Source organism: Catenovulum agarivorans YM01, assembly GCF_000281085.1.
Lineage (GTDB): Bacteria > Pseudomonadota > Gammaproteobacteria > Enterobacterales > Alteromonadaceae > Catenovulum > Catenovulum agarivorans.
On sequence record NZ_JH767523.1, the window covers coordinates 1 to 115,343 of the forward strand.

General features: G+C 39.6%; 112 protein-coding genes (1 of these 112 running past the window's edge). 59 read left to right on the top strand and 53 right to left on the bottom strand.

All coding sequences use genetic code 11. From position 1 onward, the window contains the following. The first annotated feature begins 170 nt into the window (after positions 1 to 170). On the top strand, positions 171 to 1,211 hold the full coding sequence (locus tag WSC_RS0104565) for an IS481 family transposase (RefSeq protein ID WP_016954730.1): 1,041 nt from the start codon (positions 171 to 173) through the stop codon (positions 1,209 to 1,211). A 144-nt stretch (positions 1,212 to 1,355) separates the two neighbouring features. Here the strand turns inward: WSC_RS0104565 and rluF are convergent, their stop codons facing one another. The 3 genes from rluF to WSC_RS0104580 all read right to left on the bottom strand — a co-directional run bounded on the left by rluF (position 1,356) and on the right by WSC_RS0104580 (position 4,099). Beyond that, positions 1,356 to 2,093, bottom strand: coding sequence for a 23S rRNA pseudouridine(2604) synthase RluF (gene rluF, locus WSC_RS0104570; protein WP_016954731.1), 738 nt, complete (start codon positions 2,091 to 2,093; stop codon positions 1,356 to 1,358). A 123-nt stretch (positions 2,094 to 2,216) separates the two neighbouring features. Further along, positions 2,217 to 3,383: an ABC transporter permease gene (locus WSC_RS0104575; protein WP_237716286.1), complete on the bottom strand. Its 1,167-nt coding sequence runs from the start codon at positions 3,381 to 3,383 to the stop codon at positions 2,217 to 2,219. 32 nt (positions 3,384 to 3,415) lie between these two features. Further along, positions 3,416 to 4,099, bottom strand: a complete 684-nt coding sequence (locus WSC_RS0104580; protein WP_016954733.1) for an ABC transporter ATP-binding protein — start codon at positions 4,097 to 4,099, stop codon at positions 3,416 to 3,418. Positions 4,100 to 4,164: 65 nt separating this feature from the next. Here WSC_RS0104580 and WSC_RS0104585 point away from each other — a divergent pair, with 65 nt between their 5' ends. After that, positions 4,165 to 4,827: a DUF3299 domain-containing protein gene (locus tag WSC_RS0104585; protein ID WP_016954734.1), complete on the top strand. Its 663-nt coding sequence runs from the start codon at positions 4,165 to 4,167 to the stop codon at positions 4,825 to 4,827. Between the two features lie 15 nt (positions 4,828 to 4,842). Here WSC_RS0104585 and WSC_RS0104590 read toward each other — a convergent pair whose 3' ends face one another. The 3 genes from WSC_RS0104590 to WSC_RS0104600 all read right to left on the bottom strand — a co-directional run bounded on the left by WSC_RS0104590 (position 4,843) and on the right by WSC_RS0104600 (position 7,947). Then, positions 4,843 to 5,460 (bottom strand): ZrgA family zinc uptake protein, encoded by a 618-nt coding sequence (locus WSC_RS0104590; protein WP_016954735.1) that lies wholly within the window; start codon positions 5,458 to 5,460, stop codon positions 4,843 to 4,845. A 24-nt stretch (positions 5,461 to 5,484) separates the two neighbouring features. Then, entirely contained in the window at positions 5,485 to 6,153 is a 669-nt protein-coding gene (locus WSC_RS0104595) for a DUF1826 domain-containing protein (RefSeq protein ID WP_016954736.1), read from the bottom strand. Between the two features lie 159 nt (positions 6,154 to 6,312). Further along, complete coding sequence (locus tag WSC_RS0104600) at positions 6,313 to 7,947, bottom strand: rhamnogalacturonan lyase B N-terminal domain-containing protein (RefSeq protein ID WP_016954737.1); 1,635 nt, start codon at positions 7,945 to 7,947, stop codon at positions 6,313 to 6,315. A 443-nt stretch (positions 7,948 to 8,390) separates the two neighbouring features. On the opposite strand from WSC_RS0104600, the gene WSC_RS0104610 reads away from it, so the two are divergent. The 11 genes from WSC_RS0104610 to WSC_RS0104660 all read left to right on the top strand — a co-directional run bounded on the left by WSC_RS0104610 (position 8,391) and on the right by WSC_RS0104660 (position 18,405). Next, positions 8,391 to 9,929 carry a methyl-accepting chemotaxis protein gene (locus WSC_RS0104610; protein ID WP_169315456.1) on the top strand — a complete coding sequence of 513 codons (1,539 nt, stop codon included), beginning with the start codon at positions 8,391 to 8,393 and terminating at the stop codon, positions 9,927 to 9,929. A 143-nt stretch (positions 9,930 to 10,072) separates the two neighbouring features. Then, positions 10,073 to 11,329 carry a serine hydroxymethyltransferase gene (gene glyA / locus WSC_RS0104615; RefSeq protein WP_016954740.1) on the top strand — a complete coding sequence of 419 codons (1,257 nt, stop codon included), beginning with the start codon at positions 10,073 to 10,075 and terminating at the stop codon, positions 11,327 to 11,329. Positions 11,330 to 11,398: 69 nt separating this feature from the next. Then, entirely contained in the window at positions 11,399 to 11,860 is a 462-nt protein-coding gene (nrdR, locus tag WSC_RS0104620; RefSeq protein WP_016954741.1) for a transcriptional regulator NrdR, read from the top strand. A 45-nt stretch (positions 11,861 to 11,905) separates the two neighbouring features. Beyond that, positions 11,906 to 13,012, top strand: coding sequence for a bifunctional diaminohydroxyphosphoribosylaminopyrimidine deaminase/5-amino-6-(5-phosphoribosylamino)uracil reductase RibD (gene ribD, locus WSC_RS0104625; RefSeq protein WP_026016663.1), 1,107 nt, complete (start codon positions 11,906 to 11,908; stop codon positions 13,010 to 13,012). 3 nt (positions 13,013 to 13,015) lie between these two features. Next, on the top strand, positions 13,016 to 13,669 hold the full coding sequence (locus WSC_RS0104630) for a riboflavin synthase (RefSeq protein ID WP_016954743.1): 654 nt from the start codon (positions 13,016 to 13,018) through the stop codon (positions 13,667 to 13,669). A gap of 9 nt (positions 13,670 to 13,678) precedes the next feature. Continuing rightward, a complete protein-coding gene (gene ribBA / locus WSC_RS0104635; RefSeq protein WP_016954744.1) occupies positions 13,679 to 14,791 on the top strand; it encodes a bifunctional 3,4-dihydroxy-2-butanone-4-phosphate synthase/GTP cyclohydrolase II in 1,113 nt (370 codons plus the stop codon). Positions 14,792 to 14,877: 86 nt separating this feature from the next. Continuing rightward, the gene (gene ribH, locus WSC_RS0104640; protein ID WP_016954745.1) at positions 14,878 to 15,342 is read left to right on the top strand and encodes a 6,7-dimethyl-8-ribityllumazine synthase; all 465 of its coding nucleotides are present in this window, start codon (positions 14,878 to 14,880) and stop codon (positions 15,340 to 15,342) included. Positions 15,343 to 15,352: 10 nt separating this feature from the next. Continuing rightward, positions 15,353 to 15,772 (top strand): transcription antitermination factor NusB, encoded by a 420-nt coding sequence (gene nusB, locus WSC_RS0104645; RefSeq protein WP_016954746.1) that lies wholly within the window; start codon positions 15,353 to 15,355, stop codon positions 15,770 to 15,772. 3 nt (positions 15,773 to 15,775) lie between these two features. Next, the gene (gene thiL, locus WSC_RS0104650) at positions 15,776 to 16,765 is read left to right on the top strand and encodes a thiamine-phosphate kinase (protein ID WP_016954747.1); all 990 of its coding nucleotides are present in this window, start codon (positions 15,776 to 15,778) and stop codon (positions 16,763 to 16,765) included. A gap of 4 nt (positions 16,766 to 16,769) precedes the next feature. Next, on the top strand, positions 16,770 to 17,270 hold the full coding sequence (locus tag WSC_RS0104655; RefSeq protein WP_237716287.1) for a phosphatidylglycerophosphatase A family protein: 501 nt from the start codon (positions 16,770 to 16,772) through the stop codon (positions 17,268 to 17,270). Positions 17,271 to 17,568: 298 nt separating this feature from the next. Beyond that, complete coding sequence (locus tag WSC_RS0104660; RefSeq protein WP_016954749.1) at positions 17,569 to 18,405, top strand: 2OG-Fe(II) oxygenase family protein; 837 nt, start codon at positions 17,569 to 17,571, stop codon at positions 18,403 to 18,405. A 155-nt stretch (positions 18,406 to 18,560) separates the two neighbouring features. On the opposite strand, the gene WSC_RS0104665 is transcribed toward WSC_RS0104660, so the two are convergent. The 4 genes from WSC_RS0104665 to purM all read right to left on the bottom strand — a co-directional run bounded on the left by WSC_RS0104665 (position 18,561) and on the right by purM (position 21,655). Then, positions 18,561 to 18,995 carry a SulA-like leucine-rich domain-containing protein gene (locus tag WSC_RS0104665; RefSeq protein WP_016954750.1) on the bottom strand — a complete coding sequence of 145 codons (435 nt, stop codon included), beginning with the start codon at positions 18,993 to 18,995 and terminating at the stop codon, positions 18,561 to 18,563. Between the two features lie 251 nt (positions 18,996 to 19,246). After that, on the bottom strand, positions 19,247 to 19,978 hold the full coding sequence (locus tag WSC_RS0104670; protein WP_016954751.1) for a DUF3108 domain-containing protein: 732 nt from the start codon (positions 19,976 to 19,978) through the stop codon (positions 19,247 to 19,249). Further along, positions 19,962 to 20,612, bottom strand: coding sequence for a phosphoribosylglycinamide formyltransferase (gene purN / locus WSC_RS0104675; RefSeq protein WP_016954752.1), 651 nt, complete (start codon positions 20,610 to 20,612; stop codon positions 19,962 to 19,964). Before purN ends, WSC_RS0104670 begins: the two co-directional genes overlap by 17 nt. A 2-nt stretch (positions 20,613 to 20,614) precedes the next feature. Continuing rightward, on the bottom strand, positions 20,615 to 21,655 hold the full coding sequence (gene purM, locus WSC_RS0104680; RefSeq protein WP_016954753.1) for a phosphoribosylformylglycinamidine cyclo-ligase: 1,041 nt from the start codon (positions 21,653 to 21,655) through the stop codon (positions 20,615 to 20,617). 182 nt (positions 21,656 to 21,837) lie between these two features. On the opposite strand from purM, the gene WSC_RS0104685 reads away from it, so the two are divergent. Together WSC_RS0104685 and WSC_RS0104690 are read left to right on the top strand one after the other, a co-directional pair. After that, on the top strand, positions 21,838 to 22,740 hold the full coding sequence (locus WSC_RS0104685; RefSeq protein ID WP_016954754.1) for a D-hexose-6-phosphate mutarotase: 903 nt from the start codon (positions 21,838 to 21,840) through the stop codon (positions 22,738 to 22,740). Next, positions 22,730 to 23,386: an HAD family hydrolase gene (locus WSC_RS0104690; RefSeq protein ID WP_016954755.1), complete on the top strand. Its 657-nt coding sequence runs from the start codon at positions 22,730 to 22,732 to the stop codon at positions 23,384 to 23,386. Before WSC_RS0104685 ends, WSC_RS0104690 begins: the two co-directional genes overlap by 11 nt. Positions 23,387 to 23,393: 7 nt before the next feature. Here the strand turns inward: WSC_RS0104690 and WSC_RS0104695 are convergent, their stop codons facing one another. The 6 genes from WSC_RS0104695 to WSC_RS0104720 form a co-directional block, all read right to left on the bottom strand. Beyond that, the gene (locus tag WSC_RS0104695; protein ID WP_169315457.1) at positions 23,394 to 23,951 is read right to left on the bottom strand and encodes a hypothetical protein; all 558 of its coding nucleotides are present in this window, start codon (positions 23,949 to 23,951) and stop codon (positions 23,394 to 23,396) included. Continuing rightward, positions 23,890 to 24,222: a hypothetical protein gene (locus WSC_RS25010; protein WP_169315458.1), complete on the bottom strand. Its 333-nt coding sequence runs from the start codon at positions 24,220 to 24,222 to the stop codon at positions 23,890 to 23,892. The genes WSC_RS0104695 and WSC_RS25010 overlap by 62 nt, the downstream gene beginning before the upstream one ends. 44 nt (positions 24,223 to 24,266) lie before the next feature. Then, entirely contained in the window at positions 24,267 to 25,280 is a 1,014-nt protein-coding gene (locus WSC_RS0104705; RefSeq protein ID WP_016954757.1) for a LacI family DNA-binding transcriptional regulator, read from the bottom strand. A gap of 388 nt (positions 25,281 to 25,668) precedes the next feature. Next, a complete protein-coding gene (locus WSC_RS0104710) occupies positions 25,669 to 26,328 on the bottom strand; it encodes a hypothetical protein (RefSeq protein ID WP_157447187.1) in 660 nt (219 codons plus the stop codon). After that, a complete protein-coding gene (locus WSC_RS0104715; protein ID WP_016954759.1) occupies positions 26,318 to 26,890 on the bottom strand; it encodes an RNA polymerase sigma factor in 573 nt (190 codons plus the stop codon). The genes WSC_RS0104710 and WSC_RS0104715 overlap by 11 nt, the downstream gene beginning before the upstream one ends. A gap of 18 nt (positions 26,891 to 26,908) precedes the next feature. Further along, the gene (locus WSC_RS0104720) at positions 26,909 to 27,565 is read right to left on the bottom strand and encodes an energy transducer TonB (protein ID WP_016954760.1); all 657 of its coding nucleotides are present in this window, start codon (positions 27,563 to 27,565) and stop codon (positions 26,909 to 26,911) included. Between the two features lie 333 nt (positions 27,566 to 27,898). Between WSC_RS0104720 and WSC_RS0104725 the strand changes: the two genes are divergently transcribed. The 6 genes from WSC_RS0104725 to WSC_RS0104755 all read left to right on the top strand — a co-directional run bounded on the left by WSC_RS0104725 (position 27,899) and on the right by WSC_RS0104755 (position 34,032). Next, the gene (locus WSC_RS0104725; RefSeq protein WP_016954761.1) at positions 27,899 to 29,044 is read left to right on the top strand and encodes an OmpA family protein; all 1,146 of its coding nucleotides are present in this window, start codon (positions 27,899 to 27,901) and stop codon (positions 29,042 to 29,044) included. A gap of 339 nt (positions 29,045 to 29,383) precedes the next feature. Continuing rightward, a complete protein-coding gene (locus tag WSC_RS0104735) occupies positions 29,384 to 31,318 on the top strand; it encodes an FAD-dependent oxidoreductase (RefSeq protein ID WP_016954763.1) in 1,935 nt (644 codons plus the stop codon). Positions 31,319 to 31,321: 3 nt separating this feature from the next. Then, the gene (locus WSC_RS0104740; protein WP_157447188.1) at positions 31,322 to 32,644 is read left to right on the top strand and encodes an ammonia-forming cytochrome c nitrite reductase subunit c552; all 1,323 of its coding nucleotides are present in this window, start codon (positions 31,322 to 31,324) and stop codon (positions 32,642 to 32,644) included. A 28-nt stretch (positions 32,645 to 32,672) separates the two neighbouring features. Continuing rightward, entirely contained in the window at positions 32,673 to 33,239 is a 567-nt protein-coding gene (locus WSC_RS0104745) for a Tll0287-like domain-containing protein (RefSeq protein WP_016954765.1), read from the top strand. 39 nt (positions 33,240 to 33,278) lie between these two features. Continuing rightward, the gene (locus tag WSC_RS0104750) at positions 33,279 to 33,611 is read left to right on the top strand and encodes a c-type cytochrome (RefSeq protein WP_016954766.1); all 333 of its coding nucleotides are present in this window, start codon (positions 33,279 to 33,281) and stop codon (positions 33,609 to 33,611) included. A gap of 13 nt (positions 33,612 to 33,624) precedes the next feature. After that, the gene (locus WSC_RS0104755; protein ID WP_016954767.1) at positions 33,625 to 34,032 is read left to right on the top strand and encodes a globin family protein; all 408 of its coding nucleotides are present in this window, start codon (positions 33,625 to 33,627) and stop codon (positions 34,030 to 34,032) included. 87 nt (positions 34,033 to 34,119) lie between these two features. Here WSC_RS0104755 and dnaB read toward each other — a convergent pair whose 3' ends face one another. Then, positions 34,120 to 35,523 carry a replicative DNA helicase gene (dnaB, locus tag WSC_RS0104760; RefSeq protein ID WP_026016666.1) on the bottom strand — a complete coding sequence of 468 codons (1,404 nt, stop codon included), beginning with the start codon at positions 35,521 to 35,523 and terminating at the stop codon, positions 34,120 to 34,122. Between the two features lie 217 nt (positions 35,524 to 35,740). Here dnaB and WSC_RS0104770 point away from each other — a divergent pair, with 217 nt between their 5' ends. The 4 genes from WSC_RS0104770 to WSC_RS0104785 all read left to right on the top strand — a co-directional run bounded on the left by WSC_RS0104770 (position 35,741) and on the right by WSC_RS0104785 (position 38,412). After that, positions 35,741 to 35,938, top strand: a complete 198-nt coding sequence (locus WSC_RS0104770; RefSeq protein WP_016954770.1) for a DUF4250 domain-containing protein — start codon at positions 35,741 to 35,743, stop codon at positions 35,936 to 35,938. 129 nt (positions 35,939 to 36,067) lie between these two features. Beyond that, positions 36,068 to 37,666, top strand: coding sequence for an NAD+ synthase (locus tag WSC_RS0104775; protein ID WP_016954771.1), 1,599 nt, complete (start codon positions 36,068 to 36,070; stop codon positions 37,664 to 37,666). Positions 37,667 to 37,687: 21 nt separating this feature from the next. After that, a complete protein-coding gene (gene glnB / locus WSC_RS0104780; protein ID WP_016954772.1) occupies positions 37,688 to 38,026 on the top strand; it encodes a nitrogen regulatory protein P-II in 339 nt (112 codons plus the stop codon). A 14-nt stretch (positions 38,027 to 38,040) separates the two neighbouring features. Beyond that, positions 38,041 to 38,412 carry a rhodanese-like domain-containing protein gene (locus tag WSC_RS0104785; RefSeq protein WP_016954773.1) on the top strand — a complete coding sequence of 124 codons (372 nt, stop codon included), beginning with the start codon at positions 38,041 to 38,043 and terminating at the stop codon, positions 38,410 to 38,412. 3 nt (positions 38,413 to 38,415) lie between these two features. Here WSC_RS0104785 and WSC_RS0104790 read toward each other — a convergent pair whose 3' ends face one another. Both WSC_RS0104790 and WSC_RS0104795 read right to left on the bottom strand, forming a co-directional pair. Further along, positions 38,416 to 40,806, bottom strand: a complete 2,391-nt coding sequence (locus WSC_RS0104790) for a PilZ domain-containing protein (RefSeq protein ID WP_016954774.1) — start codon at positions 40,804 to 40,806, stop codon at positions 38,416 to 38,418. A gap of 47 nt (positions 40,807 to 40,853) precedes the next feature. Then, the gene (locus WSC_RS0104795) at positions 40,854 to 41,075 is read right to left on the bottom strand and encodes a hypothetical protein (RefSeq protein WP_016954775.1); all 222 of its coding nucleotides are present in this window, start codon (positions 41,073 to 41,075) and stop codon (positions 40,854 to 40,856) included. Between the two features lie 250 nt (positions 41,076 to 41,325). Here WSC_RS0104795 and WSC_RS0104800 point away from each other — a divergent pair, with 250 nt between their 5' ends. Then, positions 41,326 to 42,213, top strand: a complete 888-nt coding sequence (locus WSC_RS0104800; RefSeq protein ID WP_016954776.1) for an aspartoacylase — start codon at positions 41,326 to 41,328, stop codon at positions 42,211 to 42,213. Positions 42,214 to 42,622: 409 nt separating this feature from the next. Here the strand turns inward: WSC_RS0104800 and WSC_RS0104805 are convergent, their stop codons facing one another. The 4 genes from WSC_RS0104805 to pheA are packed head-to-tail and all read right to left on the bottom strand — an operon-like array spanning position 42,623 to position 48,642. After that, positions 42,623 to 43,276 (bottom strand): pseudouridine synthase, encoded by a 654-nt coding sequence (locus WSC_RS0104805; protein WP_016954777.1) that lies wholly within the window; start codon positions 43,274 to 43,276, stop codon positions 42,623 to 42,625. A 7-nt stretch (positions 43,277 to 43,283) separates the two neighbouring features. After that, on the bottom strand, positions 43,284 to 46,334 hold the full coding sequence (locus WSC_RS0104810) for an efflux RND transporter permease subunit (RefSeq protein ID WP_016954778.1): 3,051 nt from the start codon (positions 46,332 to 46,334) through the stop codon (positions 43,284 to 43,286). Between the two features lie 12 nt (positions 46,335 to 46,346). Next, positions 46,347 to 47,456, bottom strand: coding sequence for an efflux RND transporter periplasmic adaptor subunit (locus tag WSC_RS0104815; RefSeq protein ID WP_016954779.1), 1,110 nt, complete (start codon positions 47,454 to 47,456; stop codon positions 46,347 to 46,349). A gap of 28 nt (positions 47,457 to 47,484) precedes the next feature. Then, entirely contained in the window at positions 47,485 to 48,642 is a 1,158-nt protein-coding gene (pheA, locus tag WSC_RS0104820; protein ID WP_016954780.1) for a prephenate dehydratase, read from the bottom strand. 307 nt (positions 48,643 to 48,949) lie between these two features. On the opposite strand from pheA, the gene WSC_RS23945 reads away from it, so the two are divergent. Beyond that, on the top strand, positions 48,950 to 51,538 hold the full coding sequence (locus tag WSC_RS23945) for an EAL domain-containing protein (RefSeq protein WP_082196115.1): 2,589 nt from the start codon (positions 48,950 to 48,952) through the stop codon (positions 51,536 to 51,538). Between the two features lie 15 nt (positions 51,539 to 51,553). On the opposite strand, the gene WSC_RS0104830 is transcribed toward WSC_RS23945, so the two are convergent. After that, positions 51,554 to 53,230: a GGDEF domain-containing protein gene (locus WSC_RS0104830; protein ID WP_016954782.1), complete on the bottom strand. Its 1,677-nt coding sequence runs from the start codon at positions 53,228 to 53,230 to the stop codon at positions 51,554 to 51,556. Between the two features lie 132 nt (positions 53,231 to 53,362). Here WSC_RS0104830 and WSC_RS0104835 point away from each other — a divergent pair, with 132 nt between their 5' ends. From WSC_RS0104835 to WSC_RS0104850, 4 genes are read left to right on the top strand one after another with little or no spacing between them, the layout of a single operon-like run. Further along, a complete protein-coding gene (locus WSC_RS0104835) occupies positions 53,363 to 55,012 on the top strand; it encodes an alanine/glycine:cation symporter family protein (RefSeq protein WP_026016668.1) in 1,650 nt (549 codons plus the stop codon). Further along, complete coding sequence (locus WSC_RS0104840; RefSeq protein WP_016954784.1) at positions 55,012 to 55,341, top strand: zinc ribbon domain-containing protein; 330 nt, start codon at positions 55,012 to 55,014, stop codon at positions 55,339 to 55,341. The genes WSC_RS0104835 and WSC_RS0104840 overlap by 1 nt, the downstream gene beginning before the upstream one ends. After that, on the top strand, positions 55,338 to 55,616 hold the full coding sequence (locus WSC_RS0104845; RefSeq protein WP_016954785.1) for a YeaC family protein: 279 nt from the start codon (positions 55,338 to 55,340) through the stop codon (positions 55,614 to 55,616). The genes WSC_RS0104840 and WSC_RS0104845 overlap by 4 nt, the downstream gene beginning before the upstream one ends. Continuing rightward, positions 55,603 to 58,395, top strand: a complete 2,793-nt coding sequence (locus WSC_RS0104850) for a DUF349 domain-containing protein (RefSeq protein WP_016954786.1) — start codon at positions 55,603 to 55,605, stop codon at positions 58,393 to 58,395. Before WSC_RS0104845 ends, WSC_RS0104850 begins: the two co-directional genes overlap by 14 nt. A 69-nt stretch (positions 58,396 to 58,464) precedes the next feature. Here the strand turns inward: WSC_RS0104850 and nadK are convergent, their stop codons facing one another. After that, entirely contained in the window at positions 58,465 to 59,346 is an 882-nt protein-coding gene (gene nadK / locus WSC_RS0104855; protein WP_016954787.1) for an NAD(+) kinase, read from the bottom strand. Between the two features lie 216 nt (positions 59,347 to 59,562). Here nadK and grpE point away from each other — a divergent pair, with 216 nt between their 5' ends. Continuing rightward, entirely contained in the window at positions 59,563 to 60,156 is a 594-nt protein-coding gene (grpE, locus tag WSC_RS0104860) for a nucleotide exchange factor GrpE (RefSeq protein ID WP_016954788.1), read from the top strand. Between the two features lie 103 nt (positions 60,157 to 60,259). Here grpE and WSC_RS0104865 read toward each other — a convergent pair whose 3' ends face one another. Both WSC_RS0104865 and ettA read right to left on the bottom strand, forming a co-directional pair. Continuing rightward, entirely contained in the window at positions 60,260 to 60,649 is a 390-nt protein-coding gene (locus WSC_RS0104865) for a PilZ domain-containing protein (protein WP_016954789.1), read from the bottom strand. A gap of 100 nt (positions 60,650 to 60,749) precedes the next feature. Beyond that, positions 60,750 to 62,417 (bottom strand): energy-dependent translational throttle protein EttA, encoded by a 1,668-nt coding sequence (gene ettA, locus WSC_RS0104870; protein ID WP_016954790.1) that lies wholly within the window; start codon positions 62,415 to 62,417, stop codon positions 60,750 to 60,752. 303 nt (positions 62,418 to 62,720) lie between these two features. Here ettA and WSC_RS21875 point away from each other — a divergent pair, with 303 nt between their 5' ends. Further along, on the top strand, positions 62,721 to 65,741 hold the full coding sequence (locus WSC_RS21875) for an EAL domain-containing protein (RefSeq protein ID WP_016954791.1): 3,021 nt from the start codon (positions 62,721 to 62,723) through the stop codon (positions 65,739 to 65,741). 55 nt (positions 65,742 to 65,796) lie between these two features. Here WSC_RS21875 and WSC_RS0104880 read toward each other — a convergent pair whose 3' ends face one another. The 6 genes from WSC_RS0104880 to WSC_RS0104905 all read right to left on the bottom strand — a co-directional run bounded on the left by WSC_RS0104880 (position 65,797) and on the right by WSC_RS0104905 (position 70,125). After that, entirely contained in the window at positions 65,797 to 66,222 is a 426-nt protein-coding gene (locus WSC_RS0104880; protein WP_016954792.1) for an FKBP-type peptidyl-prolyl cis-trans isomerase, read from the bottom strand. A 24-nt stretch (positions 66,223 to 66,246) separates the two neighbouring features. After that, positions 66,247 to 67,074 carry an SDR family NAD(P)-dependent oxidoreductase gene (locus WSC_RS0104885; RefSeq protein ID WP_016954793.1) on the bottom strand — a complete coding sequence of 276 codons (828 nt, stop codon included), beginning with the start codon at positions 67,072 to 67,074 and terminating at the stop codon, positions 66,247 to 66,249. A gap of 53 nt (positions 67,075 to 67,127) precedes the next feature. Next, the gene (locus WSC_RS0104890; RefSeq protein ID WP_016954794.1) at positions 67,128 to 67,547 is read right to left on the bottom strand and encodes a hypothetical protein; all 420 of its coding nucleotides are present in this window, start codon (positions 67,545 to 67,547) and stop codon (positions 67,128 to 67,130) included. 94 nt (positions 67,548 to 67,641) lie between these two features. Next, positions 67,642 to 68,238, bottom strand: coding sequence for a protein-methionine-sulfoxide reductase heme-binding subunit MsrQ (locus WSC_RS0104895; protein ID WP_016954795.1), 597 nt, complete (start codon positions 68,236 to 68,238; stop codon positions 67,642 to 67,644). Further along, positions 68,238 to 69,242 (bottom strand): protein-methionine-sulfoxide reductase catalytic subunit MsrP, encoded by a 1,005-nt coding sequence (gene msrP / locus WSC_RS0104900; RefSeq protein WP_016954796.1) that lies wholly within the window; start codon positions 69,240 to 69,242, stop codon positions 68,238 to 68,240. Before msrP ends, WSC_RS0104895 begins: the two co-directional genes overlap by 1 nt. A 58-nt stretch (positions 69,243 to 69,300) precedes the next feature. After that, positions 69,301 to 70,125, bottom strand: a complete 825-nt coding sequence (locus tag WSC_RS0104905; protein ID WP_016954797.1) for a mechanosensitive ion channel family protein — start codon at positions 70,123 to 70,125, stop codon at positions 69,301 to 69,303. Between the two features lie 163 nt (positions 70,126 to 70,288). On the opposite strand from WSC_RS0104905, the gene WSC_RS0104910 reads away from it, so the two are divergent. Next, complete coding sequence (locus tag WSC_RS0104910; protein ID WP_016954798.1) at positions 70,289 to 70,780, top strand: WbuC family cupin fold metalloprotein; 492 nt, start codon at positions 70,289 to 70,291, stop codon at positions 70,778 to 70,780. Here WSC_RS0104910 and WSC_RS0104915 read toward each other — a convergent pair. From WSC_RS0104915 to WSC_RS0104925, 3 genes are all read right to left on the bottom strand, one after another. After that, entirely contained in the window at positions 70,746 to 71,423 is a 678-nt protein-coding gene (locus WSC_RS0104915) for a ceramidase domain-containing protein (protein ID WP_016954799.1), read from the bottom strand. The two genes, WSC_RS0104910 and WSC_RS0104915, sit on opposite strands and share 35 nt — an antisense overlap. Positions 71,424 to 71,466: 43 nt before the next feature. Continuing rightward, positions 71,467 to 72,360 carry a type 2 periplasmic-binding domain-containing protein gene (locus WSC_RS0104920; RefSeq protein WP_016954800.1) on the bottom strand — a complete coding sequence of 298 codons (894 nt, stop codon included), beginning with the start codon at positions 72,358 to 72,360 and terminating at the stop codon, positions 71,467 to 71,469. 275 nt (positions 72,361 to 72,635) lie between these two features. Next, on the bottom strand, positions 72,636 to 73,961 hold the full coding sequence (locus WSC_RS0104925) for an alkaline phosphatase (protein WP_016954801.1): 1,326 nt from the start codon (positions 73,959 to 73,961) through the stop codon (positions 72,636 to 72,638). A gap of 371 nt (positions 73,962 to 74,332) precedes the next feature. Between WSC_RS0104925 and WSC_RS24825 the strand changes: the two genes are divergently transcribed. Next, positions 74,333 to 74,488: a hypothetical protein gene (locus WSC_RS24825; protein WP_157447190.1), complete on the top strand. Its 156-nt coding sequence runs from the start codon at positions 74,333 to 74,335 to the stop codon at positions 74,486 to 74,488. A gap of 278 nt (positions 74,489 to 74,766) precedes the next feature. Here WSC_RS24825 and WSC_RS0104940 read toward each other — a convergent pair whose 3' ends face one another. The 3 genes from WSC_RS0104940 to WSC_RS0104955 all read right to left on the bottom strand — a co-directional run bounded on the left by WSC_RS0104940 (position 74,767) and on the right by WSC_RS0104955 (position 77,440). After that, positions 74,767 to 76,386: an AmpG family muropeptide MFS transporter gene (locus WSC_RS0104940; protein WP_016954804.1), complete on the bottom strand. Its 1,620-nt coding sequence runs from the start codon at positions 76,384 to 76,386 to the stop codon at positions 74,767 to 74,769. Between the two features lie 94 nt (positions 76,387 to 76,480). Further along, positions 76,481 to 76,849, bottom strand: a complete 369-nt coding sequence (locus WSC_RS0104950; RefSeq protein ID WP_016954805.1) for a hypothetical protein — start codon at positions 76,847 to 76,849, stop codon at positions 76,481 to 76,483. Further along, positions 76,850 to 77,440, bottom strand: a complete 591-nt coding sequence (locus WSC_RS0104955; protein ID WP_026016673.1) for a peptidylprolyl isomerase — start codon at positions 77,438 to 77,440, stop codon at positions 76,850 to 76,852. Between the two features lie 124 nt (positions 77,441 to 77,564). Here WSC_RS0104955 and WSC_RS0104965 point away from each other — a divergent pair, with 124 nt between their 5' ends. After that, entirely contained in the window at positions 77,565 to 78,767 is a 1,203-nt protein-coding gene (locus WSC_RS0104965; protein ID WP_157447191.1) for a hypothetical protein, read from the top strand. Continuing rightward, complete coding sequence (locus WSC_RS23950; protein WP_016954809.1) at positions 78,755 to 79,198, top strand: hypothetical protein; 444 nt, start codon at positions 78,755 to 78,757, stop codon at positions 79,196 to 79,198. The genes WSC_RS0104965 and WSC_RS23950 overlap by 13 nt, the downstream gene beginning before the upstream one ends. 28 nt (positions 79,199 to 79,226) lie before the next feature. On the opposite strand, the gene WSC_RS0104975 is transcribed toward WSC_RS23950, so the two are convergent. Next, entirely contained in the window at positions 79,227 to 81,311 is a 2,085-nt protein-coding gene (locus WSC_RS0104975; RefSeq protein WP_016954810.1) for a putative bifunctional diguanylate cyclase/phosphodiesterase, read from the bottom strand. A gap of 232 nt (positions 81,312 to 81,543) precedes the next feature. Between WSC_RS0104975 and glnS the strand changes: the two genes are divergently transcribed. Continuing rightward, positions 81,544 to 83,217: a glutamine--tRNA ligase gene (gene glnS, locus WSC_RS0104980; RefSeq protein WP_016954811.1), complete on the top strand. Its 1,674-nt coding sequence runs from the start codon at positions 81,544 to 81,546 to the stop codon at positions 83,215 to 83,217. A gap of 136 nt (positions 83,218 to 83,353) precedes the next feature. Beyond that, the gene (locus WSC_RS0104985) at positions 83,354 to 83,911 is read left to right on the top strand and encodes a YaeQ family protein (RefSeq protein WP_016954812.1); all 558 of its coding nucleotides are present in this window, start codon (positions 83,354 to 83,356) and stop codon (positions 83,909 to 83,911) included. 17 nt (positions 83,912 to 83,928) lie between these two features. On the opposite strand, the gene WSC_RS0104990 is transcribed toward WSC_RS0104985, so the two are convergent. The 3 genes from WSC_RS0104990 to fliK are packed head-to-tail and all read right to left on the bottom strand — an operon-like array spanning position 83,929 to position 88,120. Next, positions 83,929 to 85,482: a sugar porter family MFS transporter gene (locus WSC_RS0104990; RefSeq protein WP_016954813.1), complete on the bottom strand. Its 1,554-nt coding sequence runs from the start codon at positions 85,480 to 85,482 to the stop codon at positions 83,929 to 83,931. A gap of 2 nt (positions 85,483 to 85,484) precedes the next feature. Then, positions 85,485 to 85,787 (bottom strand): EscU/YscU/HrcU family type III secretion system export apparatus switch protein, encoded by a 303-nt coding sequence (locus tag WSC_RS0104995; RefSeq protein ID WP_016954814.1) that lies wholly within the window; start codon positions 85,785 to 85,787, stop codon positions 85,485 to 85,487. A gap of 2 nt (positions 85,788 to 85,789) precedes the next feature. Next, positions 85,790 to 88,120: a flagellar hook-length control protein FliK gene (fliK, locus tag WSC_RS0105000; protein WP_016954815.1), complete on the bottom strand. Its 2,331-nt coding sequence runs from the start codon at positions 88,118 to 88,120 to the stop codon at positions 85,790 to 85,792. A 106-nt stretch (positions 88,121 to 88,226) separates the two neighbouring features. Here fliK and ccmA point away from each other — a divergent pair, with 106 nt between their 5' ends. The 12 genes from ccmA to dinB all read left to right on the top strand — a co-directional run bounded on the left by ccmA (position 88,227) and on the right by dinB (position 97,594). After that, a complete protein-coding gene (ccmA, locus tag WSC_RS0105005; protein WP_082196117.1) occupies positions 88,227 to 88,826 on the top strand; it encodes a cytochrome c biogenesis heme-transporting ATPase CcmA in 600 nt (199 codons plus the stop codon). Then, on the top strand, positions 88,826 to 89,500 hold the full coding sequence (gene ccmB, locus WSC_RS0105010) for a heme exporter protein CcmB (protein ID WP_016954817.1): 675 nt from the start codon (positions 88,826 to 88,828) through the stop codon (positions 89,498 to 89,500). Before ccmA ends, ccmB begins: the two co-directional genes overlap by 1 nt. A 5-nt stretch (positions 89,501 to 89,505) precedes the next feature. Then, a complete protein-coding gene (locus WSC_RS0105015) occupies positions 89,506 to 90,240 on the top strand; it encodes a heme ABC transporter permease (protein WP_016954818.1) in 735 nt (244 codons plus the stop codon). A gap of 2 nt (positions 90,241 to 90,242) precedes the next feature. Beyond that, the gene (ccmD, locus tag WSC_RS0105020; protein ID WP_016954819.1) at positions 90,243 to 90,452 is read left to right on the top strand and encodes a heme exporter protein CcmD; all 210 of its coding nucleotides are present in this window, start codon (positions 90,243 to 90,245) and stop codon (positions 90,450 to 90,452) included. Then, positions 90,449 to 90,931, top strand: coding sequence for a cytochrome c maturation protein CcmE (gene ccmE, locus WSC_RS0105025; protein WP_016954820.1), 483 nt, complete (start codon positions 90,449 to 90,451; stop codon positions 90,929 to 90,931). Before ccmD ends, ccmE begins: the two co-directional genes overlap by 4 nt. Then, entirely contained in the window at positions 90,931 to 92,949 is a 2,019-nt protein-coding gene (locus tag WSC_RS0105030) for a heme lyase CcmF/NrfE family subunit (protein ID WP_016954821.1), read from the top strand. The genes ccmE and WSC_RS0105030 overlap by 1 nt, the downstream gene beginning before the upstream one ends. Further along, on the top strand, positions 92,946 to 93,536 hold the full coding sequence (locus tag WSC_RS0105035; RefSeq protein ID WP_016954822.1) for a DsbE family thiol:disulfide interchange protein: 591 nt from the start codon (positions 92,946 to 92,948) through the stop codon (positions 93,534 to 93,536). Before WSC_RS0105030 ends, WSC_RS0105035 begins: the two co-directional genes overlap by 4 nt. Further along, on the top strand, positions 93,536 to 94,009 hold the full coding sequence (locus WSC_RS0105040) for a cytochrome c-type biogenesis protein (protein WP_016954823.1): 474 nt from the start codon (positions 93,536 to 93,538) through the stop codon (positions 94,007 to 94,009). Before WSC_RS0105035 ends, WSC_RS0105040 begins: the two co-directional genes overlap by 1 nt. Then, positions 94,006 to 95,256, top strand: a complete 1,251-nt coding sequence (gene ccmI / locus WSC_RS0105045) for a c-type cytochrome biogenesis protein CcmI (protein WP_016954824.1) — start codon at positions 94,006 to 94,008, stop codon at positions 95,254 to 95,256. Before WSC_RS0105040 ends, ccmI begins: the two co-directional genes overlap by 4 nt. Before the next feature lie 13 nt (positions 95,257 to 95,269). Further along, on the top strand, positions 95,270 to 95,644 hold the full coding sequence (locus WSC_RS0105050; protein ID WP_016954825.1) for a VOC family protein: 375 nt from the start codon (positions 95,270 to 95,272) through the stop codon (positions 95,642 to 95,644). 17 nt (positions 95,645 to 95,661) lie between these two features. Next, the gene (locus WSC_RS0105055; protein WP_016954826.1) at positions 95,662 to 96,456 is read left to right on the top strand and encodes an MlaA family lipoprotein; all 795 of its coding nucleotides are present in this window, start codon (positions 95,662 to 95,664) and stop codon (positions 96,454 to 96,456) included. 64 nt (positions 96,457 to 96,520) lie between these two features. Continuing rightward, positions 96,521 to 97,594 (top strand): DNA polymerase IV, encoded by a 1,074-nt coding sequence (dinB, locus tag WSC_RS0105060; protein WP_016954827.1) that lies wholly within the window; start codon positions 96,521 to 96,523, stop codon positions 97,592 to 97,594. A 10-nt stretch (positions 97,595 to 97,604) separates the two neighbouring features. Here the strand turns inward: dinB and WSC_RS0105065 are convergent, their stop codons facing one another. From WSC_RS0105065 to WSC_RS0105080, 4 genes are all read right to left on the bottom strand, one after another. Further along, positions 97,605 to 98,087, bottom strand: coding sequence for a DUF4426 domain-containing protein (locus WSC_RS0105065; RefSeq protein ID WP_040394011.1), 483 nt, complete (start codon positions 98,085 to 98,087; stop codon positions 97,605 to 97,607). Between the two features lie 498 nt (positions 98,088 to 98,585). Further along, positions 98,586 to 99,128: a YggT family protein gene (locus WSC_RS0105070; RefSeq protein WP_016954829.1), complete on the bottom strand. Its 543-nt coding sequence runs from the start codon at positions 99,126 to 99,128 to the stop codon at positions 98,586 to 98,588. A 17-nt stretch (positions 99,129 to 99,145) separates the two neighbouring features. Beyond that, on the bottom strand, positions 99,146 to 99,976 hold the full coding sequence (proC, locus tag WSC_RS0105075) for a pyrroline-5-carboxylate reductase (RefSeq protein WP_016954830.1): 831 nt from the start codon (positions 99,974 to 99,976) through the stop codon (positions 99,146 to 99,148). A 47-nt stretch (positions 99,977 to 100,023) separates the two neighbouring features. After that, positions 100,024 to 100,701 (bottom strand): YggS family pyridoxal phosphate-dependent enzyme, encoded by a 678-nt coding sequence (locus WSC_RS0105080; protein WP_016954831.1) that lies wholly within the window; start codon positions 100,699 to 100,701, stop codon positions 100,024 to 100,026. Between the two features lie 210 nt (positions 100,702 to 100,911). Between WSC_RS0105080 and WSC_RS0105085 the strand changes: the two genes are divergently transcribed. Further along, positions 100,912 to 101,946: a type IV pilus twitching motility protein PilT gene (locus WSC_RS0105085; protein ID WP_016954832.1), complete on the top strand. Its 1,035-nt coding sequence runs from the start codon at positions 100,912 to 100,914 to the stop codon at positions 101,944 to 101,946. A gap of 9 nt (positions 101,947 to 101,955) precedes the next feature. After that, positions 101,956 to 103,068 (top strand): PilT/PilU family type 4a pilus ATPase, encoded by a 1,113-nt coding sequence (locus WSC_RS0105090; protein ID WP_016954833.1) that lies wholly within the window; start codon positions 101,956 to 101,958, stop codon positions 103,066 to 103,068. Between the two features lie 68 nt (positions 103,069 to 103,136). On the opposite strand, the gene WSC_RS21885 is transcribed toward WSC_RS0105090, so the two are convergent. From WSC_RS21885 to lolB, 6 genes are all read right to left on the bottom strand, one after another. Further along, positions 103,137 to 103,835, bottom strand: coding sequence for a LamG domain-containing protein (locus WSC_RS21885; protein WP_016954834.1), 699 nt, complete (start codon positions 103,833 to 103,835; stop codon positions 103,137 to 103,139). Beyond that, positions 103,819 to 105,417 carry a pectate lyase gene (locus WSC_RS21890; RefSeq protein ID WP_016954835.1) on the bottom strand — a complete coding sequence of 533 codons (1,599 nt, stop codon included), beginning with the start codon at positions 105,415 to 105,417 and terminating at the stop codon, positions 103,819 to 103,821. Before WSC_RS21890 ends, WSC_RS21885 begins: the two co-directional genes overlap by 17 nt. 126 nt (positions 105,418 to 105,543) lie before the next feature. After that, positions 105,544 to 106,266: a type 2 periplasmic-binding domain-containing protein gene (locus WSC_RS0105105; protein ID WP_016954836.1), complete on the bottom strand. Its 723-nt coding sequence runs from the start codon at positions 106,264 to 106,266 to the stop codon at positions 105,544 to 105,546. A gap of 152 nt (positions 106,267 to 106,418) precedes the next feature. Next, positions 106,419 to 107,366 (bottom strand): ribose-phosphate pyrophosphokinase, encoded by a 948-nt coding sequence (locus tag WSC_RS0105110; RefSeq protein WP_016954837.1) that lies wholly within the window; start codon positions 107,364 to 107,366, stop codon positions 106,419 to 106,421. A gap of 31 nt (positions 107,367 to 107,397) precedes the next feature. Then, positions 107,398 to 108,255, bottom strand: a complete 858-nt coding sequence (ispE, locus tag WSC_RS0105115; protein WP_016954838.1) for a 4-(cytidine 5'-diphospho)-2-C-methyl-D-erythritol kinase — start codon at positions 108,253 to 108,255, stop codon at positions 107,398 to 107,400. Further along, on the bottom strand, positions 108,252 to 108,881 hold the full coding sequence (lolB, locus tag WSC_RS0105120) for a lipoprotein insertase outer membrane protein LolB (protein WP_016954839.1): 630 nt from the start codon (positions 108,879 to 108,881) through the stop codon (positions 108,252 to 108,254). The genes ispE and lolB overlap by 4 nt, the downstream gene beginning before the upstream one ends. Positions 108,882 to 108,956: 75 nt before the next feature. Here lolB and hemA point away from each other — a divergent pair, with 75 nt between their 5' ends. The 6 genes from hemA to WSC_RS0105150 form a co-directional block, all read left to right on the top strand. Next, positions 108,957 to 110,213 (top strand): glutamyl-tRNA reductase, encoded by a 1,257-nt coding sequence (hemA, locus tag WSC_RS0105125; RefSeq protein ID WP_016954840.1) that lies wholly within the window; start codon positions 108,957 to 108,959, stop codon positions 110,211 to 110,213. Positions 110,214 to 110,222: 9 nt separating this feature from the next. Continuing rightward, positions 110,223 to 111,308, top strand: coding sequence for a peptide chain release factor 1 (prfA, locus tag WSC_RS0105130; protein ID WP_016954841.1), 1,086 nt, complete (start codon positions 110,223 to 110,225; stop codon positions 111,306 to 111,308). Beyond that, complete coding sequence (gene prmC / locus WSC_RS0105135) at positions 111,308 to 112,195, top strand: peptide chain release factor N(5)-glutamine methyltransferase (RefSeq protein WP_016954842.1); 888 nt, start codon at positions 111,308 to 111,310, stop codon at positions 112,193 to 112,195. Before prfA ends, prmC begins: the two co-directional genes overlap by 1 nt. A gap of 85 nt (positions 112,196 to 112,280) precedes the next feature. Continuing rightward, positions 112,281 to 113,816, top strand: a complete 1,536-nt coding sequence (locus WSC_RS0105140; RefSeq protein WP_016954843.1) for a DUF3369 domain-containing protein — start codon at positions 112,281 to 112,283, stop codon at positions 113,814 to 113,816. A 65-nt stretch (positions 113,817 to 113,881) separates the two neighbouring features. After that, complete coding sequence (locus WSC_RS0105145; RefSeq protein WP_169315459.1) at positions 113,882 to 114,652, top strand: tetratricopeptide repeat protein; 771 nt, start codon at positions 113,882 to 113,884, stop codon at positions 114,650 to 114,652. A gap of 19 nt (positions 114,653 to 114,671) precedes the next feature. Next, on the top strand, positions 114,672 to 115,343 hold the 5' portion of the coding sequence (locus WSC_RS0105150) for a BPSS1780 family membrane protein (protein WP_016954845.1). It continues 75 nt past the right edge of the window; only the first 672 of its 747 coding nucleotides appear in the window; its start codon is at positions 114,672 to 114,674; its stop codon lies beyond the right edge, outside the window.

The following is a 115,343-nucleotide window of genomic DNA, read 5'->3' on the forward strand; positions in this document are numbered from 1 at the left end:
CTACGACAGAATCGCTTGGTAATTAAAGTGCGACAAAATCGCTTGGTGTTAACACTTGTAGCTGAATTAGTCTCGACTTGATCTGACACTTCTTCTTGAAAAGTTGAGAGTTACCCGTTTTGATAAAGGTGTCGAATCTTTAAATCAAAACAAACTAAGAGGTAACTCTCATGCTTCATACTAACAACCCAATCATTAAACACAAAGCCGGTTTACTCAATTTAGCCGAAGAACTTGGTAATGTATCCAGAGCTTGCAAAGTTATGGGCGTTTCACGAGATACATTTTATCGCTATCAGGAGCTGGTTGAAGATGGCGGAATCGATGCGCTGATAGATAAGTCTCGTAGAAAGCCAAACTTAAAAAATCGAGCGGATGAAGAAACCGAACAAGCAGTATTGAAATATGCGATAGATTTCCCTGCTCACGGCCAGCACAGAACCAGCAATGAGCTGCGCAAACAAGGCATATTTGTATCAGGTAGTGGCGTACGCTCAATCTGGCTTCGTCACGATTTAGAAAATTTCAAAAAACGGCTTAAAGCACTGGAAGCTAAAATCGCGAATGAGCACGTCATTTTAACGGATGAACAAATTGCAGCGCTTGAAAAGAAAAAGTACGATGATGAGGCTTGCGGTGAAATTGAGACCGCTCACCCAGGCTATCTAGGCTCTCAGGATACGTTTTATGTGGGCAACCTAAAAGGCGTTGGTCGAATCTATCAGCAAACCTTTGTCGATACCTATAGTAAAGTGGCTTTCGCTAAGCTGTATACGACCAAAACACCGATTACGGCAGCCGATATCCTAAACGATAAAGTCTTACCTTACTTCGAACAAAATGGGTTGCCTATGCTGCGTATCTTAACGGACCGAGGTACAGAATATTGCGGTAAAGTCGAAAATCATGATTATCAGTTATATTTGGCTATCAATGATATTGACCATACAAAAACAAAAGCGATGTCGCCACAAACCAACGGCATTTGCGAACGCTTCCATCGCACGATTTTAAATGAGTTTTATCAAGTCACTTTCCGTAAGAAGCTGTATGACTCACTGGAAGGATTACAAAAAGATCTGGACGAATGGATGGCTTATTACAATAATGAGCGAACACATCAGGGTAAAATGTGCTGTGGCAGAACACCGCGAGAAACATTATTAGATGGAAAACGAATTTGGGCTGAAAAGAATTTAGCTCAAATCTAAACTGACAGTCGCCGATTGAAAAACGGGTAACTGTCAGATCAAGTCTGAGCTAATACATTGTAGCAAACCATTTTGACGGTACAAAAATCAGCTGAGATTTTACTGTTAATTTGCACTGAAAAACGATCTGCCACTCAACTAAATTTACATTACTCGAGTTTTACTTGAGTATTTCACAGCAGCGCTTAGCTCACGCATTTCTTGCTCGGTCAGGTTACGCCAAGTGCCAACTCTTAAATTGCCTAAATGCACATTCATAATGCGTACACGTTTTAATTTAACTACGTTGTAGCCCAAATATTCACACATACGTCTAATTTGGCGGTTTAAGCCTTGGGTAAGAATAATGGTAAAAACATACTTACTTTGCATTTTAGTAACACAAGGTTTGGTAACTGTATTTAGTATAGGAATGCCATTGGACATTCTTTTGATAAAGTTATGGTTAATTGGTTTGTCTACTTGAACCACATATTCTTTTTCGTGCGCATTTTCGGCACGCAATATTTTATTGACTATATCGCCGTCGCTGGTCAGAAAAATCAAACCTTCTGAGGGCTTATCTAAACGGCCAATTGGGAAAATGCGCTCTGGGTGATTAACAGCTTCAATAATATTGCCTCTTTTATCAAGTTCTGTGGTGCAGGTAATACCAACAGGTTTATTATAGGCAATGTAAACCCGCTCAGTTTTATTGCTTTGGGCGGCTGTTATCACTCGTCCATTGACTTTAACTACGTCGCCTTCGCACACTTTTGTACCAAGTTCAGGAACTTTATCGTTAATCGTTACGCAGTTATCTGTTATTAAGCGGTCAGCTTCACGGCGGGAACAGAAACCTGAGTCACTGATATATTTATTAAGGCGTTTTGGCTCGGTCATAACAATTGTAAATAAGAAAAACTTGGTTTGAGATTATAACTATTCAAATTGGCTAATTCATTAATTTAATCGGCTAGATAATAACTTTGAAGCTTATAGGCGTAAAAAGTGATGTGAGTAACTCTAGCGCTTTGAACCTTTATAAGCCATAAGTGCAGGTATTAGCGCAGCAATTGAGCTAATACCCATGATGCTTATTAGATAAAAACTACTGTTTGTAACCAGAGATATAGGGTTAATGCCTATGGCGTATTGTGTAAGCAAGTAGTTTTTACTTATCGCTAAACAGGCCACCAATAAAGCAAGTGCAGTGATTATGCTGGTAATTACAATTAACAAAGCCTCAATTTGTATAATCAGCACAATAAAAAATGGTGATGCACCTACCATACGCATTAATCTAATTTCTTCTTTTCGTTCGCGTATAGACGCAATTAACATTGCGGTTAAACCAAGCACTGCAGATACAAACACTAAACCAGAGACAATCTGTAAGGTGTTTTCTAACACTGCCATGGACTGCCAGAATTCAGCCAATGCGACACCTGGCAAAATGGCTGTCATGGGCTCTTGTTTATCTGTGTTGATGGCTCGTTGCACGCTAAAAGTTTTTATTCTTGATTTGAGCCCTAACATAATCGCAGTAACTGATTGTGGCGTGAGATCTAACCCGCGCTGAAATGCTGCTGGCGTGTGCACAGCTTCAAGCCTTTGCAAACTCACATGAACTGTTTGGTCTACCGGTGTGCCAGTTGCTTGTAATATGCCAGTGATCACAAATGGGTTTTTATCGTGTTTAGTAAAGCTGGTTGAGCCAATACCATGTGAAATAATGATCTTGTCACCAATTTGGTAGTTGAGTTGTTGTGCAACTTTGTGCCCAAGTACTACGTCAAAGGTGTCTTGAAAAAACGCGCCATTTTGTAGCTCTAGTGATTGTTCTTCAGCATATTTAAAAAAGGTAAAGTAGTCAGGTGTTGTACCCAGCACTCGGTAACCCTTGTGTGAGTCACCTAAAGATATTGGCACAGCCCATTTTACATCTTTATTTTGCTTTAAATTTTCATAACTTTGCCAACTAATATTTGCGGTTGGTGAGCCCATTCTAAATACAGAGTAGAGCAATAAATTAAGTTGACCCGTTCGGGCGCCAACAATTAAATCGACTCCTGAAACACTACTGGAAAAACTTACTTTTGCTTGATGGCGAATATGTTCAACGCCTAACATAACCATTACGCTAATCGTCATTGCCAATATGGTGATTATCACTGAGCTTTTTCGATACATCAGGCTTTTTCTGGCGATGGCTAAAATCACGATTAATCCTTATTTGCCAGGTTAATTTGGTTTAGGGCGTGGGTTCGGTCAAAATAACTTTGCAAACTCATGTCATGGCTAACAAACAACAAATTGCAATTGTGGTTAGCACATAGTTTATTGAGTAGGGTAATAAAACTGTCTCTGGCATCTTGGTCAAGTGATGAGGTTGGCTCGTCAGCTATCAACAATTTTGGTTGGTTAATAAAAGCTCTTGCTATGCCAATTCTTTGCTGCTGGCCAACGCTGAGTTGGGATACTGGGCGCTGGCAATCATCAATATTTACCTGTAGTTCCTCTAGCAAATCCATAATTGTTTTGTCAGCGTTCGCCTGTTGTTTCTTTGTATTTGCTGCGAAGTATTGGGCTAAATGAATATTGTCGAACGCATTTAAGTAAGGGATGAGATTAAATTTTTGGAAAATATAGCCAATGTTTTGTGCTCTAAACTTATCTAACTTGTGTTGCTTTAGCTTATCTAAGCGTTCATTTAAAACTTCAACTCTGCCACTAGTTGGTTTTATTACACCACTAACAATATTCAACAAAGTACTTTTACCACTGCCAGATGGGCCATATAAAAAATGTTTTTGTTGCTGAGCAAGTTGCCAGTCTTTGATCTGAATAATCGTTTTGTTTTTATTTGAAGGGTAAGCGTATGTAACTTCGTGCAGCTGAATAAGCATTTTCTACAAGTTTTATCTGTTTTTGTGTGTGATAATATAACACATCGATTTTTTTGAGGTTAATTATGCTTAGAAGTTTTTTCATTGTGATTTTGCTTTTTGTTGTTGGTTGTGAGCAAAACAAGCAGCAAGCTCTTGTTGTTGATACTTCTCTGGATACGAAATTTGCTCAACAAGCTGCTGACGGGAATGCAAGTAAAGATGACCAATCCGAGATTAGCTTCAACGAAACCTTGTATACAAAAATAGAGTGGGATGCACTGATCCTAGCTGAAATCCGCAATTTACTTGAAAACCCACCTAATTATTTGTCTGAGTTACCAGATGGGTTGACCGATGAAGAACTATTAAAACTTATCGACGAAGCTCGACAAAAAAATGAGGCTGAAATTATTGCTTATGAAAAAGCACTCGCCTCCACGGAAGTAGTTAAAGAAATGGCCGGTAAAAAGGTGACTATTCCAGGCTTTGTTGTTCCTGTTGCTTATAACGAGCAACAGCAAGTAACACGCTTTTTCTTGGTTCCGTATTTTGGCGCTTGTATTCATTCACCACCGCCGCCACCGAATCAAATAATTTATGTTGAAAATACTCAAGGGTTGGAGTTGGAGTATCTGTACGATCCAATTTTGGTATCAGGCACATTAACAATCGACTTATTTGAAGATGAATTGGCGACTTCGGCTTATGTAATGTCGCTTGAGCATTATAAGCCTTACTACGACTAGATACTCAACAGACGATCATTTTAGCTGGAAAGAAGCTTCGTTGGCCGTCAGTGTTTTAGCACCTTGTTTTCTATCTGTAATCCATCTAGTCTGAATTTGTTGTAAACGCTCAAAATATTTAAATACGTGTACATCGAAATTGGTTACTTCACTCACATTTTGACATTTGAATTGATAGGAAACCAAGATCTCTGAGTGAGTGGATGAATGTTTGTTTTCATTATGATGTTCGTCTTCATGTTTATGATTATTATGATTGTTGTGTCCATGTTCATCAGCATGTTTGTCTTCGGGCAATACTGCACTCACATCAATTTCGCTATTAATCAACTGGCAATTACCCTCAGCAAAAGTGGCAAGTTTGTCTGGATTAGACAGCAACTTCTGTGCAGCTTTTACTCTTATAAGCTCTGCTTCACTTGTGGCTTTATATTCAAAACCAACAACGCTTTCAGAAGGTACTGAAAACTCGAGGTGCAGTTCAGTGTTTTCCATAGCAACAGTTAACTGAGCATAACCATGCACATGTGCGCCTTGCTCTGCTGCATTAACTGTATTAATTGACGTTGTCGCCACAGCTAGGCTAGTGACTAAAGCTTTGGTTAAGGTATTTCGAATCACTTTTTTGCTCATTATCTTTATTATTCAAATATTTTGTTAATCGATAAAATCTAGGGTGAGTAACAGTCTTTTTTCGTTTTTACCAACGGTAGGCGACCTATGCACTAATCTTGCACCTTCATTACCTTGCCAGCCATCACCTTTAAGCAGTGCAACATCGCCACAGTTTAGCTGCTGAATATCGCTAGTTTGTTGGTAAATTCCAGATTGCTGGTCAGATAAACCAAAACTGCCAGCCCCCAATTTTGTCCTGTCTACCTTGCTGTGTTCAAGCCATTCGGTTGCTTTGCCAGAAAAGGTGCTAACTAAGCGGCAAGGAATGTGATCAACATGAAATTTGGGACACATGGCTCTATCTAATAAATTTAACCTTAATCCAGCTCTTGGTAAATCGAATAAAGTACAAAACATTTCAACTATGGTGGACAGGTGATGACACAAATTGGGTGTTTGCTGAAACTCATGGTTATATTCGACGAGTTGCTGAATCGTGTTGTTAGGTGTTACCGCGAGTACAAGGTTGAGGCGGCTGAACTGTTGAATAACCGATATTTCTTCAACCACATTGGCGGCTAATTGATGCTGCCAAATGGCAATATTGATATCTGGCTCATATATATCGGCAAGTACAGATGGGTCTTGTGATTTTGAGCTGACTATTTTACTGATAGGCGAATGATTGTATGCAATTGCCGAATGAGTCATGTTACTACCTAGGTTAACATTTTGTATTGTTATGTTATAACGTAATTATTTGTCTTGGTAGTAGCAACTGCAAATTTACTGTTGGTTTCTATTGTTGATTAAGCAACCCGAGTAACAATCTACTCGGGTTATATCTTCAAGTAGCTTGGGTATAAATAACTAATCTAACAAATCAATTGCATCAATGCTGATGCTTGGTGATAGATATCCTGTGGTTGAAGTGCCGCTAATAACACTCACAGTTAAAATATTCCAATCGTTGGCATTGCTTTGCCACGCACTGGCTGGAATATCATAAGTAAAGGTGGTGTTATTGCAGCGGTAGCTACCTGTAGTTAAATTTCGCGTACTAGGCTGGCTTGACGGTGATGGAAAAGCTGACGACCAATTATTTACCGTAATTGTTGGGCGGCCACCGGCAAAAGCACAGGTAATTCCAATTCTAAGTTGATGTGCTTGAGCGAGTTGGCTGCTGGATAATTTAAAGTAAATTATGTGGTCGTTGTTAATATCTTTCCACATATAAGCAGGGAAGGTCGCTGTATTGGTAGTGCTGACAATAAAGTTAGCAGGGTCCCAATTGCTCATACGCACATCTGACGGATGCATGGTCGTAAGCTTATCACCATTTAAAAACTCATTGGGTGTGCCGTCCCAATTGCCAATACGCCAGATAGAGTTTGTATTTTGTGGATCATTATTTATTGAAAATGAGTTTAATATAGTTACTTGGTCTGCTTGCACTGAAACACTTCGCGTATCAACCGCTAATTCATTTTTGTAAGTGGTCATAGTGTAAGTACCAGGCAGCATATCATCACTGCTAAAATAGCCTGAACTCGGGTTTGCGTCTGCCCAATATTGAGCTGTTGTATTGGCGAAACCAACCGTATAATCAAAGTTTGTATCTCGGCCACTTATGCCAACCCCAGCTACTCGACCTCTGCCGCTATCCGCCACGTAGCCGGTTAATCCCATATTACTAAACCAACTAGTATCAGGTGTTGTTGGATCTTCTCCATTGGTCACTACTAAAGTGTAATGATTTAAAATTCCAGTGCGATAGCCTTCTGTTTGCGCTTGAGCATAATTAACTATATAAGTTATTTCTTGGTCGGTCGCACTTCCTTGATTTAACAAACTGCGATAAAAAGGCCCACCAGAGCCACCTTCATAGTTATCTCTAACCAACCACATACCAACGCCACTGCCTGTTGCGCCGATAAATTGCCAGTCTTTTATGCGCATATTTGAATAATGTTTAGAGCGAGTTTCGCCATTGTTGAGTGCAAAAATATCACCAGCTTCAACGGTTGAGACTGTTTGCGAAATATCTGACGGTTCAGGTCCGTAGGGCAGTAAACTACGGCTCATTCGCAAAATGTATCTCACATGGCCATGTACACTGGGCTCGGTTGTGAAATGAGTCGCCATATATATATGCGGATAGCCATTTCTAGCCATGTAGTAATGGGTTAAATCACCAGCTTGTACTGTGACCTTAATGTAATTGGTATTGATGACTTGAGCACTAACACTCACCGAAGAGGTATTGCTATATAACCAGTCAAAGCCTGAATTAATTTGTGAACCACGGCTTTGGTTTTGGTATTTAACACCATTGACTTTTAGTGATGCTATATCTCCCGGTGATTGAGTGCTTGAGCCATTGTCAGTGCGGCGAATACTAAAGGTTAATCCCGCGTTTGTATCAACTGTATAGAAATCAGTTGAAGTTGATAAACTAAATGCTGCGATACTAGGTTTGCTGAAAATGCTGCAGGCGAGTATCAACAATATCCAATTTAAGTGTTTGTTTTTAATATGTTTTAAATCCGTGTGTAAGTGATAATTATGTATCCGTCAAGCTGTGTAGATACACATGTCTTAGTTGGTAAATCAATTTGTTTATTTACCAAAGTAGATGTTAGTAAAGTATTGAAAATGATCAGCTTTGATTTTACGTGGTTTATTTTGATTGTTGTGAATTTGCTTTATATTTATTTAAGTTTTCTGAACTATACTGAAATTGAAATTGCAGAAGGGTAATAGCAATACTTTACCTTGGTCTTTAGCTCTTACTTTGGACAAACCCAATGACTATTAAAAACATGTTACGAATGGCTTTTGGAGTCACGATCGCGATCGCTATTGCTTTACTGCTGGTGGTTTTGATGTTGAAGGGGAATTTGACTGACAGTTTTGTGGCTGGAGAACAGAGATACAAGATCAGTCATATGGCGAAGTTAGCTAAAGAAAACTCAATTGAACTGACTACTTTGGCTCGGCAATATGTAGCGACACTCGATGACAAATATAAAAATCAATATGACTTATTGGTAGATCAAATACAGGGCAAAGCCGCGTATCCTGATGGTATAACTCGTGCGTATTTAAATAGATTGCGAGATGAGGGCGTCGACAAAAATGCGCTGGTTCACTTGGAAGAGTCTGTTTCTTTATCTATGAATTTAGTCAATACCGAAGTAGCCGCATTTAATTTAGTCGCAGATTTTACCCACAAAGATATATCAGATTTAACAGCGCAGGAAAGACAACAGTGGTTGCAAGCTATGGATATGCTCAATAACCCAGCATATATGCGAGAAACAACAAAAATTATGGCGCCAGTCGATAAATTTGTGAAAGCTTCTGAAGGTGCAAGTCAGCTAGCATTGCAGAGAGTTCAAGCAAGTGCTGACACCATTAGTTTATTTAGTATAGTTGCAGTGTTGGTGATAATTGCTTTATTGATACTCTGTTACTTGTGGCTAGAAAAAAATGTCATTCGGGTTACCCAGCTACTGACGGCAAAAGCGCAAAAAATAGCTCAGGGAGATTTAACCCAGCATATTCAACTCAAAGGTGAAAACGAATTGGCTCAATTAGCGTATGCATTTAATTTAATGGTGAGTAATTTAAGCGATCTGTTAAAAACAATTCAGTCGCAGTCAGAAATCGCTAAAAATGCCGCGAGTAAATTAAGTGATATCGCTAAACAATCGGCTGAATTGACTACAAAACAAGATTCAGCAATTGAGGTTATATCTAGTTCAATCTACGAAAACTCAACGGCAGTCAAAGAAGTTGCCGGAAATTGTAGCGAGGCTGCTCAATCAGCGACTCGGGCTGATGATGTAACATGTGGTGGGCTACAAATTGTTGAAAAAAGTATCCAATCCGTTCGCTTGGTATCGGACGCACTCAATCAGGCAACTCACGATTTAGTTGATTTAGAAACATCCGTTAAGGATGTTGCGGCTATATTAGACGTTATTAATAATATTGCGGAACAAACCAATTTATTGGCGTTAAACGCGGCTATTGAAGCAGCACGAGCAGGCGAACAAGGACGAGGGTTTGCAGTGGTTGCTGACGAGGTGCGGACATTAGCTAAACGCACGCAAGAATCGACCACAGAAATCCAACGCAAAATAGGTGCATTACAGAGTGTTACTAATGCTGTGTCTGAACAAATTCAAACGAGTGATTCTCATGCCAAACAGGCGGTGGATAATTCTCAACAAGTTGGTGAAATTTTACGGGAAATTCAGCAGTTGGTCACAAACATTAATCAAATGAATACCTCAATAGCAGCAGCATCTGAAGAGCAAACTCAAGTATCAGATGATATTGCTGAGCGCTTAGTGGTTATTCACGATGGTTCTAAAATAGCAAATGGTCAAAGTCGTTCTGTTTCGGAGTCATCTGCACAGTTAACCAAAATCGCTAATTTGTTGGCTCAAGAAACTAAACGATTTAAGTTGAATCATTAAAAAACGCTAGATTAATCTGTATGATTGAGAAATTTTCATCATTAGCTTGCAATAAAAGCCTGATCAAACAGTAGGCATTGTGCGTAGTTCATACTACAATACGCGACTTTAATACTTTACTGTGCTTTTTAACAGGAGAAACCATGTTAACTCGTGACATGAATATTGCTGATTTTGATCCAGATTTATGGCAAGCCATTCAAGAAGAAACGGTTCGTCAAGAAGAACACATTGAGCTTATCGCCTCTGAAAACTACGCAAGCCCACGCGTTTTAGAAGCTCAAGGCTCTCAATTAACTAACAAATATGCTGAAGGTTACCCAGGCAAACGTTATTACGGTGGCTGTGAGCATGTAGATGTTGTTGAGCAATTAGCAATTGATCGTGCAAAAGAGTTATTTGGTGCTGATTACGCAAACGTACAGCCTCACTCTGGTTCTCAAGCAAATGGTGCTGTTTTCCAAGCTTTATTACAACCAGGTGATACAGTTTTAGGTATGAGCCTAGCGCACGGTGGTCACTTAACCCATGGTGCTCACGTAAACTTTTCTGGTAAACATTACAATGCAATCCAATACGGATTAAACCCAGAAACAGGTGAAATTGATTACGAGCAAGTTGAAGCTTTAGCTTTAGAGCACAAACCAAAAATGATTATTGGTGGTTTTTCAGCTTACGCATTAGTCGTTGATTGGGCTAAATTACGTGAAATCGCAGATAAAGTAGGTGCTTACCTTTTAGTTGATATGGCACACGTTGCAGGTTTAATCGCAGCTGGCGTTTATCCTTCACCAATGCAATACGCTGACGTGGTTACTACAACTACCCACAAAACTTTAGCTGGTCCTCGCGGTGGTTTAATCTTATCTGCTAAGAAAGATGAAGACCTATACAAAAAGCTAAACAGTGCTGTATTCCCAGGTGGCCAAGGTGGTCCTTTATGTCACGTTATCGCGGCTAAAGCTGTTGCTTTCAAAGAAGCAATGCAGCCTGAGTTTAAAGCTTACCAACAACAAGTTGTTAAGAATGCACAAGCTATGGTTGAAGTATTAAACCAACGTGGCTACAAAGTAGTTTCTGGTAAAACTGAAAACCACTTATTCTTAGTTGATTTAATCGACAAAGACATTACTGGTAAAGATGCTGACGCTGCATTAGGCCGCGCAAACATTACAGTAAACAAAAACTCTGTACCAAACGATCCACGTTCACCATTTGTAACTTCTGGTTTGCGTATCGGTACACCTTCAATCACGCGTCGTGGTTTCAAAGAAGCTGAAGCTAAAGATTTAGCTGGCTGGATTTGTGATGTGTTAGACAACATCAACGACGAATCTGCTATCGAAGCAGTTAAAGAGAAAGTTAAAGGTATTTGTCAAAAATTACCTGTATATGCTTAATAGTTATACACTTTCTGATTGAACAACGGGCCGCTTTATGCGGCCTGATTGCATTTTGAGGTAAACAAAATGTATTGCCCATTTTGTGCAGCACAAGACACTAAAGTAATTGATAGCCGTTTGGTTGCTGAAGGTCACCAAATTAGGCGTCGTCGTCAATGTTTCGAATGCCAAGAAAGATTCACCACATTTGAAACCGCTGAGCTTGTAATGCCACGAATTATTAAAAACGACGGTAATCGTCAGCCTTTCGACGAAGATAAATTACGAGCAGGTTTAATGCGTGCGTTGGAAAAACGCCCGGTTAGTGCTGAGCATATCGAAACGCTCATCACTCAATTAAAATCGGCTTTACGCGCAACAGGTGAGCGTGAAGTTGAAAGCAAAATGATTGGCAATATTCTGATGGAAAAACTTAAGGAAGTAGACCAAGTTGCCTATGTGCGTTTTGCTTCTGTATACCGTAGTTTCCAAGATATTAAAGAATTTGGCGAAGCCATCGCCGGGTTAGATGATAAATCAGCAAAATAATCTAAGCTAATAGATCAAGTAAATAAAATGCAGGTTGCAACTAATATGTCGGCGCTTTATAAGCAAGACTTTGAATACATGGCTAGAGCCATCCACCTAGCTGAAAAAGGCCAATACACCACAAGCCCAAACCCTAGAGTGGGCTGTGTGATTGTAAAAGAGCAAACCATAGTTGGTGAGGGTTACCACATTCGTGCAGGCGAAGGCCATGCTGAAGTGAATGCTCTTAAACAAGCAGGTGAGCAAGCTCAAGGTGCAACTGCATATGTCACACTTGAACCATGTAGCCATTTTGGCCGTACACCACCGTGTGCCCAAGCTTTAATCAAAGCAGGCATAAAAAAGGTGGTAGTGGGTATGACAGATCCAAACCCACAAGTGAGTGGCCGTGGTATTGAAATGCTGCGCGAAGCTGGCATTCAAGTAATAGAGCCTTGTTTAGAGCAAGACTGCAAAAATTTAAACCCAGGTTTTATTAAACGCATGACTGAGAATATGCCATATGTGCGTTTAAAATTGGCCTGTAGTTTAGATGGCCGTACAGCTATGGATTCAGGTGAAAGTCAGTGGATCACTAGCGCTGACGCCAGGCGTGATGTGCAAACATACAGAGCGCGCAGCTGTGCAATTTTATCTGGTTCTGGCACTGTATTGGCGGATGATCCAAGTTTGAATGTACGCGAGTCTGATTTAAATTTTGAATATGCACATCAGCCTATTCGCCAGCCAATTAAATGTATTATCGATAATCAGCTAAAAATAACCCCTGATTTAAAATTGTTTGAGAATGATGCTCAAGTGTATTTACTCTCAAACAAATCGCGCCAACAAGCCCTACCAGAAAACTGCCAAGCCATTCAACTTAATCAACAAAGTGCTAAAGTTGATTTGCATGAGGTAATGGCTGAGCTTGCAAATAAACAAATCAATGAAATTTGGGTTGAAGCTGGGGCTAAATTGGCAGGCGCTTTAATTAAAGAAAACTTGGTTGATGAGTTGATTATTTACCAAGCTCCCATATTAATGGGTGAGAATACTTTTGGTTTGGTTAACCTTCCTGAATTAACCGAATTAAAACAAGCGGTAAGATGGCAATATGTAAGCCAAACTCGTGTTGGTCAAGATTTAAAATTAGTATTAAAGGCAATATAACCCATGTTTACAGGTATTGTTGAAACCGTAGGTAACATCAAAGCGGTTAATCAAAAAGCAGGTGATTTTGAAATAGTCATCGAGAGTCAGTTAGATTTATCAGACGTTCAGCTCGGTGACAGCATTGCCGTAAGTGGAGTTTGTTTAACCGTAACCAAATTACAAGGGCAAAGCTTTTTTGCTGATGTGTCGGCGGAAACGATAAAAAGAACTAAAATTGGTCAATTGCCAATTGGTGGTCAAGTTAATTTAGAAAAAGCCTGTACGCCAAATACAAGGCTAGGCGGACACATTGTCAGTGGCCATGTTGATGGAGTAGCTCATGTAACGAGCATATACGCCAATGCCAATGCAACTGACTATTGGTTAGAATCGCCAGCGAATTTAGCGCATTACATTGCTGAAAAAGGCTCTGTTACTTTAGATGGTATCAGCTTAACTGTAAATGAAGTTGCTGGTAACCAATTTAGATTAACCATTATTCCGCATACCAGTGAGCGTACGGCAATCAGCAACTGGCAAGTTGGCTCAGGGGTAAATTTAGAAGTTGATGTAATCGCGCGTTATTTAGAAAGACTTATGCAAGGGCGTGCAGAAGGCCAAGCTACTTCGGGCGTAACATTAGATTTGCTGCATAAAAGCGGCATGATCAAATAAGGGTATTCAATGAACTTAAACAGCGCAGCAGAAATTATTGAAGATATTCGTCAAGGCAAAAGTGTTATTTTGATGGATGACGAAGATAGAGAAAATGAGGGTGACTTAATTGTTGCCGCCGAGCATTGCACCCCTGAAGTTATCAACTTTATGGCAACACATGGCCGCGGATTAATTTGTTTAACTTTAACGCGAGAGCGTTGTGAGCAGCTAGATTTGCCATTAATGGTGGATAGAAACAAAGCACAATTTGGGACAAATTTTACTTTATCTATTGAAGCCGCTACAGGTGTGACAACGGGTATTTCTGCTGCTGATCGTTCACGTACCGTTAGAGCTGCGGTTGCCCGTGATGCACGTCCTGATGATATTGTGCAGCCTGGTCATATCTTCCCAATTATGGCGCAAGATGGTGGTGTATTAAATCGTGCTGGCCATACAGAAGCTGGTTGTGATTTAGCCCGTTTAGCTGGTTTAGAGCCTGCAGGTGTGATTGTTGAAATTTTAAATGAAGATGGCACTATGGCACGCCGTCCAGAATTAGAAAAATTTGCTAAAAAGCATGATTTAAAAATTGGCACCATTGCTGATTTAATTGAGTACCGCAACAATACAGAAACCACAATCGAAAAAATCGCAGAATGTAAATTACCAACTAAATATGGTGAATTTGATTTAGTGACTTTCCGCGACACGATTGATGGTCAAGTGCATTTTGCGTTGAAAAATACTGATATTGACCATGAAACTCCAGTTTTAGTGCGTGTGCATGTTACCCATGTATTTGGTGACTTATTGCAGTCGGTCCGTGAAGAATCGCGCGGATGGGAGTTAGGTTGTGCGCTTGAACGTATCTCTAAAGAAGGTGGTGTTTTGGTATTACTCGGTAAAAACGAAACCCCAGAAGAACTTATCGCCAAAGTTAGAGCATTTGAAGCAGAAGATGCGGGCAAACCTGCGCGCCGCACGGCAAATTGGCGTGGCTCGTCACGCACTGTGGGCGTAGGTTCACAAATTTTAGCTGCACTCAATGTGGGTAAAATGCGCTTGTTGAGCTCACAGAAAAAGTATCATTCACTCGGTGGATTTGGATTAGAAGTGGTTGAATACGTAGAAGAGTAATCAAGTATCAACATATGGTTATTTTTTTGGTAGAATCCACGCCAATTTGATATCGAATAGATTTATAAGTTTATAAGGTTAATTACATGCAAGTTATTGAAGGTGCATTTCCAGCACAAGGTAAAAAGTTTGCGATTGTTGTATCTCGTTTTAACGCATTTATTGTTGAAAGTTTAGTTGAAGGTGCAATCGACACTTTAAAGCGTCATGGTCAAGTAAAAGACGAAGACATTACTATCGTTCGTTGCCCTGGTGCATATGAATTGCCATTAGTTGCGAAGAAAGTAGCTGAAAGCAAAAACTACGATGCAATTATTGCATTAGGCGCGGTTATCCGTGGTGGTACGCCACATTTTGATTTCGTAGCAAACGAGTGTAACAAAGGTTTAGCGCAAGTGTCTTTAGACTACAACTTACCAGTTGCATTTGGTGTATTAACAACAGATTCTATTGAACAAACTATCGAACGTGCTGGTACCAAAATGGGTAACAAAGGTGGCGAAGCTGCATTAAGCGCGTTAGAAATGGTTAACGTTTTAGCTCAGCTATAGGAGTAGGGCATTGAAACCTTCTCATCGTCGTCGCTCGCGTGAGCTTGCTACACAGTCTGTATACTCTTGGCAGGCTTCAGGCAATAGAGCCGTAAATATCATTGAATCTACAATGGAAGAAGTAGATGTTAAGAGTTTTGATGTAAACTTTTATCGCAGCTTAGTCACTGGCACGGTAAATAATGCTAAAGACTTAGATGTTGCTTTTCAGGATTATTTAGATCGCCCATTGGATGATTTAGATATGGTTGAACGTGCGATTTTACGCGTAGCAACATATGAGCTAGTGCACTGCGTTGATGTACCATACAAAGTGGTCATCAACGAAGCAATTGAAATTGCCAAAACTTTTGCCGCAGAAGACAGCCACAAATTTATCAATGGTGTGTTAGATAAAGCGGTTAAAAAATTACGTCCATTCGGTAAGTAATAGATGGCCGAATTTGAGCTTATCGCTCAGCATTTTTCATTCGGCCATAAGCCAAACACAGTCGTTTTAGATAAAGGAGACGACTGTGCTTTGATTAAACCCAACCCGTCATCCTCTAATCTTCTAGCAATTACCACAGACTCGTTAGTTGCGGGTACACACTTTTTAGCTGATATCTCTCCTAAAGCACTTGCCAGCCGAGCACTTAATACCAATTTAAGCGATTTAGCTGCAATGGGCGCAACCCCCAAATGGTATAGCCTAGCGTTAACTTTGCCAAAAGACATTGCGAATAACCAAACTTGGTTAAGCGAATTTAGCCAGCAACTTGCTGCGTTAAGTGAAGAATATGGCTGTTATTTAATTGGTGGTGATACCACATCTGGCCCACTGGCTGTCACTATTAGCATTATTGGTGAAGTAGAACACAGCCAAGCTATGCTTAGAGAAAATGCTCAAGTTGGCGATTTGGTGTGTGTGACTGGTAGTTTGGGCGATGCTGCTGGTGGTTTACAGTTTGTATTGGATAAAGATTTAACAGCAGTAAAACCTGTATATAAACAGCATTTGTTAGCTAGGTTTAATCACCCAACACCTAGAGTCGCTTTTGGTTTAGCTGTGAAACAATATGTATGCTGCGCAATAGATATCTCAGATGGTTTAGTTGCCGATTTATCACATATTGTAAAAGCCTCACAAGTATCAGCTGAAATTGAGTTATCACAGTTACCTGTGTCAGATGCATTAGTCGGCCAATTTGGTCAAACTCAAGCTTGCCAATATGCTGCGACGGGTGGGGATGACTACGAGCTATGTTTTACCGTCAATCCACAACACTTAATGGATATAAATAAAATTGCAGAGCAAACCGGCATTGCAGTAACTGTAGTCGGTAGAATTACAGAATCTGACCAAAGTAACCACAGTGTAACCACTTTATTAAACGGGCAGGTTCAGCAGCTAACACAATTGGGATATCAACATTTTGCTTAATTTTTTGTCTAAATTGCAGATTAAACCTGAATTAAAAGCCATTAGCTGGAAAAATCCGATTCACTTTTTAGCTTTGGGTTTTGGCTCTGGTTTAGCACCAATTGCGCCTGGTACTTTTGGTACAGTTGCGGCTATTCCGGTTTATTTGTTATTGGCTTTTACACCTAACTGGTTTTTTCTAGCGTCCATTATCGCCTTTGCAATCGCAGGTTTTTACATTTGTGGTTATACAGCCAATAGTTTAAAAACACATGATCACCCAGCAATTGTTTGGGATGAAGTTGTAGGTTATTTAATTACTGTGTTTGCGATGCCGTTTAATTGGCAGACTGTGGTGGTGGGTTTTATTCTATTTCGCATATTTGACATTTTAAAACCTTGGCCAATTAGATGGTTGGATAAATTTGTGCATGGCGGTATTGGCATTATGTTGGATGATATAGTGGCGGGTTTATTTGCCTGGGTGTGTTTATTTGCTTTGTATCATTATGGATGGTTATTGTAGCTCCGAATTTAGCTATGGAGGCAAGGGGTAATTTAGAGCAAAACCTCTTTTTCATGGATGAAAAAGCGGAGCGTACAAGGACGTATTTACAGCGTTTTTGCGAAAATTATCCCTTGCCTTCATGGCGTAGAAGTGGAAATAAACTGGGAATTTAGCTGTGGTTGTTAAGGGATGATTTAGAGCAAAACCTCTTTTTCATGGATGAAAAAGCAGAGCGTACAAGGATGTATTTACAGCGTTTTTGCGAAAATTATCCCTTAATGACCATGGCGTAGAGGCAGAAATAGGTAGGGGATTTATGTTAGAAGCAATTGATTATACAAGTGATAATGCTGCACAAGAATTTGCAAGATCGCTTAAAGAAATAGGTTTTGCGGTTTTAAAAAATCATCCTTTAGAAAAAACGCAAGTCACCCATTTATATCAACAATGGCAAGGGTTTTATAGCTCAGAAGCTAAGTTTGATTATGCTTTTAATAAAGATCGCCAAGATGGTTTTTTCTCAACCGAAAAAGCCGAAACAGCCAAAGGCGCCTCAGTCAAAGACATCAAAGAATACTTCCATTTTTACCCTTGGGGTCAATGCCCAGAAAACCTTAAACCGGATACGCTTAAATACTACCAACAAGCTAACCAACTTGCCTGTACTTTGTTAACTTGGGTTGAGCAATATACACCAGCGCATATAACAGATAAGCTCAGTGAGCCGTTGTCGAATATGATACTTGACTCAGATATGACTATGCTGCGCATTTTGCACTATCCACCTTTTGCCGGTACAGAGGCACAAGGAGCTATTCGTGCCGCAGCACATGAAGATATCAATTTACTCACCATTTTGCCCGCTGCGACTCAATCTGGCTTGCAGGTAAAAGACAAAAACGGTCACTGGTTGGATGTACCAGCAGAATTCGGTTATTTAATTATTAATACTGGCGATATGTTACAAGAAGCTTGTGAACATTATTACCCATCAACCACACATAGAGTGGTAAACCCAACGGGTGAAGCAACTACTCAATCACGTATATCCATGCCATTGTTTTTACATGCAAGGCCTGATGTGGTTTTATCTGAAAGATATACAGCAGGAAGTTATTTAAAACAAAGATTAAAAGAGTTAGGTGTAGAGTAAAAAAAGGCCAGTAAACTGGCCGGGTGAGAGGTGCAAATGCACTAAAAACTGGGTGCTTATATCAAGTGATGGGCAACAAACTTACCTGATACAGAAATCATTTTAGGGGCCTACGAACTTGATTTGGCTCTGCTATAACCTAACAACTAAAGTAGCTAAGCGGCTTGTTTTGCTGTGTTTGTTTTGGCCTGGCTATCCGCTTTAACCTGGCTATCCGCTTTAACCAATAGGGTATTACAGTTATTTTGTGCTCCTAAAGCAATGAGCGTTTGATATTGTAAGCTGCTGCATTCATCTACCCAGCCAACTACAGTGCTGCATTTACCAGCCTTAACTGCTTTGATGATGGTTTCTATCGCTTTAGTTTTATTTTGGTGGATAACCAACATTTTATTTAACTGCACGCCCATTTCTTCTAGCTCTTGGCGTGAAGGCATACTCTGTGGCGCTACTACACACAACCAACGTTTATTTTCTTGAATGCGGGCTACTTTTTGCCAAAAGCGTTTAGTCACTGTTTCCGCTTGGTTGTCGCTGGTTGCACACATTTGAATTGGTTGGTTTGGTTTAATCGCGATAAAAGTTTTCATAGCAGCACCTGTTTTCTTATCCAGTAAAGTGTATGGATATACAGTATACTGATGTTTTATACAGGTCAACTACTGGTTAATTAAACAGGTATAATTAATTTTTATATATTTATTTTATTTGTATCTATAGCTTGATTTTATTGGCTTGAGGGCAGGGGCTAGGTAAGTAAATCTCGGATACAAAAAAGGCGAGTTAAACTCGCCTGTTTTATTTACTTAAACTACTGTATGTCCAGCTGTATTTGGGGGATTTATAAAGGATTAAATACATATTGCTCTAGTTGCGCATCAGCAACTTCGCTGCCGTCACGCTCTTGGCGAATACGCACTAATAAATATCCTAGCTTAGGGGCTAACCAAAATTCAGTGACGCGATCACTACTGTCGTCTCTAATACGTTGCAATTTTACTGTTTCGATTTTGCCTGCTGGCACTTCGATCACTTCTTCGCCAACCACTTTAAAATGATAAAGTTTATCTTTCTTCTTATGGTTGACTAGGTAATAGATCATTTCTTGTTTACCAGCGGCTAGATCTAGTTTTAGCTGTAACTGATAACTGACTTCATCGTACCACTGGATATCTGATGCTACTTCAATCTTTTTGTCGGTTTCAACATCAAGCACTTGACCGTTGCTAAAGTCGAGTGTGGTGCTTTTATCACTGCCAGTGCCTTCGCGCTTAAATAAATAACGCAGAGGTTTTACTTGCTGTTGATTAACAACTAACTCTGAAGTTTCGCGTCTGTGGTCGCTTAAAATAAGGAGAGATAAATCGGAAAAATATGAGAAGGTAAAGCGGTTTTCACCAATTTGTGATAACTGTCGTTTAGCACTGCCTAAATTCAGTCGGCCTTTTGATACCTTATATTTGGCGGTAAAAGGCGTCAGCGCTTGAGTTTCAACAGCTTGAGCCGATGCATTAAAGGCTAATGCACAGGCGATAACACACAAAATTGATAAACCACTAATTCTCTTCAACATACTGTATCCCGGTTGCCGGTAAAACTTTATCGTCTAACCAAGCTGCTCCATTTTGCATGGTTAATTTACCTTTACAGAACCAATCTACCACGAGTGGGTAAATGATATGTTCTTTTTTATGTATGCGCTGTGCAAGTGTCTCAGCTGTATCGTCTGAGGTTACATCAATACTTGCTTGGCACACAACAGGCCCACCATCTAGCTCTTCGGTGACAAAGTGCACGCTCACGCCGTGTTGTTTGTCGCCAGCATCTAATGCTCTTTGGTGAGTATTCAATCCTTGGTACTTAGGCAGCAAAGATGGATGAATGTTCAACATTTTACCAACAAATTTTTGCACAAAGTTTGCCGTTAAAATTCGCATAAAACCAGCAAGTACTACTAAATCTGGTTGATGGCTTTCAATGAGTTTAGCCAGCTCAATGTCGTATTCTTCGCGGCTAGCAAAAGATTTATGACTTAATGTGTGGGTAGGAATGTTGGCGTTTTCAGCTCTAACTAAACCGTAAGCGTCCGCTTTGTTTGAGATGACGGCTGAAATGCGGCCATCAATTTGGCCGCTTTCACATGCATCAATTAAAGCTTGTAGGTTAGAACCACTGCCAGATATCAATACAACAAAATTTTTTGACACTGTTAGATCATCTCAACTTGTTCTTCTTCGTCAGCCGCTTCACTAACGTGACCAATAATCCAAGCTTTTTCACCAGACTGGCGTAGGCTTACTAGTGCAGCTTCCGCATCATCTTCGTGCACAGAGATAATTAAACCAACACCACAGTTAAAAGTGCGAAGCATTTCGTGCGTTTCAACATTACCAGCTTGTTGTAACCATTTGAATACTTCAGGCCATTGCCAGCTTTTCGCATCAATCACAGCTTTAGTGTTTTCAGGTAATACGCGAGGAATGTTTTCCCAGAAACCACCACCAGTAATGTGCGAAATAGCACTTACTTTGACGCTTTCTAACAACTTAAGTACAGACTTAACATAAATGCGCGTAGGTTCCATTAAGTGGTCTTTTAACGGTTTTCCTGCTAGTGGTGCATTTAAGTCAGCATTTGATACTTCTAAAATTTTACGGATAAGTGAATAACCGTTTGAGTGTGGACCAGATGAAGCTAATGCGATTAACTTGTTGCCTGGTTGAACACGTGTGCCATCAATAACTTCACTTTCTTCAACAACACCAACACAGAAACCTGCGATGTCGTAGTCTTCAGAGTCGTACATGCCTGGCATTTCAGCAGTTTCACCACCAATTAATGCACAGTTTGATTGTTTACAACCTTCGCCAATACCAGAAACAACAGATGCAGCAATATCTACATCTAATTTACCAGTTGCGTAGTAGTCTAAGAAAAATAATGGCTCTGCACCTTGTACGATAAGGTCATTTACACACATAGCAACTAGGTCGATGCCTACTGTATCGTGATAGTTCAAATCAATTGCTAGTCTCAATTTAGTACCAACACCATCTGTACCTGAAACCAAAAGTGGTTTTTTGTACTTTTCTGGCATTCTACATAAAGCACCAAATCCACCTATGTTACCCATAACTTCTGGGCGGCGGGTTGCTTTAGTTACACCTTTAATTCGATTAACTAATTCATTACCAGCGTCGATATCAACACCAGCGTCTTTATAACTCAAAGAGGTTTTTTGATCGGCCACAGTGGCTCCTAGAGACTAAACAGTAGAACTTAATGGCGATATTGTACCAAGTATGGATGAAGAATATAAAGCTTTGCTCTAATTTATTTTTCGCATTTTGTTTGTGAATGCCGCCTATGCTTGGTTGATTTAGGTGTAAACGTTATACTTAGACGCAAAATTTTCTTCATGCAGGCAAAAACATGACTATTCAAAACAAAATTCAGGCTATTTCAGCGATTAAATTATCAGATACAAAAAGTTATTTTGGGGAAGCTCATCAAGCCCTTCCACTATTAGTTATCGATTCGCCATTATGTTACGCGACCATTTGTTTGCAAGGTGCACATTTAATTGAGTTTGCAGCCAAAGACAAAGCACCTTTGTTATGGGCAAGTCCAAAGGCCGAATATAAAGAAGGCAAAGCTATTCGTGGTGGTGTGCCAATCTGTTTCCCTTGGTTTGGTGAAAACCAACTAGATAAATCTAAACCTGGCCATGGTTTTGTTCGTAATAAAATTTGGCAATTAGATAGTGCAAAAGAATTATCTGATGGGCGCATTAGCTTAACTTTTTCGATTGAATCAGATGAAGATTCGTTGACATTATTCCCATACGAATTTAATGCGCAGTTCCAGATTGTTTTAGGCAATGAAATTGAACTTAAATTGGCTACCCAAAACTGCTCAGAGCAAATTATGCCAATTAGTTTTGCATTACATAGTTATCATCCGGTATCTGAGTTGAGCGAAGTAAAAGTGGAAGGTTTACACTTCACTACTTATTTAGATAACACCAGTCAATACCAAGCGAATATCCAACAAGGTGATGTGGTGTTTGACGGTGAGGTAGACCGTTTATACCTGAATGTAGGCAATGAACAAATTATTCGCACCCAAACGCCAATTGCGTTGCGCAGTGATACTTGTAACAGTGCAATTGTTTGGAATCCAGCAGCGAAAAAAGCGGCTGCGACAGCGGATTTAGGTGAAGAAAACTATCCGAGTTTTGTTTGTGTTGAACGTGGTAACGCGTTTTCAGATAGCTGGTATTTAACGCCAGGTGAAATTAAACAAGCTAGTTTAGTGATTGATTATGCCGAATAAACTCAGTGCTCTGTTAATTGACCATGACGGCACTTTAGTTAATTCAGAACCAGCCCAGTTTGAAATTTGGCAAAATATTCTAGCTGAATATCAAATAGACTATACCTTCGAGGATTTTATTCCTCGAATTGGTATACCCGGCAATATTACGGCTGAGTATTTAGTTGCGCTATATAATTTACCAATAGCACCAGACAAACTTGCGTTAATCAAAGAGCAACAGACAGATTTATACCTACAGAACAAGGCATTTCCTTTGATGCCGGGGATTCTGGAGATTATTCACTGGGCTAAGGAGCAGGGGCTTAAACTTGCTGTTGTTTCTGGTGCGGAGCGTGCAAGTGTCTTGCGAAGTTTGCAGCATCATAATTTATCTGAATTGATAGATTGTGTGGTGGCTGGTGGTGATACTGACAAAAATAAACCTGATCCTATGCCGTATTTAACCGCTTTACAGCACTTGGACTTAACGGCTGAGCAAGCTGTAGCTTTGGAAGACTCGGCAGGCGGGATTCAATCGGCGGTTGATGCAGGTTTATGTTGTTTGGCCATCAAACACACTTTTACCTCTGTAGCTAAGTTGCAGCAAGCGAGCGAAATATTTGAATCGCATGCGGATATTTTAGCTAGGCTTAAATTATCCTGAGATCAAGCTATTCAAGCTCTAATAACAAGCGGTTGGAGTGTTTTACCGCATTCCAACCTTGTTTGAATTCAGGCACACTGAAAAAAAGCTCATCAAAACTGCCATCTTGCTCGGCTCGTCGTAAACCCGTTAGTAGCCTTTCGGCTAACACTTTATCTTGGTGATTAACAAAAAAGTGGTAGTCGGCGTTATAGCGTAATAATAACTTTTCTTCTAACTGAAAGGGCGCAAACTCAGCTTGTTCTAACTCTCGCCAAACTTCATATGCTCCGCGGGCAAAATAGTCGCCACGACGTAATTTAAACATTTTAATTAAGTCACCGGTATCGATTGAGGTGACGACGGGCAATTGATGGCGTTTGAAGATAATAGTGTCTTGCCAATGGCTACCGGATACAGCGGTAAATTTACTTAAGTCTTCGATACTTTTTACTTGATTAAATTTTTCTTGCTCGCCTTTATGGATAACTAAAAAGCGATATTCATTTAACTTTTTGACTAAACTAAATTTTATCGCTTTGAGTTGTTGTTCGCGTTTTTTTGCTGGTAGTGCTCCAAAGTACACGTATGTAACGGCCATCAGCGAGAAACTGGCGCATACGTTGTTTGGGACCAATCCATGGCTGCTCATACATATGATAAGGGCCGTGAGAATCAACTGTTTTATCTAGTGCAAGTTTAAGTAATTCTGGAAAATAGTCAGTCCGTAAGTAGGGGACTTGTAATACATTATCAATAACGTAATGTGCAGGTGTAAAGTTCCCTTGTGCGACACTGTTGATGGGCACAGATAGGGTTAAAGCCAGTAGAAGTTTGAAAGCAGCTATAATTCTCATCCCTTTAATTATGCTGCCTTTTGTTCGAGTTACAAGTGATGCTATTAATTTTTAACAGGCCCAGTACTTTGGCGCACTATCAACTCTAGTGGCAGTACAGTTAATTGCTCGGCTACAGACTTGTTGAGTATTTGATGTAGCTGCAACATCGCAATACGGCCTAGCTCTGCTACAGGTTGGCGAACTGTTGTTAAAGTAGGGGTTATGTAAGATGCATAACGAATATCGTCAAAGCCGACAAGAGAGATATCATTCGGTATATCATAGCCGTTTTCTTTTAAAACTTTGCTCGAGCCTATCGCCATGTCATCACAAAAACAAAAAATAGCAGTTGGACGATTTTTTAACAGCAAAAGTTTTTCCGTTTCATTTACCCCTGAATCTAACTGGTAGTCACCTTCACAAACGAGTTGTTCATCATAGGCAATACCTGCATTAAACAAGGTATCTTTATATCCACGTAAACGCTCTTGAGTACTATTGGTATCAAACGGACCTGTAATAACAGCAATGCGCTTATGGCCTAGATCAATAAGGTGTTGTGTTGCCTGACAAGCTCCCGAGTAGTTGTCTACTAATACTTTGGGTAGTTCGTCATGTTCAGTCGCTTCGCTGGCGTTGACCAAAGGCGGAATTTGCTCGAGCACAGTTTTATTTGGGTCTAGATCAAACGGAAGTTTATGCGAAAAGAGAATAATGCCATCAGCCTGGCCGTATTCAGCCATTTCAGCATATTGTTTTGCGCGCGCTTCGTCATTTTGTGTATCGCCTAACAAAACAGAGTAGCCGAGCTTTTGTGCTTGTTGCTCAATCGCACAAATTATCCCAGAGTTAAATGGGTCGGTCACATCCGGAATAATTACTACAACATTGCCACTTCTATGTGTACGTAAACTCGCGCCCAGTTTATTCGGTTTATAACCAGACTCATCTATCGCTTTTTGTACTTTTTTGCGTGTGTCTTCTGAAACTATTTCAGGATTTCGCAAAGTTCGTGAAACTGTTGCAATTGAAACGCCTGCAAGCGCTGCAATTTGTTTGATACCCATTCTGGCCATGAAAAACTTTCCTAAAAGTCGCTCGATTTGGCTATTTTACAGAAAACGTTTTCCAAATTGAATACTAATTCAACATAATCTCAATTCACTTGGGTTATAAACGTTTTAATATCCGGAATTCAGGTTACATACGTATTCAACTTGAGCATTTAGGCAAGATGCCTAAACTAACAAACATTACACGAGTTCAAGAGTGGTCTAACGCTTTGAGTTTGCTGTAATGTGCTTGAGTTTGTTTATCTGTCTTATGGGAAGCCGACAGGTTTAGATGGTTAAACAAACAGAGTATAAGCTCCCATGTTATAGCCTTATGTTGCTAACGCCCTATTACCAGTTTTTGACGGTTCTGTAATAGGGCGCTTTTTCGCTTACGGATTTTACTTTCTGCCTAACTGCATTGTTGCTGTTGGTTCGGAGATATCGCAGTTACCTTGCCATCAGTAGATAAATATACCGTGACCATTTGTGCTTGTTGCAGTTTAGCTAAAAACTGCTGTTGCTCTTGTCTATCAAGTTTATTCGCATAAAACTTCTGAACTTTTGTCTCTTTATCACAAAAATGAATAACTAACTGTTCACCTGAAACTCGGATTTGTGCCGCCACGGCATAAACAATCGAGTTAGGTTTTTGCATATATTGGCTCTGATAGGCAAATAAATGCTGATTAAACCCTTCTGATAAAGTTAAACTTTCAGCCGTTGCCGATTGTATAAATGCTTCTAGTTGCGCTATTTCTTTGGCTATAACAACTTGGTCGGCGGGCAAGTCGTTTATTGGGGTTAACTGCACAACACTGCTAGAGTAGTCGCTTGTCGGCGATGAGTTTAAGTTTTGTGACCATTGGATCATATCTACTGTTAAGACAGCAACTAATACTGCAGCCGCTATCGCCAACCATTGTTTTTGCATTGGCCGTTTTCTAACTTCTTTATCCGTTGCTTGTAAAATACGTTGGGTTAAAAGCTCATCATTCGGTAGTTGCTGCTTACTTTGTTGATAGAGTTTTTTTAATTTTTGTTCATCAGAATTATGTAAATCATTCATCATTTTTCTCCGCCAATAAACCTTGCAATTTTTGTTTGGCATATCGGATGCGGGTTTTCACTGTTTCAATTGGGTATTGGGTGATTTGCGCAATTTCACTGAGGCTAAATCCTTCAAACTGTAAACTGATAGCTTCGCGCTGCTCTATAGGTAATTGGTTAAATGCTTGGCGAAAATCTCGAATTTGCTGCTGATGGGCTAATTCATCAGTTGATGGCACAAGTTTGTCAGAAACCAATTCACTCAACTCATTGGTGTTGTCAGCCTTGTTTTTGCGCAACTCATCTATCATTAAGTTTCGCGCAATTTGATACAACCAAGCTCTAAACTCGCCTTGAGATTGATACTTGTGTTTGTTTTCTATTACTTTTAACCAAGTTTTTTGCGTAACATCGGCTGCAAGCTCACAAGATATCTGGTGGCTCAAAAATTTATACAGCTCATCCTGATGACGTTTGACCAGAATATGCAACCATTTAGCTTGGCCAGTATCAACAAATAGCTTCATTTCATCTTTACTGCCGCTTGCTAGCGGCAGTAAAGTTTTAAGTGCTTGTGTTATCAATTGTAATTATTTCCCTAGCTACTTGGCTAATGTGAAGTCTAGTTTAACGCTTAAACCCGATTGAGTTTTAGCTTGGCCTTCAACAAATTGAGGTTTATATTTCCAACCAGCTAAAGCTTTTGCGGCTGAACGATCAAATATTCTACGCGGCTCAGATTCTAGCACTTTTACGTTGATTACTTCACCCGTAGGGCTGATATCAAAACTTAATTTAACCCAACCTTCAATTCCATCTCTAGCCGCAATTGCTGGGTATTTAGGGTCAATGCGCACTATTGGAGTGGCTTGAGTATTACCTTGGCCAGTAAAAGTAATTGTATCACCTATGGTTGGCTCGATTACTGGAGTTTGCACAGTTAAAGTTGGATTGCCAATCGCATTAACCGGATCTGCAATATTTTTAGGTGGTAAAGGTGGTACTTTTAGCTCTGGCGGTGGTGGTAATTTAACCGGTTTGGTGATCACTTTAGTTTCTGGTTTTGGCATAACAAAAGGGCCAATGGGCACATAGGTCATTTGCTCTATTGGTGCATCAGGCGCTCGCACCAACAACTCCATAGTAACAAACAAGCCAAAGCTGATAAGTGCCCCTGATAAAACTATGCTAATCATTTTACTTATTTGCTGGGTTATTTGTGGGTTAGGTCTAACACTGGTAAAAGCTAGAGTATGCATAAATTATCCTCAGTTATTTTAATGATTCACTATTGATAACGGGATAAAACCTAAAATGGGGTTAAAAAAATTAAAAATTTGTTTAAACATCAATATTTACTATTCAATCACTTATTAATAAGAGCTATGATATAGTTAACTTTGTATGAGATTTGGTTCACATCTTAGTTAAATTGACACATCGTTTTTTTGTAAGTCAGGTTAGGATACCCTGAAAACAAAAGGCAAAAATTTGACTGTATACATATAAATGTCGTTTTAGGATGGTGTAATTGGGTCACTATCTTTCATAAACAACACCCGTTTTTAATAAAATGGTTAAGGATATTCACTATGAAAAAATCATTTAAACTAGCAACTTTAACTGCAGCTATGTTGTGTTCAGCAAACGCTTTGGCTAATGATTTAGCAAAAGAGCAGCTATACGTAACTGGCGGCGCAAATATGTTCTTATTCGATACTGACGTACATAACGTAGACAACGGTGCAATTGGCCCTTGGTTAGGTTTAGGTTATCAAATCGACAAAGAGTGGGCTGTTGAAGTTAATTACAACATGGCTAGCACTGAAACTGATACTGCTTTAGCAGTTGACACAGACGTAAGTTTATTGTCTGTAAACGGTGTTTACCGCTATGCGCCAGTTGGCGAAAATAGCTTGTTGGCAAAAGCTGGTTTAGGCCAATATAAATTAGATGCTGGTACTTTAGGTTCAGAAAGCAAAGTCGCTATTCGCGCAGGTGCTGGTTATGAATATTTCATTCAACCTCAATTATCTGCAACTTTCTTCTGGGACTTATTGGTTTCTTTTGATTCTACATTAATCGAATCTATGCCTAGCATTGGTTTGAAATATCAATTTGGTCAAGCAAGCAGTAAGCCTGCTAAAAAAGAAACTACTAAATCAGTTGCACCAGCAGCCCCTGCTAAACCTGCTGTTATGGATGCAGACGCTGATGGTGTAGCAGATAGTTCTGATATGTGTGCCAATACACCAACTGGTGTTCGTGTAAATAGTCAAGGTTGTCCTTTTGACCGTGATGCTGATGGCGTTTACGATTATTTAGATGAATGTCCAATGACGCCAGAAGGCGCTAAAGTTATGGACAATGGCTGTAAAGAAGAATTAGCTGAGACAGTTTCTATTCAACTTTACATCACTTTCCCAAATAACAGCAGTGTTATTCCAGCTGAATATGACTCTGAAATGAAGAAAGTAGCGGATTTCTTACGCCAGTACCCAGATACATCAGTGCAATTAGTTGGTCACACTGATTCAACTGGTTCTGCTGCCTACAACCAAATGTTATCTGAAAAACGTGCTGCACGTGTTGCTGCTCACTTAATCAATAAATTTGGTGTTGATTCTGCTCGTGTAACTTCTAAAGGTGAAGGCGAGTCTAGCCCAATCGCAGACAACTCAACTGCAGAAGGCCGTAAGCAAAACCGTCGTGTAACAGCGGAAATTTCTGCTAACTAATTATCAATTGGTTTAGCTAAGATAACAAAAGCCGACGTCAGTCGGCTTTTTTGATCTAGCTTGATGCCAGCCTGCCAAAAATGTGCACTATTTGTGGTAATAAAAATACCAAAATAATGCATCAGCTCTAGTCATCGCTACGCTTCTCTTGCATGTTTTGTTTTATTATTCTGAATTTTAAAGGTTTTTTAATTTTGGTTTGGGACTTGCATCAGTAGGTCTGTAATGAAAATTTGTTAGGCATTGTAGCCCGTAGTTGATAGTTGCTTTATTGCAGATATCACTACGGGCTTTTTTTTGCACAAATTTTGACTCTACAGCCACCGGAGCAAAATTAGAATGAAAGATCCTATTATCGTTATTGGTACTGGACCTGTTGGTTTGCGCTTTGTAGCAGAAGCACGCAAACATTTACCAGGTACACAAATAAAACTATTTGGTAATGAACCTTGGACGCCTTATAACAGGGTTAAACTTTCTTCTTTATTAGCCAATGATTTAGGTTGGGACGAACTTAAAAGTCACGAGTGGAGTAGCATTGAAGCGGATGATGCGGTTACACCATTCCTCAACTGCGCTATCCTTGATATAGATGCTGCTAACAAGACGGTTACCGATGTAACTGGCATTGTACATAAATATAGTGAGTTAATTTTAGCAGTCGGCTCTCGTCCATATATTCCAAATATTCCCGGTAAAGACTTGTCAGGTGTCTATTCGTTTCGCGATATGAATGACGTACAGGCATTGCTTGCTCGTACTGTGCGTGCTCGGCATGTTTGTGTGCTAGGTGGCGGTTTACTCGGTCTCGAAACTGCCAAAGCTTTGCGAAAGTTTAACACCCAAATTACCGTGGTGCAGCGTGCTAATCATTTAATGAACAATCAACTTGATGAAGTCGCTGGTTTAATGCTGCAACAAAGTGTTGAGCACATGAGTATTAATGTTGAATGTGGTCAAGGTGTTATTGAAATACTCGGAGAAGAGCGGGTTGAAGCAATCAAGCTACAAGATGGCAAAGTGATTGACTGCGACACTGTGGTATTTGCGGCAGGTATAGTACCTAACAAGGAGTTAGCGTTTAATTATGGCATTAATGTTGGTCGAGCAATTAAGGTTGATCATCACCTGCGTACCAATCAGCCAAACGTATATGCAATAGGTGAGTGTGCAGAATATCAAAATGTCACTTACGGCTTGGTTGCTCCAGGTTTTGAACAAGCGGCTGTTTTGGCCGCATTTTTATCAGGGCAGCCCGCAGCTTATTTAGGCAGTACCACAGCTACAGAGTTAAAAGTGGTTGGTGAACAGGTATTTTCAGTCGGTGAAGTTGAAAAGCCACGCAGACCAAGAACTGACGAATGGGTTTATCAAGACGGTGAAACGTACCGCAAAATTGTCATTGAAAGTGGCAAAATTATTGGTGCACAAGCGATTGGGCAATGGAGTGAATCGCGCCGAGTACAAGAGCACATTGTTGCCGGTAGAGCAATTTGGCCTTGGCATTTATGGAAATTCAAACAAACAGGTGAACTGTTCAGCAATAGCGATTCAGGTGTTATGGATTGGCCGGATGAAGCTTTGGTGTGCCAATGTATGGCTGTGCCTAAATCTAGCATTCTTGGTTGTGTTAATGCATTTCAAGATTGCTCGCAAGCCAAAGTCAGTGCAGAAACTGGTGCGGGTACAGTTTGTGGTTCGTGTAAACCATTAATTGCTGAGCTGTGTGGTAGTCAAAATACCCAAGCAACTGAATATTGGAAGCCTTTATTACAAACCTCTCTTGCATCGCTAATCTTTTCATTTTTATTGATATTTATACCGGCGATTGCAGTCGCTCAATCAGTACAGGACTTTTCATTAGAGGTATTGTGGATTGACCCACTATACAAACAGATATCAGGTTTTACTTTATTAACTTTGTCGATATTTCTAGCGATTGTATCACTGCGCAAACGCATTAAAAAATTCCAGTGGCTGAGCTTTCCGGCCTGGCGCGTTATTCATTCCTCTTTAGCCATAGTCGCCTTGTTTGCGCTGTTATTGCACAGCGGTTTAAGTTTTGGTGTCAATTTAAATCAAGCATTGATGATTAGTTTTGTTGCAACCGCTGTACTTGGCATTGCGCTTGGCTCAGTTATTTCACTTGAACACAAATTATCTATTTCGCAAGCCAAGGTGTTACGTAAAGCAAGTTTGTGGGGGCACATACTGGCCGTTTGGCCGTTACCTGTGTTGCTGAGTTTTCACATTGTTTCTGTTTATTATTTTTAGTGGGTGAGCATTTTGAAGTCTATATCTTGGATAATTTGGATTTTTTCTAGCTTAGCATTAGCAGCTTATTTGCTGTTTGAGTTGGCTTGGTCTGAAGATAAATCAAGTTTTTTGATTGGTGAAGCTACTCATGGTCATCATCAAATAGAGCTTGCTTGCTCTACTTGCCACACTTCACCCTTTGGTGGAGGCGAGGTTATTCAAGATGCTTGTGTAAATTGTCACGCGCAAGAATTATCTATCGCTGAAGATTCCCACCCAAAAGCAAAATTTACCGATCCGCGTAATGCAGACAGACTCGCAGTATTGGACGCAACCCAATGTGTCACTTGTCATTTAGAGCATCAAAACGAACAAACAAGGGCTATGGGGGGCACGTTAGCTGATGATTTTTGTTGGCATTGTCACCAAGACATAGCCTCTGAAAGGCCAAGCCATGAAGGTATGGGATTTGAAACTTGTGCCAGTGCCGGTTGCCATAATTATCACGACAACAAAGCTTTATACGAAAACTTTTTAGTTAAACATGCAGGAGAAGCTGATTTATTTATGCCTGCTATGCGTCCGCTACGAGATGCTGTAACTGAATATTTAACTGACAATCCACAAACTAAAGCTTTAACAGTGGCGGATATCCAGCCGGTTGAAGCTCCAGCAGAAGTGTTTGAACACTGGCAAGCAAGTAGTCACGCAACCGTTGGTGTTGAGTGCCGCGACTGTCACCAAGCGAATAACTCTGACTGGCAGAAAAAACCAGCAATTCAGGTTTGTCAAAACTGCCATGAACAAGAATGGCAAGGCTTTAGCCAAAGCCATCATGGCATGCGTTTGTCAGATAAATTAAGCCAAAGCTTGTCTCCTATGACGCCAGCACAAGGTCGGCTGGTTTTCCAATCAGATAGTTTAGAAAAAGAAATGACCTGTTCTACTTGTCATGGACCACATGAGCTGGATTTACAAAAAGCAGCAAGCGAGTCCTGTTTGAGTTGCCATGCTGATGATCACAGTTTGGCATTTGAACAAAGCCCGCATGGTCAACTATGGCAGCAGGAGTTAGCCGGTGAAATTGCTCAGGGCGAAGGGGTCAGCTGCGCGACTTGCCATATGCCAGTTGTCGAGCAGGGCGGTAAACATGCAGTGTCCCACAACGTCAATGACAACTTAAGACCGAATGAAAAAATGTTGCGCTCAGTCTGTATGAACTGTCATGGATTGGCCTTTTCAATAGACGCTTTAGCCGATCAAGAATTAATTAAAAACAACTTTTTACACGCGCCTAGCTTACATATCAAAAGTATTGATATGGCAGTTGAGCGGGTGAAATAGATTTAACCAAGCCAACGAGGAAACCACTATGAAAAACACTTTAAAAATGACATTAGCTGCTTCAAGTATCGCTATTTTATCTGCTTGTGGAGGAGATAAAGACGCGGGTATTTCACCACAGCAATTTACAGATGCTTTGCATTTAGTAATGGACTCCGACCGCGCTGTATACACTAAAAAAGTAGTAGGTCGTTTAACCAAAGAGGAAAAAGTGATTAAAGCATCAGAACACTTTATGGATGACAAAGCGCTGCCTTTGCCAGCTCAGATGTTTCGTTTTGGTGCAGAAACTGTTGCTGAGAAAACCGACAAGTTCTCATATTCACTGCAGTCTTTATGGCCTATTAATAGCCAAAATGCACCAGTGACAGCTGTTGAAAAAGAAGGTTTACAGTTTATCGTGGATAATCCAGGGAAAAATTTCTATAAAGAAGAAACTTTAGGCGGCAAAACATACTTTACTGCAATTTACCCAGACGTTGCTGTTGCACCTGTTTGTGCCTCATGTCACAACGATCATAAAGATTCACCGAAAACAGACTTTAAAGTAGGTGATGTAATGGGTGGTGTGGTTATTCGTGTACCACTAAGTTAATTAAATTTCTCAGGCTCTGATGAGTAATGGAGTGAAGTTATGAAACTAGGCTCTTATTTATTTATTGGTGCTTCAGTACTACTATCAGCCTGCTCGGAATCGCCCGAGCAAGCAGCGTTAGCTGAAGGCCAAACAATTTGGCAAGGCACTTGTGCAGTTTGTCACGCACAGGGGTTAGCTGGCTCGCCACCTATAGGCAATAAAAGGATGTGGGCAAAAAGAATTGAAAAAGGACTGCCCGTGTTATTCGACCATGCTAAAAATGGTTTTGAAGGTGACACGGGTATAATGCCTGCACGTGGTGGCAATACTAGCCTGTCAGATATGCAGGTTGAACTTGCTGTTAAGTACATGGTGAGTCAAAGCCAATAATAAGGAAAATATTATGCAAGAAAATGCAGTTGAGTTAGTACAAAGTACTTTTGCTCAAGTCGCGCCAATTGCAGACAAAGCCGCTGCTATGTTTTATGCGCGTTTGTTTGAGATTGCACCCGAAGTAAGGCCTTTATTTAAGGCTGATTTAACCGAGCAGGGCGCTAAATTAATGCAGATGATTGGGACAGCCGTCGCAAGTTTGACAAATTTAGACGCTTTAGTGCCAGTAGCGCAGGATTTAGCCAAACGCCATATTGATTATGGCGTGACTAAAGCGCATTATGCTGTGGTTGGTGATGCGTTAATTTGGACACTCGAGCAAGGCTTAGGTGATGCCTTTACCGCAGAAGTTAAACAAGCTTGGGTAGACGTATATGGTTTGTTATCTTCTGTGATGATTGAAGCTGCATACGATTGAGCGATAAGACTTAGGAAGTGGAGACAATGGAGGGGCAAGACGCCCCTTTGTCATTTTTCTGTGTCAAAAAGTCAGGGTTGTAAGCTTTTAATATCCTTGGTATTCCATTCTTGCTAGGTTATCGAAGCGAGAGAATTGACCTAAGAAAGCAACATCTACATGGCCGATAGGACCATTACGTTGTTTACCTATGATAATTTCTGCTACGCCTTTACGCTCCGATTCTGGGTAATAAACTTCATCACGATAGATAAACATAATTAAGTCGGCATCCTGCTCGATAGAGCCTGATTCACGCAAATCTGAGTTAACCGGGCGTTTGTCTGCTCTTTGCTCCAAACTACGATTAAGCTGTGACAGGGCAACTACAGGTACTTGTAATTCTTTAGCCAGTGCTTTGAGTGAGCGGGAAATTTCGGCAATTTCTAACGTACGGTTATCAGATAAACCTGGTACTTGCATAAGCTGCAAGTAATCGACCATGATTAAACCAATACCACCTTTGTGATCTCGAGCGACACGACGCGCCCGTGAGCGTACTTCTGTTGGCGTTAGGCCAGACGAATCATCGATATAAATATTATTCTTCTCTGCCAACAAAGCCATAGTTGAAGAAATTCGCGCCCAATCTTCGTCTTCTAGTTTACCGGTACGAATACTGGTTTGATTAACTCGGCTAAGTGAAGCCAACATCCTCATCATGATTTGTTCTGCAGGCATCTCTAAGCTGAATACCAGCACGGCTTTGTCAAACGACATAGCGGCATTTTCACACAAGTTCATCGCAAAGGTTGTTTTACCCATTGATGGACGTGCCGCAACAATAATTAAATCTGATGGCTGTAAACCTGAGGTCATATCATTTAAATCGTTAAAACCTGTGGTTACACCCGTTACACCGTCGGCACCATTTTTCATCGCATCTTCAATACGAGTTATGGTTGAGGCAAGTACATCTTTTAATTGTTTTGGACCTTCGTTGGCGTTTGCTCGTGCTTCAGCAATTTTAAATACGCGGCTTTCCGCTAGATCTAATAATTCGCTACTACTGCGGCCTTGTGGGTCGTAACCAGCCTCGGCGATTTCATTGGCAACAGCAATCATTTCACGAATAACCGCACGCTCACGCACGATATCGGCATAAGCGGTAATGTTAGCGGCACTTGGTGTGTTGTCAGCTATTTCTGCAAGGTAAGCAAAACCACCAACTTCTTCTAATAATTTGGCTTGTTCTAGCGACTCTGACAGGGTAATTAAATCTATTGGCTGATGCTGTTCAACCAATTTAGCCATGTGCTCGAATACGGTTTTATTTGCGTGGTGATAAAAGTCTTGTGCGACTACACGTTCAGCAACTCTATCCCAAGCTTCGTTATCTAATAATAATCCACCAACAACAGATTGTTCTGCTTCTAATGAGTGAGGGGAAGATTTTATCTCTTCAACCGATTGAGTTGGCTTTTTTGCTTGCCAAGTAATATTTTGCGCCATCTTTATAATACCTTGTTGTTGAACATGCATTATGCCAAGAAAATGCCGCAGTTTGAATTGCTAGTTTCAAATGAGCTTGTCCGTATTTATTTACAGTTTTCTGAAGCAGCAAATTTTACTTTTGCGATTAAGTTGGCAATTCGCCAAGCTGTACTATGGTTAATACTGCGCAATAGCGCAATTTGACTACCAATTATTTAGGCGGCTGGAGGGCAAGATGGATTTACATAAAGCAACCACTATGGATCCAAATATTTTGTTGGGCATAGTTAATGATCAACTGCGTCATGAGTGTGAAGATTTACATAGTTTAGCTATGATGATGGAGGTAGATGAATTTACTTTAGAAGATAAGATGGCGCGTATTGGCTATCACTATGAAGCCGAATTAAATCAGTTTAGTCCAGATTTGTAAATTCAAGCTAGAGAAAGTCTGCTTTCTCTGCAGGAGTTAAGGATATTATGTTGATTTGGCGTATATTTTATATGCCAATCGGTATATTATTGCGCTATTGAAATATTTGAAAAGACTGTTTGGAATTCTATGCAATTAGTCATTGCACAAAGCAATTTTACTGTTGGCGCAATTGATAAAAACTGCCAACAAATTATCGCCGATGTAGAAAAGTCACCTGAAAACGCATTAGTCGTTTTTCCCGAACTGGCATTAACAGGTTATCCACCAGAAGACTTGTTACTACGTCCTGACTTATACAAACGTTTAGATTTTGCACTTGAGCAAATTGCCGCTATTAGTCATGGCAAAGCTGTTGTTGTGGGCCATCCATTTCAAGAAAACGGTTTGATTTATAATGCCGCGAGTGTTTATGCTGATGGAAAATTGCTTGCTCGATATTTTAAACAAGCGCTACCAAACTATGGCGTGTTTGACGAGAAGCGTTATTTTGCTGCGGGTAGTCACGCGGTTAGCTTTGACTATCAAGGGAAAAGAATAGGTTTATTAATTTGTGAAGATTTATGGGATGACCAGCCAATTGCCCATTACGACGGCCTCAATATCGATGTTATTGTTTCACTTAACGCATCACCTTTTAATTTAGAAAAACAGCTAGAGCGCGAAGCGCTCATTAAAAAACGCGCGGTTAATCATAGTGTCGCGATAGTTTATGCAAACCAAGTATGCGGCCAAGATGAACTGGTGTTTGATGGTGCGTCATTTGTGGTCAACCGCAGTGGTGAGCTTGTTTGCCGTTTACATCAATGCCAAGAAGATTTCGCTGTATTAGATTTTGCCGATGCATTTACCCAAACGCGTATCGAAGTTTTAGCCGATTGTGAAGAAGCCGAAATTTATCAAGCTTTGGTATTGGCAACGCGCGATTACGTTAATAAAAATGGTTTTAAAGGTGCAGTGCTTGGTTTGTCTGGTGGGATAGATTCAGCTTTAACTTTGGCCGTGGCAGTTGACGCAATAGGTGCTGAACGAGTTCAAGCTGTTATGATGCCGTTTAAATACACAGCGCAAATGAGTGTAGAAGATGCAAAAGCGCAAGCTCAGGCTATGAATGTTGAGTTTGACATAGTGTCAATTGAACCTATGTTCGATGCTTTTATGCAAGCACTTGACCCTATGTTTTCAGGTACACAAAAAGATACAACTGAAGAAAACTTACAAGCGCGTAGTCGTGGTGTGATTTTAATGGCGCTGTCGAATAAAAAAGGTCGCATCGTCTTAACAACGGGCAATAAGTCAGAAATGGCTGTCGGTTATTGCACTTTATATGGTGATATGGCTGGTGGATTTGCTGTAATTAAAGATGTACCAAAAACAATGGTGTACAAATTAGCAAATTACCGCAATACTTTAGGTAAAGTGATACCTGAACGTGTTATTACGCGTCCTCCTTCTGCTGAGTTAGCACCGGATCAGGTTGACCAAGATAGTTTACCTCCATATGATGATCTAGACGCTATTCTAGAAGCCTATGTGGAGAATGATTTATCTATCGCTGATATTGTGTCATTAGGCTATGACGAAACAATTGTCAGAAAGGTTGTGCGTTTAGTGGATATTAACGAATACAAACGCCGCCAATCAGCGATTGGACCAAAAGTTACACAACGCAATTTTGGCAAAGATAGACGTTACCCAATAACGTCTGGTTTTGGCCGAGAGCACTAAAAATTTTAAGGGGATATAATTATGAAAAAAGTAGAAGCTATCATTAAACCTTTTAAGCTAGACGACGTGCGCGAAGCATTAGCTGAAATTGGTATTACCGGTATGACGGTAACCGAAGTTAAAGGTTTTGGCCGCCAAAAAGGGCACACTGAGTTGTATCGCGGTGCTGAATATAATGTCGACTTTTTACCTAAGGTGCGTTTGGATATAGTGTTAAGCGACGATGAAGTAGACCGTTGTTTAGAGACTATCGTTAAAGTTGCGCAAAGTGGCAAAATTGGTGACGGCAAAATATTCGTAACTAATGTTGAGCGTGTTATCCGTATCCGTACTGGCGAAGAAAACGAAGACGCTATCTAATTCGGAACTACATCATGTCATCACATAGTGCTGCGTTTATCGCCTTGGTGGACGACGCGCGCAGTCGCATCAAAGAAATTGATATTGAGACTTATCTTGAAATGAAACAAGCAGATGAGTCTTTAATTTTAGTTGATGTGCGCGAGCAAGATGAATGGCAAGCGGGTCATCTACCGAACGCCGTATATTTAGGCAAAGGTACTATCGAGCGCGATATTGAAGTTAAATTCCCAGATAAACAAACTAAACTTGTTTTGTATTGTGGTGGTGGATATAGATCAGCGCTCGCTGCAGATAACCTACAAAAAATGGGTTATCGCCAAGTCATCAATATGGATGGTGGTTTTCGCCGTTGGTGTTCGCTTAATCTGCCATTAGACAAATAGATATTAATATTTGTTAATATCTATTTTGCCAATAGCCCACCAAAACTCATCCGTATCCACCACCTCAATAATGCCACATAGTTGTTTAGCTAAGGCCTGTATTTTCTCAGCTTGATGTTTGTTATATCTAGCAATGTAATCGAGCTCTTCACTAATTTCATTGATTAAATTTTTAGCGCTAGGTTGAATATTTAAGCTAAATACTTTTAAACCATCATGGCTTACCGCTTTGCGAATAAACTGATTCTGCAGCCGCGGATTTGCCCCTGCTCGAGCCTGTTTAGTTATATCTACACGACCAGGGATTACATAAAAGGCTACTTCGTCTTCGATGGCTTCACCACTTTTCAAAAAACGTGTGATCGAGCGTAAAAATGGTGGGTTGCGTTTGTCGTCGTATATCAATTGAAATACAGACACATGCTGTTGCTGGATAGGAGATTGTAAGTCGGATAGGCTTGTTAGCTCTTGGGTTTTATAGTTAGAGGTTAATAAACGTGCAACATTAAATAGTTTTTTTGCAGAACGTGTTAAACCAAATGCAATAGCTGGGTAAAAGGTCATAAACGCAATGCAGAGGGCTTTTTGCAAAATAACAAATTTATCATAACTGTCATTAATCGATAATAAAGTACGATTCGTTTGTATCAATAAACCCATAAAAGCTCGAATATTATGGGCATTTTCGTCTTCGTAAACTCGCAAGTGCAAGGTTTGTGCTTTAGGATTTATCCCCACCACTTTATATAAAGCGTTGTGAATTGCATTTCGCTCCCCAAATTGTTCAAACTTGGGGACAGTTACGCTAATAACTTGTGTGACTTGAATTTGTTGCGCTGGATTGTCTATCTTGAGGCTCAAGCCATTGAGCGATAAATCTATTAATTTTCCAGAAATAGTGGTTTTTTGTTCTAAATTTACGATCTCTATAGAAGTTGTATAAAAATATCGATTCTCTTTGCGTGCGTCTTTTGGTTGCACGTCAAATTGACCTATATGATGATTTTTTATCGTTGGCGCTAAGTATGGTGTTAATGCTTTAACTTTGTCGCCAGTTAATTTGTAAGCTTTGTCTAGCTCTAGTGCAGTTTCTTGCTGGTTAAGTGGATATAGGCTAATTAACTGATTAATGTCTTTGAGTGGAGACAAAGCTCGGTCTGCTTTCGCCTGGTCGTCAAACCAACTAAATTTGATATCTTCTATTTCTTTTACCGCAATTTCGCGTTTTCGCAGCATTAATAATTGTAAAATGCCTTTTTGATTGGCAAATGCAACAAAGCTCGCGAGTTGTTTCTGTGCAATTAATTGGTTTAAGCTGGCGGCTAAAAACTGAATTTTTCCTTGTTGTTCAAACCTAATGACAGCTATGGCATTTGAATCAGCGGATAGATGCGGCCATAAACGCACCAGTATGCCATTTAACCGATTAAGATTGTTTTCATCAATAAAATAATCGTACAAAGTTTTGCTTTTGGGGTTAGTGAGTACGTAATTAAGCCGCTTTAATTGTTGCTGGTCTGTCCGTGCGAATACACTCATCCAATTGCTGGTATTAAGTAAATGTGCTTCTAATAAACGTGTTTCAGCTAAGTCTTTCGCATTGGTGATATCTACTTTATATTGAGCACGGTTGGCTAACACATACTTGTCTAAGAAGTGTGTCCACTCGTAATTATTTTCGCAAAGCTGCACACCAACTCGTTGGCAACCATCTTTATCAGGTGCTTGTGCTAAAAACTTAACTTGATAACCAGCTCTGGGTTGGCCGTTAAATTTAAATTGGCTGGTCATAGATGAAAAATCGATCTCAAATATTTCATCACGCTGTAGTGCAGCAAAAGGTTTGACTCTTAATAAACAACCACTGCGGGAAATATTTGAGGTGATAACTTCCAACGCTTGACCGTTTTGTCGGTATAAAGTGACAGGTTTGGCACAGTGTAACCGCTCTTCTAAGCGGCGGGTTGTACGGCCAAGTTCAGAAATATCGACTTCGAATTCGCGAATTTTTTGTTCGTAGGCATACTGTTTTTCAAACTGAGCATACAGTTTACCGTCGGTAACACGCTCGTACACACCTTCGGTGTATTGGTTTTCAAACTTTTCCACTTCGAGCAAAAAAATACGACGACCTATTTCATCTAAATAGAAACGTTTGCCTTGCCAAATAAATTCACTGATTGGATAGGCCGAATCTCGCGACATATCTATGCTGCGATCAAAAGGTTTAAACAGGCGGGCTAATTCCTGTTTAATTAAAAATTTTTTCTGCGTAGGTAGTTTAGTTGTAAGTGCTTCATAAGCTTTATCAAATCCAGGCTTTTGATAAAACTTAATCAGTTGTTCGATAATGTTCTGTAAAGTTTTGTCGATTTTTGTTGTTTTTGGCTGCATAACACACAGATATCTACATGCAATAGCAGAACATTAGCATAGCTAGCTTAATCTACCAAGGATAAGGCATGTGATACGTTCATTTTGTTACTTGATACTGACGCAAACAACTCAGTAGGAGAGGCTGCAAGTATATTATTGAGCAAGTGTTGTGCTTGCTGTGAGTTGATTGTTGAACTGTCACTTGTGCTTGTCGATTGCTGAACATTTGATGCGGAGTTTAATGTCGATTGTGCTGAAAAAGGATTTTGGTTAACTGAATTGATCATCTGATACCTCGTGCTCGTTATCATTTGTTTGGTTAGCTGCCAAAAAATTGGCAGTAAACTTTGCTTATAAGTAGATAATCAATTTCCATACCAATGTTGCGGCAGGCTTGTTGCAAACAAATAAATTTAACTGTGGTGTAAACTGATAATTCTGCTAACTTATATCTATAAGTAATTAAAAAACTGCTGTTTATTCTGCTAGATTTAGCTTATCTCGTATTTAAGACCAATTTTTTGAAGGTGCGCCTATATGTCAATTAAAACTGTTGCAGTTGTTTGTGGTACACATGGAAACGAGATTACCGGTGTGTACTTAATGAAAAAGTGGCAAAAAGCCCAGCAGCAGATCAGTCGCTCAACATTTTCGACTCAATTGTTGCAAGGTAATCCAAAAGCCTATGATATTAATCGCCGTTATGTTGATAAAGATTTGAATCGTCAGTTTGCCAGCAAAGATTTAGCAAACCCTGACTTAGCTTATTATGAAGCGTTACGTGCGAAGAGTATTAACCAAATTTTGGGTCCAAAAGGTAATCCTAAAACAGATTTGGTGATTGATTTACATACTACAACCAGCAATATGGGGCCTACCTTATTGATGCCGCAAAAAGGCGTGTTTTACTCGCGTTTGGCTGCTTATGTTAAAAGTAAAATGCCAGAGGCGGTAATTTTTTGTGATGAAGACCATAAAGCCAATGAAGATCATCATTTGTTGTGCACTATTGGTAAGTTCGGTGTAATTGTTGAGGTTGGTCCTGTTCCTCAATCAGTATTACGTCACGATGTATTTGAACAGAGTGAAACTTTAACCCAACATATTTTAGATTTTGTTGAGTTGTTCAATACGGATTCTGTGCCTGAGTTACCGACAGAAATTGAGGCCTTTAGATTTGTCAAAAGTTTAAAGTTACCAACTGATGAGAGTGGTGAGCGCATTGGCATGGTTCACAAACACATTCAAGACAGTGATTTTAAAGCGGTTAAACCGGGTGAGCCTTTGTTCCAGTTGTTTGATGGTGGCGTGATTAACTTAGACGGTGATGAGGCACTTTATACCGCTTTCGTAAATGAAGCTGCGTATTATGACAATAATTTGGCTACTTCCTTGATGCGAAAAATTACTTTACAGGTGGATTAAGCATTCAATCGCAACGAATAGCGAGTAAGTTGTGAGGGGGAGTTGGTTGGAAATGTTTTGAACAAAACGTTAACTCGGTAGGGATACCGTGTGAGAGCGCCCATGGACGGTTTACAGCGGTTTTGTGAAAAATATTCCAAGCAAGTAACCCTTCTTTGCCACAGGTCCCTCCGCGGTTTATTCCCTCCATTGTTTAAATTGTGCAATATAAAAAACTGGGCTGTAGGCTTCACTGCCGCTGCTAGTTCAGGTGCATTCAATCACACTCGAAGCTTAATTTTCTAAAGTCGCCGTGAATATGTCCATATAGGCTCCTCCCTGTCATCCATGGCATGGAGGCTTTATAAAATTAGCTTTCGAGTATGCTTTTTAAGCATTTGTATTGCTAGAACCCGTTTTGAGTAAACATTTATAAAAAATCAGCCGCTATTTTAAACTCAACAAATTCATCTGTACTTGGGTGGGTAAATCCTAAACTGTATGCATGTAGTCTCAGCCTGTTGGACATGGCTTTGATTTCTGCTGATGCGTAAAAATTATCGCCCAAAATTGTATGTCCCCAGTGATGCATATGTACTCTTAACTGGTGTGTTCGACCTGTTTCTGGCTTTAATAGAACAACTGCTGAATCAGTTTTGTGAATCAATACTTCAAAGTGAGTTACTGCGGCTTTGCCATCTTCTGATACTTTTTGTCTAGGCACATTGTTTTTATCTGGTGCTAGTGACCAGTTTAAACAACCGCTTTGTTGACTTGGGTTGCCAAAAACTTCAGCTAGGTAGCTTTTGCTAGTAGTACGCGCTTCAAATTGTTTTTTGAGATGAACTTCAGCTGCTTTGTGTAAAGCAAATGCCATGATTCCAGAGGTTTCACAGTCGAGCCTATGAACCAAAATAATAGAAGGAAAACAAGTCTTTAAGCGGCTTAGCGCACAGTCATGCGTTTCAACAGCGCGTCCAGGGTTGGATAACAAACCGGAAGCTTTATTGATAACAACAATATCATTGTCTTGATACAAAATATTTGGAACGCCAGCAGGCGGGTTATATATAAATTTTTCCATTCAGATTTTAACTTTGTTGCAGATTAACGTCAGATTTAAAGAATAATTTGTACAAGACAGGTACAACACCAAGTGTGAGTAATGTGCCTATTGCTAAGCCAAAAGCGAGTACGCAGGCTAAACCGTAAAATAACGGGTCTTTGGTTAGAATCAGTGGCATTAAACCTAAGATGGTTGTTACTGTGGTCATCAAAATAGGGCGTAACCTGCTGGTCGCCGCTTGAATGAGTGCTTGTTCAAGTGTTATATCTTGCGCGCGTAACAAGTCAATTTTGTCTATCAACACAATTGCATTATTGATGATAATGCCAGCTAAACTATATAAACCAAGTGAAACCATAAAACCAAATGGCGCTTGCATAACCAACAAACCAACGACAGCCCCGATAAAAGACAGTGGTATAGTTAAAATAATAATCAATGGTCGGCGGAATGAGTTAAATTGTATTACTAACAACAGTACCACAACAGCCAAGACAATCGGCATATTAGCGGCAAGTGATTTTTGTGCTTCAGCTGACTCTTTGATCACACCATCATATTCTATACTGTGGTGAATCGGTAAATCTTGCTGCAGCCTTTGAATTTTTTCATCAATTAACAGTTTTAAATCTTCAGCTGTCATCGATATATTTCGCGCTTCTACTGAGATGGTTTTAAAGAGGTTTTCTCTTTGAATACTAGCAAAGCTTACTGATGGTTCAAAATCAGCTATTTGTAAAAGCGGCACATAATGTTGCTGATTGCTTGCATAAACACTGGTTGTGCGCAGTCTATCTAAGGTATGGCGCTCTTGATGGTCTGCGCGATAAACGATAGGGATTATATTATCGTGATCTCGGTATTCAGTTAATTCAGCACCATCGAAATAACCTTGCAGCCTATTTGCGACATCAGCTGAGGTGACGCCTGCCTGGCGCGCTTTGTGTTGGTCAATCAAAACTTTAACCGAGGTAATTCTGCCTTGCCAATCGTCACGTATATCTATGGTGCCGTCTACACCAGCAAGAATCTGCTTTATTTTTTCAGCTGTTTGATAAATATACTCTGCATCTGGTCCTTTAACTTGAATTTTAATTTCGGAAGAATCTGATGGGCCCAAAAACATTTTATTCACTCGTGCACGCACCCACGGAAAGTTTTGTGCAAACCCTTGGCGTAAAGCTTGGATAGCAGCGTCAATTTTGTCCGCTGAATCATAGTTGAGCACAATAAATGCTTTGTTGGATGTTGGATCTATTGGTGTAAGCGACAAAACAAAACGTGGACCACCAAAACCAACATAAGCAGAATGGGTTGAGTAGGCTAAGTTTGATTTATTTTGTTCAAGCCACTGAAAAACATTTTGCAGTGCTTTGTCGGTCGCGTTCGCTGAAGCACTCGGCTCTAAATCTAAATAAACCAATACCTGTGGTCTATCTGAATCCGGAAAAAACTGTTTTTTAACGTCCGACATAGCAAGTGCAGACAAAAGTAATAAAGTAAATACAGCGAATATCAAAGACTTATTATAATTTAAACTGAGCCTTAATAATTTGCGGTAAAACTGCTGTAGCGAGGTTTTATTCGCCACTTTCTGCTTGGAGATTTTTAAGAGGTGATAACAAAGTAGCGGGGTTATCACAACCGCTAACAACCAACTGGTCAATAAACTGATTAAAATCACCAAGGATATTGAGCGTGTGTATTCGCCAGCAACATGCTGCGCGAGCATAAGTGGCAAAAAGAATAAAATGGTACTGATTGACGAGCTGAGTAAAGGAATCGCTAATTCCTTAGGTGTTTGCTCTAGCGCGTCAATGCGTGAATATCCTTGCTCTAAGCGACTTTTAAAGTCTTCAGCGATAACAATGCCATTATCAACTAACAAGCCGAGAGCAATTATGAGTGTAGCTAAACTCATTCGTTCTAAGTTTATGCCTGTAAAGCTCATAATCGCCAAGGTAATGAGCATAACTACAGGCACTATACTGCCAACGATTAGGCCTGTGCGTATACCTAAAAACAGCATGACCACAACCAAAACAATCAACAAGGTTTGTAACACGCTAACCGATACACCATAAACCGTTTTTTCAACTTGCTGCGCTTGAATAGTCGCTATATCTAAATTGTAGCCAATTGGCAGTGTTTGTTGAATTTGCTGAATATTATCAACTAGGCGAGGGGAGTACTCCAATACATTAAAACCAGACAGCATAGATATAGCTAATACAAGTGCAGGTTCACCATTGTAATAAACCTTGTTATACGGTGGGTCTATATAATCCAGCTTAACCTTGGCGATATCTTGCAAAACCATAGGTTGTTGTAAGTTTGGTAGACTAATAAGTGTATTTTTTATCGCTTCAATCGACGTGAAATTACCGCTGGGTTCAATTGTGATGCTACGTAACCCTGTGTCTATCGTACCGCCTGGTTGAATAATGTTTTGTGCTTGCAATTGACTTGCTAGATAATCAGGTGATACGCCAAATTGAGCTAGTTTTGCGTTGGTCACCTCGATAAAAATACGCTGTGGTTGAATGCCGAGTATTTCAATTTTTTTTGTGCCTGCTACAGCATACAAGGTGTCACGAATATGCTCGGCCATTTCTTTTTTATCCGCGAGCGAAAAACCATCCGCAGTCAGTGCCAGGGTGAGTATGGCAACGTCACCAAAATCATCATTGACGACAGAGGGGGTGGTACCTTGAGGTAACTTGTGCTGAACTTGACTGACCTTGTTGCGTAAATCTTGCCAAATGTTTTCTAGTTCAAAATATTTATCTGCTATTTCAACATGTATGATTGATATACCGGTTGATGAGGTCGAGCGAATTCTTTCAACTTGCGCGATTTGCCGAATAGATTCTTCTAGTTTTTTGGTGATTAACTCTTCTACGCGATTTGACGACATCCCAGGAAACTGTGTGGTGACAACAGCTTCCCTGATAGTGATTTCAGGATCTTCGCGTGCAGGCAAAGCAAAGTAGCTAACTAGACCATAAACAACTAACAAGCATAAAACGAGTAAAATTGGCTTCTGGTAGTTAAGTGCCAAACGACCTATGTTCATACGCCACCCAAGTTAGTTAAAGATATTTATTTGATTTTGCAGCAAGGTCACTTGTTGTCCGTCATTTAGAAAATGCACACCTGCAGTTGCGATAATTTCGCCAGATTGTAAACCTTGGGTGATCAATACTTGGTTTTCTATTATGTTTTCGGTAACCACAGGACGTTTTTCAAGCTTGTTAGATTGTGCATCAAATACAAATACAAAGTTTTGTTGATTGCTACCTGCCAGCACGGCCGATAGTGGTACTTTTACTGCATCACCTGATACATTGTTGCGTTCAGATGATAAATAAACAAATTCTACTTCCACAGACATACCAGCGCGTAAATCTTGGTGGCTTTGGTTAAACTGTAAAATAACTTTAAATGCATTAGCAGTTTCAGCGCGACTGGCAATTTCTTTGACACTGGCGTTCAGTTGGCTAGCTTTAGTCACTTGGCTGGATACTTTACATATCTGGCCAAGAGAGATGTGTTTAATCATAATTTCGGGGACAAACACCTCAATCTCAAAACCATGCGTGCCCTCAACTTCAAACACAGTCTGTCCGCTGGCGACTTGCTGAGAAGGCTCTGCAAACTGTTTACTGATATGACCATCGTAAGGTGCAAGTAGCTGGGTATCCGCTAAATTCTTTTGCGCTATTTTCACTTGAGTAGTTGCGACTTCAAGGGTGGAACGTGCCGATTGTGCTTGTGATTTAGCATTATCGAACTGTGATTTAGATACAAGTTGTTGTTCTAACAATTGCTGAAAGCGCAAATATTCAGCTTGTCGTTCGGAATATAAAGCTTGTGCACGTTTGACTTCGCCTTGTGCTGCTTGCAACGCCAATTGATAGTTGCTGCTGTCAAGTTGTGCGAGTAATTGTCCAGCATAAATAACATCGCCTAATTTGACGTGTATGTTTTGAATTTTCCCACCTACCTGAAAACTGAGAGGGGCTGTTTCGGCAGGCACTATGTTACCGGGTAAATTGCGGATTTGTTGAATGGGTTCTAGCGCTACTTTTTGCCAAGCAATTGCCCGAATCGGAGGTTGTTTGACGAGCTGTGGTTCAGAACAAGCGGAGATAACAATTAATGTAAAAATACAGCAAACACTTTTAATTGAGTACATAAGCCTCTCCGCTTTGTTTTATGTTAGTTTATTCACCTTCCACGTGGCTACTGCGATTTACGTAACAACCTAATTCAGTGTAGTCAGAAACACTCGGTTTTAGTGCTTTAATTGCCAACTGCATCGCTTCTGACTGTAAGTTTTCGGTAACATCAATATAAAACATTTCTTCCCACGGACGGCCTTTAATTGGGCGAGATTCAATCTTACACATACTAATCTTGTATTCTTTAAAGATAAGCAAAGCGTCAACTAAAGCCCCTGGGCGTTGCCCAACCGACAATATCAGAGACGTTTTTGCAGCGCAGGTTAGTGGGACACTTACTGGCTCGCGTGCGACTACAATAAAACGTGTCTGGTTGTCTTTTTGATTGGCAACATCGGCACGGATAGATTGTAAACCATAATGTTTACCCGCTTCAGCACTGCCTAATACAGCGACAGCTGGATCATTTAGTTTTTTAACTTCTGATAAAGCGGTAGAAGTGCTATCTGAAACTACAATCTCGACGTCGGACAACTCATTTAAAAAGTCACTACATTGAGCTATTGGCTGGTGGTGACCATAAATGGTTTTTATTTGTGACAAGTCGGTTTCACACGCAACCAAGAGGTTGTGTTTTACTGGAATATATAGCTCATCGATAATCTTAAGGCGGGTCGTTTGTAATAAATCATAAACTTCATTAATACTGCCAGACGAAGTATTTTCGATAGGTAAAACACCTATATCTGCATCTTTATCTTCAACGGCGGCAAAAATGTCGTCGAAACTTTTACAGCCAACATCAATTAACCCACCGTTAAGCCCAGTTAAATATTTTTCTACTGCTGAATGACTGTATGAACCTTTAGTGCCCAAGTAAGCAACTTTATACTCAGCGCTTTTCATACTTGGGTTATTCAACTGCATTAAATAGTCTTGCTGTAATTCAACTGAATCTTCAATAATGGTGCGGTATACACTATGAATATAGTCGCTTTTTAAACCCAACTTTTTACCTTTGGCTGACAGGTTTTGTAGTAACAGGGTTTCACGGTAGCTATCACGTACCGGCTTTTGGTCTTGCACCTTGCTTTTTACAACTTGAATACTTAGGTCTCTTCGTTTAGCCAATAAAGATAAAAGTTGCTCATCTAGGCTAGTAATCTCGACTCTAACTTTGTCTAAATCTATTTTTTCCATGGGTTGAATGTACAAAAATTGATAATCGCTGGGGGAAATTCCGCTAACTATAGCGAATTAACGCGATTTAATAAAATAATTCTTTATGCTAGCGCGAGTCTAGTTATCAATAATTCTTAATCCTTTATCTATTTGTTTGTGTGAGAAAATGCTTACACAAAGCATTATTTAAAAAATATGAACAAAAATTTAAACAATTTGGTCTTTTTGACGTGATATAGCAGAAAAAATGCTTGACTAATAGTCGGTAAAAGGCGGTAATGAGTGCGCATAATTCTTATAATATTTGAGCAATTTTTGGTAGCTGATGATGAAAGCACTGCAAAGACACACAATCTTTGCCGCCATCGGTGGGGTGATATTCTTTATTCTGCTGGGGGTGGCCTCACTTCATGCACTCAATGAGTGGCAGAATTCTTATCGATTACAAATTGTTAGTAGCCAAGCTAAATATGTCGAAGGTATGTTCGATAAATTGCTGGTTGACACTCAGTACCAACACAACTTAATTTACCCTCAGGCAAACTCGGAAAATGTCCATAGTGCCACCCATGCAGATTATAGCTATTGTTTTGATGTGACACAGCGGACTGAATGTGAGACAAAGCCTACAAATATAAATGCTACGGGCAGCATCTTCAGCTCAAATGATCTACAAACTATATTCTTAGAAGTTATAAACCGATACCAATCGAATAAAGTCGGTATTGTGCAATCAAGTTCAGGCCAACCTATTGCAGTCGCTATGAGTAAACAAAATGGTCAGGCTTTTATTCAAGGTTTTAAACTCCCGCACGATTCAGCAAATTTCACAATTAGTCCGTTTGACGTCTCAGCACATACTGATGCCTTTGTTACCTCTGATTTAATTGATAACCAGCGTAAGTGGGCTGTGCCAGTTGCTGTTACCCCTTTTTCATTTTATAGCCAACCTGTTGTTTGGTTGGCTGGCCTGATTTGTTTACTTTCGGCTTTGATGTGTTTTTATATCTACTTAACCCATTACAAAAAATCCCGACAAAGTATTAATCGTTTAACCGAAGAAGTTGCACAAATTAAACCGAACGATGATAGTGCTAAAAAAGTTAGCAATTACCAAACTGAAGAAGTAGGTGAGTTGGCCGGTTCAATTAACGGTATGTTAGATGAGCTATTTGCTGCAAAAGAATTTAATAAAGTAACCCTTAACTCAATCGGTGACGCAGTGATCACCACTGATTTAAACGGTGTTGTGACTTACTGTAACTCGACGACGTTTAAAATCATTAAAGCTTCGGTGACTGATATAGTCGGCAAACACATTGCCGATGTGTTGCCTTTTGTCGATCCTGAAGATTCAAAACGTCTGCGTCATGCACTAAAAGACGTGGTTAAAAATGCCGAACAAAGCGATAGCGCGAGTGAGCGCTGTATGCATAGAATTAATCGCGAGTTAGAAGTCTTATATATAGAAAAGCACATCACCACTTTGCGTAATCCTTCGAAAGAGTTGGTTGGCACAGTAATGGTGTTGCGCGATATGACTCAAAGCGAGCGGCTGCGCAAAAAATTAAATTTCCAAGCTAGTTATGATGTTGTTACTAAACTGCTCAACCGCCATAAATTTGAAGAAATGCTCAATGAAGCGGTTCACAACGCCAAAATGGAGCAACGCTCACATGTGTTGTGTCTGATAGATTTAGACAGATTTAAGTTAATCAACGACAGCGCCGGACATGCGGCGGGTGACCAACTTTTATATGAAGTTGGCAGTATATTGCGTTCTTATTTACGGAAAACTGACGTTTGTGCTCGCATTGGTGGGGATGAGTACGGCATTATATTATTTGACGCGCAGCTTGAACATGGCATTAATATTTTCGAAAAAATTCTTGCCCAAGTTAAAGAATATCGATTTATTTGGGGTGGTAAAATTCACTCTATCGGTGCGAGTTTTGGTGTTACACAAATTACTTCTGATACGCATAATGCAGCCGAAGCGCGCCGTGAAGCTGACGCAGCTTGTTACATGGCTAAAAATATCGGCATGAATAATTTACGTGTATTTGACGTCAATAATGAAAAGCTCAATAGCCATCATCAAGCACCTCGCTGGGCAGCTCGTATAAACGACGCTTTAGTTAACGATAAGTTTGTCTTGTTTTTCCAACGCATTAATCCAACTTGTGGTCAAAGTGAGCGTGAGCACATTGAAATTTTACTGCGAATGCAAGACGAAGACGGTATATTGTTGTCACCAAATATGTTCTTGCCAGCAGCAGAGCGTTTTCGTTTAACGCCTAAGATAGATCGTTGGGTGATTAAACGTGTATTTCGTTGGATTTCTTCTCGGCCACAGTTATGGCAAAAAGTAACCTTGTCGATTAATTTATCTGGTGAGTCTCTTAACGATGAGAAACTTTTTTCTTATATTATCGACCTACATGAAAAAATCGGCTTCCCGCCAGAAACTATATGTTTTGAAGTCACCGAAACTGCCGCAGTTGCAAATTTAGTGGTTGGTCGCGAGTTAATTACCAAGCTTAAAGCTCACGGCTTTACCTTTGCACTAGATGACTTTGGTAAAGGTTTCTCATCCTACAGCTATTTACAAAATTTGCCTGCTGAATATGTCAAAATTGATGGCGGTTTTGTCAAGCAGATGACAGAAAATGTTCGTGACAGAGAAATTGTTCGTTCTATTCATCAAATCAGCGCAGTTATGGGGATGAAAACCATAGCAGAATACGTTGAAGATGACTCTATTTTAGAAGCTTTACGAGAAATTGGCGTGGACTATGCTCAAGGTTTTGGCATTCAAAAACCAGCCGATCTTTCTAGCTTTATTCCTATTGCCGATGTGTTGAATGAATCAGAAAGTCTAATAGCTTCTGAGCATCAAGAAATAGAGGTTTGAGGTCAAGCTAAAGCTTCATGCCGTTTGTGGTTTAGCTATTTTATTTAACAAACGGTCATCAAAAATATAATAACAGTTCCGTCCGTTTTCTTTTGCCTGATATAAAGCAACATCAGCATGGGTTAACGCTTGACTTAAATCAAGTTCCACTTTACTTAAACCCATGCTAAGAGTTACATTTATTGCAGACTCGTCCGGTAAAATTATTTTGTGTTCCGACATAAACTTTAGAATTCGTTCAGCAACCTGTGCAGCATCTTCGATATTGCAGTCAACCATCAAAATAGCGAACTCTTCTCCACCAATACGGGCCAATATGTCATGGCTACGAATGATAGACTGAGCAAGTATTTCAGTGATTTGTTTTAACGCTACATCACCAGCGTTGTGGCCGAATGTGTCATTAATATCTTTAAAGTGATCTATGTCTAACATGATGAGTGCGCAATTTAACTGTTTTCTAACCGATAATTTTAAAATGGCATCACCTTTTTCAAAAAAAGCTCGGCGATTATAAATTTTAGTCAGTGGGTCGGTTAAGGCTTGTGCAGTTAACTCATTGTTGGCTTTGATTAGTTTTTTCTCTGCATATGTACGTCGGCTAATTTCTCGTTTCAGCATTGATGACAAATAGAAAAATCGCCAAGCAAGAATCGACAGTATTAAAATGATAAACAAAGATATGATAATGGTATGCATTAAAATACGCGTATTTTTAATCGGCTTCTGGTACATCAGGTTGTCCATCTGGCTAAAATCGGGTTGGTCACCAGCCATACCTAATTGAATGTAATTATTCGCGATTGTTTTCCATCTGTCTGGATTCATGTGCCCCAGTTGAACCAGTTCTGGCATTATCAATTCTGTTAGGTGATTCGCTTCATAGAGCAAATGTTTTAAACTTTTATCTGGCGCGTAGTTATCTTTAATTATATTAACTGTTTCTTCTATGTTGCTTAGTGCGTAGTGCCAGCCTTTAAGTGACGCCTGTTTAAATTTGTCGACAATTTCGGGATGTTGTTGGGCAAAGTCTTCGTGAGTGATTAACACATCACTATAGAAATTTACGCCGTAATCTTTCGGTTTGATTAGGTTATATTCGTATCCAGATTGTTCCAACTGGAATGGTTCATTAGACATATACGCGTTCAGTGCCGCAACTTTACCTAAGACTAAGTCGTTAATACGGGCATTTTGTGTGATTAACTTTAGCCCCTCTAGTCTAAATCCTTCTTTACGAAAAACAGTCAACAGTTCGGCGCTTTCGGTACCTGGTAATGTGGGAAGTGGTTTATCAGCTATATCCTGAGGTGATACATAACCATTCTTTTTTAACGTGAGCCAGACTAATGGTGAAGATTGCATCAAAGCTGACACAGCAACCACAGGTTTAGATTGCATTCTATGAATTGCGACTGCAGAACTGCTAATAGCGAAGTCGGCTTGATGGTTTAGCACTGCATCAATGGGGGACGGGTTGTTAATGTTGTAGGGAATAAGGGTAACTTTGAGCCCAGACTCTTGGTAGAAGCCTTTTTCTTTCGCTATGTAATAACCGGCAAATTGAAATTGATCTTCCCATCTCAACTGTAGCGAGAGTTCCCTTAATTTTGCGCTCGCTGGTAAGCTGGTAATAATGACCAGAATAGAGAAAACTATTGATAGAGCTTTTACCCGCTGCAATTTGGTCATTCTAACCCCCGCATTCCTTAATTAAGGCTAATCCATTTTTGGATATTAGTACACTTATATCAACAAATAATCTTGAAACATAAGGTATACTGTGATTGCTGTTAGTTAATACAACAAGGGTAAATGTTAATTATGGAAAGCATAAACCAATTTTTATTATTTTTAGATAGTTTGCTCGGGAGCGCTGCGTATTTTCCATATGCACTGCTATTTGTTGGCTCATTTTTTACTATTTATCTCAAATTTCCGCAAATACGTTACTTTAAAGGCAGTTGGAAGGTTTTATTTGACAAATCATCCAATAGGTCGCCAGGCGACACTTCTCATTTTCAAGCTTTGGCTACTGCGCTATCAGGCACTGTAGGTACAGGGAATATAGGTGGTGTTGGTTTAGCTATATATTTAGGTGGTCCGGCTGCGTTATTTTGGATGTGGATGACCGCATTTGTCGGTATGACGACAAAATATGTCGAGGTAACGCTATCACACAAATATCGAGTGCAGACTTTGGATGGTACCTATTCGGGTGGTCCTATGTATTACATGGACAGAAAACTAAATATGCGCTGGTTGGCAATTATATTTGCTATAGCAGTTGTTATTAGCGCATTTGGTATTGGCGCCATGCCACAAGTTAATAATATTGCGCAAGCAATGCAGAGCAGTTTATCTATCGAACCCGTTATAACAGGGGGCGTATTATCTATATTATTGGCTTTGGTTATTATCGGTGGAATCCAACGTATTGCCAAAGTGACAGCTAGGATAGTTCCTTTTATGGCCGCTATGTATATTATTGGTGGTTTAGCTGTTGCGACTTATCAAATCGACAATATCTGGCCGAGCATTCAAGCAATTTTTTCTGGGGTGTTTAGCGGCAGTGCAGCTGTTGGTGGCTTTTTAGGTGCTAGTTTTGCATTTGCTTTTAGTCGGGGGGTTAACCGCGGATTGTTTTCAAATGAGGCGGGAGCAGGTTCTTCACCTATAGCGCATGCGAGTGCAAAAACCACCAACCCAGTTAACGAAGGTAAAGTGGCTTTGTTAGAGCCTTTTATTGACACCATAATCTTGTGCACTATCACAGGCTTAGTGATTTTGTCGTCAAATGTGTGGCACCAAAAACACCAAAATCAGTTTGCTTACGCCGATTTATATGTGCTCGAAGGGCAATATTCAGAAAATGTCGCACAAGAGCAACAACAATTATTTGCGTGGTTAAATAAACAAGCGCATGAAGTTACCTTGTTTGATGGCAGTTTGCATGTGGTAAACGGCAAATTGGTTGAATCAGATGTGACCATAGTGCATGCAAGATCAATTGCAGAAGCCGTTCAATTTACCAATTTGAGTGGTCAGCCATATTCGGGTGAATTGGTTGTGAAGCAAGGCAAAGTTGAACCAAATCATATAGAAATTAGTGGCTTGTCGCTTATTCACTCTACTGCATTAACGGCGAAGGCTTTTAACCAAGGTTGGTTTGGTGATTGGGGGGAGTATATAGTTACCTTTGCTATCTTGTTATTTGCATTCTCAACCTCCATATCATGGAGTTATTATGGTGATCGAGCTATGGTATATTTGTTTGGCTCTGGCTCTGTCATATACTTCCGTATGAGTTATATCTTAGGTTTTTTTGTAGCGGCTATTGCAGATACAACAGTCATTTGGAATTTGGCGGCTGTCGCCGTGGCATTTATGACATTGCCTAATTTATTTGCAATCATATTGTTACGTAAAGACATTAAACAAACTCAATTACAAAACGAACAAAAGGTAAATTGATGGCATTAGTTCCTTGTCCCGAATGTGGTAAAAGAATTTCAGATAAAGCGCAAAGTTGTCAGCATTGTGACCACGTGTTAGTGGCAGATCCAGAAAAACTGACAACACAAAGGCGGATCAACAGAATTAAAAAAAGTTCATCGTTGATCACTCATTCATTCTTGGCGTTGATACTATTTATTGGTGGTTTAGCATACTCTAGTTGGTATGCTGATTCGGGCATGGGCTACGATAAAATTGCTTCACAAGTCGTCGCTTTACTTGGGTTGGTGTGGTACGTTGTCACCCGAATTAGAATAATGATGTTTAAACGTGAAAAGCAAGTATGAACTTTTTAGATTTGATCGATAATATGCCTGAAACTGTATATCAATCTCTTTGTGAGGCGGTAGAAACAGGCAAATGGCAAGATGGTAGAGTTGTAGATCCTGAGCAGCGTGAAAATATGTTACAAGCAATTATGGCGTGGCAAGCAAAACATCTAGACTCTGATCAGCCTTTTACTGTGGGGGCTGATGGTTATGTGGTTGAAAAATCACGTGCTGAATTAAAACAAAGTTTTGCGAAAGAAACTATCGTACGGTTTAAACATGATGATATTTAAACAATTATTCCAGCCTAAATGGCAACATAAAGACGCGGTTGTGCGTTTACAAGCAATTCAAAAACTGAACGACAACAGCATATTAGAGCAAGTTGCGACCAAAGATATTGATACAAATGTGCGCAAACAAGCACTTGAGCAGCTTAACACCTTAAGCTGTTGGGATCACGCAATGCAGCATGATAGCGATGTGAAAATTCAGAAGCTAGCGTTAGAAAAAGTAAAGCAACTATTGTTCAGCTCTGATTCGGCATTGACTGCTCCTGAGAAACAACAATATTTACAAAATTGTAGCAATAGCGCTTTATTGGAAGATTTTGTGCGCAGAGGTGATGACGAAGACTTACGCCTTGAAATATTAAATAAGTTAAATAAAAACAACTTAAATTACGATCTAGCCATTCGCGATGCTAATGAAAACATTGCGCTTGCATGTGCACAGCGGATTGACGATGCCAAGCAACTAGAGAAGATTGCACACAAAGCTAAACATACCAAAGTTCGGCAATGGGCAGCCACTAAACTCGAAGAGCTTAAAGCAGCTGCAGAAAAACCTGAATTATTACGCAAACAAACTAGCCTGATTTTAAGTAAGTTATTGGCATTAAAAGATAAGTCTGACTATTTACAGGTCAAACAAGATGGTGAGGTGTTAGTTGAACAATGGCAAAATTTGCAAGTTGATTTAGTGTGTTTGCCTGAAGATGAGCAACTGCTATTAGCCGAAAAATACCAACAGATTGAAAGCAAATATGTTGCAAATTTAACCGCACTTGAAGTTGATTACACTAAAGCTCAAGCAGAAAAATTAGCCTCTGAACGCCAGCAGCAAATTATTGAGCAAGTGAGCAATACAATTGAGCAAATACAATCTCAAGTTGCCAATGCCGTTGAAGCGAATGGCGACAGTGAATTAGATGCGATTATAAAATCCATTGCTGATGCAAAAAAGTTGTTAAGTGAAGACCATGTCGGTGGCCACAAAACTGAAGCCTTGTTTAATCAATTAAATCAAATTGAACACAACGCTGCGCATTTACCAGAATTCGCTGAGCAAGTAGCCCAAGCTACTCGGGCGTTAACACAGTTACATCAATGGCAATTGCCAGAAAATTTAGAACAAGTAGACCAAGCACAAAGTCAATTTAACCAATGGTTTGAAGAGTGGAAAGCGCTAAAAAGAAAAATGTTGTTTGCTTTACCTGAAAGTTTGCAAGAGAGTAGTCAAAGTTTAATCAAAAGTTGGAAAGACACGCTAAAAGATTATAACCAACAGCAAAACTCTGCAATTAAACAATTAAAAGGGCAAATGCGTGAATTAGACCGCCTTATTCAGGTTGGGCGCTACAACGTAGCCTTAGGTTTATTCAGAAAAATAACAGAGGGTATTGCAGGTTTAACTGCTCATAGTTACAGCAAAATCGAACGTGAGCATCAGCGCTTAAATGAGCAAGTTAATAATTTAGAAGAATGGAAGTCTTATATTGGTTTACCGAGAAAACGTGAACTTTTAGCAGAAGTTGAAGCTATGGCAGAACAAACTTTAGAGGATGTGCATGCGAGAGCTAAACAAGTTAAATTTGCTCGGCATAATTGGCGGTTGTTAGGCAACACAGACTGTGAAGAGAACAAACAGCTCAACGAAGCGTTTGACGTCGCGATTGAACAAGCTTTTGCGCCTTGCCGTGAAAAGTTTGCTGAATTAGAAGCGCAGCGCGCGACAAATTTACAAACGCGCAATCAATTAGTTGAAGAAGTTGAAGCTTGTGCTCAAGCCTTTGCCGAAAATGCAGATTATACCGAACTCGCTAAACACTTGCCTCGTTTACAAAATGAGTGGAACAAAGCCGGTAGCGTTGAACGCAGCGAATACAATCAAGTCAGCCAAGCTTTTTTTGCTGCCATCAAGCCACTTCGACAACAGCTAACTCAGTTTTATACAGATAATGCTGAACAAAAACGTCAATTGATTGCTAAGGCACAAAAATACGCGCAAGAGCAAGAGGTTGCACAAGCAAGCGAAGCATTAAAACAGCTTCAACATCAATGGAAAAACATAGGTTTTGCTGGTGCTCAAGTTGAAAACAAATTATGGGCTGAGTTTAGAGCAATCAATGATGGTGTGTTTGATCAAAAGCAGGCTGACTATCAAGCAGAAAAAGATAAACAGCAGCATGCGTACGAGTCGATAAAAGAGCAAATTGACCAGCTTGTGCTTGACCTTGAGCAAGCTAATTTAGAGCAGTGTTATAGCCAAATAGATAAACTTAAGGCAATTTCATTAGCCGAGTGTAGCCTAAATCAAACTAAACGTTTAGATAAGTTATTGAGCCAAGCTACAAGCAGCTACCAGCAAAAAATCGTGCAATTAAAACAGCAAGCGCAAGCTGACAATTTACAGCAGTGGTTAACTAATTTGGAAGCTTATGTAATTGAAGGCCAATTGGATGAAGCAGGGTTAAACAGTTTGCCTGCAAATATTATTCATGCAATTGAATTGGCGCAAAATAGCCAACAATCAGCTGATATTAGCGAGCAGCGCCGCGATATCACTATACGTATGGAAATTGTCTCTGGGGTAGATACGCCAGCAGAAGACGCTTCACGTAAAATGGAAATTCAAGTTCAATTATTATCGGAAAAGTTGAACGAAGGTGAGACTCAATCAACGCTAGATTTGCTTAATAAGTGGTTGAGCTTAGGTGCAATTCAAGCGCAAGATAAAGCTTTATTTGCAAGAGTTAGCAAAGCGATGCAAGCTGAACTACAACCGGCTTAAACACCTAACCAAAGCTAAACTTACGGTGTTATCGTAAGTTTAGCTATTTGGTAGCTTGGGTATTATAGTTTAATAGAGTTTACTACCCCAATTTAGTTTACGTCTCAGTACATTAAAGTAGTTGTAGTCTTTTAAATGTATTAGCTTTAGTAAGTCTGGATGCTTTTGAATGCGAATTTCATCCCCCGGCAGCACAGGTAAAGTTACATGGCCATCACAGGTCACGCCAAGCTGAGCTTGAGAGCGGTTTGGTACAATAAGCTGTATGCTTGAATTCGCATCAACCACCAAAGGCCTATTTGTCAGCGAGTGTGGGAACATAGGTAACAAACAAATTGCATTTAAGTTAGGGGTCAGTATTGGTCCACCGCCGGATAACGAATATGCTGTTGTCCCTGTTGGAGTAGATAGTATCAAGCCATCAGCACGTTGACTAAAGACAAATTTGTCATTGATATAAACTTCAAATTCAATCATGTGCGCAACTTTGTCCGAATGCAGCACGGCTTCGTTTACTGCGCTATTTACACTTTTAACTTCTCCGTGTCTATGCACTGTCACTTCTAATAAGAATCTCTCTTCAATTGAAAATTGACCTTTAAGTACCTGGGTTAGGGCGCTTTCAAATGCTTCTGGGTGAATGTCAGTTAAAAACCCCAAATTACCACGATTAATTCCAATAACCGCTGTATCAAAACGCGAGAGTACTCGCGCTGCGCCGAGCATATTGCCATCACCACCAATAACTATGGCTAAGTCGCAAGCCTGCCCGAGCTCCAATAGGCTCAATTGTTCAACATTGTCTAGCTCTACGTCATGACCAACTTTTTGTTCGACAAAAACTTGGCAGCCTTGTTGTTGTAAGAACTGACATACACTGACTAAAGTTGTTGTTGTATCTGGATGGTTTGGTTTACCAACTAAACCAACTCTTTTAAAAACTGACGGCATTAATACGCCCTAAGATGTTGTAAGCTTTTATAAATTTTAACGCAGCATGAAATATCAACAAGTACTAATCGCCCTGTGAAGTAGATTTTGTTTGTTTAAATTAACCCTGAAGTGCCATTTGAGGCTTGATTCGAATTTTTTTGCCCTTATATTGCAAGACAGTGTTAAGGGCCAAACCAAAACCCTAGTTAAACAAATTGTTTTTGGAGTATATATATGAGCAATGAACAACAAGACGTTCAAGTTGAAGAAGTAGCAGAGCAAGTAGATGCGCAAGCGGCAGAAAATAACGAGCAAGTTGTAGTAGAAGACAACCAAGTACAAGTTTTAGAAGCTAAATTAGCTGCAGCTGAAGCAAAAATTCAAGATCAACAAGACTCTGTTGTACGTGCAAAAGCAGAAGTTGAAAATATTCGTCGTCGCGCTGCTCTCGACGTTGAAAAAGCTCATAAATTTGCATTAGAAAAGTTCTCTAATGAGTTATTACCAGTTGCAGATAACTTAGAGCGAGCTTTGCAAGCGGCAGATAAAGACAACGAAGCTCTAGTGCCTATGATTGAAGGTGTTGAATTAACACTGAAGAGTTTTGAAGCTTCGTTAGCAAAATTCGGCGTTGAAGTGGTTAGCCCTGCGCAAGGTGACGCGTTAAATCCAGAATTACATCAAGCTATGTCTATGATCCCAAACCCGGATGTGGCGCCAAATGCAATCATTGATTGTCTGCAAAAAGGATATACCTTAAACGGTCGTTTATTACGTCCAGCTATGGTTATCGTATCAGCAGCCGGTGGTGTAGATACAAAAGCTTAATAGTGCTTTTGTTATTAATGCAAACACCTTGATAGCACAGCAAGCTGTGGCTTTTTCTGGGTGTTTGCATCTGTCGCTCAAGTCATCGAATGAGAGAGGAAAGTTAGTGGATCAGGTTTTCTAACTCTCTTGATAATAATGCTTCATCAGCCATATTAAGTTGTAATAAGCGTTTAAGATGGGCTGCACTATCAATATCTATTTGCCTACATTCTAAACCTATGTAAGTTTGGGCTAAATGGGCAATGCTCACTTGCATTTCTATTGTCACATCTGAGTTAGGTAACTCAAATATTAATTCATAACTCAAATCTTCACTGAGTTGTTCACGTATCTTAGCTTGAGAGCCATCTTCTATACTATTTTCAGGCAAAGACACAAGCGCGCCTTTTAAAGACAAATCTATCAAGTTCACATCCCAACAGTGATGTTTATTACTTAATTGTGCCGGAATTGCAAAAAAAATTCGGGTGAAATGTCTTCTTTCGTCCATATATACCGCTCTTAAAACTAATTTAGATATAATATAGCGCATAAAACAAAAAACGGCAGTTTTTACTGCCGTCTTTGTTGCTGATTAACAAAAATAAAATTTAGTTTATTTTTTTGTATTTAATTCTATGTGGGTTTAATACAGCATCTTCACCCAAAGTTTGTTTTAACCAAGCTTCGTAGTCAGTGTAGTTACCTTCATAGAAGTTCACTTTACCTTCATCACGATAGTCAAGGATATGCGTCGCAATTCTGTCTAAGAACCAACGGTCATGCGAAATGACCATAGCACAGCCTGGAAAGTCGAGTAGGGCGTTTTCTAATGCACGCAAAGTTTCTACGTCTAAATCATTGGTAGGCTCATCCAGTAACAATACATTTCCACCCGTTTTTAATAACTTAGCTAAATGTACACGGTTGCGCTCACCACCTGACAATTCACCAATACGTTTCTGTTGGTCTGTACCTTTAAAGTTAAAACGGCTGACATAAGCACGGCTATTAATTTCAAAGCTACCAATAGTGATAATATCTTGGCCTTCAGAGATTTCTTGCCAAACTGTGTTGTTGTCATTCATGTCATCTCTGAACTGATCAACACTTGCTAGTTTTACTGTGTCACCTAAAACTATCTCACCACTATCAGGTTGCTCTGTGCCGGATAACATGCGGAATAAAGTTGATTTACCCGCGCCGTTCGGGCCGATAATACCGACGATTGCTCCTTTAGGCATGCTAAACGATAAATCATCAATTAACACTCGTTCGCCGTATGATTTAGTTAGATTGTTTACTTCAACAACTTTATCACCAAGCCTTTCTCCAGGTGGAATGTAGAGTTCGTTGGTTTCGTTACGACGCTGGAAATCTGAGTTATTGAGTTCTTCGAATCTCGACATACGCGCTTTGCTTTTCGCTTGGCGGCCTTTTGGATTACTGCGTACCCATTCAAGTTCTTGTTTAATTGAACGTTTACGGGCATTTTCTGCACGCTCTTCTTGCTCCAAACGTGCGTCTTTTTGTTCTAACCAAGATGAATAATTGCCTTCCCATGGAATACCATGGCCACGGTCTAATTCTAAAATCCAGCCTGCTACGTTATCCAAGAAGTATCTATCATGGGTAATAGCCACAACTGTGCCTTCGTAGTCATGTAAGAACCTTTCTAACCAAGCAACAGACTCGGCATCCAAGTGGTTAGTCGGTTCGTCAAGTAATAACATGTCTGGTTTTTCTAATAACAAGCGGCACAGTGCAACACGACGGCGCTCACCACCAGATAGTTTGTTTACATCTGCATCCCATGCTGGCAAACGTAGTGCATCAGCGGCACGTTCAAGCATATTTTCAATGTTGTGCCCGTCATGGCTTTGAATAATGTTTTCTAATTTAGCTTGTTCAGAGGCTAATGCATCAAAATCAGCATCAGGCTCAGCATAAGCAGCATAAACTTCATCTAATTTGCTTATGGCGTTTTTAACTTCAGAAATTGCTTCTTCGATGTTTTCACGAACGTTTTTTGATGGATCTAACTGTGGTTCTTGCGGCAAATAACCAATTTTTAAGTCGGGCTGTGGACGTGCTTCACCTTCAATCTCGGTATCAATGCCGGCCATTATGCGTAATAGCGTTGATTTACCTGCGCCGTTTAAACCCAAAACACCAATTTTTGCGCCAGGGAAAAAGCACAAGTTGATGTTTTTTAGAATTTCTCGTTTTGGTGGCACTATTTTGCTCACCCGGTTCATAGTATATACATACTGAGCCATATAAGTTCCTAAATTAATTCGATGTTTTCTGAATAAAAATTTTGCGTAAGTTTAGCAGTGTTGGTTGCTATTAAACAAATAAGTTACCATTCAAGATTGATTAAAATTTACCGAATATAAATAATTATGACTTTTTGCCGATAAAATGGTATCTATAGCGTAATTTTACGGCAAAATTTATTCGCCTACACTAACATATAACTATTATTAACATGGGTTGGTTTAACCACTTAATTGAATAGGTTAAACCTTTACAACCTGAGTGAAGGAACACTCAATAACAATAAGAGGTTTCGGCTTTCCATGCAATGGATCAAAGCTAAGGTGTTTCATTCGCTTTCTGTAAAAGCAACATTAGCAGTTCTATTATCCTGTTTGTCATTAGGGATGATTGGTGGTTTTTTATTATCGAATGATCAAAATAGTCACCTGAATCATTCAGCACACGAAGAAACACGGCAAATAGCTTTGCTACAAGCTGATTTGCTCAATCAACATTTGTCTCATTTACTTTCATTAGGTGCATTAAGCCATCAACAGGTAAGTCAGTCTATTGAAGACTTTTATGCTGCATATCAACAAAATGCTCAAGTGGTAGTTGGCAATCGTCAACCGGCTATAGCTGAAGCTAACACGGCAATTTATTATGCGGATAAATCAAAATTAAATGAAACCGATGAGGCGTTAGCAAATCATTTAAATGCAACTTGGACACGCGTTGCTCAGCCTTTGGCAGACAAATTTAACAGCTATTATTTTATTTCTCAGCGACATTTTGCTGTTACTTACCCGGCTAAATTAGCGACTGAATTACCGAGTAACCATGACTTTGACAAAGACATATTTTATAAATTGGGCACCCCACATTTTAATCCAACCCGCCAACCTTTGTGGACACCGGTTTATTTTGACGATATTCATAACAGTTGGATGACAACGCTAGTTTATCCGATTTATTTACAAGGGCAGTTTATTGGTGTTGTTGGTGCTGATTTTATCTTAGAAAACATCATGGAATTGGTTGCACAAAATGTTAATAGTTTACGCGGCCAAGAAGTTTTTATCTTTGATAATAAAGGTAATTTAATTTTTCATCCTGAATTTAATAGAGTTGTTACTAGCCAACAAGCTGAGTTAAACACTCAACTCAACAACTTTCAAAATGCGCCGAATTTTAGTCAGAAAATAATTCGTGAAGCTTTAGTAAATGGCCGCTTTCGTGGTGAAAAGGTGTTTATGGTTGATCACCAATTTCCCGTGGCAGTGGGCAATATCGCACCTTTGAGTTGGTATCTTGCTGTAGTTGATGTGTCTGATTCAGTAAACCAGTATTTATCTAGCTATAATAAAAAGCTTTATTTAGGTTTTGCAGCGGCGGCAGTAGCGTTTGCTTTGCTAATTTATTTTTTGATTAACCAAACCATATTAAAGCGCTTGAAAATTGTTACTCAAGCATTATCACAGCATAAACAAGGACAGATAGATTTAGGTGAGCTGTTAGACGAGCAAGATGAAATTGGTGTGGTAGCGCGTTCAATTAATTCGTTATCAGGTGAAGTACATAGTTTAATTGATGGCTTAAACGAAAAAATTAAAGAAAAAGAAGTCGCTGAGCTCGCCGCAGTTAAACTTTCAAATGCGGTTAAACATAGCGAAACCGCAATTGCCATTACCAATGATAAGTTTGAAATTGAATTTGTTAACCCCAAATTTGTTGAAATGTGTGGACGGGAAGAAGACGAGTTAATTGGTCATCACCTCAAAATTGTCTTCGATCAACATATGGCGTGGATGTTAGATGCGGCTTTTGAGCAACTGCAATTAGGCCATGCTTGGAAAGGCGAGTTATTGATGGTGCACTCAAACGCGACTGAAATTTGGGTATCACAAACTTTCTCGCCAATGACTGAAGATGTTAATGGTGGCAAACATTTTGTATCTGCGACGCAAGACATTTCTATGATGAAAGATAATCAAAGAGAAATGGAAAAGCTTGCTTATCATGATCCACTAACAGATCTATACAACCGAACTTTTTTTAAAGCTCAGTTAACTAAATCGTTAGAAATGACTAAACGTGGTCATTTCGCCTTTGCATTATTTTATTTTGATTTAGATCAGTTCAAACGAGTTAATGATACGCTAGGTCATGAAGCGGGTGATGAACTTTTAATTGAAATTGCTCGCCGTTTGGTCCGACGTTTACGTGCTGAAGATACGATTGCTCGTTTAGGTGGGGATGAATTTGCCGTGATATTAAGTGGTGTTGCCACTGTTGAACGTGCAAGCGCGATGGCTACCGATATTCAAAACGTTATTCGTGAGCCTGTCCAGCTGTCTGGTGCTGAGGTGTTAGTCAGTGCGAGTATAGGTATCACTATGTCGCCAAAAGACGCTATGAGTATTGAAACTTTGTTGCGTAACGCTGACCTTGCTATGTATCGAGCCAAAGCGGCGGGACGTAGTACGCATTATTTCTTCACAGATGACTTAGATAAAGCTGTGCAAGAAAGTTTATTGATTGAAAGTGAACTGAGAGTTGCTTTACGCGAGTTTCAGTTCCAGTTGTTTTATCAACCCCAGATAGATTTAAAAACCGGTAAACTGTTCGGTTTTGAGGCTTTGATCCGTTGGAATCACCCTGAGCGAGGCATGGTATCACCTGCGATATTTATTCCTGTGGCAGAGCAGTCTGGTTTAATTGTTGAAATGGGCGAGTGGGTACTGGCCGAAGCAAGTATGTTTATTGCTCGACTCAATCAGAAGTACAATGAAAACTATACGGTTGCGGTGAATTTATCTGCGCGTCAGTTTAAAGATAAGAGTGTGGCCAAAGTGATTAAAGGCAGCATTATTAATGCGCGGATTAAACCTGAGTGGTTAGATATAGAAATTACTGAATCTATGTTAATGGGTGACATTAACGAAGCGCTGCACCAGTTGGACGACATTAAAGCACTCGGTGTGCAAATGTCGATTGATGACTTTGGTACAGGTTATTCATCGTTAAGTTATTTGAAAAAATTCCCAGTTGATACATTAAAAGTCGATAGAGCCTTTATTAAAGATATCCCAGACGATACCGACGATATGGCGATCTCAGATGCTATTATCGCTATGGCGCATAAACTCAATATGAAAGTGATAGCCGAAGGGGTAGAAACGGCCGAACATGTGCAGTTTTTAATTCAAAATCATTGTCAAATAGGCCAAGGTTATTTATTTAGCCAGCCAATTGATGAAGAATCTTTGTATAAATTTATTGATAGCGAAAATAAATCATATATGCACTTGTTTGAAAAACAAGGTGTTAAGGCTGGATAAAAGTTTAGATAGAAATGAGCAGCGAACAAATCAACACCTGTTCGCTGTTTCATTGCTAACAGTCAATTAACCTAACATCAAAAATGAGCACTGCATTCGGGCCAATTTTACCACTATTGCCTTTTTTGCCCCAAGCCAGCTCAGGTGGAATAACCAACTCGTATCTGTCGCCTACTTGCATCAGGGGTAAACCAATTTGTAAACCTTCAATTGCTTCAGCCAAATAAAACTCTTCTGGTAAATTACCTTTGTAACTATCGGCAATGACAGAGCCATCAGCTAACAAAATACGCTGATGCAGTTTAACTAATGAGTCTGCTTGTGGACGTTTATTATTGCTGTCAGTTGTTTGATCTATCACTCGATACATTAGTCCAGAGTCATGTTCAACAACATCCGCTTTTGCTTGGTACTTCTCTAAAAAATTTTCAGTATTTTTGCGATTAAGGCCAGTAGAGCCTTTAGATTTTTTCTTTGCCATAATATAGTAATTACTACTTTTTAATTAAAAACTTTTGACTAAATTATCTAACCACTTTGTTGGCAATATACGGCGCATAAAACCGATAAAGTAGGTTGGTTTAGTGACATAATATCTTGCTTGTGGCTGTTTTGCGCTTAATGCATACCTGACGCGTTTGAGCACAGATTCAGGACCTTCAGTAAAGGCCATACCAGGACCTTCTTTTTTTAAGCGTTCAAGCATTTTTTGATAGGTATGTTGAAAACGACTTTGGTTAATATCAATATTCAGCTCAAATTGCGCCAACGCATTTGCACGAAACTGGCTCAAAATGGGTCCTGGTTCAATTAAACTGATGTGTATGTTTGTGTCTTTTAGTTCAAGCCTGAGCGTGTCAGATAAACCTTCAATGGCATATTTAGACGCGTTATAAGCACCGCGAAATTTCATTGCGACTAAACCTAATACACTGCTGTTTTGCAGAATCCGACCTTGTTTGTGCTTAAGCATATGCTCAATGCATAAATTAGTTAGTTGATGCCAACCAAATACATTTGTTTCAAACAAAGTACGTAACTGTGCGCGTGAGATATCTTCTAATGCACCAGGGAGGGCATAGGCACCGTTGTTGAATAAAGCATAAATATTGCTGTCGGCTTGCTGCTCAGCCCAAGCAAAACCTTGCTCGACACTTATGGGGTCGGCTAAATCAAGTTGGTAAGCGTTTAATCCTAAGGCTTTAAGCTTTTCAACATCTTGCTGTTGGCGTGCAGTTGCCAGTACTTGGTAACCTTCTTTATCCAATTCAAGTGCACAATGCAATCCAATACCAGAAGAGCAGCCTGTAATGAGAATGGTCTTTCTTGCCATTTTGTATCCAAGAGTTTTGAGAATCAGCTATCAAAATGGCAGTGTAACAATTTTTACGCGTGAGGGTTAGTGCACTCTGCATATACACCGTATCTTTTGTCGTGGGTGTACAGGTGCACCCATAGCGGATGATTTTTTATACTTAACCACATTTGTGCATGCTGGGCAGATGGGCAAATTACTTGTTGGATATAGGCTTTTTGTTGTTTTTCGGCCATGTCTAATTGATCAGGTATTTGGATATAAGCATTAATACTGTTGTTGACAACTTGTACACCCTGAAAACGCCAATCCCCATAAACAAAGCTGGCGTGAAAGGTGTTTCTAACTTGGCTAATAGTTTGTTTGGATAATGCTTCGGTTACTTGTGGCGTTTGGGTTGGAGCATAAGCCGAAGCCTGCTTGCATGCAGATAATTGGCTGCTAAAGACTATGACAACTAGCATAGACAATAATAGTTTTAGTTTTTCCATGTTATTTCTCCTACAACCTTGAAATAAACGCAAAGCAAATATTAAACAGGTCCGCTGAACCTATAATTTAATATCGGTTGTGGAGAAAATTACTTTAGTGAGTTTTTCGGCCAAAGGCCTTTTGAAACCAACTGATAAATTTTTGATAACGCAGGCCAAGGAGCAGTAGCGCAACTAACGCATATAAACCTGGCTCGTATATGTCCGCTTTACGTGATAAGAAAAAGTGCCAACAGACCAACACAATCGCCAGATATATAAAATTGTGTATTGGTTGCCACTTTTTCTTCAGCCATTTTTTAGCTATGTTGGGTGAGGTGATTGCTAAAACTAGCAGAATTAACAATGCAAACATGCCAAGCCAAATATAGGGGCGTTTAATTAGCTCTGAGATAAAAGTTGCTAGAGAAAAATTTAGTTCGAACCACCAAAAGCACAACACGTGTATGCATGCATAGGCAAAACAATATAAACCAAGCAAACGGCGCTGACGCATAATGACAGCTGACTTAAATGTTTTTGCTGCAGGGCTAACTAACAAGGTCACAATTAATAAATTGAGTGCGCCTATACCATAAAAATGGATGACAGCTTTTACTGGATCTGCGCCTAATGCATCTTGGCTTGCGAGCCAGAAAATAGAGCCAGCCCACAACAAACAAATAATGTGAATAACCAGTTTAATAAGCATCAGAAATATTGGGTTAAATCCATATTTTTATATAAATGGGCAACTTGCTCGGCATAACCGTTGTACATCAAGGTTTGTTGATGTTGTTGGTTAAATACACCGCCCGAGGTGATGACTCTTTCTTGCGCTTGGCTCCATCTAGGGTGGTCGACATTTGGATTTACATTGGCATAAAAACCATACTCAGAAGGCGCAGCTAAATGCCAAGTCGTTTTAGGTTGAGATTCTGTTAGGTGAATTTTCACAATAGACTTGATGCTTTTAAAACCGTATTTCCATGGGACGACTAATCTAATTGGAGCACCATTTTGATTGGGCAGCGACTTGCCGTACAGACCAACAGCCATAGTGGTGAGTGGGTGCATAGCTTCGTCTAAACGTAAGCCCTCAATATAAGGGTATTTTATATTACCACCAATAAATCGACTGGTTTGCCCACGCATTTCACTTGGACGGCGTAAGGTTTCGAATTGAACATATTTAGCATTGGCTTTGGGTTGGGCTTTTTCTAAGAGTTTATTTAATGAAAACCCTATCCATGGAATGACCATAGACCAAGCTTCTACACAACGCAGCCGATAAACACGCTCTTCGAGTGGAAACTGGTTAAATAAATCTTCGTAATTTAGTTTTATTGGATTGTTTACTAAACCAGTAATTTCGAGTTGCCACGGGTTTACTGTCAACTTATGCGCATAGTCGGCAGGATCTTGTTTGCTGGTGCCAAATTCATAAAAATTGTTGTAGCTGGTAACTTTGTCTTCTGGTGTTAAGCTTAGGGTATTATTGTTATCCGCTGCGTATTTTAATGCCATTAAGCTAGCTTGTTTGCGAGGCTCTTCATCTTCTTTGAGCCAATCGAATAAATTTGCTTGGGCGCCACCGGCAAACATAGCGCTGCTGAGCCCTAGTCCTTTCAAAATGAGTCGACGATTATTAAAGGTATTTTCGTCGGTAATTTGCCAATCTTTAAAGTCACTACGATTTGATTTAAGAATTTTCATATAAACATCCAAGATGTAGTTTGTAACATAGACCTCAATAACTTAGGTTTTATTTCAATTAGTCAGACAAAATTCGCACTTCACGCTGTGGAAATGGAATTTTGATGCCTTGGTGTTTCAAGGTTTCAAAAATGGCTAAGTTGACTTGGTATTTAATATCGTAATAGCTCTGGGTAGTCGCCCAATAACGCACCCCTATGTTAATTGCACTGTCGGCAAAACTATCAATACCGATTTGTGCAGGTCGCCTGCTATCTACACCATCAAACTCTTGAAGAATATCGCTAATCAATTGAATAGTCAGTTTTACATCTGAGTCGTAGCTGATACCTATACTGCTATCAACTAATTTGTTTTGATATGAGTTGTGCAATACATCACCAATTAAAAATTTGTTTGGGATGATAATATCTTCTTCTTCTTCGTTGACTAATACGGTTGAAGCTAGTTTAACTTCTTTAACAACACCTGTTATGTCACGAACTGTAATGGTATTACCTATTGTAAAAGGCCGGGTCAGAATGATAGCTAAACCAGCGCCATAGTTTGACAACATACCTTGCAGCGCTAAACCTGCGCCTAGTGAAGCAGCACCAATAGCAGCTACAAATGGAGTAATGCTAATACCAATTTTGCCTAAGGCGACCACTGTACCCGCAGCCAACACCAAAAACTTGAGTAAATTAGCTAAAAATTGGCTAAGTGTGACATCAACATGGCGTTTGACTAAAGTTTGGTTAAGTATTTTGCCTACTTTATTGGCCAAAAGCAGAAAAATGATGAAAATGACAAAAGCTGCGAGCAGTTGGAAACTATAAGTGACTAAATATTCTATGGCTAAATCATAGATTTTTTCGAGCTTTTCGATATCTTCAACAAACATGTTTACTCCTTGGAAGCTTATAATTTTCAATCAATGCCTTGTCTAAATGCTTTTTATCTCTTGCTGAAATCTTGCATCTTCAACTAGTTTGGGTATATATATTTTGCTGGCTTTTAGCCAGTAGCTGAAGTGTACCTTAATACTAGATGAACAAGGCACAACAATGAAAGTATTTGATCAATCGGAATTAGCAAATTTAAACCAAGCGGCAGCTGAGTCGCCAAGAAGACGCAGCAATTTAAATTGGCATAAGGATTATACTGCTGCTGTGCAGCGTTTATTTATCAGCATGCAGCCAGACAGTTATGTTCGCCCACACAAACATGTTGAAGCGAATAAATGGGAATGTTTTGTGGTGTTGCAAGGGACGTTGTTATTCGTAACTTATAAACCCGACGGCAGTATATTGGACAAAATTTGTTTGGGGCCTGAGCAAACAGCGTCTGTTGTTGAAATACCACCGGGTGTTTGGCATTCAACTGTTGCTCTGCAAGCGAATACAACGTTTTTTGAAATTAAAGAAGGTCCATATACGCCGATTAACGACAAGGGGTTTGCGTCTTGGGCACCCGAGGAAGGCAGCCCAGAGGCGCAAGATTATATACAATGGTTAATTGATGCTAAAGTGACAGAGTGTTGGTCGCGCGCTGACTAAATTTGTTATACAGGCTTTTCCATGTAAAAAAGAGTACAAAACCGTTAAAAATATGCCAGCCAAAGTGACTGCCGACTGGCCATGCTGTGCATATTTGGTTGTCTATTGTTCTAAAAGTTATTGAGATTAAAAATGCGATTATCGCCGCAACGAGTGGCCAATCGGTATCTTTATATTTATGACTGTGGAGTAGGGTAAAGACCATCAGCATCACAATCGACGGTATGTACATTTGCGAGCCATTGAGGTCAATTGGCAACCAGCCAACTAAGTATGTTGACACTAAAAACAACAAAAATAGCCCGATAGATTTTGTCCAAGACAGTTTTAACACCATTGTTGGATACAAGAGCAATAGAGCTACTTTATAAATATAAATTGGGATCACATCGGCAAACATAGCCCATTTGGTCGCAAATGTATGGAACAAAAAGCTACCAATACCAATAATGGCGATATTGCAGCTCAGTACGAATAAAATGGCATTCTCTTTGTTGGTTAGCTGTGATTTTGTTTTATTCCACAAAGAAAAAGCAAATGCCGCAGCTAAGATAAAAGCTAAGTTGCTTAGGGCGTTGAGCGGCTCAGACCAAAAGGTAAAGTCGGTACGCTCGCAATAGAGATCCATCATGTTTTTTGTCATTTGAGTCTAAAATACGAGCTTATTCTAAAGTAAAGTTGGTATATTACAATGAACTCAGCAGCGTTTCTTCGCTTTGTTCATCCGCTTCAAACTGATACCAATAACGACTGTCGGCAACCGGCGTTTTTTCCGGTAATACAGGGTTAGTTAATTCAATAGCGACCATTTTCTCGTTAGACAATTTGTTAATTGTATAAGCGGCAAAAGTTTGTTGTAGGAGTAAATCATCTAGCGTTCCATCATTCACCATATGCTCTAAACGCTCGGACAACAGCATTGCTAATTGAATATCATTTTGGTTAACAAAAAAGTAGATGGGTTTGATAAAACTAACCACTAAATCAGGTACAACAACTAAGTTTAGCTTGGGGTTGTCTAGCACAAGTTTGTGCGCTTTGTGTGTCTCCGTCGGTAAATAGTCGAAACGCTCACCTTCGAGCATATGGATTAAGGTTTGTTCGTTGCTTGAATAAACACCGGTTAATCCAGCTGACAGATAAATTTGTTTATCACCGGTATTTCTTGATACACCAAAACTCAAGGTTTCTAGCAGCTTACGTTGATTGACTATACTAAACTCAGGCAAACGTTGCTTTTTCACTATAACACTTTGGTAGCCTAGGAGCCCTTTAGCTATCGGGACACGTATTGCTAATAGTTGCTTTTCTAGTTGCCTATTAGTCGGGTGCCACACAATATCCAACTCGTTAAACTTAACCATGTCTATATCGCGCTGAACTGGCGTGTCGTTGTGAATTGTTTCAAGCTGATAAGTATGCTGCTGGCTTAACGCAAGACGCAGTAAGCTTTGCGCATATAATGCCATGTCACTATTTGGATTGACGTTCATTTTAATTTTTTCTAGCGCTTTGGTTGAAGGAATAATAAAAGCCAACAGGATTGTAATTGTCGCTAATAACCTAGTTCTTCGCTGCATGCTAACCTCCTGTGTTAGTTTGTTGAAGAATGAGGATATGATGAGCTTAACTTTAATTATATTGGTTTAAACATTTAGGCTGAAAAACCTGATGTACTGACTGATGAATTTTTACTCATGTTTTTGTGAGCTTATTGTTTTACAATAAGTTTTTTGGGGGAGGTACGCTAAATAACAATAAAACTAGCGGCATTACCGATTAGGATTAATGGTAAATTATTACAAAAGTTGTTAGACATATCTCACATGCAAGATATGTCTAAATTAGTTAACCTTTAGTCAGTGTGCTGAATGAGCTCAAATAATTTTTGGCCAATTTGAATGTTATCGTGAAATCCATAAAACAGTTGGGATTGAGCGCCGTAAGCGAGTACAGGAACGTCAGCTGCTGTATGTCCACCCGAAGTCCAACCCGTTAAGCTTTTGTTGTTGATCTGTTTACGGCTAAATGCAATCAGCGCGTTTTTACCACTGTTTTTCGCTGCATTTAGCGCCAAAATTTGTGGTTGTTCAAGTTCGATAGAGGTTAATGTAAGCCAAGTTGCATAGAGGTTTTCATCATTAGTTTGCGCTAGCGTGTCACCAATCGAATCTAAGCTGTTGTTTACTCCAGCGATAACATCAGGCAACCAGTTATATTGACCTTCTGCACCAATAGATAACCCACCTGTTTCATGGTCTGCGGTAACAACCATTAAGGTATTTGGGTGATCGTCGACGAATTGTTTTAACAGCGACAATGTGTTGGCTAAATCATCCATTTCATGCATAGCACAAGCAATGTCGTTTGCATGGCCACACCAGTCAATTTGACTCGCTTCAATCATGATAAAAAATCCATTCTTCTTGCTGTTGGCATCTGTGGTAAGCTGTTGCAATGCAACTTGAGTCATCTGTTCAAGTCGTTGTTGTTTACTATTGATCTCGTAAGCAAGTCCTTTATCTGCAAATACTCCTATTGCCGGCAATGAAGTGATCTGATTTAAATTGGCCCAATCTGTGTGAATCGCATAACCAAATGTTTTTAACTCATTCAGTAAGTTTCTATCTTCGCGCACTAAGTAAGAAATACCACCACCTAGGATTAAATCTATGATTGGCTTGTTGTTTATTTGGTTATCAACAATTTGATCTGCGATTTGTGGATATTCTTTTCTATGTCCCTGATGTGCAAAAAAGGTCGCGGGTGTGGCGTGTACCACTTCAGAGGTTGCGACAATGGCTGTGGTTTTGTTGTGCTGTTTAGCTAACTCCATTAACGTGGTTAATTTGTCACCATTGTGATTAACAGATATGGCTCCGTTATAGGTTTTCTGTGCAGCTGCATATGCGGTAGCACCTGCAGCCGAATCAGTTACAAAAGTATCATCATCAGGATAACTCATACTTTTTCCAACTAAGAGTTGATCAAATATGGTGGGAGATACATTGTCGGGTGATTTTGCTCGCCAGTAGCGATATGCAGATAAATAGTTATCACCCATACCATCACCAATCACCAAGATAATATTCTTTGGAGAGGTTTGAGTGTCGGTTTTCAAAAGTGCCAGTGAAAACAAACCAATTAGCACAAATAGTAGTGTGTAGTGAATAAAACGCATAGTTAGAATGTTGTTGTATTGTTTGTTTCATTATGCGGATAGTCAACTAGCTTTGGCAAGTCTCAATGGTGCATTAATAAAATAAGGTTGTTTGGTTATTCTCTGAAGCTGGTGTAAGACATTGACTAGTAATAACGCAGAGATATACATGTGGCTCTAACAATGGCGATTTTTTTATGTAAGGAATGTGGACGAGATCTTGCTAAAATTTATTTAGAAAAAACCTTGAAAATTTATATTTTTAGACTTGTTGTCGTTTAAAAAGTGAGCTAACATGAGGAACGTTCATTAGCAGTTTTTCTTAATGCTTGTGGATAAAATTGTAATCTAAAAATAACAATAAATCAGCGGTATAATTTGGGTGTGAGGCAATGAATAATTCATCGCGTGGAATTAGTTTAACAACTGTCGCTTTAGCTGTTTTAGTCATGGCTGTGACGGCTATGTTTAATACTGCGACGGCAAATAACGGTGATGTCGCGGCTGCAGGTGTTGAGCAAGTTCAAAAGGTTGAAAATAAAGAATAAATCAACGTTTGCAAAGTGATTGAAAATGTTAGATACAGAATAAAGGCCAAGGTGTTAAACCTTGGCCTTTTTCATTTGTTCAGCTGGATTTTTATTCAATTCTAGTCAGAAAATACATCAGGGTAAAAAAGCCTAACACAACAAAGTTAAGCCAAAATATAACTAAGAATCCCTTTTTTCCTTGTTTAACCGTGTAGCCGTTTTTACGTAGGTACAGCCAATACAAGCCGAAAGTAATGAGTGGTAATAAGGCAAACAGTCTGATCATTTAATTTACTCTATATTTTGTTTTCTTGAGCATTCTGCAGCTCATTAGCTGCAATCATTTGGTTAATTGAATCTTTAATTAAATATAAAAATAGCAGACTTGGAATAACCATTATAGAGGTTATTACAAAGAAAATAGCCCAATTGCCATCTAACCAGTCTACAACAACACCCGAATATGAGCCTAACATAGTGCGCCCCAGTGTACCCAACGATGCCATTAGCGCATATTGGCTGGCGCTAAATGATTTGTTGCACAATACAGATAGTAGAGCTACGAATGCAACAGAGCCCCAAGCAGAGGTAAATCCATCAACAATAACTGTGAAGGCAAATAGTGCTTTGTTGGGGCCTACCATAGCCATTAGTGCAAAAAGTAGGTTACTGGCTGACATGGCGATACCACCGATGAACAACCCTTTAAATATGCCAAACCTAATCGTGAATACACTGCCAATTAAAGAAAATAATATAGTTACGCCCCAATTAATCAGCTTGGAGTAGGTGGCAATGTCGCTATTGCTAAATCCCAACTCTTTGTAAAAGACTATCGACATTCTGCCTAGATAAGCTTCACCAAGTTTAAATAGGAAAATAAATAGCAGTAAACTAACCGCAAGTTTAAATCCATTTCGCGAAAAAAATTCCTGAATAGGTGCAACCATAGTGGTTAATAACCATGCGAGTGTTTTATTTAATGCTTTGTGATTATCAGTCATTTGCAATTGGTTAGCGCTGTTATTGTTTGCTAAGGTATTTAATTTGCCTAACAGTGTTACTAACAGCACAAGCACCAAACTGATCGACAAACTTACGCTAGCGAGTGGGGACAATAGAGTGAAGCTTGCTGGCCAGTTTGGGTAATCAAAATTAGCATAAAGAATTAGGCCGATAATACATGCAACCAGTATTGGAAACAGCAGTTTACTTGCACCAACTAGGCTTATGTTATGTAAATATTGTTGCTGAATACTGAGCTGTATTTGACTGCGATTTGTCGCAGGCTCTTTGGCAAACAAAGTATTTATGCTTAACACCAGCATGACAAGGGCTAGGAATAAATAGGCCTGTTGCCAGCTTAACCCAGCTTGGTCAACCAAATAAAATGGAATTGCGCCAATACCAGCGTAGCCAGTCCACCAGCCTGATGTCGCCATAGCTGAGCCTGAAGCCATATAATTGCTGTCTTTGTCTTGCAGTAAATCTATACGGTAGGCATCTATTGCTATATCTTGGGTTGCTCCAGCCAGTGCGATTAAAAAGCCGATGAGGGCAATCGCAGACAAATCTTGCTGCATAGAGGTTTGGCTCAACTGATAGGTCAAAATAATCAAAATGCTTTGGGTTAATAATATCCAGCTTCGACGCTGACCAAATTTGTTGGTTAGCACTGTCAGTTTTATTCTGTCGACTAAAGGTGACCATAAAAAGTTAATGCTATAGGCGACAAAGATAAGCCCAAATAAACCTATACTGCTACGGGAAAAACCTTCCTCTTGTAGCCAACTGCTCATGGCTGAACCAATTAAAATCCAAGGGAAGCCACTTGCGACGCCAAAAAAGAATATAGTGATGAGTCTGCGGTCTTTAAAATAATTCAGTGCAGTTGAGATAGATTGGCTAGATGTCATGCAAAACTTGTTATGGTGCAATAGGTTAACTAAGCCTATCAAACAAGATCAGGTGTGCAAAGCTAAAGCTGTGTTTAAAATTTAAATAATTAACTTATGGACGAACGCCAATGCAGTCCATAGGAAAACCGCCTTGGCCATTGATGAAATCCGCGCAAATACTTAGTTCATCAATTAACAAAGTATCTGTCAGTAGAGTATCTTTAGGCCAGAAGCTTATTTGGTGAATTAAGTGCCAAAACACTCGCTCTTTTTCGGAGTAAGTTTCGTTTTGTTCTACTGTAACTTGTGCCCATTCTTCGAGTGTATCCCAAATAAATAAATCAAGTTCAGCGTAATCAACTTGGCGGGCTAAAAAAGCCCGCACATAAAAAACAAGTTGTTTAGATTTTAATTCTATAAATTGATCGACTTTCACAACACTCGGCTCAATATCCTGTACTTCTTTGAGTATAGTCGGCAATTAATTCTGTGGTAGTAAACTTGCTACTTTTATTACAATTGCTTGAATTGGCACATCTGGAGCGCCAAATTCAGCCGAATAGTGGGTTTCAGATGCAGCCATTTTTTCTACAACCTCTTCACCACTTTCAACGTAGCCAAATACAGCGTAACCCCAGTCTCGGCCTGGGTTTAGGTTCTTGTTATCTTGCAAGTTAAAATAAAATTGACGAATTGCTGAGTGGGGGTCACTCATTCTAGCCATAGCAATTGACATACGGTCGTTTGTTAAGCCATTGCCACTTTCGTTAAAAATTTTGTCGCCTGTTGGCCGCTCGTTAAATTTAACATCATAGCCACCGCCTTGAACAACAAAGTTAGGGACAACCCTGTGAATTATCGTATTGTTATATTCCCCACTGACAACATAGCTGATAAAGTTTTTAACTGTTATTGGTGCTTTTCGGCGGTTTAACTCAATAACGATATCACCCATACTAGTTTCTAATTTAACTCTAGGGTATAAATTTGAATCTTGGGTATCCACTTTTGCTGCTTGAGCATTAAAAGTGAACAAGAAGGACATGAGCAAAAATACGTAAAGGTTTCGCATAACTATTTTCAGGCTGATTTAATATTAGCCAGCTACTATATTGAATTAGTTATCATTTGCAAGTGGCACCTTTGCTGATTTTGTGGCTATACTTTAATAAATGCAGTTTATACATGGAGGTATTTTGAAAAACTATATTTGGATTTATTTGTGCTTGACCTTGCTGGTTTGGCATTTTCCTGCTCAAGCAACAGAAAAATCAATTGTTGAATACTCTGGTTTTGGCCGTTTAATTGCTGGCAAGGTTGCCTCTGATGACGCTGAGCTAGAAAACTATAATCAAGGTATCTCGATTGCCGAGCATAGCTTGTTTGGACTGCAACTTGATAGTCAACTGACAGACACACTGTCTGCAACAGCACAATTCCTCGCTCACTCAAATCAACACAGATCTTCGTTGGGTTGGCTGTATCTAAATTATCAACCAAATGAGAGCTGGCAGTTTAAAGTTGGTAAATTACACACACCATTTTTTCATTATAGTGACGTATTAGATGTTGGTTATGCTTACCATTGGGTTTCTCCGCCAGATGAAGTTTATTCGTCTTATTTTTTTCGTCAGTTTGAAGGTGGGCTTGCAGAATATGAATGGCTGAGTGAAAAATTCACCTTAAATGTGCAAGCATTTTTAGGTCAGGTTGACCAACAAATTAAAGTAAATAAATCTGTATATCGCGCGCAGTCCGATGCCTATATGGGGCTTGTGGTTAATTTTAGTTTTTTAGATTTTATTGTTCGTTTGTCGCAGACAGAAGGTGATTATCGCATTGTTGAAAATGAACTCTCGCCTTTAATTGATGGATTTAACTTAGCTGGGCAAATTAACCCACTTTTTAGTCAAGTCGCCGACAAACTAACTGTGGATGGGGATATTAGATTTAATCAACTGAGCGTTCATTACGCTATGTTGGAAAACTTTTTCCAGTTTGAATTTATTCATGTCGACCATGACATAGAGCCGTTATCGCTATTACATGCTTATTACCTTACATTTGGTAAATATATCGGTGACTACACAATTCACCTTACCTACAGTCATAGAAACGCCCATTACTTGCGTGGGCTTGACACAATAGATTTTTCAACCGGTATTGCCGATTTGGATGTTGGCATTGCTCAATACAATGAATTTTTAACCACTCGACCAGATGCAGATGCAAAAAGTCTCACTGTTGGCATAAGATACGATGTTGCACCAAAACTAGCGTTGAAATTAGATATAAGAAATACTTGGGGGCAACCTTTTATCGGACTACCTTCTGAACAACAGCTTGCTTTTGACCGCTCAGCGCTATTGATGTTGGGAGGTGTTGAGTGGGTATTCTAAAATATACGCTTAAATTCAAGCTGTCAGGGATTTTGATTGGCGTTATTTTTCCTACAGCTATCTTTGCAAATGACTATTTTGTTTTTACTAAAGTAAATGAGCCGTTTGAATTGTCACGCCAACAAATTAAACAGGTGTTTTTAGGTGCTCGTTTAGAGAAAAATGGCGATATATTGCAGCCAATTATTCTAGCTCCAGGGCATCCGTGGCGAGCTGTGTTTAACATTCGGGTCATGGGTTTAACTGAATCTCGAATACAGTCATATTGGGCACAAGTTAAATTTACCGGTAAAAGGACACCACCCACACAAGTAGAGAGTTTTAAGCAAATGCTGACTTTAATCGATGACTATGATGGTGCTATCGGCATTGCTCCGGCGCAAAATGTTGACCTCAGCAAATACCAAGTAATCTACAGATTTACAGATTAATCAGAACTTTAGTTAAAACATAAATCGATTAGGCTTGTTTGGCAATATGAGTCAGTTGCTCATCTATTTTTTTGAGTGTTTCACTTAGCTGACTCATAGCAACAGGTTTAGAGAAGTAATAACCTTGAATTTGGTCAACGCCTAACGCATTTAAATAATTATATTGTTGTTGGGTTTCGACCCCTTCAGCACATATTGTCATACCTAACTTTTTCGCTAGCGAAATAATTGCATCTGTTACTTTGCTATCTTTTTCTGATTTAAATAAGTTACGTACAAAAAATTGGTCAATTTTAATGGTATCGGCTTGTACCTGAGTTAGATAACTCAATGATGAATAGCCAGTTCCAAAATCATCCAAGGCTATGCTGCAACCAAGATGTTTAACTTTGCTGATGAAATTATGCGCTATGGTAAAGTTTTCTATGTATGCTGATTCAGTGATTTCGAATTGAATTAACTGGGTATTTATTTTGGGATTGCTCAACGCTTTAATTAGGTAACTTACGAAATTGGGACGAAATATATCCATAGAACTTAAGTTAAACGACACCTTTAAGCTATTGTCAAACTGCTGCTGAATAGTTTGCAACTGGTGAAAACCAACTTCGATCACCCAGCGGGTAATGTCGTTTATTTTGCCTGTTTGTTCGGCAATCTTGATAAATTCATCCGGAGAAACCATGCCTAAGGTTGGGCTATTCCATCGAATCAATGCTTCTATGCCAACGACTCCAACTTCAGGTTTTACTTTAGGCTGATAGAGCAAATAAAATTCATTATTGGCTAAACCACTTTTAATTGCTGCGGCAATTTGCAGACGACGCTCTTGCTGAGCCGTCATAGCATCAACAAATTCTATATATCTATTTCGACCGTTTTGTTTAGCTTTATACAAGGCTACATCTGCATTTGCCAACAACAAACCACTGTCATAAAAGGATGGTTTAGCATGTGCAATACCCATACTTACAGTTGCTTGCAACGACCAGCTATCAATATGGACATTTTTATTGAGTTTAATAATAATTTGGTCACATAAATGAACTGCGTTTCCTTGGGTTTTATCTTCAGGCAAAATGATTGCAAATTCGTCACCACCTATGCGCGCTAGCACCTGATCTTCGGTTAATAAGTGTTTTAGCCGCTTGGTCACTTCCAATAGCAATTTGTCTCCATTTTTATGACCAATCGCTTCATTTACCGTTTTAAAGTCATCTATGTCGAGTAAAATGACCGCAATAGCATGATACTGCTGGTCGACTTGTTTTATGTATCGCGACAAAATATCCATAAACATTTTGCGATTAGGCAAACCTGTCAGTTGGTCATAATTTGCCAGCTGGATTAACTCAGCTTGTTGTTTAACAAGTTTTTCTGTATAGGATTTGTTTGCCTGTTGTTGTTTGTTGATAGTGGCCAACATGTCGCTGACTCGCAAGGTGAGTTGTTTTATTTCATCGTTGCTATGCGTTTTAATCTGCTGAACGCTTGTGTAATCCTGACCTTTTTCAACTTGTTCGACAGCTCGAGTTAAATTGAGCAATGGACGAATCGCAGTGGTTTGTAGCCAATTATTAAATAAAAAAGTGAAAACTAAAGCGGCTATTACCAGCGGGATTAATTTTTCGATAAAGGCACTCTGGCTTTGTGCAAGTTGCTTTTTTAAATCAATATATAAATAAAATTGCCCGAGCTTATAACTGTCGTCACCAATTTTTGTCCTCAATAACAAGCTGTCTGAGTATTGATTAGGCTGGGCATTGATTAAAAATGGAATAGTCTGTTGTAGCTTTTCTGAGTAGTAGTTTGGATTAATGTAGCTATGAACTAATTCGCCAGATTGATCAGTAATGGCGGCAAACTTAACATAAGGATATTTGTCTAGTTGCAGTAGCCGAGTACTTAAGGTGAAGTCGTTGGCATTATTGGTGGCAAAGTATTCGACCAAATCTTCCGATATGTTTTGAGCAAGTGCCGAAAAGTCTTGAGCGGCAGTTTCTATATAAAGACGCTTATGTTCATTAATTGAAATATACAAAATGGCACTAGATAAGATGATCACGCTCGATAGCGTCATCAGCAATAGTTTTGTACGAATGCTTACGAACATAATATTTCCTTGTCCAAATAACACTAAGCAGGCCATTCACCACAGTAATAGGTGGCAATTTTTCACAAAGGGTTGCTGATAACTATGATATAAAGTGGCATAATTTACAACATTAAAACAGCTAGCCTGTGACTAACAATATTGTTGTTGGCAATTTTCGGTTACAATATTTGACTTTCAGCAGGCTTAATCAAAATTTGCGCAGCTAGATTTTAAGAGGATTAGTATTTTTATGGTCGACACACCGGCTCGCCCAAGCAATTTTATTCGAACAATTATCGATCAAGATTTGGATTCAGGTAAACATAGTTATGTCCACACGCGTTTCCCACCTGAGCCAAACGGTTATTTACACATTGGTCATGCTAAGTCTATTTGTTTAAATTTTGGCATAGCGCAAGATTACCAAGGCACGTGTAATTTGCGTTTTGACGATACTAATCCTGAAAAAGAAAATATTGATTACGTTAAATCTATTCAACAAGACGTTAAATGGTTAGGTTTTGAGTGGGCGGGTGAACCAAGATACTCATCGAATTATTTCGACCAATTGTATGCTTATGCAGTGGAATTGATAAAAGCAGGCAAAGCTTATGTGTGCTTTTTAAATGGTGAACAAACCCGAGAGTACCGTGGTACCTTAACTGAGCCAGGTAAAGATAGTCCGTATCGAGATACTAGCCCTGAAGAAAACTTAGCCTTATTTGAAAAAATGCGTGCGGGTGAATTCAAAGAGGGTGAATGTGCATTGCGTGCCAAAATTGATATGGCCTCTCCATTTATGTGTATGCGCGACCCAATTATCTATCGCGTGAAATTTGCTCATCACCATCAAACTGGTGATAAATGGTGCATTTATCCAATGTACGATTTCACTCATTGTATTTCGGATGCGATTGAAGATATTACCCATTCGTTATGTACATTAGAATTCCAAGATAACCGCCGTTTGTACGATTGGGTTTTAGACAATATTTCAATTGAAGCGCGTCCACATCAGTACGAATTCTCGCGTTTAAACCTTGAATACACAGTGATGAGTAAACGTAAATTAAATGCGTTAGTCACTGATAATCACGTTTCTGGTTGGGACGATCCGCGCATGCCTACTATCGCAGGTTTGAGACGCCGTGGTTACACGCCTGAATCTATCCGTGAATTTTGTTTGCGCATTGGTGTAACCAAAATGGATAACATGGTTGAAATGGCTATGTTAGAAGCTTGTATTCGTGAAGATTTAAATGACAATGCACCACGCGCTATGGCGGTTTTAGAGCCGATTAAATTGGTGATTGAAAACTTCCCTGAAGATAAAAGCGAAATTCTAAACGTGGCAAATCACCCACAAAATCCTGAGTTTGGTAGCCGTGAAGTATCTTTCTCACGCGAACTTTACATAGAGCGTGAAGACTTTAGAGAGTCAGCCAACAAAAAATACAAACGTTTAGTGTTAGACAAAGAAGTGCGTTTACGTGGTGCATATGTAGTTAAAGCTGTAAGAGTTGATAAAAACGCCGACGGTGAAATTGAAACTGTCTATTGCCAATACGATCCAGAAACTTTAGGTAAAAATCCAGCAGATGGCCGTTCTGTAAAAGGTGTCATTCATTGGGTGGATGCAAAAACAGCAAAACCTGCTGAAGTGCGTTTGTACGACAGACTCTTCACTGTGCCAAATCCAGCAGCGGAAGAAGACTTTACTCAAGTATTAAACCCAGAAAGTTTAGTTGTGGTAAAAGGCGCTCAATTGGAAGCTAGCCTAGCTGATCCTGCAGCAACTCAAGCTTTCCAGTTTGAACGCACAGGTTATTTTGTTAAAGACAGTAAAGACTCAAGCGACAGCCAGCTAGTGTTTAATCGCACTGTAGGTTTGCGTGACAGTTGGGCAAAAGTAGAGCAAAAATAACCTTGTCATTTTGCTGCTAATATTATCGACCTAATAGTTATATCAATTGTTAGGTCGATAACTTACTTTTTATTGGCTATTTGTTAATAACTGGTTAATACTTAACTCAGTAGTTATTGCGTCTGTGGAGGCGCTTATGGCAGATGGTTCAACTATTATCAAAGCGGACATAAGTGTTTCGCATATTGATTCCCAAGACTTCTTAACTCGTAGTGAAGTTATTGCTGTGCATCAAGCTGAATCCCATCAGCATTTGGTTCAGCGTTTACTCGCTTGGGCAATTTTTCGCCACCACCAATTACAAATGAGCCGAGCTATCTGCGTAGGTGATGAGCCTGATTTATTCGTAAAGCGCAACGATGTTCAATTTGAACATTGGATTGAAGTTGACCAATTACCCCTTGACCGACTTGAAAAAGCAGAAGCTAAATCCGAGCATGTATGGCTGTTTTATTGCGACCAACAAAAAGCGCAAAAGCTGCATAAGCTAATAAATAAACACCCGAGTTTACAACTCGTCGAAATAGATAATGACATGGTTGAAAACTTAAGTTTGTTAATTGAAAAGAATCTAGCCTGGAGCGTGATGATAGATCATGACTTGCTAACAGTTGCGGCTGGTGATGCTTTTTTTGAATCTAAACTGACCTTGTTCCATCCATTAACCGTGCCCGCGGTCGATCTAATTCATTAAATTTAAGCTAAGCCCGGTTATTTAAGAACAGACTCTAATTCTTCGAGTGTTTTACCTTTGGTTTCTGGTAGCAGTTTGTAAATTAGAATTAAGCCGAGCGCCGCAAACACAGCGTAAACAATAAAGGTAAAGGGTGCACCAAAGGTTGCAAGTTCGTACGGAAACATAAGTTGCGTGATAAAACTTGCTGCACTATTGGTTAAACCAACAATGGAAATAGCCAGTCCACGCAAATGGTTTGGAAAAATTTCCGACAACAATACCCACATCACAGGCCCAAGTGAAACCGCAAACGAGGCGACAAAAAATAAAATGGCAAATAGCACAAGTGGGGCATTAATATGCGTTGCTTGTTTTAAAATATCGCTCTGGTATTGCTTAAATTGTTCGGCAGTTAACACTGAATGCAGTGCTTGTTTAAACGCGATATCAGATTGAAATTCTTGCTCAGCTAAAGTCATTAATTTAGGTTCAGCGATTTGTGCACTCAGTTCAATTGCCGACGCTTGTGTGAGTTTGTAATCAGCTTGATAAAAGGCAAAGCTATTTAAACTCATACTTAAGATCACACCACATAAACCAGCGATAAATAGTGGTCTGCGGCCAATTTTGTCAATCAGCACCATGGCGATCAGGGTAAAAACTACATTGGTTAAACCAATCCAAATTGCTTGTACAAATGCAGCATTTTTACCTACACCACTTTGTTCAAAAATGCTTGGCGCGTAAAAATAAATGGCGTTGACTCCAGTGATTTGCTGAATAATGCCAATGGTAAAAGCTATTATGATAATTAAACGCATTTTTTGACTAAAAAATTGCTTAAGTCTTTCGGCTAAATTCAGTGATTGTTGTGCTACAGAATGGCGAATGCTATTAATTTGCTCTAGTGCTTCAGCAGCAGGTAATAGCTTATTTAAGGTGATTTGTGCTTGTTGCGGTTTATTGGCTAAGACTAGCCATCTGGGACTTTCGGGAATTAAAAATAATAATAGGAAATAGCCAAGTGCAGGCACAATTTCTACAGCTAACATAAAGCGCCAAACATTTTGCTCTAGCTGATAAGCTTGTAACCAGTGTTCTACATTAGACGCTGCATTTAACAGATAATAATTGGCAAAATACGCGGCAGAAAAACCGAATACTATATTCAGCTGATTAATTGACACTAGTTTACCGCGCAGCTGAGCTGGCGCGATTTCCGCAATATAAATAGGCGCTATCACTAAAGATGAAAAGGCAAAGCCACCGATAATGCGCGCAATAATTAAACTTTGATAAGAATTTGCCATTGCCGAAGCGATAGCCGAGCAGAGATACAGTGCTGCTATGACAATTAATACTTTTTTGCGGCCAACTTTGTCAGCAATTGGCCCTGCGAGTAAAGAGGCTATGGCTGCACCTAAGGTTGGCGAGCTAACAACAAAACCTTCTTGCCAAGGGGATAAATTAAATTCTTGTGAGGCATAACCAATCACACCCGAAATGACTGAGGCATCAAAACCAAAGACAAATCCGCCGAGCGCGGCAATGCTAGCAACAAAAATTGCGTATGTTTGAGTTGAATTCATAGTTAGGCTTTTGTATTTATTCGTTTTTGTTGTATGCCTAAGTCGGCTGGTATTATGCCTTTAAGTACGTATGACCAAGCAATAATCTCAGCAATAATAATATACACTTCTTCGGGTATTTCACTACCTACATCTAATTTAGCTAAATAATTTGCTAGTTCAATGTCTTCATGCACCATTACACCAGCCTCGCGCGCTTGCTCAATAATGGATTGAGCTAACTCATCAAAACCTTTGGCGGTAACTTTAGGTGTATTGGGCGCATCATAGGTCAGTGCTATCGCTTTTTTCTCGTCTGCAGGCATAGTTATACCAACCTATATTGCATTGACAGCGCGGATTCATTCCATAGCTGGCTGGGAATTTTACCTAAATTAAAATTATATTCTTCCAATAAAATACCCAATTTAGACAAGTTCTCTTTTAGCTGTTGAATGTTATTTTCACCTAATTCTAGTAACTTTTGAGTTTCTGTATATAGGTTTATTTTCAACTTGCCTTCCACATACACAGCTTTGGCTAACATATTACCCAAATCACCCATATTAAATTTAAGCGAAAAGCGCCACATTTTAACTGCATCAGCGCGGTTTGATTCTGCATCCGTATCTATTTGAATGGCTAAATCTAACTGTTGCAAAGCTTCATTGCCTAATATAGGTAAAGTTGCAAAGAGCTGGTTTTGATTATCTATTTGTGACTTGGCTGTATGCAACTGATTATTCTGCATATTGCGAATACTTTGTGCTAACGCTTGAGTTAATTTTTCATTTGCACTGGACTGAAGGTTATTTGTCGCAGCAGAAGAGCCAGTTGCTGCTGCACTCGTTTTATCCGTGGTTTTATTTGGATTAACTTGATTAGGCAATTGTGTGCGTTTTGCTTTCGCCATAAAAATCTGTTGTAAAGCAGATACCAGTGCATTGGCCAAACCCGAATTGTTGTTGGCTGTATTTGCTTGGGCTGCCAAACTGAATTGTGGCAGCTGTACTTGCTCTAAAATTTGTTGTTTGACTTGGCTTGCATCAGGCTGTTGTATGGCTGTAGTTAAACTAGTCAATGCCGATTTTAATCCGCTAGGTAGGTCAATTTGTTGGTTGTTGAGCAGTTGCATTAGCTGGTTTAACGGAACATCTAAAGCGTTGTTTTTATGATTGAGAGTGCTGAGCAGTTGTTTTATTTGTTGGCTAACATTGAGGCTAGTGTTTTGAGATGCATTATTCAAATTAGCCTGCAATTGTTGTAACAGCGCACCATCTGAAATTTTATTTGCTTGTGGTTTGGCCATGCTTATTTCACTTTGCAGCGAAACCCAGCCCCATTCTTTGAGTTGGTTAAGCATTTCTTTATTCAGCGGTAAATTTATTTGTCCAGCTGTGCTTGTGGTTATTTTTATGCCTGATGCCTCGTTTGCACTGGCTAGATGGAACTTACTATTTGTCGAAGCCTTGTCGAGCAATTGTGTTTTTTGCAGCGCGCTTTCAATAGATACAGCAAGATCTTTTGGTAAAGCTTTTATTAAGGCTTGTAACTGCGGTGCTGATTTTCCTTCTTTACCACTCAATGCGGTAATTAAGTTTTGCAGTATGGCTTTTTCCGGTAATACCAGCTGCTTTTTCTCACCATTACTAAGTGTTAGTTCGGCAATACCATTATTAATACTGACGTTTACAAAGGGAATTTTTTGTTCAACTGCCGAGTTTAACGCTACTTTTACGCCGGCTATAGTTATGCTCGCATTGCCATCATCACTAGTTGTGACTGGCTTGATCAAGTTAATACCAGCTAGTTGAGTTTTGAAAGTTTGCTCAATGCGACTGCGACTCTCTGTTGTTAGTTGCTGCAATTTAACCGGTTCAAGTTTGTTACCGTCAGGTAAGGCAAGTTCAAGGGGCGCGTTTTTACTATTTAAGCTGATGTTTAGTTGACTATTGTTGGCTAAGTTTTGCTTAAGCAGTTGTTTGATTTCAATATCGGCGCTCGGGAGTGATAGTTTTCCTTGGCTGAGCTGGCTGATTAATTGGCTTTGATTGAGTTCCAATTTATTGTTGGCCTTGGTCGCCTGAGGATTTTTGGGGGAAAGTAGTTCAATCGTAATTGAGCCCGCTGGGTTATTCGCCAGCTTTAGCAGTACAGGCCCAGTGTAGTTTTTCGCTAAGTTAAGTTGGCTTGTGCTTAGCTGATATGTCTGATTGTTTAAGCTAAATTTAACACTGTTTTCGTCAGCCTGCGCATGGATAATTTTCCCTTGAACTGCACTGCTATTGGCTTCGTTATTTAACGCTAACTCTACTAATGCTTGTTTGTGTTGATTCGACAGTGGTATTTCTGCAACGCTTGTTTGTGTTGGTGTAATGGTTAATTGATTATTAACTAAGTTGACTAAAACTCTATTGTTGGTGGGCGCATTAGCAGTTGTTGGCCCAAGCAACTGTTGCAGCAGATGCGATTGTGATTGACCGAGCGGAAAATTGAGTCTTTGCCCCAGCGGAAACTGTAAACTGGCCATTACTTCATTTACTTTAACCAAAGCTGCTTGTTGGTTTTGTAAAGGGATGCGCGCAACTTGCTCGACTTGAGCTTGCAGTTTATTGGTTAATTGCTTGTTGAATTTGTTATCAAAACTTTCTATTGGCATAAGTCGGTTATTTCATTTCGGCGGTTAGTTCGAATAGGGTGTAGCCAAACATGCAGAATATGTTAGTATCCGAAATCAAGTTAAATCAACCTTGTGGTCATGTATTTTGTTATCGGCCAACAACCTCACATGCATTAGAAATCAGCGCATCTTATTTGAAGATTTATCCTTCACTATCAATCAGGGTAGCTTACTTTATCTGAAGGGGCCAAATGGTGCTGGTAAAACCACCCTTATGCGCAGTGTGATTGGTTTAAATCAGTTACAAGAAGGTGAGGTTGAGTTAGATCAACAACCCATTTCAGATTGCGGGCATAATATTCTTTATTTGGGACACAAACCAGCAGTAAACGAATGGCTCAGCGCCGAACAAAATATGCAGCATTGGTGTAATTTAAAAAATCAGCAAATTGATGTGTTAGAGCTCATAGACAAAGTCGGTTTGTCAGGCTTACACGATGTTCCAGTCAAATTTTTATCTGCCGGGCAAAAGCGCCGGGTTGCTTTAAGCCGTTTATGGAATTCAAATGCAAAACTTTGGGTGCTGGACGAACCTTTTACCTCGATAGATGTTAAAGGTGTAGCTGTATTAAATGCATTGTTTGCTCGGCATAAACAGCAGGGCGGCATTATCATGGTTACTAGTCATCAAGATTTACCTTCTGATGTGATTGATGATGTATTAACCTTGGAGTATAGATTTTAATGTCTTTCTCTAAGTTTTTTGTCCATTCAATTAAACGTGATTTACAAATCGCCGCTATTCAAAAACATGAATTTCTCCTGCCTGTGTTGTTCTTTATTTTAGTGATAGTGTTATTTCCGATAACAGTTGGGCCTGATGGTAAATTATTAGCGCGTTTGGCCAGTGCCGTTGGCTGGATCGCTTTGATATTATCTATGTTAATTGCACTGCCGCGTATGTTTGCTGAAGATTATGAAAACGGCTGGTTAGAGCAGTTGTTTTTATCCGGCACGCCACATAGCTTAATTGTCACATCACGCATTATCAGCTTTTGGTTATTGTATTGTTTGCCTTTGGTAATTTGCAGCTTTTTGCTGGTACCTTTTATGTCGATGGAAATTAACCTTTGGTCAGTTCTGGTACAAACCTTGCTGTTGGGTAGTATATTAACGGCTTGTTTAGGTGCAGTTGCGAGTGCTTTATTAGTCTCTAGTCGCAAAGGTGGTGGGGTAATGGCTCTGTTGCTCATCCCACTATTAATACCAGCGCTCATTTTTGCAGGCGCAGCTATGGATGCTGCACAACAAAGTTTGCCGTATACGGCTCCAATAACAATATTAGCTGCGCTGGCGGTGTTTTCATTAACAATAGCACCACTAGCAACAGCTCAAGCGCTAAAACTAAATATGGGTTAACAACTATGTTCAGATGGTTACATCCTTACGCAAAACCAGAAAAGGCTTATCAACTTTCAATGGCCTTTCAAAAGTTCTTTATGCCTATTGCTATCATAGGTTTATTGGTCGGCTGTGTGTGGGGGCTCATGTTTGCGCCAACCGATTATCAACAAAGTGACTCAGCGCGTATTATGTATATTCATGTGCCTGCGGCTATTTGGTCTATGGGCGTGTATATGTCTATGGGCATAGCGGGTTTTTGTGCTTTAGTTTGGCAAATTCGCTTGTTAGAAATTAGCGTTTTGGCGATGGCGCCAATTGGTGCAGCCTTTACTGCAATTGCGCTTTTCACCGGTTCATTATGGGGCAAACCTATGTGGGGCACTTGGTGGGTGTGGGACGCAAGATTAACCTCCGAGCTTATTTTATTATTTTTATATCTAGGTGTTTTTGCACTTTTTCAAAGTTTTGATGACAAACGTACAGGCGCCAAAGCAGCTTGTATTTTAGCGGTAATAGGTATGGTTAACGTGCCTATTATTCATTACTCGGTTGAATGGTGGAATACCTTGCACCAAGGCGCGAGTATTACTAAGTTAGACAAACCTTCAATCGCGCCGTCTATGTTATGGCCTTTGTTGATTAACATTGTTTCTGTGTTGTGTTTGTTTATTGCTTTTACCTGTTATCGCTTTGCAACAGAATTACTGCGGGCCGAGAGCCATCGCAAATGGGTTTTAGAAATTTTAGGTAAATAACTATGGGTGCATTTGAATCTTTTGCAGATTTTCTGGCAATGAATGGATACGCCTTCTATGTGTGGCTATCTTACGGATTAGCGTTTTTGCTAATAATCGGCTTGTTTGTTTGGTCAAAATGGCAACGAAAGTCCATTGAACAAGAAATTGGTCAACAACAACAAGTTCGTACTGTTAGGCAGCAACAAGTCAATTCGGAGATGAAACTATGACAACTAGACGGCAAAAACGTTTATATACTGGCTTAAGTTTAATCTTAGGCTTGGCGGTTACTGTTGGGTTAATTTTATATGCTTTAAGTGAAAACATTGATTTGTTTTATACCCCAAGCGAAATCATTTACGGTAAAAAAGAAACAGGTGTTAAACCTTCAGTCGGCCAGCGTTTACGTATTGGTGGTATGGTGGTTGAAGGTAGCGTAAGACGCGATCCTGAAAGCTTAAAAGTAGAATTTGAATTGCAAGATACAGGGCCAAAAGTAATAGTGCGTTACGATGGTATTTTGCCAGATTTGTTCCGTGAAGGTCAGGGCATAGTTGCAAACGGTTATTTACGCGAAGGCAATGTGATTGAAGCTTTTGAAGTATTAGCTAAACATGATGAAGAATACATGCCGCCAGATTTAGCTGAAGCTATGAAAGGCATTAAACATGTTAAACCTTCTGAAAACCAAGAATTAGGATACAAATAATGCTGCCAGAGATAGGTCACTTTTCGCTGCTGATCAGTTTTGTATTTGCAATTTGTTTAGCAATTTTCCCTATGATCGGTGCACAAAAGAAAATTGTTGAATTTGTTGCCCTAGCCAAACCTTTGGTTTACGCCAACTTTGCTTTGTTGTCTGTGGCATTTTTCTGTTTAAGCTGGGCGTTTTATCACAACGACTTTTCCGTGACATATGTGGCGATGAATTCAAATTCTGATTTGCCTTGGTACTACAGATTATCTGCAGTATGGGGGGCGCATGAAGGTTCATTGTTATTATGGGTATGGATTTTAAGCTTGTGGACTGCTGGGGTTGCCTTTTTCAGTGCAAGTTTAGATGATGAAGACGTTGCGCGTGTGCTCGCCGTTATGGGCTTCATTGCGATTGGCTTTTTAGCATTTGTTATTTTTACCTCCAATCCATTTGAACGAACATTCCCACTTTATCCAATTGATGGACGAGACTTAAATCCGCTATTGCAGGATATAGGTTTAATTATCCATCCACCTATGTTGTATATGGGCTATGTTGGTTTTTCTGTTGCATTTGCTTTTGCCGTTGCTGCTTTAATTGGCGGTAAATTAGATGCAACTTGGGCACGTTGGTCACGCCCGTGGACACTGTCAGCTTGGGGCTTTTTAACTGCTGGTATTACTTTAGGCAGCTGGTGGGCATATTATGAACTTGGCTGGGGCGGCTGGTGGTTTTGGGATCCAGTTGAAAACGCATCTTTCATGCCTTGGATCGCCGGTACTGCGCTTATTCATAGTTTAGCGGTAACCGAAAAACGCGGCGCGTTTAAAAGTTGGACTGTGTTATTAGCAATTTCTGCTTTCTCACTGAGCTTGTTAGGTACCTTTTTAGTTCGTTCTGGTATTTTGGTATCAGTTCATGCCTTTGCGAGTGATCCAACACGTGGTCTATTCATTCTGATTTACTTGTTAGCTGTGATTGGCGGTGCGTTAACTTTATATGCATGGCGCGCAGATAAAGTGGTCAGTACCCATAGATATAAATTGTTTTCACGCGAAGTATTGTTATTTATTAATAACGTTTTATTAGTAGCTGCGTTAATTGTTGTGTTACTTGGCACTTTATTGCCTTTGGTACACAAAGAAATCGGTCTCGGCTCTATTTCAATTGGTGCGCCGTTTTTTGATAAAGTCTCTTCAATTTGGTTTATCCCATTTATTCTAGTGTTATCCATTGGACCATTTGTTCGTTGGAAACAAGACAGATTTAGCCGAATTAGAAACAAACTATTAGTTGGCATAGTACCTGCCATTATTGTCGCGCTAACTTGTTATCTCACGCTACAAATTAATACCTTCTTTAGTTTGTTAGGTGTGGTTTTAGCAACTTGGTTAGCCGCATTAGTGATTTACGAGTTGATTACTTCAAGTAAAAATAATCCACTGCCACTAACGCATTGGGGTATGTCACTTGGCCATTTAGGTTTTGCTGCACTCGTGATAGGCATTGCCATTACTAAAGTCGCAAGTGTTGATAAAAGTGTCCGTATCAGCCCGGGGCAGAGTGTTACTGTTGAGAATTATGTATTTAACTTTACCAAAGTTGAACAATTTCAAGGTCCAAACTATTCGGCTTATCACGCTCATTTTGATGTAAGCAATGGCTCAGATACCTTTTCACTGAAAGCCGAGAAACGCTATTACAAAATGCACTCAAACGTAATGACAGAAGCGGGCATAAACGCAGGTTTATGGCGAGATATTTACATTAGTTTAGGTGAACAGTTAGACGGTAAAGCTTGGGCGGTAACTGCCAATGTTAAACCTTTTGTCCGCTGGATTTGGTTAGGTGGTTTATTAATGGTGTTAGGCTCAATTATGTGTATTTTGGATAAACGTTATCGCAAAGTATTAGCGTGGCGCGAACAAAAAACAGCACAGCCAGCAGCATCAAATACTATGGCAGCCGAAAATGCTGTCAGTAAAGTGGCATCTGATACTGTAATAGAGCAAAGGATTAAATTTGAATGAAAAATTATAAACTGCTCATTCCAATAGTTGCATTTTTATTGGTGAGTATCTTTTTATATAAAGGTTTGTATTCAGACCCAACCAATATAGAAAACGCCAATCTAGCTAAACCTTTCCCACAATTTCAGTTAGCTGATTTAATGGATGAAAACAAGCTGTACACTAAACAAGATTTGTTGGGTGAATACACTTTAATCAATGTTTGGGGGACTTGGTGTGTAACCTGTCGGGTTGAACTGCCATTTATGACGCAGTTGCGCCAGCAAGGGATAAAAATTGTCGGTGTCTATTATGACAATGCCGCAGAAGCTGCATTTGGCGAATTAGATGTACGTAATACTCGTAAAGACGTGACTCAAATGCTCGCGCAACTTGGCAACCCATTCCAATTTAACATCTATGATGAAAAGCGTGACCTGTCGTTAGACTTAGGTGTAACAGGTGCGCCAGAAAGCTTTTTAATTGATGACAAAGGCACAATCATAGCGCATAGACGTGGGGCAATCGACCACAGGGTTTGGCAAAATGAATTCGCGCCTTTGTTTCCATCAGCAAGCGGCAGTCAACAATCACTGGAGCAGAATTAATGAAAAAATTATTTATCGCTCTACTAAGCTTTAGTTTTGTATTAATCACCAGTGTTGCGCAAGCGGTGGAAGAAAGTTATCCATTTGACGATGCCAAACAACAAAAAATCTTCGGTGAATTAGTTGAAGAATTACGCTGCCCCAAATGTCAAAACCAAAACATAGCTGACTCAAACGCTATGGTCGCAATTGATCTTAAAAACAAAACTTATGAGTTAGTTAAACAAGGTCAAAGCAAAGATCAAGTAATCGACTTTATGGTGCAAAGATATGGCCAATTTGTGCATTACGATCCACCGATTAATATGGTGACCATTTGGTTGTGGTTAGTGCCAATTGTTATTGCTTTAGCCCTTGTTTTGTTTGTATTAAAAAAAGGTCGACGCGAAAAAGAGTCTACCGGCGTAGACGCAGAAAGTTTAGAGCAGGCACAAGCCCTGATTGATAAGTTTGAATCTAAAGGTAAATCGTGAACGAGTTAATATTAGTTTTAGTTGGCTTTTCAGTTATTGTCAGCATTTTAGTATTGTTGCCTTGGATGGCCAAACAACATAATTGGAAACAAGATAACCAACGCATTAGCGACTTATACGCTGAAAAATTAAAAGAGCTAGCCGCTGATTTACAGCAGGGCAAAATAGAAGAGCAAGCGTATAAATCTGCTAAAGAAGACTTAACTGTGCAGCTGGCAAGTGAACTTGCTCAAGCTAAACAAAGTAGTGGTTTACATATTTCTAAAAAAGCCATGTGGGCACTGCCTTTGGTTACAGCAGTTGTTGCTAGTGGTATTTATTATATTCAAGGTAAACCAACACAAATGCAGCAGTGGTATCAAGCGCAAAGCAATACTGTTGAGTTTGGCAAAAAATTAATGCAAGGCAATGAAAATTTCACCAAAGCTGAATTAAACGAATTTTACCTAGGTTTAAGAACTAAGCAGGCGGAAAAACCTGATGATCCTACAGGTTGGTTATTGTTAGGTCGAGTTGCCTACAGCTTAAATAATTTGTCTGAAGCTATTGCAGCGTTTGAGCATGCGTTGAAGTTAGATGCTAATCACTATGCGAGCAAAATGAGTCTAGCGCAAACTTTGTTAGCAAGTGGTGACGAAAGCATGATGAAGCGTTCGGGGCGTTTATATAACGAAGTATTGCAGCAAAATCCAACTGACGGTGAAGCACTTACCATGGCCGGCTACGCTGCATTTCAATTGCAGAAGAATGAAGTCGCTGCACAATATTGGCAATTAGCGCTTAAATATTTGCCTGAAAACGATACGCGCCGCAGCGCCATAGAACAAACTCTACCACAAGTGAGTGCACATGCTGCTATGGCTAAAGCGCCACATGCAAGCCAACCTGCACAGCAAACTGCGGCTGCGGCAAGTAAATCTTTGTTAATTAACTTTAGTTTAAGTGAACAAACTAAAACTAAGTTGGCCGAATTCCAATACCTAGTGGTATTTGCTCGTCCGCAGCTATCAGGTCCGCCAGCGGCGGTTGTGCGTCTGCCAATTGAAAACGGTCAGTTACCTAAAAGCGTTAAATTAACCGATGAAAATGCCATGATGCAGGGCTTTAATTTGTCCTCTCTGGCCAGTGCTTATGTAACTGTGCGGTTATCGAAAGACGCTGACGTCAGTTTGGCAGATGGTGAGGTTGAAAAAAATAGTGACGCCCTTACATTAGAGCAAAACACAGTTGTGTCTATAGAATTATAGGAACTGAATAAAATTGCGATTTAATCACTTCAATCTGAATGTTTCGGCTGAACAAATTGAGCAAGTAAAGCAATTTTATTGTGATCTATTCGGTCTAGTCCAAGGGTATAGACCAAACACGAGCCGCCCAGGTTATTGGTTGTATGCGGGTGAACAACCTATTTTACATTTGAATCAAATTGTAGATATAGACAAAACCACAGCTGCTGGTTCGCACTATTCGTTAGACCATATGGCGTTTAATTTACCCAATATGGCTGACTTCGTTAACAAATTAACCAAACTGAATGTCACTTATGACAAAAGGATTTATGCTGACAGACCTAGCCAAATATTTTTGTACGATCCAGCTGGAGTCAAAATAGAAGTTCAGTTTGAAATTGAATAATTTTCGGAACGGAAAACGTGAAACAAGTTAAAGTATTAGTCGCTGCGGCGATCTTGATTTTAAGTGGTTGCGCAAGCAAACAAAGTGCAGATGCACAAGCAACGGCGGCCAAACAAGCCAATTTGCCTAAAGAAGTTCAACAAGAAATTCCCGACCCGTTTGAAGGTGTAAACCGTGCAATATGGGACTTTAACTATGATGTACTTGATGCCTATATCTTAAGACCGGTAGCGGTTGGTTATGAAGCTGTTATGCCACAATTTGCCCGAACAGGTTTATTAAATGCCGCCAATAACCTAGAAGAGCCATCGTCTGCGGTAAATAATTTATTGCAAGGTAAAGGCGAGGGCGCAGCAAAAAGCACAGGTAGATTTTTAATCAATTCAACTGTCGGCTTACTCGGTTTAATTGATGTGGCTAGCCATATGGGCCTTGAAGTGAACAACGAAGAATTTGGTGAAGTGCTTGGTAAATGGGGTGTTAATACAGGGCCTTATATAATGTTACCTGCTATGGGGCCAACAGATACCCGTAATTTCGCCGGTGATTTAGTTGATTCAGCTTACTTCCCATTGGATGATTTAACTTTGTGGATTAAAGCCCTCAGAATCAGTATTAAAGCTGTCGAAGGCCGAATTAGTTTGATGGCACAAGAGCAAATGTTAAACGACAGTTTAGACCCATACCTATTTGTGCGTGAAGCTTACTTCCAACGTAGCCAATTTAAACTTTACGATGGCAATGTACCTAAACCACAGGTGACAGAAAAAGAAGAAGAAGACTTCGAAGCATTTTTGAATGACATGAATTAGATACTGTTTAAATATACAGTTTTGTGGTAAATTCTCTCTGGTTAACTGAGCTAGAGGGTTTTACATGAATAAAAAGTTTCTCCATATCGACATGGATGCTTTTTATGTTTCGGTCGAAATTCGTGATAACCCCAAACTTATTAATCAACCCGTTGCTGTCGGTGGTGCTTCTAATCGCCGTGGAGTGTTATCTACCTGTAATTACATTGCTCGCCAATTTGGTGTGCACTCTGCCATGCCAACTGCTTTGGCATTAAAAAAGTGCCCTGATTTAATTGTTCTACCCGGTCGGATGCAGGTATATAAAGAGGTCAGCCAACAAATTCGTCAAATATTTGCCCAATACACAGATAAAATTGAGCCGTTATCTCTCGATGAAGCTTATTTAGATGTAAGCAACAGCAGTTTGCACAACGGTTCAGCGACACTGTTGGCGCAAACTATTCGTCAGCAAATTTTGCAAACAACCGGATTGACTGCATCGGCAGGCATTGCGCCAATTAAATTCTTAGCAAAAATAGCTTCTGATTTAAATAAACCCAACGGCCAATACACAATTAAACCTGAGCAAGTACAAGATTTCATTGACAAACTAGAGCTTAAAAAAATTCCAGGTGTTGGCAAAGTGACTTGGCAAAAGTTGCAAAACTTTGGTTTGAATACAGGGTTAGATGTACGCAATTCTAGCCTTGAATATTTACACAAACATTTTGGCAAATACGGTCAAGTATTGTGGCGACGTTGCCATGGCATAGACGAGCGCGAAGTAGAAACAGAGCGAGTACGCAAATCGGTTGGCGTAGAGCGCACTTTCAGCCAAGATTTTTATAGTTATGAACAGCTAAACCAAATCTTAACTGACAAATTATTGCCAGAGCTCAACCGCAGGTTAGAGCCATATTTAGCAAATCGGCAACTAGAAAAAATTGGTATCAAACTTAAATTCTCTGACTTTCAATTAACCACCAAAGAGCAACAGTGCCAAACGCTCGACCACACAGTTTTGCGTTATTTATTACAAGAAGGGCTAAATAGATTTGGCGGCAAAGCGCAGAAAAAAGGTGTGCGTTTATTGGGAATTCAGGTAGGTTTGAGTGAACAGCAAGGAGCTGTTCAACTTAAATTGGCGTTGGATTAGCAGGTTAGTGCTAATCGACCCACATTTTTTGTTGGAATCTAAATTTTTCTGTTCGGCCGGTTTTTGGATCTTTCACTGTAATATAAAAGCGGAAGATTTCTTCGTTGCTGTGGCGTACTTGCGCTAGGTAGTATACGGCGATGCCTTCGTCTACTTCTTTAAATTCTAGCTCTTTTCTGTGGCCAATTAGGTTTTGTGCGTAGCCGGTCACTTTTAATTTTAGTGGTGCTTTGTTGTTGGCCAAATCTAAGATGCTGATGTTGAGTAGGCCATAGTTGCCACGTCGGTCTAAGCCAATTGCTTTGGCGGTTTCTGGTTGAATAAAGGTAGATGGAAAGGCGATATGGTGAATTTGCCAAGTGCCTATTTCTGTCATATTAGGATTAGCGCCACCTTTACCGTCGTCGATAAATTCACCATTAGCAAAGGCTGTAGACGTTATGTTTAATAAAGCAATTAATATTAGATTCTTGAATAATTTTAAGTGGTGCATAATCGAACCTTGTTTGATGTTTAGTGCTGTAAGTTGGTGCTTCAAAATTTCGAAGGTAAATGGGGTATTACTCACAAAAACGCTTCAAGCTCATCCTGAGTCGCTCGCATAAGGCATCCATGCCTTATGAAGTTTTGTTCGCAACACGCCCATCCACCTTCTTGGATTTTTATCGCTGCTAGTTTTAGCTTAGGCCATGTGCTCAATGCTCGAAGGTAAATGGGGTATTACTCACAAAAACGCTTCAAGCTCATCCTGAGCCGCTCGCATAAGGCATCCATGCCTTATGAGGTTTTATTCGCAACACACCCATCCACCTTCTTGGTATGTTATCGCTGAAAATTAAGATGTCTGATGCGCTGGTTAGTAGAGTGATATTTAGAGCAAAATCTCTTTTTCAGGGATGAAAAAGCGAAGCTTACAAGGACGTACTTGCAGCGTTTTTGCGAAAATAACACTCTACTAGCCAAAAGCACACACGTATCTTGATAGCGATATTTAAAACCCACCAAATAAATCAGACAACAATATTTTAATAAACTGAATAGCAATAATCGCTACCAATACTGAAAAATCTAATCCACCCATAGGCGGTAAAACTTTACGTATTGGTGAAACCAATGGCTCAGTTAATTGCACTAAAATTTGTTCAGCTGGGTTATAACCACCTTGGCTAAACCAACTTAAAATAGCGCGAATAATTAACACCCAAAATGCGATGTTTAAAAATTCATAAACAACAGATATAGCACCAACAATAATAAATCCGGCTGGATTAATTGGCTGTGAAAACACTAAAGCTAAAACAAAATATTTACCAGCGGCAACAATAACGGCTGCCACTAAAGCTGCGAAATTCCAGTTTTTGACGTTAGGTAAAACAATTTGTAATGGTTTAACTAAAGGGTTGGTAATTTTTACAATAAACTGACTTAGTGGATTATAAAAATCAGCACGTACTGCTTGTAACCAAAAGCGTAAAACTATCGCCATTAAATACAAGCCGAATAATGTGGTAATTAAAAAGTGTAGTGCGTTCATTGGATAACTCCGTTCAATTACATTTGTTTGGCCATTTCTTCGGCGCGATTAATACAGGCTTCAACGGCTTGTTGAATTACTGAGTCTAAGTTGTTGCTTTCAAAACTGGCAATAGCTGCCGCCGTAGTACCACCTTTCGAGGTTACTTGTTGGCGCAGTTCTGTGATAGTTTTATCAGAGTTTTGTTGCACCATTTGTGCAGAGCCATTGGCAACTTGCTCAACAATTAATTTAGCTTCGTCAGCTGAAAAACCTAATTTTTCTGCTTGTTTAACCAAGCCTTCCATAAATAGGAAGAAATAAGCAGGGGCACTGCCCGCAAGTGCGGTTATGTTATTAATGCCATCTTCGCTTTCAACCCAAACGGTTTTACCAACTGCGCTCATTAAGGTGTCGGTAAATTGTTTGTCTGCATCAGATACGTTTGCGGCTGCATATAAACCCGTTAACCCTAAACCTAATAAGCTCGGAGTGTTTGGCATAGTTCTAACAATTGCCGCTTCTTGGCTGATTAATTGTTGGAAACGTGCAACTGGAATACCTGCTGCAATTGAGATGAATAGCTTTTTATTTAGCGAAGCTTTATCTACTGTTAATGCGTTTAGCATGTCAGCCATCATTTGTGGCTTAACGGCTAAAACAACCACATCAGCTTGGGCAACCGCTTGGTTATTATCTTGCGTGGTGTTAATTGCGTATTTTTCTTTTAGTACATCTAATTTACCGGTAGAAGGGTTGGCAGCAATTATTTTATCCGCTGCGTAACCACTTTTAACTAAACCTGCAATAATGCTGGCTGACATATTGCCAGCACCAATAAAGGCGATTGTTCTGTTTGATTCTGTCATTTTGTAACTTCTATAAATTTAAAATTTCTAATGGTGCAAATCAGCGTTTAACCGCGTGCACCAAAAATTGCTGTGCCAATTCGCACCATAGTGCTACCGTTTAAAATGGCGGCTTGCATATCATTCGACATCCCCATTGATAAGGTATCTATAGTCGGGTAGTCATTTTTCAAGCTTTGATACAAATCATGCAACTGGCTAAACATCTTGTTTAATTCGCCTACATCGTCTGTATTGAGTGGTATAGCCATAATGCCGCGCAAAGTTAAGTTCGGGTATTGGCTTAAATGTTTAGCAAAATCAGCTACTTCAACTAGCGATAAACCAGATTTGTTCTCTTCGTTAGAGATGTTTACTTGAATACATACATTCAAGCTCCCTTTGTCGACAGGCCGCTGTTCACTTAAACGTTTGGCGATTTTTTCTCTATCTAAACTTTGTACCCAAGCAAAATTTTCAGCAATTAGTTTGGTTTTGTTCGACTGAATAGGACCGATAAAGTGCCACTCAATGTCTTTGTAATCAGCAAGTTGAATAACTTTGTCTGCGCCTTCTTGTGCGTAATTTTCACCAAATTTACGTTGGCCTGCTTGATAAGCAGCAATTACATCACTCGCTGGTTTGGTTTTACTCACAGCAAGCAATTGTGTTGTTTGTTGGGTATTGCAATTTAAATCTGCAATTTGTTGATTAATCTCGTTTAAATTTTGTTGTATAGCTATCATTTATCAAAATTTTTGGTTGGCTCGGTTGGAGGCAGGTGTCATGATATATCATTAAGTTGACTAAAGCACCTGAACTCAGGACAACAACTTGCTTTTTCGGAACTATTTTGCCGATTTTTTTACATTGGAAATCATACAGAATTATAAGTTTCTGCTATTTTTTAAATAACAATCTAGCATGAACAGGCTAACAACAGCGGAGTACCCAAGATGGATATTACAGAACTATTGTCATTTAGTGTTGAACATAAAGCGTCCGATTTACACCTTTCAGCCGGTGTACCGCCAATGATTAGGGTAGATGGTGATGTACGTAAAATTAACGTACCCGCACTCGATCATAAACAAGTGCATCAACTTATTTACGACATAATGAATGACAAGCAGCGCAAAGAATACGAAGAAAACTGGGAAGCTGACTTTTCATTTGAAATTCCAAATCTAGCACGTTTCCGTGTTAATGCATTTGTGCAAAACCGTGGGGCCTCTGCGGTATTTCGTACCATTCCAAGTGAAGTTTTGTCACTAGACGACATAAATGCACCAGATATATTTAAAGAATTAGCTGAAAAACCACGGGGTTTAGTACTGGTAACAGGGCCAACAGGTTCAGGTAAAAGTACCACCTTGGCGGCTATGGTTGATTATATAAATCAAAACAAACATCATCATATTTTAACCATCGAAGACCCAATTGAATTTGTTCATCAAAATAAACTGAGCCTGATTAACCAAAGGGAAGTGCATCGTGATACTAAATCATTCAACAATGCACTTCGTTCAGCTTTACGTGAAGATCCAGATGTTATTCTTGTTGGTGAGATGCGTGATCTTGAAACCATTCGTTTAGCTATGACGGCAGCAGAAACCGGCCATTTAGTTTTTGGCACTTTGCATACCACCTCAGCGCCAAAAACCATTGACCGTATTGTTGATGTATTTCCTGCAGCGGAAAAACCTATGGTGCGTTCAATGTTATCTGAATCACTGCAGGCAGTAATTTCGCAAGCGCTATTAAAACGCTCTGGTGGCGGTCGTGTGGCGGCACATGAAATTATGGTGGGTACACCAGCCATTCGTAACTTAATTCGCGAAGATAAAGTTGCACAAATGTATTCAGCTATTCAAACCGGTATGGGTTTTGGTATGCAGACTATGGATCAATGTTTAGCTGATTTAGTCAGCCGAGGCATTATCACTCGCCAAATTGCGGCAGCTAAAGCGGTTAATAAAGGCCAGTTCTAGGAGCCAATTATGTTAATTCAACCTTATTTAGAAAAAATGGTGCAACAAGATGCATCTGATTTATTTATTACCGTTGGTCGTCCGCCATGCGCAAAAATTAATGGTGAAATGACGCCGTTAGATGAAAACACTCTAGACAACCAAGCGAGTGTCGATTTGGTTTATAGCACTATGAATGAGGTGCAAAAAGCTGAATTTGAACAAACCAAAGAATGTAACTATGCGATAGCCGTTGATGGTGTTGGGCGTTTTCGTTGTAACGCTTTTGTTCAGCGTGAGCAAACAGGCATGGTTATCCGTAAAATTAATACAGACATTCCTGATGTTGATAAAATGGGCATGCCGAGCGTATTAAAAGACGTGATCATGGCAAAACGTGGTTTGTTTTTGTATGTAGGTGCAACAGGTACAGGTAAATCTACTGCCTTGGCTGCACTTATGGGTTATCGAAATCGTAATAGTCGTGGACATATATTAACCATTGAAGATCCTATTGAATTTGTTCATCAGCATGAAAAGTCTATTGTCACGCAACGTGAGGTTGGGGTAGATACTGAATCTTTTGATGCGGCGCTTAAAAGTTCACTGCGCCAAGCACCAGACGTCATTATGATAGGTGAAATTCGTTCAGCAGAAACCATGGAGTATGCCTTGTCGTTTGCTGAAACGGGGCATTTATGTGTGGCAACTTTACATGCGAATAATGCAAACCAAGCGATAGATCGTATTATGCACATGGTGCCAAAAGATATGAAAGAAAAGCTGTTATTTGATCTTTCATTAAATCTACGCGCAATTGTTGCTCAACAATTGGTGCCAACAAAAGATGGTCGTGGCCGCGTTGCTGCGATAGAAATCTTGCTTAATTCGCCGTTAATTGCAGATCTAATTGCTCGTAATGAGTTAGGTGGTATTAAAGAAGCAATGGAAAAATCAAAAGAGCTTGGCATGCAAACTTTTGATAGTGCATTGTTTGAATTGTACGAAAAAGGTGTGATTAATTTTGCCGATGCATTGCATCACGCTGATTCGCCAAATGATCTACGTCTCAAAATTAAACTGCGTAGTAATGAACAAACTAGTTCTGGTTCATTGCATGGTGTAACTGTTGATTTTGATTAATTTAATCATAGCTAACCCAAGTATCTTAAATTGATACTTGGGTATTTGTTTACTTAAAGAGCCTATTCTTATTCTACTTGCAACATTTCTTCTTTGCTTAACACCCTTGGGGTTGCACGTAATTTCTTAATCTCGCCATTAAAATAATGTACTTTGTTCATTCTTGCGCCGACAGAGGTTTGTGCTTGTTTGCTCATTGGGCCGAAATTAACTTGCGCTGTAAGTTCTTTTTTGCCATTTACATATGAAGTAAATACGCCGTTTTCGTATGTGATTGCTAAGTTATACCAACGGCCATTTTCATGCGTGAGTGAGCTGTCAATTAAGGTGTATCTAGAATCACCATCTAATAAAAATGCATCTAAATACCATTGATTTTGTTCATTAAAACGCATTTCTAAGGTTAACCTGTGTTTTGAGTTAGACAAATCTTCTATATGAACAATGCGTGGCTCCCGACCTTTTTCTGTCGGCACGAGTGGTTTAGCTATTAGCTCTAAAGTAAAACTTTGCATGCCAGCTATAATGTTGCCATGTACTTGGAGCCTATCGTTTAAACCGTTAAATTTAGTAGAGTTAGTCGGCGTAGTGATTAAAGTCGGTGAACCTTCTAATTCAGTGCTAAACCCACCAACTTGGTGTAGATTATCAAAGTGCCAAACAAGGCTGTTAATCTCACTTTGGTCTGTTTTGGTGGTCGTGCTAGTGCAACTGGCAAATAAAAATATACTGAATAAAGCAATTAAAAGTTTAGTGTGATAGCGCATTGTGTTTCTCCAAATAATTTAATAATAAGCTCATGTTTTTTATGTATTCTCTAAGATCAATTCCTTCAACTTTATCTGTTGCAGGGTAGGGGGAGGTATCGTATTTATCACCGACATAAGTTGTACTGTAATCACCTTGGGCAACTTCTGCCGGTGATGGGCCAATATAAGGGTTAGTGATGTATCGCAATTTACTTGGCCAATAGCCTTGATGGTTGAGAGATTGCAAAATTTGCTCGACTGATTTTTTGCTGCGTTTGGCGTAGCGCTCAACAACATATAAGTTGGGGAGTTTAGGTAAATTGCCGATAATTAATCCGTTTTGCAGCTTTGGTTGTTTAATTGGATTTTGCAAAATATGTTGATATTTGTGTTTTAGTTTAGCAATTTCAAAACGACCGATTGATGGATAATGGATCACTTGATTAGCTGGCTGATAATCAATGTAGTAACGCCCATTGGTTACATTTGAACCTGTTCTGTGCAAATACAGTGTTTTGTTTGTACCAATTTCCACCATCTTTGGATGTGTACGGTTATTTTTAATTTCATGTTTAGGCAGTTTTACCTGATCAAACCAAGCTAAACTTTCATCAATACCTTGTAAGAACTCGCTATTGCCAGTCACTAAATAAAAATCCATCAATAAGTCCAAAATGCTAGCGGTGGCACTTGTCGATAAAGATAAAGGTTCATAGCTTCTAGCAGCAGAAGGTTGCAAATCTAAAGTGTATTGTAACGCCCAAGCTGGTTGAGGCATTGGGTGTTTAAGTTTTACAAATACCTGCATTCCAGAATGGATAGCCTTAACCAACTTAGGGGTCAAAGTTGGATCGTTTAAATACAGCAAACAATAACTTAACAACGTTAAATTATTTGCCGCAACGTCGTCGTTAAAAGTAATATTGGCCGAATAATCCGCCTGCCCTTTAACTGAATGAGCTGTTGCTGGTGGATATCTTTGTGGCCAACCGCCAATTTCATACTGGCTGTCTAAAACAAAATTTACCGCTCGATATAAAGGTTCGCGGTATTTGATTTGGTTTTTTTGCAAATACAGCCTAAGTAAAAACACTGAAGCATCAAAAGTACCACCATCATCAAATGTAGCGTTACCATAGTAGTGGTGGAACTCTTCTAGTCGCCAGCCGTTAGCACCTATGGTTTGATACCAGTCTTTTAACGATTCTTCACCGGCTAAATCAAACATATAATTCCAACCGCCACTGGTGTGTTGGCCTTTGATTAGTGCTGAAGCCACTTGCTCTGCTGCTTGGTAATAAAATTCGTCTTGGGTAACGTGATAGGCATCTAAAAAAAGATGTCCCATAGTTGCCGTGCCAGGTGGTTGAACCCATACCATAGTCGGTTTTGCTTCCATTTCGCCCCAACGTCTCGAAAAATCGGGTAGATAAGCCCAAACGTAGCCGCCGTGGTAACTGACAGATTCAGTCATAAATTGGCTGGCTTTTTTCATGCTCGCTAAAATTTGTTGCTGCTGTCCTTGTTTTGCATAAAGGTTGGGGGCGCAAAATAAACTGGTAATCAGCAAAGCTAACGAGCATATTTTTATTATTGTCATATATCTCCCTATAGGCATCAGCCTAGAATAGTTATGAATGTACAACAAATAAAATACAAAAAGCTAACAAATAATGGTGGATAGATTAATTGACTAAACCATCAAAACGTTAGCGCTAGCTTATGGCTAGTCCACCTCTACCAGCCATTTTTTCGATAACATTTTCCATGTGTTTGACTGGATAAAACGGCTGATATCTCGTTTAATGTCTAATTCATTTGCGGAAATGGCGATACTACGGCCGAAATATTTGGTGTAGCCGGTTAAAATATACAAATTGTGTTGGTAGAGTTGGTTATCTCGGATTAAATATGCAAAAGTTTGTAGCCCTATCACTCCAAAATCCCCTCGACCCATTATTAACATTTTCGGGATAAGGGTTTCATTATCAACGTCTAATCTTTTTATTTGCTGTTGCGACACGTGTGGGTCTAGATTGAAATAATTATAGCCTCTAACGCCAATCAAAGTTTTGCCATAAAGAGAGCTTTCGTCGGTAAAACGTAAATTTTGATCGTTACTCACATACAGCTCTCGTTCAAAGACAAGCTCTTTAGTCCATAAATACTTAATTTGATTTTTATCATCAATCCAATGTGGGTTAACCCACAAAATAGCACCAGAATCCGCTAGCCGAGATAGCGCGCGCTTTTTGGGGAAGTATTTCACTTGATATGTATTCAGCTGAGAAAATTTACTTAGCTTTTTTGCAAAATCAAAACTTAATCCAACTTTGTCTTGAATGCTGACGATAAAAGGTGGTTTATCATAGTAGGTGTAGAGTGTGACTAAAGTTTTTGCATGTAAGCAATTGCAACTAATAAGTAATAATAGTAAAAATCGCGTCACAGCTTTTAAACCTTAAGTTATTGACGAATAACTTTTAAAGCATAGATCAGGATTAGGAGTTTGAGTAGTTTATCTGGGCAACAAAAAACCGCTAGAGCTAAGCTGTAGCGGTTTTTAGTCTTTAATCAATTGCAGTAGTTTAGTTTATTAAACTAGCCATCAAACATTGCTGAAATTGATTCTTCATTGCTAACACGACGAATTGCTTCAGCCAGCATAGAGCTTAAAGTTAACTGATGAACTTTATCAACTTTACGCATTTCATCACTTAATGGAATTGAATCGGTAATAACCAATTTATCTATTAATGAATCTTTGATGTTTTCAACTGCGTTACCTGAAAATACCGCGTGAGTTGCATATGCAAATACTTGGCGAGCACCTTTTTCTTTAAGTGCAGCAGCAGCTTTACATAAAGTACCACCTGTATCTATCATGTCATCAACAATAATACAGTCGCGGCCTTCAACATCACCGATAATATGCATTACTTGCGCAACGTTAGCGCGAGGACGACGTTTGTCGATAATCGCTAAGTCACAATCATTAAATTGTTTAGCAACCGCACGAGCACGTACAACACCACCTATGTCTGGAGAAACAACAACAGGGTTTTCAAATTTTTGTTCCCACATGTGCTCAATTAAAATTGGGCTACCAAATACGTTATCTACCGGAACGTCGAAGAAACCTTGAATTTGCTCAGCGTGTAAATCTACCGTTAATACGCGGTCAACACCTACGCTAGATAAGAAATCAGCAACAACTTTTGCAGTGATAGGAACACGAGCAGAACGAACACGTCTGTCTTGGCGAGCATAACCAAAATATGGAATAACGGCAGTGATGCGGCCAGCAGAAGCGCGGCGCAATGCATCAATCATTACAATTAATTCCATAATGTTGTCGTTAGTTGGTGCACAAGTTGATTGAATCACAAAAACGTCCGCCCCACGAACATTTTCGTTTATTTGCACACTAATTTCGCCATCGCTAAAGCGACCAACAACGGCAGATCCTAGTTTAGTATACAAACGGTTAGCAATTTTTTGAGCTAACTCAGGGGTAGCGTTTCCTGTGAATATTTTCATATCAGGCACAGTGGTGAACCTCAGGCAATTTGATTAATGGTTAATTACGAAACTGTTCTGCTAAATATAGATGAACAGGCGAATTCTTCAGGGTTTTTACAACAAAAGTTTTAATGCCTTCTGGAGCTTGCTCTGCCATTTTTTCAGCTTGTTGTTTGTTTGCAACAAGAGAAAAACAGCACGCACCTGTACCCGTCAGTCTGGATGGCGCGTATTCTACCAACCAGTGTAAGGTTTTGGCAACCTGAGGTTGCACTTCCTTTACCACAGATTCAAAATCATTGCGTGTTTTGTCAAAAACATACTCATTTGGCGCAACTATTTCACTGTCTCGTTTGAGTTGAGGTTGTGCAAACATAGCCGGAGTGGAAATGTGGCAATTTTCAGGAATGGCCAATAATAAATCGATTTCGGGTTGGTCACTCGGGGTTAAAAACTCACCAATACCAGTGGCAAAAGCGGTTTTACCATAAATAAAAATCGGTACATCAGCGCCTAAACCTGCACCTAGCTCAATTAATTCTTGTTCTGATGCGTTAATTTGCCAAAGCTTATTTAGCATTAACATAGTGGTTGCAGCATCCGATGAGCCGCCACCTAAACCAGCACCCGACGGAATACGTTTGGTAACTTTAATCGCAATACCTTTATCTAGATTAAAGTGTTTGCGCATTAAATCAGCCGCTTTGTAAATCAAGTTTTTCTCTGCTGCAACGCCGGATAAATCACCAGACAATTCAATATCAGTTGAATCTGTTAAGGTAAAGGTCAGTTCGTCGGCTAAATCTACAAACTGAAAAAGGGTGCTAAGTTCGTGATAACCATTGGCGCGTTTACCAGTAATATGCAAAAACCAATTAATTTTGGCAGGGGCTAAACAGGTATAACTTTGGCTCATTGATTAATCTCTTTCCATTCATTAATTTGCATAATTAAAGTGAAATCTAAATATTGGCATTTAACTTTTTTCGGTAATTTAATATGCCCAAGTGTTTGGTAACTTAAATATTCTAATCGCCATTCTTGATCAAACTGAGTGCGAACAAATACTTTTTTTGCGCTGCCGTCGTCATGGCGGCTCATAATCACACCTTCGTGATGGCCTTTCGCCCAATTGGCAACTTTATTAATTGGAATTGGCCAGCCTATTACTTGCTCCAATAATTGTTCTGGCGCATTTGACTGATATGTTTCACCATCAGCCTCAATTTTTATGTGGGCTGGCAATTGTTTGCTGGCAACACGTTTGGGTGGGGTAAAACCTTCAATATCTGCTACTTGAATACCTAAAAAAGTATTTAAGCTGATGTGGTAATTTTGTTGCTGTTGTTGCCAATAAAAATTAACTGATTCTCTGTCTTTGCCACGAATAAAGGCTATTTTACCTTCGGCGGTAAAACTTTGAATTTGTCCTGGGGAATATATCTCTTCCAGTTGTGGCATGTCAGGTTTAATTGCACAACCGGTTAAAAATACGGCTAAACCTAATAAATAACCACGAATGCAATAGCTAAAAGCTTTCAATCTGCTCGTCCATCTCGTAAAATTAGCGTCTTTCCATCTTAACTGAATGTTCAACAATAAACTGTAACAGAATCAATGGCATTATTTTCTTTCGGTATTAGTTACAAAACAGCTCCAGTTAGCATACGGGAGAAAGTTGCCTTTTCGACAGAGCAAATTGTTGAATCTGTGTTCGAACTCAAACAACAATATGCAGTAAATGAAGCTGTTGTAGTCTCTACCTGTAATCGAACCGAAGTTTATCTGAACGCGCCCCAATATAGCAAGCAAAGTGCAATAGACTGGTTAGCTGCAACCCATGGTTTAAATGCCAAAAGTCTTGCTGAACATGTATATTTTTACCACGATGATGCTGCTATTACTCATTTAATGCGTGTTGCCTGTGGCTTAGATTCTATGGTGTTAGGTGAGCCACAGATACTCGGGCAGTTAAAACAATCTTACGCAGTTGCTGAACAACACAGTTTTGTTGGTGGCATATTATCGCGGTTATTCCAAAGCTCATTTTCTATTGCTAAAGATGTTCGCACTAATACTGAAATTGGCGAAGCAGCTGTATCGGTCGCTTTTGCCGCTGTCAGTTTATCCAAACACATATTTGATGATTTAAGCAAAGTTAACGTGTTATTAGTTGGTGCAGGCGAAACCATAGAGTTAGTTGCGCGCCATATTGCCGAAGCGGGCGCTGATAAAATAACCGTTGCTAACCGCAGCATTCAACGTGCAGCGTTATTAGCTGAAAGTTTTAATGCGAAAACAGCAACTTTATCGCAAATTCCAGAACTTTTGGTTAATGCAGATATTGTTGTGAGCTCAACCGCCAGTACTTTGCCATTAATAGGTAAAGGTATGGTTGAAAGTGCTATGCATCAAAGACGTAACCGCCCTATGTTTATGGTAGATATAGCCGTACCTAGAGATATAGAAACTCAAGTAAATGATGTAGACAACGTCTATTTATATACAGTTGACGACCTACAAGGCATAGTGCAAAAAAATCAGCAAAAGCGTTTGAAAGCAGCTGAACAAGCTGAACAAATGATAAAAGCGGATGTTGAAAAGTTTAACCTTTGGTTGGCTTCACGCCAGTCAGTAGATTATGTTAGAAACTACCGCAGCCAAGCGGACGAAATAAAACAACAATTATTAAACCGCGCGTTAAATCAATTATCGCAAGGAGTAGATGCCGACAAAGTCGTCACTGAGCTTGCAAGCAAATTAACCAATCAATTGGTTCATCCTCCAACAATGGCATTGCGCCAAGCAGCCACAGCGGAAGATAAAACCAACATAGAATTTTTAGCCGAACATTTAGGCATAGAATCTGAGTAAAACTTACCCATGAAAGAATCGATAATTCGTAAACTAGAAGCGCTTGATGAGCGTTATGAAGAAGTTCAAGCACTATTGAGCGACGGCGACGTTATATCTGATCAAGATAAATTCAAAGCGTTATCCAAAGAGTATTCGCAGTTAGAAGAAGTTGTAAAAGCCTTTAAAGACTATCAGCAAGCGCAAGAAGATTTAGCAACCGCTGAAGAAATGCTCAATGAAGACGATCCTGAGCTTAAAGAAATGGCGCAAGAAGAAATGAAAGCGGCCAAAGTAATTTTAGAGCAATTGCGTCAAGACCTACAAATATTGTTATTACCAAAAGATCCAAATGACGATCGCAACTGCTTTATTGAAATTCGTGCCGGTGCCGGTGGTGATGAAGCTGGTATTTTTGCTGGCGACTTATTCCGTATGTATTCACGCTACGCAGAGCGCAAAAGCTGGCGTGTTGAATTAGTTAGCGAGAATGTAAGTGAGCAGGGCGGTTACAAAGAAGTTGTCGCACGCATTGTTGGTGATGGCGCTTATGGACGTTTAAAATTTGAATCTGGCGGACACCGCGTACAACGTGTACCAGAAACCGAATCTCAAGGTCGTATTCATACATCTGCCTGTACAGTTGCTTTATTACCAGAAGTACCAGAATCAGAAGCTGTGCAAATTAATCCAGCTGATTTACGTATCGACACTTTCCGTGCATCAGGCGCGGGTGGTCAGCACGTTAACAGAACTGACTCAGCTGTACGTATTACCCATTTACCAACAGGTGTAGTAGTTGAGTGTCAGGATGAACGTTCGCAACATAAAAACAAAGCAAAAGCTATGTCAGTATTGGTTGCGCGTATTCAAGCAGCAGAAGATGAAAAACGCCGTTTAGAAGAAGAATCAACTCGTCGTAACTTAGTTGGTAGTGGTGATCGTTCAGAGCGTATACGTACCTACAACTATCCACAAGGTCGAATTACCGACCATAGAATCAACCTTACTTTATACAAATTAACTGAAGTGGTTGAAGGTGATTTAGACTCAGTAGTTGAGCCACTTATTCACGAATATCAAGCTGACCAATTAGCTGCTCTGTCAGACAGTTAATGACCACACTCAAACAAAACTGCCCAACCAGCTTAGATATAGCTTGGCGTTGGGCAGCTGATTTATTTATTGAATCAGAATCACCTCAAATAGATGCACAGTTATTGTTATTACAAGCAATTGAACAAACGAATCGCGTGTATTTATTAACTTGGCCAGACAAATGTTTGAGCGAAAACCAGCAAGATATATTTTGTGATTATGTGCAACAAAGGTTAAGCGGAAAACCTATCGCACATATTCTCGGCACACGTGAATTTTGGGGATTAGAACTAAGTGTAAATCCAAGCACACTGATACCAAGACCCGACACAGAAACCTTAGTTGAAGTTGTGCTAAATCACGTAGCTGAGAATAGCAAACTCGCTGATAAAACACTCAAGGTATTAGATTTAGGTACAGGTACAGGTGCAATTGCGCTGGCAATAAAATCTGAATTTCCGAATTGGCAAGTGTCGGCTGTTGAGTACAATGTGGATGCTGCAAAACTTGCTGAATATAATTCAGTACAGCTGCAATTACCGATACAAATCTATCAAGGCAGTTGGTTTGAACCTTTAGCCAATACAAATCAAAAGTTCGATATTATTGTATCTAATCCACCTTACATAGATAAAACTGATCCTCATTTATTACAAGGTGATGTCAGATTTGAGCCTTTATCAGCGCTAGTAGCTGAAGATAAAGGTTTAGCCGATATTCAGATTATCGCCGAGCAAGCCGTCAAATTCTTAAATAAAGGTGGTTTAATTGCCATCGAGCATGGTTTCGAACAAGCTCAACAAGTGCAGGACATTCTTCAAAAATTAAACTATCAAAATATAAAAACAGCTAAAGACTTAGCTGGCCAAGATAGAATAACACATGCATATTCCCCAAATTATTGAATAAACTAGCGTTAAACTTGTCAATTTGCCAACTCTGAACTAATTTTTTAAGAGTGATATCAGCGCACGTTTTGGGGAAGAGTGCATGAACGACGATTTTTTATTTACCGACGATGAAGGCGAAGAAGAAGTAGGCTACGAGAAATCTTGGAAAGTTCTAATTGTAGATGATGAGCCTGAAGTTCATGCGGTAACTAAGCTCGCTTTGAGTGATTTTACATTTCAACACCACAGCTTAGAATTTATTAGTGCTTATTCAGGTGCTGAAGCTAAAGAGCTGATAATTGAACACCCTGACACGGCCATCATATTGTTAGATGTAGTGATGGAAACTGATGATGCTGGTTTACAAGTTGCAGAATTTATTCGCAAAGAAGCCAACAACCAGTTTGTCCGTATTATTTTACGCACAGGTCAACCAGGGCAAGCACCAGAGCGTCATGTAATTGTTAATTATGACATTAATGACTACAAGTCAAAAACTGAATTGACAGCACAAAAACTCTTTACTGTGATTATGGCGAGTTTGCGTTCGTATCGCGACATTATGTCAATTGAGAAGAATCGGTTAGGTTTAGAAACTATTATTAGAGCGTCAGCCAACTTATTTTCTAATCATTCAATGGACTCTTTTATTAATGGTATTTTACGCCAGCTCACTTCTATTATTAACTGTACCAATGAAGCAATGTACGTAACATCATTGGTTGCGGACGATCATTTGGTTGATGGCGAGCTGGTTGTCGTGACTGGACAAGGCGAATTTGCTGATTTGGAAGGCAAAAAAGTTTTTGAAGTCATTCAACCGAACATGAAAGATGCCTTTGATCACGCAATTAATGACAAAGACATTGTTTACGGCGAAGATTTTATTGTCGCTTATTGTGAAAGTCACTCCAATCATAGAGCTTTGTTATATATAGCAAATATTTCTGAAGAATTATCTGAAACTGACAAACACTTAATTGAGCTCTTTACCAAAAATGTACAAATTGCCTATGACAATGTGATCTTGACTCAGGATATTGAAGACACGCAGCGTGAGATCGTTATGCGCTTGAGTGAGTCGGTAGAATGCCGTTCAGAGGAAACAGGCAATCATGTTAAACGTGTCGCAGCATACTGCCGATTATTTGCGCAGAATTTAGGGTTGTCTGAAGACGAAGTTGAAACTTTAGTGTTAGCCGCACCATTACATGACGTTGGTAAAATTGGTATACCTGACCGAATTTTAAATAAAGCAGGACCGCTCACACCTGAAGAAATGACAGTGATGCGTAAACATGCCTCTCTGGGATACCACATTTTGGCGGGAAGTGAACGGCCAATTATTAAAGCGGGTGCACTAATTGCACGTGACCACCATGAACGTTGGGACGGAACAGGTTATCCAGAAGGGAAAAAAGGTAAACAGATCCATTTATATGGACGTATTGTTGCTATCGCCGATGTATATGACGCGCTCAGGTGTGAACGCTGTTATAAAAAAGCTTGGGATGCAGAAACAACCATGGCTGAAATTAAAGCGCAAAGTGGTCTTCATTTTGACCCTGAACTAGTGGATATTTTTGTTGAGAAATATCAAGATTTTGAAGATGTATTAAAGAATTATCCTGATTGAAAACTTGAAAGAACCAATTTTGCCCCCATAAAATGATTGTGATAAAAAGTTTTGTAGGGGCCAAATTGTTAGAGAATCAATCCATCGTCAGTTATTGCTTAGAATTACTTGAGCCAATTTCAGCAAAAAAACAATTTAATTCGGCAATAGAGCAACACCATAATCTAGCGCAAATTGTTGAATTGACCACAATCGACATGGATGATCCGATAGAGCGTATCCACTTTGTGCTCGACTTCTTTTATACGCAAAGCATATTCGGCACACCTACATCATTAAATAAACCACAAGATTATGATTTAGTTTCAGCGCTCAATACTCATACTGCATCTTCACCTGTGTTAGCTATTATTCTGGCTGATTTATTTACAGCTGCTAGGTTGGAAGCGCACGCCATTATTGCAAGGCACAAAGTATTAGTCCGTATAGAGTTAGAAGATAATCAGTTTGTATTTATTGAAGCCAGTGCGGGTGTCAGTTTAGAGTGGGATGAGGTAAAACAATACCTTAATATTAAAGACAAAAAACAACACCAAATAGAGCTGCCAGACGAACAAACCATAGGCATGTTGTTGCTCAGCATGTATAAAACTGCACTTATGGATAAAGCACTATTTGCCAAAGCCCTTGAAGTAGTCGACTTAATTATCAGTTTTGAACCAGAAAACCCATACGAGCGCAGAGATAGAGGTTTTGTATTGCAGCAATTAAACTGTGACTCGCATGCGGTAGCTGACTACAAATATTTTATCGAGCAATGCCCAGCAGACCCACTTGCGCCTATGATAAAAATGCAGCTAGACGACATTAACAATAATATCTGCTCTATCCACTAAATTTGGCTAACTACAAATAATGCAACCTGTATCTTCAAACAATTCAGACCAACAAATAGTCATACGCGTGCGTCCGGCCAAAGCGGCTTTTGATTGGTTTAAAGATGGATTAACTATATTCAGTCAACACAAATTGCCATGGATAGGAGTGACACTTTCACTATATGTTTTGCTACTGGCATTGTCGGTTATCCCTGTCGTGGGGCAAATTATTGGCAATATCCTACTCGCGGGTTTATTTCCGCTTGCGCATACAGCATTTCATACTAAACAATTTGATCACAAAAGAGTGTTTGATGGTTTTAAACAAAGTTTAATGCCGCTTATTCAAGTCACTTTGGTCAATATGATAGGCGTATACATTTGTTATGAATTGGCAGCGCAAATTACCGGCTTTGACCAACTGGCTACACCTAACGTTAATGATGTCTACCAACTTAGTATGGTACTGTTAATTTTTTATGCCCCAATATTATTAGCTATGTTATTTGCACCCGCACTTATCATATTGCATAAAATTAATGTTTGGCAGGCGATAAAAATGTCTTTTGTTGGTGGCTTTAAAAATAGCATTAGCATGACAGTATTTGGCGTAATCATGATTTTTGCCATGATATTGGCAATTATGCCAGCAGGTTTGGGATTAATCTTTTTATTACCGATAATGCACTGTACTTTATATATCATTTTT

Excerpts from the sequence above, each read along its gene's own strand:
- WSC_RS0104565 (WP_016954730.1), top strand. The coding sequence starts at position 171 with ATGCTTCATACTAACAACCCAATCATTAAACACAAAGCCGGTTTACTC.
- rluF (WP_016954731.1), bottom strand. The coding sequence starts at position 2,093 with ATGACCGAGCCAAAACGCCTTAATAAATATATCAGTGACTCAGGTTTC.
- WSC_RS0104575 (WP_237716286.1), bottom strand. The coding sequence starts at position 3,383 with ATGTATCGAAAAAGCTCAGTGATAATCACCATATTGGCAATGACGATT.
- WSC_RS0104580 (WP_016954733.1), bottom strand. The coding sequence starts at position 4,099 with ATGCTTATTCAGCTGCACGAAGTTACATACGCTTACCCTTCAAATAAA.
- WSC_RS0104585 (WP_016954734.1), top strand. The coding sequence starts at position 4,165 with ATGCTTAGAAGTTTTTTCATTGTGATTTTGCTTTTTGTTGTTGGTTGT.
- WSC_RS0104590 (WP_016954735.1), bottom strand. The coding sequence starts at position 5,460 with ATGAGCAAAAAAGTGATTCGAAATACCTTAACCAAAGCTTTAGTCACT.
- WSC_RS0104595 (WP_016954736.1), bottom strand. The coding sequence starts at position 6,153 with ATGACTCATTCGGCAATTGCATACAATCATTCGCCTATCAGTAAAATA.
- WSC_RS0104610 (WP_169315456.1), top strand. The coding sequence starts at position 8,391 with ATGGCGAAGTTAGCTAAAGAAAACTCAATTGAACTGACTACTTTGGCT.
- glyA (WP_016954740.1), top strand. The coding sequence starts at position 10,073 with ATGTTAACTCGTGACATGAATATTGCTGATTTTGATCCAGATTTATGG.
- nrdR (WP_016954741.1), top strand. The coding sequence starts at position 11,399 with ATGTATTGCCCATTTTGTGCAGCACAAGACACTAAAGTAATTGATAGC.
- ribD (WP_026016663.1), top strand. The coding sequence starts at position 11,906 with ATGTCGGCGCTTTATAAGCAAGACTTTGAATACATGGCTAGAGCCATC.
- WSC_RS0104630 (WP_016954743.1), top strand. The coding sequence starts at position 13,016 with ATGTTTACAGGTATTGTTGAAACCGTAGGTAACATCAAAGCGGTTAAT.
- ribBA (WP_016954744.1), top strand. The coding sequence starts at position 13,679 with ATGAACTTAAACAGCGCAGCAGAAATTATTGAAGATATTCGTCAAGGC.
- ribH (WP_016954745.1), top strand. The coding sequence starts at position 14,878 with ATGCAAGTTATTGAAGGTGCATTTCCAGCACAAGGTAAAAAGTTTGCG.
- thiL (WP_016954747.1), top strand. The coding sequence starts at position 15,776 with ATGGCCGAATTTGAGCTTATCGCTCAGCATTTTTCATTCGGCCATAAG.
- WSC_RS0104660 (WP_016954749.1), top strand. The coding sequence starts at position 17,569 with ATGTTAGAAGCAATTGATTATACAAGTGATAATGCTGCACAAGAATTT.
- WSC_RS0104665 (WP_016954750.1), bottom strand. The coding sequence starts at position 18,995 with ATGAAAACTTTTATCGCGATTAAACCAAACCAACCAATTCAAATGTGT.
- WSC_RS0104670 (WP_016954751.1), bottom strand. The coding sequence starts at position 19,978 with ATGTTGAAGAGAATTAGTGGTTTATCAATTTTGTGTGTTATCGCCTGT.
- WSC_RS0104685 (WP_016954754.1), top strand. The coding sequence starts at position 21,838 with ATGACTATTCAAAACAAAATTCAGGCTATTTCAGCGATTAAATTATCA.
- WSC_RS0104690 (WP_016954755.1), top strand. The coding sequence starts at position 22,730 with ATGCCGAATAAACTCAGTGCTCTGTTAATTGACCATGACGGCACTTTA.
- WSC_RS25010 (WP_169315458.1), bottom strand. The coding sequence starts at position 24,222 with ATGAGAATTATAGCTGCTTTCAAACTTCTACTGGCTTTAACCCTATCT.
- WSC_RS0104705 (WP_016954757.1), bottom strand. The coding sequence starts at position 25,280 with ATGGCCAGAATGGGTATCAAACAAATTGCAGCGCTTGCAGGCGTTTCA.
- WSC_RS0104710 (WP_157447187.1), bottom strand. The coding sequence starts at position 26,328 with ATGATGAATGATTTACATAATTCTGATGAACAAAAATTAAAAAAACTC.
- WSC_RS0104720 (WP_016954760.1), bottom strand. The coding sequence starts at position 27,565 with ATGCATACTCTAGCTTTTACCAGTGTTAGACCTAACCCACAAATAACC.
- WSC_RS0104725 (WP_016954761.1), top strand. The coding sequence starts at position 27,899 with ATGAAAAAATCATTTAAACTAGCAACTTTAACTGCAGCTATGTTGTGT.
- WSC_RS0104735 (WP_016954763.1), top strand. The coding sequence starts at position 29,384 with ATGAAAGATCCTATTATCGTTATTGGTACTGGACCTGTTGGTTTGCGC.
- WSC_RS0104745 (WP_016954765.1), top strand. The coding sequence starts at position 32,673 with ATGAAAAACACTTTAAAAATGACATTAGCTGCTTCAAGTATCGCTATT.
- WSC_RS0104750 (WP_016954766.1), top strand. The coding sequence starts at position 33,279 with ATGAAACTAGGCTCTTATTTATTTATTGGTGCTTCAGTACTACTATCA.
- WSC_RS0104755 (WP_016954767.1), top strand. The coding sequence starts at position 33,625 with ATGCAAGAAAATGCAGTTGAGTTAGTACAAAGTACTTTTGCTCAAGTC.
- dnaB (WP_026016666.1), bottom strand. The coding sequence starts at position 35,523 with ATGGCGCAAAATATTACTTGGCAAGCAAAAAAGCCAACTCAATCGGTT.
- WSC_RS0104770 (WP_016954770.1), top strand. The coding sequence starts at position 35,741 with ATGGATTTACATAAAGCAACCACTATGGATCCAAATATTTTGTTGGGC.
- WSC_RS0104775 (WP_016954771.1), top strand. The coding sequence starts at position 36,068 with ATGCAATTAGTCATTGCACAAAGCAATTTTACTGTTGGCGCAATTGAT.
- glnB (WP_016954772.1), top strand. The coding sequence starts at position 37,688 with ATGAAAAAAGTAGAAGCTATCATTAAACCTTTTAAGCTAGACGACGTG.
- WSC_RS0104785 (WP_016954773.1), top strand. The coding sequence starts at position 38,041 with ATGTCATCACATAGTGCTGCGTTTATCGCCTTGGTGGACGACGCGCGC.
- WSC_RS0104790 (WP_016954774.1), bottom strand. The coding sequence starts at position 40,806 with ATGCAGCCAAAAACAACAAAAATCGACAAAACTTTACAGAACATTATC.
- WSC_RS0104795 (WP_016954775.1), bottom strand. The coding sequence starts at position 41,075 with ATGATCAATTCAGTTAACCAAAATCCTTTTTCAGCACAATCGACATTA.
- WSC_RS0104800 (WP_016954776.1), top strand. The coding sequence starts at position 41,326 with ATGTCAATTAAAACTGTTGCAGTTGTTTGTGGTACACATGGAAACGAG.
- WSC_RS0104805 (WP_016954777.1), bottom strand. The coding sequence starts at position 43,276 with ATGGAAAAATTTATATATAACCCGCCTGCTGGCGTTCCAAATATTTTG.
- WSC_RS0104810 (WP_016954778.1), bottom strand. The coding sequence starts at position 46,334 with ATGAACATAGGTCGTTTGGCACTTAACTACCAGAAGCCAATTTTACTC.
- WSC_RS0104815 (WP_016954779.1), bottom strand. The coding sequence starts at position 47,456 with ATGTACTCAATTAAAAGTGTTTGCTGTATTTTTACATTAATTGTTATC.
- pheA (WP_016954780.1), bottom strand. The coding sequence starts at position 48,642 with ATGGAAAAAATAGATTTAGACAAAGTTAGAGTCGAGATTACTAGCCTA.
- WSC_RS23945 (WP_082196115.1), top strand. The coding sequence starts at position 48,950 with ATGATGAAAGCACTGCAAAGACACACAATCTTTGCCGCCATCGGTGGG.
- WSC_RS0104830 (WP_016954782.1), bottom strand. The coding sequence starts at position 53,230 with ATGACCAAATTGCAGCGGGTAAAAGCTCTATCAATAGTTTTCTCTATT.
- WSC_RS0104835 (WP_026016668.1), top strand. The coding sequence starts at position 53,363 with ATGGAAAGCATAAACCAATTTTTATTATTTTTAGATAGTTTGCTCGGG.
- WSC_RS0104840 (WP_016954784.1), top strand. The coding sequence starts at position 55,012 with ATGGCATTAGTTCCTTGTCCCGAATGTGGTAAAAGAATTTCAGATAAA.
- WSC_RS0104845 (WP_016954785.1), top strand. The coding sequence starts at position 55,338 with ATGAACTTTTTAGATTTGATCGATAATATGCCTGAAACTGTATATCAA.
- WSC_RS0104850 (WP_016954786.1), top strand. The coding sequence starts at position 55,603 with ATGATGATATTTAAACAATTATTCCAGCCTAAATGGCAACATAAAGAC.
- nadK (WP_016954787.1), bottom strand. The coding sequence starts at position 59,346 with ATGCCGTCAGTTTTTAAAAGAGTTGGTTTAGTTGGTAAACCAAACCAT.
- grpE (WP_016954788.1), top strand. The coding sequence starts at position 59,563 with ATGAGCAATGAACAACAAGACGTTCAAGTTGAAGAAGTAGCAGAGCAA.
- WSC_RS0104865 (WP_016954789.1), bottom strand. The coding sequence starts at position 60,649 with ATGGACGAAAGAAGACATTTCACCCGAATTTTTTTTGCAATTCCGGCA.
- ettA (WP_016954790.1), bottom strand. The coding sequence starts at position 62,417 with ATGGCTCAGTATGTATATACTATGAACCGGGTGAGCAAAATAGTGCCA.
- WSC_RS21875 (WP_016954791.1), top strand. The coding sequence starts at position 62,721 with ATGCAATGGATCAAAGCTAAGGTGTTTCATTCGCTTTCTGTAAAAGCA.
- WSC_RS0104880 (WP_016954792.1), bottom strand. The coding sequence starts at position 66,222 with ATGGCAAAGAAAAAATCTAAAGGCTCTACTGGCCTTAATCGCAAAAAT.
- WSC_RS0104885 (WP_016954793.1), bottom strand. The coding sequence starts at position 67,074 with ATGGCAAGAAAGACCATTCTCATTACAGGCTGCTCTTCTGGTATTGGA.
- WSC_RS0104890 (WP_016954794.1), bottom strand. The coding sequence starts at position 67,547 with ATGGAAAAACTAAAACTATTATTGTCTATGCTAGTTGTCATAGTCTTT.
- WSC_RS0104895 (WP_016954795.1), bottom strand. The coding sequence starts at position 68,238 with ATGCTTATTAAACTGGTTATTCACATTATTTGTTTGTTGTGGGCTGGC.
- msrP (WP_016954796.1), bottom strand. The coding sequence starts at position 69,242 with ATGAAAATTCTTAAATCAAATCGTAGTGACTTTAAAGATTGGCAAATT.
- WSC_RS0104905 (WP_016954797.1), bottom strand. The coding sequence starts at position 70,125 with ATGTTTGTTGAAGATATCGAAAAGCTCGAAAAAATCTATGATTTAGCC.
- WSC_RS0104910 (WP_016954798.1), top strand. The coding sequence starts at position 70,289 with ATGAAAGTATTTGATCAATCGGAATTAGCAAATTTAAACCAAGCGGCA.
- WSC_RS0104915 (WP_016954799.1), bottom strand. The coding sequence starts at position 71,423 with ATGACAAAAAACATGATGGATCTCTATTGCGAGCGTACCGACTTTACC.
- WSC_RS0104920 (WP_016954800.1), bottom strand. The coding sequence starts at position 72,360 with ATGCAGCGAAGAACTAGGTTATTAGCGACAATTACAATCCTGTTGGCT.
- WSC_RS0104925 (WP_016954801.1), bottom strand. The coding sequence starts at position 73,961 with ATGCGTTTTATTCACTACACACTACTATTTGTGCTAATTGGTTTGTTT.
- WSC_RS24825 (WP_157447190.1), top strand. The coding sequence starts at position 74,333 with ATGAATAATTCATCGCGTGGAATTAGTTTAACAACTGTCGCTTTAGCT.
- WSC_RS0104940 (WP_016954804.1), bottom strand. The coding sequence starts at position 76,386 with ATGACATCTAGCCAATCTATCTCAACTGCACTGAATTATTTTAAAGAC.
- WSC_RS0104955 (WP_026016673.1), bottom strand. The coding sequence starts at position 77,440 with ATGCGAAACCTTTACGTATTTTTGCTCATGTCCTTCTTGTTCACTTTT.
- WSC_RS0104975 (WP_016954810.1), bottom strand. The coding sequence starts at position 81,311 with ATGTTCGTAAGCATTCGTACAAAACTATTGCTGATGACGCTATCGAGC.
- glnS (WP_016954811.1), top strand. The coding sequence starts at position 81,544 with ATGGTCGACACACCGGCTCGCCCAAGCAATTTTATTCGAACAATTATC.
- WSC_RS0104985 (WP_016954812.1), top strand. The coding sequence starts at position 83,354 with ATGGCAGATGGTTCAACTATTATCAAAGCGGACATAAGTGTTTCGCAT.
- WSC_RS0104990 (WP_016954813.1), bottom strand. The coding sequence starts at position 85,482 with ATGAATTCAACTCAAACATACGCAATTTTTGTTGCTAGCATTGCCGCG.
- WSC_RS0104995 (WP_016954814.1), bottom strand. The coding sequence starts at position 85,787 with ATGCCTGCAGACGAGAAAAAAGCGATAGCACTGACCTATGATGCGCCC.
- fliK (WP_016954815.1), bottom strand. The coding sequence starts at position 88,120 with ATGCCAATAGAAAGTTTTGATAACAAATTCAACAAGCAATTAACCAAT.
- ccmB (WP_016954817.1), top strand. The coding sequence starts at position 88,826 with ATGTCTTTCTCTAAGTTTTTTGTCCATTCAATTAAACGTGATTTACAA.
- WSC_RS0105015 (WP_016954818.1), top strand. The coding sequence starts at position 89,506 with ATGTTCAGATGGTTACATCCTTACGCAAAACCAGAAAAGGCTTATCAA.
- ccmD (WP_016954819.1), top strand. The coding sequence starts at position 90,243 with ATGGGTGCATTTGAATCTTTTGCAGATTTTCTGGCAATGAATGGATAC.
- ccmE (WP_016954820.1), top strand. The coding sequence starts at position 90,449 with ATGACAACTAGACGGCAAAAACGTTTATATACTGGCTTAAGTTTAATC.
- WSC_RS0105030 (WP_016954821.1), top strand. The coding sequence starts at position 90,931 with ATGCTGCCAGAGATAGGTCACTTTTCGCTGCTGATCAGTTTTGTATTT.
- WSC_RS0105035 (WP_016954822.1), top strand. The coding sequence starts at position 92,946 with ATGAAAAATTATAAACTGCTCATTCCAATAGTTGCATTTTTATTGGTG.
- WSC_RS0105040 (WP_016954823.1), top strand. The coding sequence starts at position 93,536 with ATGAAAAAATTATTTATCGCTCTACTAAGCTTTAGTTTTGTATTAATC.
- dinB (WP_016954827.1), top strand. The coding sequence starts at position 96,521 with ATGAATAAAAAGTTTCTCCATATCGACATGGATGCTTTTTATGTTTCG.
- WSC_RS0105065 (WP_040394011.1), bottom strand. The coding sequence starts at position 98,087 with ATGCACCACTTAAAATTATTCAAGAATCTAATATTAATTGCTTTATTA.
- WSC_RS0105070 (WP_016954829.1), bottom strand. The coding sequence starts at position 99,128 with ATGAACGCACTACACTTTTTAATTACCACATTATTCGGCTTGTATTTA.
- proC (WP_016954830.1), bottom strand. The coding sequence starts at position 99,976 with ATGACAGAATCAAACAGAACAATCGCCTTTATTGGTGCTGGCAATATG.
- WSC_RS0105080 (WP_016954831.1), bottom strand. The coding sequence starts at position 100,701 with ATGATAGCTATACAACAAAATTTAAACGAGATTAATCAACAAATTGCA.
- WSC_RS0105085 (WP_016954832.1), top strand. The coding sequence starts at position 100,912 with ATGGATATTACAGAACTATTGTCATTTAGTGTTGAACATAAAGCGTCC.
- WSC_RS0105090 (WP_016954833.1), top strand. The coding sequence starts at position 101,956 with ATGTTAATTCAACCTTATTTAGAAAAAATGGTGCAACAAGATGCATCT.
- WSC_RS21885 (WP_016954834.1), bottom strand. The coding sequence starts at position 103,835 with ATGCGCTATCACACTAAACTTTTAATTGCTTTATTCAGTATATTTTTA.
- WSC_RS21890 (WP_016954835.1), bottom strand. The coding sequence starts at position 105,417 with ATGACAATAATAAAAATATGCTCGTTAGCTTTGCTGATTACCAGTTTA.
- ispE (WP_016954838.1), bottom strand. The coding sequence starts at position 108,255 with ATGAGCCAAAGTTATACCTGTTTAGCCCCTGCCAAAATTAATTGGTTT.
- hemA (WP_016954840.1), top strand. The coding sequence starts at position 108,957 with ATGGCATTATTTTCTTTCGGTATTAGTTACAAAACAGCTCCAGTTAGC.
- prfA (WP_016954841.1), top strand. The coding sequence starts at position 110,223 with ATGAAAGAATCGATAATTCGTAAACTAGAAGCGCTTGATGAGCGTTAT.
- prmC (WP_016954842.1), top strand. The coding sequence starts at position 111,308 with ATGACCACACTCAAACAAAACTGCCCAACCAGCTTAGATATAGCTTGG.
- WSC_RS0105140 (WP_016954843.1), top strand. The coding sequence starts at position 112,281 with ATGAACGACGATTTTTTATTTACCGACGATGAAGGCGAAGAAGAAGTA.